At 61.2% G+C, this 113,515-nt stretch carries 112 protein-coding genes, 4 tRNA genes and 1 riboswitch (1 of these 117 cut by a window edge); of the genes, 34 read left to right on the top strand and 82 right to left on the bottom strand.

What is annotated here, in order from left to right:
• A protein-coding gene (locus HX824_RS12740; protein ID WP_177049364.1) for an NAD(P)-dependent alcohol dehydrogenase crosses the window boundary here: on the top strand, positions 1-888 show its 3' portion. Its footprint begins 165 nt before the window's first position; 888 of the gene's 1,053 nt are visible here — the last part of the coding sequence; its start codon lies off the left edge, out of view; it ends in the stop codon at positions 886-888.
• A gap of 136 nt (positions 889-1,024) precedes the next feature.
• On the opposite strand, the gene HX824_RS12735 is transcribed toward HX824_RS12740, so the two are convergent.
• From HX824_RS12735 to HX824_RS12710, 6 genes are all read right to left on the bottom strand, one after another.
• On the bottom strand, positions 1,025-1,828 hold the full coding sequence (locus tag HX824_RS12735) for an IclR family transcriptional regulator (RefSeq protein WP_177049276.1): 804 nt from the start codon (positions 1,826-1,828) through the stop codon (positions 1,025-1,027).
• Between the two features lie 185 nt (positions 1,829-2,013).
• Complete coding sequence (araH, locus tag HX824_RS12730; protein ID WP_004371231.1) at positions 2,014-2,979, bottom strand: L-arabinose ABC transporter permease AraH; 966 nt, start codon at positions 2,977-2,979, stop codon at positions 2,014-2,016.
• Between the two features lie 16 nt (positions 2,980-2,995).
• Positions 2,996-4,504, bottom strand: a complete 1,509-nt coding sequence (araG, locus tag HX824_RS12725; protein WP_004371233.1) for an L-arabinose ABC transporter ATP-binding protein AraG — start codon at positions 4,502-4,504, stop codon at positions 2,996-2,998.
• Complete coding sequence (locus tag HX824_RS12720) at positions 4,501-5,481, bottom strand: substrate-binding domain-containing protein (protein ID WP_008434927.1); 981 nt, start codon at positions 5,479-5,481, stop codon at positions 4,501-4,503. The genes araG and HX824_RS12720 overlap by 4 nt, the downstream gene beginning before the upstream one ends.
• Positions 5,482-5,512: 31 nt before the next feature.
• Positions 5,513-6,334, bottom strand: coding sequence for an SDR family oxidoreductase (locus HX824_RS12715; RefSeq protein WP_004371237.1), 822 nt, complete (start codon positions 6,332-6,334; stop codon positions 5,513-5,515).
• 149 nt (positions 6,335-6,483) lie between these two features.
• Positions 6,484-6,963, bottom strand: coding sequence for a GNAT family N-acetyltransferase (locus HX824_RS12710; RefSeq protein ID WP_004371239.1), 480 nt, complete (start codon positions 6,961-6,963; stop codon positions 6,484-6,486).
• A 112-nt stretch (positions 6,964-7,075) separates the two neighbouring features.
• Here HX824_RS12710 and HX824_RS12705 point away from each other — a divergent pair, with 112 nt between their 5' ends.
• The 5 genes from HX824_RS12705 (at position 7,076) to HX824_RS12685 (ending at position 10,209) form a co-directional block, all read left to right on the top strand.
• Entirely contained in the window at positions 7,076-7,735 is a 660-nt protein-coding gene (locus tag HX824_RS12705) for an HD domain-containing protein (RefSeq protein WP_177027701.1), read from the top strand.
• An 86-nt stretch (positions 7,736-7,821) separates the two neighbouring features.
• Entirely contained in the window at positions 7,822-9,015 is a 1,194-nt protein-coding gene (locus HX824_RS12700; protein ID WP_087692765.1) for an MFS transporter, read from the top strand.
• Positions 9,016-9,100: 85 nt separating this feature from the next.
• Positions 9,101-9,454 carry a hypothetical protein gene (locus tag HX824_RS12695; protein ID WP_102604805.1) on the top strand — a complete coding sequence of 118 codons (354 nt, stop codon included), beginning with the start codon at positions 9,101-9,103 and terminating at the stop codon, positions 9,452-9,454.
• A gap of 51 nt (positions 9,455-9,505) precedes the next feature.
• Positions 9,506-9,772: a hypothetical protein gene (locus HX824_RS12690; protein WP_017475797.1), complete on the top strand. Its 267-nt coding sequence runs from the start codon at positions 9,506-9,508 to the stop codon at positions 9,770-9,772.
• 56 nt (positions 9,773-9,828) lie between these two features.
• Entirely contained in the window at positions 9,829-10,209 is a 381-nt protein-coding gene (locus HX824_RS12685) for a Rho termination factor N-terminal domain-containing protein (protein ID WP_177049275.1), read from the top strand.
• Positions 10,210-10,337: 128 nt separating this feature from the next.
• On the opposite strand, the gene HX824_RS12680 is transcribed toward HX824_RS12685, so the two are convergent.
• The 21 genes from HX824_RS12680 to HX824_RS12580 form a co-directional block, all read right to left on the bottom strand.
• Complete coding sequence (locus tag HX824_RS12680) at positions 10,338-11,066, bottom strand: bifunctional 2-polyprenyl-6-hydroxyphenol methylase/3-demethylubiquinol 3-O-methyltransferase UbiG (protein ID WP_177019569.1); 729 nt, start codon at positions 11,064-11,066, stop codon at positions 10,338-10,340.
• Between the two features lie 38 nt (positions 11,067-11,104).
• Entirely contained in the window at positions 11,105-12,025 is a 921-nt protein-coding gene (locus tag HX824_RS12675; RefSeq protein ID WP_177054610.1) for a PfkB family carbohydrate kinase, read from the bottom strand.
• Positions 12,018-13,484 (bottom strand): cytosine permease, encoded by a 1,467-nt coding sequence (locus tag HX824_RS12670; protein ID WP_008434943.1) that lies wholly within the window; start codon positions 13,482-13,484, stop codon positions 12,018-12,020. The genes HX824_RS12675 and HX824_RS12670 overlap by 8 nt, the downstream gene beginning before the upstream one ends.
• A 198-nt stretch (positions 13,485-13,682) precedes the next feature.
• The gene (locus HX824_RS12665; protein WP_004371263.1) at positions 13,683-14,684 is read right to left on the bottom strand and encodes an ADP-ribosylglycohydrolase family protein; all 1,002 of its coding nucleotides are present in this window, start codon (positions 14,682-14,684) and stop codon (positions 13,683-13,685) included.
• Positions 14,681-15,394 (bottom strand): GntR family transcriptional regulator, encoded by a 714-nt coding sequence (locus HX824_RS12660; protein WP_080673275.1) that lies wholly within the window; start codon positions 15,392-15,394, stop codon positions 14,681-14,683. The genes HX824_RS12665 and HX824_RS12660 overlap by 4 nt, the downstream gene beginning before the upstream one ends.
• 70 nt (positions 15,395-15,464) lie before the next feature.
• Positions 15,465-16,025, bottom strand: coding sequence for a DUF1285 domain-containing protein (locus HX824_RS12655; RefSeq protein ID WP_177054609.1), 561 nt, complete (start codon positions 16,023-16,025; stop codon positions 15,465-15,467).
• Between the two features lie 17 nt (positions 16,026-16,042).
• Positions 16,043-16,648 (bottom strand): DUF4823 domain-containing protein, encoded by a 606-nt coding sequence (locus HX824_RS12650; protein ID WP_063027950.1) that lies wholly within the window; start codon positions 16,646-16,648, stop codon positions 16,043-16,045.
• A gap of 75 nt (positions 16,649-16,723) precedes the next feature.
• Entirely contained in the window at positions 16,724-17,692 is a 969-nt protein-coding gene (locus tag HX824_RS12645) for a GTP 3',8-cyclase MoaA (RefSeq protein WP_004371275.1), read from the bottom strand.
• A 139-nt stretch (positions 17,693-17,831) separates the two neighbouring features.
• On the bottom strand, positions 17,832-18,485 hold the full coding sequence (locus tag HX824_RS12640; protein ID WP_004371278.1) for a TetR/AcrR family transcriptional regulator: 654 nt from the start codon (positions 18,483-18,485) through the stop codon (positions 17,832-17,834).
• A 438-nt stretch (positions 18,486-18,923) separates the two neighbouring features.
• Positions 18,924-19,709: a TatD family hydrolase gene (locus HX824_RS12635; RefSeq protein WP_169386005.1), complete on the bottom strand. Its 786-nt coding sequence runs from the start codon at positions 19,707-19,709 to the stop codon at positions 18,924-18,926.
• Between the two features lie 63 nt (positions 19,710-19,772).
• The gene (locus tag HX824_RS12630; RefSeq protein ID WP_177008413.1) at positions 19,773-20,762 is read right to left on the bottom strand and encodes a DNA polymerase III subunit delta'; all 990 of its coding nucleotides are present in this window, start codon (positions 20,760-20,762) and stop codon (positions 19,773-19,775) included.
• Positions 20,755-21,387 carry a dTMP kinase gene (tmk, locus tag HX824_RS12625; RefSeq protein WP_008434959.1) on the bottom strand — a complete coding sequence of 211 codons (633 nt, stop codon included), beginning with the start codon at positions 21,385-21,387 and terminating at the stop codon, positions 20,755-20,757. The genes HX824_RS12630 and tmk overlap by 8 nt, the downstream gene beginning before the upstream one ends.
• A 19-nt stretch (positions 21,388-21,406) precedes the next feature.
• Entirely contained in the window at positions 21,407-22,525 is a 1,119-nt protein-coding gene (gene mltG, locus HX824_RS12620) for an endolytic transglycosylase MltG (RefSeq protein ID WP_023659249.1), read from the bottom strand.
• 1 nt (position 22,526) lies between these two features.
• Positions 22,527-23,342: an aminodeoxychorismate lyase gene (gene pabC / locus HX824_RS12615; RefSeq protein WP_177054608.1), complete on the bottom strand. Its 816-nt coding sequence runs from the start codon at positions 23,340-23,342 to the stop codon at positions 22,527-22,529.
• Positions 23,342-24,586 carry a beta-ketoacyl-ACP synthase II gene (gene fabF / locus HX824_RS12610; protein WP_004371291.1) on the bottom strand — a complete coding sequence of 415 codons (1,245 nt, stop codon included), beginning with the start codon at positions 24,584-24,586 and terminating at the stop codon, positions 23,342-23,344. Before fabF ends, pabC begins: the two co-directional genes overlap by 1 nt.
• 110 nt (positions 24,587-24,696) lie before the next feature.
• Entirely contained in the window at positions 24,697-24,933 is a 237-nt protein-coding gene (gene acpP / locus HX824_RS12605; RefSeq protein ID WP_004371293.1) for an acyl carrier protein, read from the bottom strand.
• A 192-nt stretch (positions 24,934-25,125) separates the two neighbouring features.
• The gene (fabG, locus tag HX824_RS12600) at positions 25,126-25,869 is read right to left on the bottom strand and encodes a 3-oxoacyl-ACP reductase FabG (RefSeq protein ID WP_004371297.1); all 744 of its coding nucleotides are present in this window, start codon (positions 25,867-25,869) and stop codon (positions 25,126-25,128) included.
• A 30-nt stretch (positions 25,870-25,899) separates the two neighbouring features.
• Positions 25,900-26,838 (bottom strand): ACP S-malonyltransferase, encoded by a 939-nt coding sequence (gene fabD, locus HX824_RS12595; protein ID WP_023659248.1) that lies wholly within the window; start codon positions 26,836-26,838, stop codon positions 25,900-25,902.
• Positions 26,839-26,964: 126 nt separating this feature from the next.
• On the bottom strand, positions 26,965-27,975 hold the full coding sequence (gene plsX / locus HX824_RS12590; protein ID WP_080673274.1) for a phosphate acyltransferase PlsX: 1,011 nt from the start codon (positions 27,973-27,975) through the stop codon (positions 26,965-26,967).
• A gap of 4 nt (positions 27,976-27,979) precedes the next feature.
• The gene (rpmF, locus tag HX824_RS12585; RefSeq protein ID WP_004371305.1) at positions 27,980-28,162 is read right to left on the bottom strand and encodes a 50S ribosomal protein L32; all 183 of its coding nucleotides are present in this window, start codon (positions 28,160-28,162) and stop codon (positions 27,980-27,982) included.
• A gap of 13 nt (positions 28,163-28,175) precedes the next feature.
• Positions 28,176-28,703 carry a YceD family protein gene (locus HX824_RS12580; protein ID WP_004371317.1) on the bottom strand — a complete coding sequence of 176 codons (528 nt, stop codon included), beginning with the start codon at positions 28,701-28,703 and terminating at the stop codon, positions 28,176-28,178.
• Between the two features lie 105 nt (positions 28,704-28,808).
• On the opposite strand from HX824_RS12580, the gene HX824_RS12575 reads away from it, so the two are divergent.
• Complete coding sequence (locus HX824_RS12575; protein ID WP_004371319.1) at positions 28,809-29,387, top strand: nucleoside triphosphate pyrophosphatase; 579 nt, start codon at positions 28,809-28,811, stop codon at positions 29,385-29,387.
• Positions 29,388-29,516: 129 nt separating this feature from the next.
• Here the strand turns inward: HX824_RS12575 and HX824_RS12570 are convergent, their stop codons facing one another.
• Genes HX824_RS12570 through rluC form a run of 3 tightly spaced genes read right to left on the bottom strand, consistent with a single transcriptional unit; the run spans position 29,517 to position 32,139 of the window.
• A complete protein-coding gene (locus tag HX824_RS12570) occupies positions 29,517-30,509 on the bottom strand; it encodes a S49 family peptidase (RefSeq protein WP_004371321.1) in 993 nt (330 codons plus the stop codon).
• A 21-nt stretch (positions 30,510-30,530) separates the two neighbouring features.
• Positions 30,531-31,193, bottom strand: coding sequence for an HAD-IA family hydrolase (locus HX824_RS12565; protein ID WP_177054607.1), 663 nt, complete (start codon positions 31,191-31,193; stop codon positions 30,531-30,533).
• On the bottom strand, positions 31,180-32,139 hold the full coding sequence (gene rluC, locus HX824_RS12560; RefSeq protein ID WP_004371325.1) for a 23S rRNA pseudouridine(955/2504/2580) synthase RluC: 960 nt from the start codon (positions 32,137-32,139) through the stop codon (positions 31,180-31,182). Before rluC ends, HX824_RS12565 begins: the two co-directional genes overlap by 14 nt.
• 738 nt (positions 32,140-32,877) lie before the next feature.
• Here rluC and rne point away from each other — a divergent pair.
• On the top strand, positions 32,878-36,141 hold the full coding sequence (rne, locus tag HX824_RS12555) for a ribonuclease E (protein WP_177054606.1): 3,264 nt from the start codon (positions 32,878-32,880) through the stop codon (positions 36,139-36,141).
• 67 nt (positions 36,142-36,208) lie between these two features.
• Here rne and HX824_RS12550 read toward each other — a convergent pair whose 3' ends face one another.
• The 10 genes from HX824_RS12550 to HX824_RS12505 all read right to left on the bottom strand — a co-directional run bounded on the left by HX824_RS12550 (position 36,209) and on the right by HX824_RS12505 (position 44,774).
• The gene (locus tag HX824_RS12550) at positions 36,209-36,796 is read right to left on the bottom strand and encodes a nucleotidyltransferase family protein (RefSeq protein ID WP_177054605.1); all 588 of its coding nucleotides are present in this window, start codon (positions 36,794-36,796) and stop codon (positions 36,209-36,211) included.
• The gene (locus HX824_RS12545; protein WP_008434978.1) at positions 36,793-37,779 is read right to left on the bottom strand and encodes an XdhC family protein; all 987 of its coding nucleotides are present in this window, start codon (positions 37,777-37,779) and stop codon (positions 36,793-36,795) included. Before HX824_RS12545 ends, HX824_RS12550 begins: the two co-directional genes overlap by 4 nt.
• Before the next feature lie 150 nt (positions 37,780-37,929).
• A complete protein-coding gene (gene murB / locus HX824_RS12540; RefSeq protein WP_004371335.1) occupies positions 37,930-38,949 on the bottom strand; it encodes a UDP-N-acetylmuramate dehydrogenase in 1,020 nt (339 codons plus the stop codon).
• Positions 38,946-39,410: a low molecular weight protein-tyrosine-phosphatase gene (locus HX824_RS12535; RefSeq protein ID WP_004371338.1), complete on the bottom strand. Its 465-nt coding sequence runs from the start codon at positions 39,408-39,410 to the stop codon at positions 38,946-38,948. Before HX824_RS12535 ends, murB begins: the two co-directional genes overlap by 4 nt.
• A complete protein-coding gene (gene kdsB, locus HX824_RS12530; protein ID WP_008434982.1) occupies positions 39,410-40,174 on the bottom strand; it encodes a 3-deoxy-manno-octulosonate cytidylyltransferase in 765 nt (254 codons plus the stop codon). Before kdsB ends, HX824_RS12535 begins: the two co-directional genes overlap by 1 nt.
• Positions 40,171-40,356 (bottom strand): Trm112 family protein, encoded by a 186-nt coding sequence (locus tag HX824_RS12525; protein ID WP_003174668.1) that lies wholly within the window; start codon positions 40,354-40,356, stop codon positions 40,171-40,173. Before HX824_RS12525 ends, kdsB begins: the two co-directional genes overlap by 4 nt.
• A 24-nt stretch (positions 40,357-40,380) precedes the next feature.
• On the bottom strand, positions 40,381-41,391 hold the full coding sequence (gene lpxK / locus HX824_RS12520; RefSeq protein ID WP_008434985.1) for a tetraacyldisaccharide 4'-kinase: 1,011 nt from the start codon (positions 41,389-41,391) through the stop codon (positions 40,381-40,383).
• On the bottom strand, positions 41,391-41,819 hold the full coding sequence (locus HX824_RS12515; protein ID WP_004371361.1) for a biopolymer transporter ExbD: 429 nt from the start codon (positions 41,817-41,819) through the stop codon (positions 41,391-41,393). Before HX824_RS12515 ends, lpxK begins: the two co-directional genes overlap by 1 nt.
• Positions 41,816-42,451 (bottom strand): MotA/TolQ/ExbB proton channel family protein, encoded by a 636-nt coding sequence (locus HX824_RS12510; RefSeq protein ID WP_004371363.1) that lies wholly within the window; start codon positions 42,449-42,451, stop codon positions 41,816-41,818. The genes HX824_RS12515 and HX824_RS12510 overlap by 4 nt, the downstream gene beginning before the upstream one ends.
• A 31-nt stretch (positions 42,452-42,482) precedes the next feature.
• On the bottom strand, positions 42,483-44,774 hold the full coding sequence (locus HX824_RS12505; protein WP_177054680.1) for a DNA internalization-related competence protein ComEC/Rec2: 2,292 nt from the start codon (positions 44,772-44,774) through the stop codon (positions 42,483-42,485).
• Positions 44,775-44,921: 147 nt separating this feature from the next.
• On the opposite strand from HX824_RS12505, the gene HX824_RS12500 reads away from it, so the two are divergent.
• Entirely contained in the window at positions 44,922-45,437 is a 516-nt protein-coding gene (locus HX824_RS12500) for a DUF2062 domain-containing protein (protein ID WP_004371367.1), read from the top strand.
• 3 nt (positions 45,438-45,440) lie between these two features.
• On the opposite strand, the gene HX824_RS12495 is transcribed toward HX824_RS12500, so the two are convergent.
• Positions 45,441-46,811, bottom strand: coding sequence for a sensor histidine kinase (locus HX824_RS12495; RefSeq protein WP_177019561.1), 1,371 nt, complete (start codon positions 46,809-46,811; stop codon positions 45,441-45,443).
• Complete coding sequence (locus tag HX824_RS12490) at positions 46,798-47,526, bottom strand: response regulator transcription factor (protein WP_102604977.1); 729 nt, start codon at positions 47,524-47,526, stop codon at positions 46,798-46,800. The genes HX824_RS12495 and HX824_RS12490 overlap by 14 nt, the downstream gene beginning before the upstream one ends.
• A gap of 205 nt (positions 47,527-47,731) precedes the next feature.
• On the opposite strand from HX824_RS12490, the gene HX824_RS12485 reads away from it, so the two are divergent.
• The 4 genes from HX824_RS12485 to HX824_RS12470 all read left to right on the top strand — a co-directional run bounded on the left by HX824_RS12485 (position 47,732) and on the right by HX824_RS12470 (position 52,585).
• Complete coding sequence (locus HX824_RS12485) at positions 47,732-50,485, top strand: response regulator (protein ID WP_008434994.1); 2,754 nt, start codon at positions 47,732-47,734, stop codon at positions 50,483-50,485.
• A 197-nt stretch (positions 50,486-50,682) separates the two neighbouring features.
• Entirely contained in the window at positions 50,683-51,672 is a 990-nt protein-coding gene (locus HX824_RS12480) for a 2-hydroxyacid dehydrogenase (RefSeq protein ID WP_008434996.1), read from the top strand.
• Between the two features lie 71 nt (positions 51,673-51,743).
• A complete protein-coding gene (locus tag HX824_RS12475) occupies positions 51,744-52,184 on the top strand; it encodes a hypothetical protein (RefSeq protein ID WP_177054604.1) in 441 nt (146 codons plus the stop codon).
• Complete coding sequence (locus HX824_RS12470) at positions 52,181-52,585, top strand: META domain-containing protein (protein ID WP_004371380.1); 405 nt, start codon at positions 52,181-52,183, stop codon at positions 52,583-52,585. The genes HX824_RS12475 and HX824_RS12470 overlap by 4 nt, the downstream gene beginning before the upstream one ends.
• Before the next feature lie 118 nt (positions 52,586-52,703).
• Here HX824_RS12470 and HX824_RS12465 read toward each other — a convergent pair whose 3' ends face one another.
• Complete coding sequence (locus HX824_RS12465; RefSeq protein ID WP_004371382.1) at positions 52,704-53,165, bottom strand: TlpA disulfide reductase family protein; 462 nt, start codon at positions 53,163-53,165, stop codon at positions 52,704-52,706.
• Positions 53,166-53,280: 115 nt separating this feature from the next.
• On the opposite strand from HX824_RS12465, the gene arsC reads away from it, so the two are divergent.
• Genes arsC through HX824_RS12450 form a run of 3 tightly spaced genes read left to right on the top strand, consistent with a single transcriptional unit; the run spans position 53,281 to position 54,648 of the window.
• Positions 53,281-53,634 (top strand): arsenate reductase (glutaredoxin), encoded by a 354-nt coding sequence (gene arsC, locus HX824_RS12460; protein ID WP_004371385.1) that lies wholly within the window; start codon positions 53,281-53,283, stop codon positions 53,632-53,634.
• Positions 53,631-54,245, top strand: a complete 615-nt coding sequence (gene wrbA, locus HX824_RS12455) for an NAD(P)H:quinone oxidoreductase (protein WP_004371390.1) — start codon at positions 53,631-53,633, stop codon at positions 54,243-54,245. Before arsC ends, wrbA begins: the two co-directional genes overlap by 4 nt.
• Complete coding sequence (locus HX824_RS12450) at positions 54,229-54,648, top strand: DUF2069 domain-containing protein (RefSeq protein ID WP_177019556.1); 420 nt, start codon at positions 54,229-54,231, stop codon at positions 54,646-54,648. The genes wrbA and HX824_RS12450 overlap by 17 nt, the downstream gene beginning before the upstream one ends.
• Before the next feature lie 223 nt (positions 54,649-54,871).
• Here HX824_RS12450 and HX824_RS12445 read toward each other — a convergent pair whose 3' ends face one another.
• Positions 54,872-55,543 carry a DNA-3-methyladenine glycosylase I gene (locus HX824_RS12445; protein ID WP_177054603.1) on the bottom strand — a complete coding sequence of 224 codons (672 nt, stop codon included), beginning with the start codon at positions 55,541-55,543 and terminating at the stop codon, positions 54,872-54,874.
• 67 nt (positions 55,544-55,610) lie between these two features.
• Positions 55,611-56,435 carry a tRNA 2-thiocytidine(32) synthetase TtcA gene (gene ttcA, locus HX824_RS12440; RefSeq protein ID WP_008435321.1) on the bottom strand — a complete coding sequence of 275 codons (825 nt, stop codon included), beginning with the start codon at positions 56,433-56,435 and terminating at the stop codon, positions 55,611-55,613.
• Positions 56,436-56,797: 362 nt separating this feature from the next.
• Here ttcA and HX824_RS12435 point away from each other — a divergent pair, with 362 nt between their 5' ends.
• Both HX824_RS12435 and HX824_RS12430 read left to right on the top strand, forming a co-directional pair.
• Positions 56,798-57,400: a Yip1 family protein gene (locus tag HX824_RS12435; protein WP_004371402.1), complete on the top strand. Its 603-nt coding sequence runs from the start codon at positions 56,798-56,800 to the stop codon at positions 57,398-57,400.
• A gap of 128 nt (positions 57,401-57,528) precedes the next feature.
• Positions 57,529-58,023, top strand: coding sequence for a SprT family zinc-dependent metalloprotease (locus tag HX824_RS12430; protein ID WP_004371405.1), 495 nt, complete (start codon positions 57,529-57,531; stop codon positions 58,021-58,023).
• Between the two features lie 123 nt (positions 58,024-58,146).
• On the opposite strand, the gene HX824_RS12425 is transcribed toward HX824_RS12430, so the two are convergent.
• Entirely contained in the window at positions 58,147-59,328 is a 1,182-nt protein-coding gene (locus tag HX824_RS12425) for a CaiB/BaiF CoA-transferase family protein (protein WP_177019555.1), read from the bottom strand.
• 149 nt (positions 59,329-59,477) lie between these two features.
• Positions 59,478-60,812, bottom strand: coding sequence for a dicarboxylate/amino acid:cation symporter (locus HX824_RS12420; RefSeq protein WP_008435307.1), 1,335 nt, complete (start codon positions 60,810-60,812; stop codon positions 59,478-59,480).
• Between the two features lie 337 nt (positions 60,813-61,149).
• On the opposite strand from HX824_RS12420, the gene HX824_RS12415 reads away from it, so the two are divergent.
• Entirely contained in the window at positions 61,150-62,148 is a 999-nt protein-coding gene (locus HX824_RS12415) for an AraC family transcriptional regulator (RefSeq protein WP_003214223.1), read from the top strand.
• 129 nt (positions 62,149-62,277) lie between these two features.
• Here the strand turns inward: HX824_RS12415 and HX824_RS12410 are convergent, their stop codons facing one another.
• From HX824_RS12410 to HX824_RS12400, 3 genes are read right to left on the bottom strand one after another with little or no spacing between them, the layout of a single operon-like run.
• Positions 62,278-63,624, bottom strand: coding sequence for an ATP-binding protein (locus tag HX824_RS12410; protein WP_023659245.1), 1,347 nt, complete (start codon positions 63,622-63,624; stop codon positions 62,278-62,280).
• Positions 63,621-64,298, bottom strand: a complete 678-nt coding sequence (locus HX824_RS12405; RefSeq protein WP_003214228.1) for a response regulator transcription factor — start codon at positions 64,296-64,298, stop codon at positions 63,621-63,623. The genes HX824_RS12410 and HX824_RS12405 overlap by 4 nt, the downstream gene beginning before the upstream one ends.
• Positions 64,299-64,316: 18 nt before the next feature.
• Entirely contained in the window at positions 64,317-64,625 is a 309-nt protein-coding gene (locus tag HX824_RS12400) for a hypothetical protein (protein ID WP_003214230.1), read from the bottom strand.
• 180 nt (positions 64,626-64,805) lie between these two features.
• Here HX824_RS12400 and HX824_RS12395 point away from each other — a divergent pair, with 180 nt between their 5' ends.
• Entirely contained in the window at positions 64,806-65,522 is a 717-nt protein-coding gene (locus HX824_RS12395; protein ID WP_177019554.1) for a 4'-phosphopantetheinyl transferase, read from the top strand.
• On the opposite strand, the gene HX824_RS12390 is transcribed toward HX824_RS12395, so the two are convergent.
• Together HX824_RS12390 and HX824_RS12385 are read right to left on the bottom strand one after the other, a co-directional pair.
• A complete protein-coding gene (locus HX824_RS12390) occupies positions 65,519-67,129 on the bottom strand; it encodes an ATP-binding protein (protein WP_003214234.1) in 1,611 nt (536 codons plus the stop codon). The genes HX824_RS12395 and HX824_RS12390 overlap by 4 nt on opposite strands.
• A complete protein-coding gene (locus HX824_RS12385; protein ID WP_177054602.1) occupies positions 67,126-67,851 on the bottom strand; it encodes a response regulator in 726 nt (241 codons plus the stop codon). The genes HX824_RS12390 and HX824_RS12385 overlap by 4 nt, the downstream gene beginning before the upstream one ends.
• An 804-nt stretch (positions 67,852-68,655) precedes the next feature.
• Between HX824_RS12385 and HX824_RS12380 the strand changes: the two genes are divergently transcribed.
• Positions 68,656-71,553 carry a ribonucleoside-diphosphate reductase subunit alpha gene (locus HX824_RS12380; RefSeq protein WP_008435294.1) on the top strand — a complete coding sequence of 966 codons (2,898 nt, stop codon included), beginning with the start codon at positions 68,656-68,658 and terminating at the stop codon, positions 71,551-71,553.
• Positions 71,554-71,917: 364 nt separating this feature from the next.
• On the opposite strand, the gene flgE is transcribed toward HX824_RS12380, so the two are convergent.
• The 6 genes from flgE to HX824_RS12350 form a co-directional block, all read right to left on the bottom strand.
• Complete coding sequence (gene flgE / locus HX824_RS12375) at positions 71,918-73,240, bottom strand: flagellar hook protein FlgE (RefSeq protein ID WP_003214240.1); 1,323 nt, start codon at positions 73,238-73,240, stop codon at positions 71,918-71,920.
• Positions 73,241-73,271: 31 nt separating this feature from the next.
• Positions 73,272-74,000: a flagellar hook assembly protein FlgD gene (gene flgD / locus HX824_RS12370; protein ID WP_003214242.1), complete on the bottom strand. Its 729-nt coding sequence runs from the start codon at positions 73,998-74,000 to the stop codon at positions 73,272-73,274.
• A 16-nt stretch (positions 74,001-74,016) separates the two neighbouring features.
• A complete protein-coding gene (gene flgC / locus HX824_RS12365) occupies positions 74,017-74,478 on the bottom strand; it encodes a flagellar basal body rod protein FlgC (protein WP_177054601.1) in 462 nt (153 codons plus the stop codon).
• A 3-nt stretch (positions 74,479-74,481) separates the two neighbouring features.
• Positions 74,482-74,889 carry a flagellar basal body rod protein FlgB gene (flgB, locus tag HX824_RS12360; RefSeq protein WP_003214246.1) on the bottom strand — a complete coding sequence of 136 codons (408 nt, stop codon included), beginning with the start codon at positions 74,887-74,889 and terminating at the stop codon, positions 74,482-74,484.
• 234 nt (positions 74,890-75,123) lie between these two features.
• Positions 75,124-75,951 (bottom strand): protein-glutamate O-methyltransferase CheR, encoded by an 828-nt coding sequence (gene cheR, locus HX824_RS12355; RefSeq protein WP_003214248.1) that lies wholly within the window; start codon positions 75,949-75,951, stop codon positions 75,124-75,126.
• A 43-nt stretch (positions 75,952-75,994) separates the two neighbouring features.
• Entirely contained in the window at positions 75,995-76,927 is a 933-nt protein-coding gene (locus HX824_RS12350; RefSeq protein ID WP_003214250.1) for a chemotaxis protein CheV, read from the bottom strand.
• A gap of 80 nt (positions 76,928-77,007) precedes the next feature.
• On the opposite strand from HX824_RS12350, the gene flgA reads away from it, so the two are divergent.
• The 4 genes from flgA (at position 77,008) to HX824_RS12330 (ending at position 79,599) form a co-directional block, all read left to right on the top strand.
• Entirely contained in the window at positions 77,008-77,772 is a 765-nt protein-coding gene (gene flgA, locus HX824_RS12345; RefSeq protein ID WP_032899382.1) for a flagellar basal body P-ring formation chaperone FlgA, read from the top strand.
• Between the two features lie 142 nt (positions 77,773-77,914).
• Positions 77,915-78,238 (top strand): flagellar biosynthesis anti-sigma factor FlgM, encoded by a 324-nt coding sequence (flgM, locus tag HX824_RS12340; protein ID WP_003214254.1) that lies wholly within the window; start codon positions 77,915-77,917, stop codon positions 78,236-78,238.
• A 48-nt stretch (positions 78,239-78,286) separates the two neighbouring features.
• The gene (gene flgN, locus HX824_RS12335) at positions 78,287-78,754 is read left to right on the top strand and encodes a flagellar protein FlgN (protein WP_003214256.1); all 468 of its coding nucleotides are present in this window, start codon (positions 78,287-78,289) and stop codon (positions 78,752-78,754) included.
• Positions 78,755-78,849: 95 nt separating this feature from the next.
• On the top strand, positions 78,850-79,599 hold the full coding sequence (locus HX824_RS12330) for a flagellar brake protein (protein ID WP_003214258.1): 750 nt from the start codon (positions 78,850-78,852) through the stop codon (positions 79,597-79,599).
• Positions 79,600-79,659: 60 nt separating this feature from the next.
• Here the strand turns inward: HX824_RS12330 and HX824_RS12325 are convergent, their stop codons facing one another.
• Both HX824_RS12325 and HX824_RS12320 read right to left on the bottom strand, forming a co-directional pair.
• Complete coding sequence (locus tag HX824_RS12325) at positions 79,660-81,042, bottom strand: MFS transporter (protein WP_177054600.1); 1,383 nt, start codon at positions 81,040-81,042, stop codon at positions 79,660-79,662.
• Positions 81,043-81,384: 342 nt separating this feature from the next.
• Positions 81,385-81,461, bottom strand: a tRNA-Arg gene (locus tag HX824_RS12320).
• A 336-nt stretch (positions 81,462-81,797) separates the two neighbouring features.
• On the opposite strand from HX824_RS12320, the gene HX824_RS12315 reads away from it, so the two are divergent.
• The 3 genes from HX824_RS12315 (at position 81,798) to HX824_RS12305 (ending at position 82,989) form a co-directional block, all read left to right on the top strand.
• On the top strand, positions 81,798-82,025 hold the full coding sequence (locus HX824_RS12315; protein ID WP_003214261.1) for a hypothetical protein: 228 nt from the start codon (positions 81,798-81,800) through the stop codon (positions 82,023-82,025).
• A gap of 20 nt (positions 82,026-82,045) precedes the next feature.
• Positions 82,046-82,225 carry a PA3371 family protein gene (locus HX824_RS12310; protein WP_003214263.1) on the top strand — a complete coding sequence of 60 codons (180 nt, stop codon included), beginning with the start codon at positions 82,046-82,048 and terminating at the stop codon, positions 82,223-82,225.
• Between the two features lie 437 nt (positions 82,226-82,662).
• Positions 82,663-82,989, top strand: a complete 327-nt coding sequence (locus tag HX824_RS12305) for an Arc family DNA-binding protein (protein ID WP_177054599.1) — start codon at positions 82,663-82,665, stop codon at positions 82,987-82,989.
• 103 nt (positions 82,990-83,092) lie between these two features.
• Here HX824_RS12305 and mgtE read toward each other — a convergent pair whose 3' ends face one another.
• The 8 genes from mgtE to ltaE form a co-directional block, all read right to left on the bottom strand.
• Entirely contained in the window at positions 83,093-84,535 is a 1,443-nt protein-coding gene (mgtE, locus tag HX824_RS12300; protein ID WP_003214265.1) for a magnesium transporter, read from the bottom strand.
• A gap of 339 nt (positions 84,536-84,874) precedes the next feature.
• A tRNA-Arg gene (locus HX824_RS12295) sits at positions 84,875-84,951 on the bottom strand.
• A gap of 72 nt (positions 84,952-85,023) precedes the next feature.
• A tRNA-Arg gene (locus HX824_RS12290) sits at positions 85,024-85,100 on the bottom strand.
• 108 nt (positions 85,101-85,208) lie between these two features.
• Positions 85,209-85,299, bottom strand: a tRNA-Ser gene (locus tag HX824_RS12285).
• Between the two features lie 62 nt (positions 85,300-85,361).
• Positions 85,362-85,550: a carbon storage regulator CsrA gene (gene csrA / locus HX824_RS12280; RefSeq protein WP_002554426.1), complete on the bottom strand. Its 189-nt coding sequence runs from the start codon at positions 85,548-85,550 to the stop codon at positions 85,362-85,364.
• 186 nt (positions 85,551-85,736) lie between these two features.
• A complete protein-coding gene (locus tag HX824_RS12275) occupies positions 85,737-86,978 on the bottom strand; it encodes an aspartate kinase (RefSeq protein WP_003214308.1) in 1,242 nt (413 codons plus the stop codon).
• A 95-nt stretch (positions 86,979-87,073) separates the two neighbouring features.
• A complete protein-coding gene (gene alaS / locus HX824_RS12270) occupies positions 87,074-89,692 on the bottom strand; it encodes an alanine--tRNA ligase (RefSeq protein WP_003214310.1) in 2,619 nt (872 codons plus the stop codon).
• A 146-nt stretch (positions 89,693-89,838) separates the two neighbouring features.
• Positions 89,839-90,843 (bottom strand): low-specificity L-threonine aldolase, encoded by a 1,005-nt coding sequence (ltaE, locus tag HX824_RS12265; RefSeq protein ID WP_177054598.1) that lies wholly within the window; start codon positions 90,841-90,843, stop codon positions 89,839-89,841.
• Between the two features lie 190 nt (positions 90,844-91,033).
• Positions 91,034-91,203: riboswitch (FMN riboswitch) on the top strand.
• Between the two features lie 111 nt (positions 91,204-91,314).
• On the opposite strand from ltaE, the gene HX824_RS12260 reads away from it, so the two are divergent.
• Positions 91,315-91,824, top strand: a complete 510-nt coding sequence (locus tag HX824_RS12260) for a 6,7-dimethyl-8-ribityllumazine synthase (protein WP_003214313.1) — start codon at positions 91,315-91,317, stop codon at positions 91,822-91,824.
• Between the two features lie 130 nt (positions 91,825-91,954).
• On the opposite strand, the gene astE is transcribed toward HX824_RS12260, so the two are convergent.
• The 14 genes from astE to acs form a co-directional block, all read right to left on the bottom strand.
• Positions 91,955-92,959 (bottom strand): succinylglutamate desuccinylase, encoded by a 1,005-nt coding sequence (astE, locus tag HX824_RS12255; protein WP_102369719.1) that lies wholly within the window; start codon positions 92,957-92,959, stop codon positions 91,955-91,957.
• Positions 92,960-92,970: 11 nt separating this feature from the next.
• A complete protein-coding gene (locus HX824_RS12250) occupies positions 92,971-93,261 on the bottom strand; it encodes a hypothetical protein (RefSeq protein WP_003214319.1) in 291 nt (96 codons plus the stop codon).
• 23 nt (positions 93,262-93,284) lie between these two features.
• Complete coding sequence (gene astB, locus HX824_RS12245) at positions 93,285-94,631, bottom strand: N-succinylarginine dihydrolase (protein ID WP_003214322.1); 1,347 nt, start codon at positions 94,629-94,631, stop codon at positions 93,285-93,287.
• A gap of 158 nt (positions 94,632-94,789) precedes the next feature.
• Positions 94,790-96,259 carry a succinylglutamate-semialdehyde dehydrogenase gene (astD, locus tag HX824_RS12240; protein WP_168197533.1) on the bottom strand — a complete coding sequence of 490 codons (1,470 nt, stop codon included), beginning with the start codon at positions 96,257-96,259 and terminating at the stop codon, positions 94,790-94,792.
• The gene (astA, locus tag HX824_RS12235; RefSeq protein WP_003214325.1) at positions 96,256-97,281 is read right to left on the bottom strand and encodes an arginine N-succinyltransferase; all 1,026 of its coding nucleotides are present in this window, start codon (positions 97,279-97,281) and stop codon (positions 96,256-96,258) included. Before astA ends, astD begins: the two co-directional genes overlap by 4 nt.
• 49 nt (positions 97,282-97,330) lie before the next feature.
• The gene (gene aruF, locus HX824_RS12230; RefSeq protein WP_003214328.1) at positions 97,331-98,350 is read right to left on the bottom strand and encodes an arginine/ornithine succinyltransferase subunit alpha; all 1,020 of its coding nucleotides are present in this window, start codon (positions 98,348-98,350) and stop codon (positions 97,331-97,333) included.
• Between the two features lie 244 nt (positions 98,351-98,594).
• Positions 98,595-99,815 (bottom strand): aspartate aminotransferase family protein, encoded by a 1,221-nt coding sequence (locus HX824_RS12225; protein ID WP_003214332.1) that lies wholly within the window; start codon positions 99,813-99,815, stop codon positions 98,595-98,597.
• Positions 99,816-100,124: 309 nt separating this feature from the next.
• Entirely contained in the window at positions 100,125-101,105 is a 981-nt protein-coding gene (locus tag HX824_RS12220) for a GlxA family transcriptional regulator (RefSeq protein WP_003214334.1), read from the bottom strand.
• Positions 101,106-101,352: 247 nt separating this feature from the next.
• Positions 101,353-102,117: an ABC transporter ATP-binding protein gene (locus HX824_RS12215; RefSeq protein ID WP_003214336.1), complete on the bottom strand. Its 765-nt coding sequence runs from the start codon at positions 102,115-102,117 to the stop codon at positions 101,353-101,355.
• 27 nt (positions 102,118-102,144) lie between these two features.
• Positions 102,145-103,257, bottom strand: a complete 1,113-nt coding sequence (locus tag HX824_RS12210; protein ID WP_008435255.1) for a succinylglutamate desuccinylase/aspartoacylase family protein — start codon at positions 103,255-103,257, stop codon at positions 102,145-102,147.
• A 1-nt stretch (position 103,258) separates the two neighbouring features.
• Entirely contained in the window at positions 103,259-103,957 is a 699-nt protein-coding gene (locus tag HX824_RS12205; RefSeq protein WP_008435252.1) for an ABC transporter permease, read from the bottom strand.
• Positions 103,954-104,643, bottom strand: coding sequence for an ABC transporter permease (locus HX824_RS12200; protein ID WP_003214341.1), 690 nt, complete (start codon positions 104,641-104,643; stop codon positions 103,954-103,956). Before HX824_RS12200 ends, HX824_RS12205 begins: the two co-directional genes overlap by 4 nt.
• A 91-nt stretch (positions 104,644-104,734) precedes the next feature.
• Positions 104,735-105,520 carry an ABC transporter substrate-binding protein gene (locus HX824_RS12195; RefSeq protein WP_003214343.1) on the bottom strand — a complete coding sequence of 262 codons (786 nt, stop codon included), beginning with the start codon at positions 105,518-105,520 and terminating at the stop codon, positions 104,735-104,737.
• A 684-nt stretch (positions 105,521-106,204) separates the two neighbouring features.
• On the bottom strand, positions 106,205-108,160 hold the full coding sequence (acs, locus tag HX824_RS12190) for an acetate--CoA ligase (protein WP_003214346.1): 1,956 nt from the start codon (positions 108,158-108,160) through the stop codon (positions 106,205-106,207).
• 394 nt (positions 108,161-108,554) lie between these two features.
• On the opposite strand from acs, the gene HX824_RS12185 reads away from it, so the two are divergent.
• The 5 genes from HX824_RS12185 to HX824_RS12165 all read left to right on the top strand — a co-directional run.
• Positions 108,555-108,824, top strand: coding sequence for a DUF2790 domain-containing protein (locus tag HX824_RS12185; RefSeq protein WP_003214348.1), 270 nt, complete (start codon positions 108,555-108,557; stop codon positions 108,822-108,824).
• Positions 108,825-108,957: 133 nt separating this feature from the next.
• Positions 108,958-109,821, top strand: coding sequence for an AraC family transcriptional regulator (locus HX824_RS12180; protein ID WP_177054597.1), 864 nt, complete (start codon positions 108,958-108,960; stop codon positions 109,819-109,821).
• A gap of 128 nt (positions 109,822-109,949) precedes the next feature.
• Positions 109,950-111,206 (top strand): DUF1479 domain-containing protein, encoded by a 1,257-nt coding sequence (locus HX824_RS12175; RefSeq protein ID WP_177054596.1) that lies wholly within the window; start codon positions 109,950-109,952, stop codon positions 111,204-111,206.
• A gap of 37 nt (positions 111,207-111,243) precedes the next feature.
• On the top strand, positions 111,244-112,527 hold the full coding sequence (locus HX824_RS12170; RefSeq protein ID WP_177054595.1) for an ABC transporter substrate-binding protein: 1,284 nt from the start codon (positions 111,244-111,246) through the stop codon (positions 112,525-112,527).
• Between the two features lie 470 nt (positions 112,528-112,997).
• Positions 112,998-113,515, top strand: a 518-nt coding sequence (locus HX824_RS12165) for a ribonucleotide-diphosphate reductase subunit beta (protein WP_177054679.1), incomplete at its 3' end; no start/stop codon positions are given.

Below are 113,515 nucleotides of genomic sequence, written 5' to 3'. Positions count from 1 at the left end.
GTGTACCCGCTGATGCCGGGCCACGAGATCGTCGGTAAAGTCACCGCCGTCGGCGCCAGCGTCACCGCGCACAAAGTCGGCGACCTGGTGGGTGTTGGCTGCATGGTCGACTCCTGCCGTCACTGCGACGCCTGCCACGCGGACCTCGAGCAATACTGCCTCGAAGGCCCGACCATGACCTACGCCACGCCAGACCGGGTCGATGGCAGCAACACCATGGGCGGCTACTCCGACAGCATCGTGGTCAGCGAGCACTTCGTGGTGAAGATCCCGGCCAAGCTCGACCTGGCCAGCGCCGCGCCGATCCTCTGCGCCGGCATCACCACTTACTCGCCGCTCAAGCACTACGGCGTGAATGCTGGCGACAAGGTTGGCGTTCTGGGCATGGGCGGTTTGGGCCATATGGGCATCAAGTTCGCCAAGGCCATGGGCGCGGAAGTGACGCTGTTCACCCGCTCCGCGAGCAAGGCTGAAGAAGGCCGTCGCCAGGGCGCCGACCACGTGATCGTGTCCACCGACGAAGCCCAGATGAAAGCCGCTGCCGGGCATTTCGACTTCCTGCTGGACACCATCCCGGTGCAGCACGACTTGAATCCCTACCTCGACGTACTGCGCTTTGACGGCGTGCACATCCTGGTAGGTTTGATCGAGCCGGTCGACCCGCCCGTCAACGCTGCCAAGCTGGTGCTGGGCCGCAAGGTGCTGGCCGGTTCGTTGATCGGTGGGATTGCCGAAACCCAGGAAGTCCTGGATTTCTGCGCCGAGCACGGCATCACCTGCGACATCGAGATGCTCGACATCCGCCAGATCAACGAAGCCTACACCCGCATGATTGCCGGTGATGTGAAGTACCGCTTCGTGATCGACATGGCGACCCTCAAGGCCTGACCAAGATCGTTCCCACGCTCTGCGTGGGAACGCATGCTGTGACGCTCTGCGTCACCGTTGCGCAGGGCTCAAGTGCTGGACGCGGAGCGTCCGAAGCGGCATTCCCACGCGGAGCATGGGAACGATCACGGCCTGATCAGACCTTCGCGCCCAACTCCGCTGACAGCCGTGCTGCGACCTGTTTGATCACAGGGATCAGCTCGGCCATTTTCTCCAGCGGCATGTAGGGCACGGTACTGGCGATGCTGATGCCGGCGACGATTCGCCGGCTGGCATCGCGCACCGGTGCCGCGACACAACGGATCGACGGTTCGTTGTCTTCCAGATCGAATGCATAACCGCCCGCCACGTATTCCTGCATGCGCTGTTCAAACTGCGCCCAGGATTGCTCGGGGTGCTGCGGCCACTGCAGATTCTTCCCGCCCGTCGGCAAGCTGACCTGATACAGGCGCTGCCACTCTTCCACGCTGTCATCCAGCAACAACGCCTTGCCGATCCCGGTGCGCGCCAGCGGCATGCGATGGCCGACGCGCGAGCGCATTTCCGGGCCGTTGCGGCCAGGGTTCTTGTGCAGGTACAGCACGTCGTCGTATTCGCGAATAGCCAGGTGGATGGTATCGCCGGTCAACGCCGACAACTCGTCCAGATACGGCACTGCCAGGCTGACCAAAGGCAGTTCTTCACGGGCCTGGAAACCCAGCTCGATCAATTTGGGGCCCAGCAGATAACCGACTTGCGGCACTACGCGCAGGTAGCGTTCTTCCACCAGGCAACTGGCCAGGCGGTGAGTGGTGCTGCGGGTGGTGCCGATGCGCTTGGCGATTTCCTTCAGATCCCGCGCACCGGCCGCCACTGCCTGCACCACGCCCAGGCCACGAAGCAGGGTTTGAGTGCCGGTGGGCGCGGCTTCTTTGACGGGAGTTTGGGCGTTTTCCTGCATATCGGGCCTATTGGGAAGTACGAAAACGGCGAGCATTATGGCAAATGCGGACCAGCAAAACAGAGGAGATCAAAATGTGGGAGCGGGCTTGCTCGCGAATGCGGTTTTCCAGTTAATGCATACGCTGACTGACACACCGTTTTCGCGAGCAAGCCCGCTCCCACATTGGTCGTGTGGCGCCCTTTTTATCGTTGTTTCATCCTGTCGATAATCACCGCCAGCAACAGGATCGAGCCGCGAATCACGTATTGGTAGAAGGTGTCGATGTTCTTCAGGTTCATCGCGTTCTCGATGATCGCCAGAATCAGCACCCCGGCAATCACATGCCGGATCATCCCGATTCCGCCGCTCAGCGACACCCCGCCCAGCACGCACGCCGAGATCACCGTCAGCTCGAACCCCTGGCCAATCATCGGTTGCCCCGAGGTCATCCGCGACGCCAGGATCACCCCGGCCAACGCGCCGATCACGCCGTGCACGGCAAAGATGATGATCTTGGTGCGATCGACATTCACCCCGGCCAACAGCGCCGCTTCCTGGTTGCCACCGATGGCCATGGTGTTGCGCCCGTAGGTGGTGTAGTTCAGCAACCAGCCAAAAAACACAAAGCACAGCACGGTGATGACGATTGGCACCGGCACGCCAAACAGCTGGCCGTTACCAAAGACGAAGAAGTTTTCGTCCATCACGCCGACCGCCTTGCCGTTGGAAAAGATATACGCCAGCCCACGCACGATCTGCATCGTCGCCAGCGTCGTGATCAACGCGTTGATCCGCAGCTTGGCGATCACGATGCCGTTGATCAGTCCCACCACCAGGCCCATGGCCAACGCCGCCGACACGCCGAAGAACACGCTGTCGGTGTCGCGAATCACGATCCCCGCCACCACGCCCGAACAGGCGATCACCGAACCCACCGACAAGTCGAAGTGCCCCGACGCCAGGCAAAACAGCATGGTGCAGGCCGCAATCCCCACAGTGGAAATCGCCAGCCCCAGGCCACGCATGTTCAGCGGCGAGAGGAAGTTGTCGATGAAGATGGCGCTGAGCACAAAGATGCTCAAGGCCGCCAGCAGCATGACCCAATCATCGAGAAACTTGCGCTGGTTGAACCCCGGCCAGAAGCTTCTTGCAGTTTTTACCTGTGACATACCCACCTCGTATTCTTCAGTCCCGCGTACGCGGAAGAGCCAGTTGCAGCAGCCGTGCTTCGTCCGCTTGATCGCGGGTCAATTCGCCGGTCAGGGCGCCTTCGCTCATCACCAGGATGCGGTCGGAGATGCCCATCACTTCCATCAGGTCGCTGGACACCACGATCACCGCGATGCCACTGGCCGCCAGGTTGTGAATGATCTGGTAGATCTCCGACTTGGCACCGATATCGATGCCGCGGGTCGGCTCGTCCAGCAGCAACACTTTCATCGGCATCGACAACCAGCGGCCGAGAATCGCCTTCTGCTGGTTACCGCCCGACAGGAACAGAATCGGCTGGTCCGCCGACGGCGTGCGCACGTTCAGCGCGCTGATCTGCCGCTGGGCGTTGGTGCGTTCCCAGCCGCCCTGGATCAGCCAGCCGAAGCGCGCATGGTCGCGCCGCGCACTGATATTGATGTTCTCCGCAACACTCGCGCGGGGCACGATGCCTTCCTTCTTGCGGTCCTCGGGGCAGAGCAACACCCCCGCCGCAATCGCATCCCGTGGTGTCTTGAACGTCTGCGCCTGGCCATGCAGCACCAGGGTCCCCTGGGTGCTGCGGGACAGCCCGGCGAGCAGGCGCAACAACTCTGTGCGCCCGGCCCCCACCAGGCCGAACAGCCCGAGAATCTCGCCCTTGTTCACCTGCAGGCTCACCGGTTCCTGCAACCCCGGCCCGAGCAAACCTTCGACTCGCAGCGCTTCACCGCAGTGCTCGCGCGGCCTGTAGTCGTAGATATCCTGGATATCGCGCCCGACCATGCAGTTGACCAACTGGTCGACGTTCAACTGCGTCATGTCCTCGAACGTGCGCACGAAGCGCCCGTCCTTGAACACCGTCACCGCGTCGCAAATGCGGAACACCTCCTCCATGCGGTGCGACACGTAGAGGATCACCCGGCCTTCATCCCGCAGCCGGGCGATGATCACCATCAGCCGCTCGATCTCACGGGCCGAGAGGCTGCTGGTGGGTTCGTCGAACGCAATCACATGGGCGTTGCGCGACATGGCCTTGGCGATTTCCACCAGTTGCCGCTGGCCGAGGGACAGGCTGCCCAGGCGCATGTTCGGATCGATTTCATCCGCCAGGCCCTTGAGCAGTTCCCGTGCCTTGCGCACCATCGCCCCGCGATTGACCACGCCAAAGCGCGACGGCATATGCCCCAGCAGCAGGTTCTCGGCGACGGTCATTTCCGGCACCAGTTGCAGCTCCTGGTGAATCACTGCGATGCCGCTGGCGATGCTGTCGGCCGCCGACTTGAAACTCACGCTGCGTTCGCCCAACTGCAAGCTGCCGCTGTTGGGCGGATAAAAACCGCCGAGGATTTTCAGCAAGGTCGACTTGCCCGCGCCGTTCTCGCCCATCAGCGCATGCACCGAATGGGGCCGCGCTTCGAAGCTGATCTGCGCCAGGGCCTTCACCCCGGGAAACTCCTTGCCGATGCCGTTGAAGCGCAGGCTCTCTGCAGCGGCGCTGTTCATTTCCACAGACCGATCTTGCTCAACTCTTCCTTGAAGTTGGCGCGGGTGATCAGGGTCACGTTATCCAGTGCGGTGAACTTGGCAGGCTCAGTGCCTTTGGTCACCCACTCGAACATCGAGGTCGCGGTTTTATAGCCGGACGCATCGGGGCTGAGCAGCATCGAGCCGTAGAAACCGGTGTCGGATTTCTTCAGTTCTTCGATGGCGTCGGTGCCGTTGATGCCCACGCCAATCACGTTCGTGGCCTTGAAGCCGGCGCTTTCGGTGGCGCGTACGCCGCCCAGTACGGTGCTGTCGTTCATGCCGCCAATCAGCAGGTTTTTCGCGCCGCTGGGCAGTTTCACCAGGGCCGAGTTGGTGGAGTCCATGGCGCCCGGCACGTCGAGGGTTTTCTGCGCGGTGAACAGGATATGGTCAACCGGCAGGCCGGCGGCCTTGAGGCCTTCTACCGACCCGTCGGTGCGCTTCTTGCCGGTTTCCAGCTCGTCGAAGGTATTGATGACGGCGTAGGTGTCCTTCCAGTCCCAGTTGCGATGCTTGGCTTCGGTGGCCATGGCTTCGCCTTGTTTCTGGCCGATCTTGTAGGCGTCCAGGCCGACGTAAGGCACGTCTTCCATGGGCTTGCCCTTGGCGTCGACGAAGCGGTCGTCTACCGCCAGCACTTTGAGGTTATTCAGCTTGGCCTTGGCCATGATCGCAGGGCCCAGGGACACGTCCGGCGGGCAGATCACGAAACCCTTGGCGCCGTTGGCGGCCAGGGTATCGATGGCGGACAGGGTTTTCTCGCCGTCGGGCACGGCGATCTTGATCACGGTGAAACCATGGTCCTTGCCGGCTTTTTCAGCGAAGGCCCATTCGGTCTGGAACCAGGGCTCTTCCGCCTGCTTGACCAGGAAGCCGATCTTTACTTCTTCGGCAGAGGCCAGGCCGCTGAGCGCCATCGTGAGGGCAAGGGTGCCTAGTGTTTTCTTGAGCATGAACCACCTCTTCTTGTTATTTGGAAAAGTTTTAATCGTGGTACATCACCGACCGCCCACCATCGATCATCAGGCAGGTGGCATTGATAAAGGGCGCCTCATCGGTCGCAAGAAACAGTGCCGTCATCGCCACTTCAATCGGCTGGCCGATGCGCTTGGGCGGGTGCAGGTCGAAGGCACGCTGGCGCTCGGCGTGCGGGTCGGCAAAGCCGTTCCAGTAATCGACGTTGAGTTGGGTTTCGATATAGCCCGGCGCGATGGCATTTACGCGGATGCCCTTGGGCGCGTATTCGATGCCCAGTGCGCGGGTCAGCCCCAGCAGGCCGTGCTTGGCCACCGGGTACGGGAAGCAACCGGGAATGATGTGGCTGGAATGGGTGGAGGCGATATTGATGATGTTGCCGATGCCCTGCTCGATCATGTGCGGTAACACGGTGCGGCAGCCGTACCAGGCGCCGTCGAGGTCGATGGCGAAGCAGCGGCGCCAGTCTTCGTCGGTCATTTCCAGCGGGTCGCGGAACACGTTGACGCCGGCGCAATTGACCAGCACATCGACGCGGCCAAAGCGTTCGATAGCTACGTCCACCAGGGCGCGCCATTGATCCTTGGAAGTGATGTCGACAGGTTGTGCGTAGATCTCGGCGCCGTGTTCGCGCCAGTGGGCGGCGACCTGCTCGACCTTCTCGCCCTGGATATCACCGATCACCAGGCGCGCCTGCTGAGCCTGGAAGCAGGCGACGATAGCCTCGCCAATGCCTTGGGCGGCACCGGTGATGACCACGACTTTGTTCTTCAGTCGCTCGCCGTAAGTCGGCTCGGGCACCGGAGGTAACGACAACGGTTGTGCCTGCATCGCTTCACCTGTTTTGTTTTTGGTAGTGAGTGCTGATGCGCAAGACTATAAACCCAGAAACCGGAACATCTCAATATATAAATTATCATCCCATATAGTGAGCAAATATATAAAAAAACCGGCTTTAAAAGCCGGTCCTTTATGCACACTTAACCCTGTGCGAAATCCCTGAGGGCGTCGCCTTCCATGCGGTAGCGTACCCACTCTTCCTGGGGCTGGGCACCGATGGATTTGTAGAACGCGATGGCCGGCTCGTTCCAGTCCAGCACGCTCCACTCGAAACGCCCGCAGCCGTTGTCACAGGCGATTTTCGCCAGGTGGCGCAGCAACTTCTTGCCCGCCCCGCCACCGCGTTGCTCGGGGTTGATGTACAGGTCTTCGAGGTACAGGCAGTTGCTGCCCAGCCACGTGGAATAGCTGAAAAAGAACACCGCAAAGCCGATCGGCAAACCGTCGCGCAGGCAGATCAGGCCGTGGGCGGTGGCACCTTCACTGAACAGGCTGCGCTCGATGTCCACCACGCTGGCGATCACTTCGTGCCGGGCTTTTTCATAGTCGGCAAGCTCGGTGATGAAGGTCAGGATCTGCGCAGCATCGCTGGGCACGGCGGGGCGAATCTCGATGGTCATGGGCAGGCCTTGTCAGGGAAATAAAGCACACATACTAAGGCGCTTTAATGACCGATTGCAGTGCAATTTGATTCGCGGCTAACCTGCAGGCCATCGATCTTTGAGAATCCCCATGCCCTTCACGCCCTTGACCGACCTTGCCGCGACGTTATTGCCTCACGCCCTTGAGCCTTCGGAAGACGGCGCCCACGACCTGTCCCACTTGCAACGGGTGTGGCACAACGTGCGGTCGATCCAGGCAGAGGAAGGTGGCGATCTGGAGGTGCTGCTGGCGGCGGTGCTGCTCCATGACTGCGTCGCGGTGGAGAAGAATTCGCCGTTGCGTTCCAAGGCCTCAACATTGGCGGCGGACAAGGCCGGGCAGATTTTGCAGGGGTTGGCGTGGCAGCCCGAGACGATTGCAGCGGTGACCCACGCCATCGAGACCCACAGCTTTTCGGCGGGCCTGACGCCGGTGACGCTTGAAGCAAAGATTATGCAGGATGCCGACCGTTTGGACTCCCTCGGCATGATCGGCGTGGCCCGCACATTTTACATCGCCGGGCGCATGGGCAGCGGGCTGTATGACCCGGCTGACCCAACGGCGCAGCATCGCGAGTACGACGACAAGCGCTTTTGCCTCGATCATTTCCAGACCAAGCTGCTGCATCTGGCGAGCGGATTTCAGACGCCGACGGGGCAACGCATGGCCCTGGCGCGCCATGAACGGCTGAAGGGATTCATGGATCTGTTCATCGAAGAAATCGGCACACCATACTCCGCTGCGGGCTAACGCAAGCGCCGCGAACCACAGAACAATCCCACGTGCCGTGCATGGTAAAAAGTTGGGCATAAATCCAACAGACGCAAGGCTCTTCCATGCACGCCTCACCTGCGGTTGGCGGAAAACTGTTCGCCCTCTTCTGCCTCGCCAGCTACCTGCTTTCCCTGTCCTATGGCTCGACATTCTTGCTGTCGCTGCTGATCCATTCGCGCGGCGGCAACGAACACGACGCCGGCAGCGTGATCTCCATGGCGATGCTCAGCACCTTTGTGGCGGTGCTGGTTTCCGGGCATCTGGCCGACCTGCTGGGGGCTGCCAGGTCGATCGCCCTGCTCGGCGTATTGCTGGTGGTGGCGTGCCTGGGCTTTGCGCTGGCGCCGGGGTTCGGCGAGGGCTTGATGTTCTTTGGCTTGTCGTTGGGATTGGGCTGGGGCGTGTTCTACACGTTGGGGCCGATCATCGTCGCGATGCTGGTGGAACCGGCGCAACGGGCCAAGTATTTTGCCCTGCTGTCGGGCAGCATGATGACCGGAATCGGCTCCGGGCCACTGCTGGGGCGGGCGGCAAGTGCCCTGGATTTTTCGCTGACGGCGGCCTTTCATATAGCAGCGCTGGCGAGCTTGGTAGGTGTGCTGATTTTCTGGCGACTGGGTCGCGCGCTGAGTCAACACACCGCGCCGGTGGCGAAGATTTCCTGGTCGGCCACGCGCCAGGTGCTGTCATCGAAAGCGGTGTTCGCGATCATCATGGTGGGCCTCGGCGGTTGCGTGTTTGGCGGGCTGTCGAGTTTCCAGACCAGCTACGCAACGCTGCACGGGCTGGACTATTCGCTGTTCTTCCTGGGCTTCATGAGTGCGGCGATTACCAGCCGCCTGCTGATCGCCGGCATCGTGGTCAAGCGTGATCCGTATTGGGCGGCGTGTGTGTTGTCGGGGTTGATGCTGGTGTCGATTTTCCTGTTCGGGTTCAGGGTCAGCGGCAACTACAGCTACCTGCTGGCGGCCGTCACCCTGGGCGTCGGTTACGGCCTGACGTATTCGGTGATCAATGGTTTGGCTGCGAACGAGGCACCCGCTGGCACCACCTCCCAGGCGTTGCTGTTGTTCAGCCTGGCGTACTTTATCGGGGTGTTCGGTTTCCCGCTGCTGGCGGGCAAGGTCATCGTCGAATACGGCATGCCGACCCTGTTGATGAGCGTACTGGCGGTGGCGCTGCTCAATTGGCTGATCACGGTGGCGCGGTTGATCTGGCGCCGAATCTCGTCACACAAAATCTTACAAGCGACCTAAGACCGTTCGTCGGTATCGAGGCACGAATCACAAACGGGGGCGGACCAATATCAGGTAAGGACATTAATCATATGGAGACACCATCATGACGACTTCCAAATTTGCCGCCCTCGCCCTCACCGGTTTGCTGTCTGCTGTTTCGCTGAGCAGCTTTGCCGCCTCAACCTCCACCGGCCCGACGAATCCCATCGGCAGCCCGGAAAATCCTGCCACCCAAAAGTCCCAGGACTCCATGGGCACCGGCAGCAAAGCGATTGATGGCGGTTCCACCGTGGACCCGAGCGGCACTGACCCACGCGTCCAGGGCAATGACCAAAATCGCCAGGGCTTGGGCACTGATGTTGAAAACGGAAAAATGGGCACCGGTACCGGCAAGAGCGTCACGCCGGGTGGCGACGACTCCAATGTTCCCGGCGCGCCAAAACAGCCACACCCTTAAGCAAGTATCAGTCAGACGAACACCCAACCATTTCCCAGTGAAGAGGTATGCATGAACGTCGATCACAACCTTGAAAAAGAAGTCCTCACCCGTCTGCTCCACGCTCATCCCAGTGGGTTGGGCAAGGAAGTGCTGGACAACTACCGAGGTGAAAAAGTAGTGGCCAGCGCCTTGGCCACCTTGCAGGACCGCGGGTGGATCAAGGAAGGCCATGTGACCTGCAACGATGCCGGGGAACACGCGCTGAACCTGCCGATCAAGCTCACCGCGTCCGGCGTGGAAGCGGCTCGCAAGCTGGAAAGCGAAGCGGGCCAGTAACGCACTTTGTCTGGCCTGGCCCTTCGCGAAGGGCCAGAACCAGGAGGAGTATCGCAATGCCTCGTGGAAGCAAAGCCAAATACACCACCGAACAGAAGCGCAAGGCCGCTCATATCGAAGCGAGTTATGAGCACCAGGGCTTGTCTAAAGAAGAAGCCGAGGCCCGGGCCTGGGCCACCGTCAACAAGCAGTCGGGTGGCGGCGAAAAGGCTGGCGGTTCAGGCCAGCGCAAGGCCCCGGCGAAGAAGTCCCAGGACCGGCATGAGTCGGCCAAGCGGGCTGTGGCCAGTCGTGAAGGGCATTCGCGTAACAGCCGGGTTTCGCTGAGTACACAGACCAAGGAAAGCTTGCTGAAGGAAGCGCGCGCCAAGGACATTCCCGGGCGCTCGACCATGCGCAAGGATGAGTTGATTGAGGCGCTGAAAAAGGCCGGTTAACGCGGAACAAAATGTGGGAGCGGGCTTGCTCGCGAAAGCGGTGTATCAGTGCCAGATTCATTGGCTGAGCCACCGCATTCGCGAGCAAGCCCGCTCCCACATTTTTGGTCGGGTTTTCACCCAAGGAATCAGCGGTGGGCGGCCACCAGTAGCATCATTGGGCGTTCAAGCTCTTCTGCCAGTGCGGGGCGGGCTTTCAGGTCCGCTTCGCTCGGGCCCCACTCGTCGACATGAGTCAGGGTAAACCCCGCCTGGATCAACAGCGTCAGCAACGTGCCCACGGTGCGATGTTGCTTGATCACACCCTCCGCCAACCAGTTTGTCACCCGTGGTCCTTGCAACTGGTAGCTGTCCACCGGCCAGCTCTTGCGCCCTTGCTCATCAATCAGCCAGCCCGGCTGCCGGGGCGCCATGAAGATCGGGTGTTCGATGGAAAATACCAACCGCCCGCCCGGCACCAACGCTTGATGGATACGCGCGAACAGGCCTTTCAGATCGACGATGTAATGAAACGCCAATGAGCTGTAGGCCAGGTCGAAAGCGGCATCCGGAAGGTCGAGTTTTTCCAGGTCGGCGATGCCATAGGTGATGGCCGACGACGAAGTCATCTCCTTTGCCCGCGCCAGCATTTTTTGCGAGACATCCAGCCCCAGCACCTGCTCGGCGCCCTGCTCCCGGGCCCAGCGACTGAACCAGCCGTAGCCGCAACCCAGGTCTACCACTTTCAATCCCGACATGGGCGGCAGCATGGATTGCAACGCCGGCCACTCCGGCGCGCCGGCGAGGCCTTCTACCGAGCGACCCATTTTGCTGTAGCCCTCGAAGAAAACCTCGGTGTCGTAGATGTTCTGGGTCATGACGCTGCTCCGTGCTGAATGGCGACTATTCTGCCGAATCAGCCCTCGCTCAACAACGCATCCACTTCAGCCGTGCCCGGTGAGGTGGCCGGCCCCCAGCGCGTGACCGCCAAGGCCGCCGCCGCGTTCGCGCGACGTGCCGCGACAGCTGGCGCCAAACCATTGGCCAGGCCAGCGATAAACACCCCGGCGTGAGCATCGCCGGCACCGTTGCTGTCCACCGCCTTGACCTTGAATCCCGGCACATGCTCGGCCTGGCCATTACGGCTGATCCAGCAGCCATTCGGTCCATCGCGCACCACCAGCAAGGTGTCGGCGGGCAAGTGCTCGTTGAGCTTGAGCAATGCCCCCGCCAGATCGCTCGCGCCGGTAAAGGCCAGCGCTTCCGGACCGTTGCTGGTCCAGATATCGATACGCGGCAACAGGGCGACCATCAAGGCCGAGTCCGGTGCCTTCACCAGCGGGCCCGGATCGAACACCACCTTGATCTCGCGCGGCAACGCCAAAAGCCAATCGAGCAACGCCTGGGCCTTGCCTTCCAGCAGCAGGCTGTAGCCGCTGACGTACACGTAGTCGTCGTCGCGTGGTACCGCATTGGCCAGGTCTTGCGCCAGCAAGTCACCCTCAGCGCCAATATGGGAAATGAAGGTGCGCTCGGTAGTCGCTTCGGTCAGGGACACACACAGGCCTGTGTCCTTGTCGTCGCTGGCGGCCAGGGCCATTTCAATGCCCTCGGCCTGCATCGCCGCGCGCGCCAGGTCGCCGAAGCGGCCGGTGCCATGGCGGCCCAGGTAGACCACCGGCAAGCCGTTGCGTCGGGCCGCGGCCATCACGTTGAAGCCGCCGCCGGCTTCGAAGCTGGCGGAGTTGGCCAATACATCGCCGCCGGTGGCGGGCAATGTGTCGAGGGACATGACCAGGTCGACGATGACCTGGCCGCTGTGCAGCAATCTAGACATTAGCGCTCTCTACCAAAGCCGGGCGACGATCAGCCGCGCCACCCAGTACCGCATAAATCCCGCCGGCCACCAGGAAGGTGACGATCCAGCCCAGGCCGTTATGGCCCAGCCACGAATCGGACAGCGGCCCGGCGAACCAGATGTTCTCGGCCGTGGTGCCGATGGTGGTGAAGCTGAAACCCAGCACAATCGCAATCGCCCAGGCGCCGAACGCACGCCATTCAACTCCGCCACGGTACCAGTAGGCGCTGCTTGGCGTTACGTCCAGCAGGTCTTTGGGGCTGTAGTAGTGGCGATGAATCAGGTCGACGACAAAGATCCCGACCCAGGCGGTGATCGGTACCGCCAGCAACGAGATGAAGGTGATGAACGGGCCGTAGAAGCTGTCGGCGATCAGCATGAAGTAGATCGAACCGGCGAAGATCGCAACGATGTCGACGATCACCGCGTGCACGCGCTTGACCTTCAAACCGAGGGTCAAGGTGGTGAGCCCCGCCGAGTACACCGACAGGTTATTCGACAGCAACAGCCCGCCAAACGCGGTGATCAGGTACGGCACCGCCATCCAGGTCGGCAGCATGTCGCGGATCGCGATGATCGGGTCAGTGGCCGACGCCAGGTCATTGTTGCCCACCGACAGCAAGCCGCCGAGGGTGATCAACAGCACCAGCGGAATCCCCGCACCGAATGCCGCGGAGGCCACCAGGCGCACGGCCTTGACGCTGCGGTGCTGGTAGCGCGACATGTCGGCACCGGCGTTGGCCCAGCCGATACCGGTACCGGCGGCCATGGTGCCGACGCCGATGATCATCGCGCTCAACGGCGCAGGCGTGGCGTTGAATACCGCGCTCCAGTCGATGGTGGCGCAGAGGAAACCGCCCACCAGGATATTCAGTGCGCCGAACACGTAGGTGGCCCACTTCTGGATCACCAGCAAGGTGGCATGGCCCAGGCCCGACACGGCGAGGGTCAGCAGCACGAAGATGCCGATGAACAGCAGGGTCAGTACCGGAGCGCTTTTGGCGGCAACCGGCGAATTGAACAGGATCGAGCACAACGACAACAGCACGAACGCAGCCGTAGTGGTGTTGACGGTTTCCCAGCCGAGGCGCGACATCAGCGACACCAGCGTCGGGCCGATATTGCCGCGTACGCCAAAGATCGCCCGGGACAGGGTCAGGCTCGGTGCACGGCCACGACGGCCGGCGATGGAGATGATGCCCACCACCGCAAACGAGCCGGCGGCGCCGAGGATCGCCACGATGATCGCCTGCCAGATCGCCAGGCCGCGAAACGCTACGAGGGTCGCGCCCAGGGGCAAGCCGAGGATGCTGATGTTGGCCGCAAACCAGACCCAGAACAGTTGCAGCGGATGGCCGTTGCACTCGCCTTCCGGGACCGGCTCGATGCCGCGTGTTTCCAATTGCCCGGCGCTTTGGCCGGAAGAGGACGTACTCATGGTGGGGTGCTCCTGATGCCTGTTTTTTTGTGGTTGTGGCAGGTTGGCAAGTTGAATCTGTGTGCCGGTCTTCCTGACTCGACTGGATCAATGTGGGAGCTGGCTTGCCTGCGATAGCGTGGTGTCAGTCGATGATTCATCAACTGATCGACCGCTATCGCAGGCAAGCCAGCTCCCACATTTTTCGATCTGCGGTGCTCAGCGCAGCTCGAGCAGGCCTTGGACCAAGGGTTCCAGGTCCAGGCGGTTAACCTGCTTGACCTGTTCGATCATCGCCTCAGGCCAGCACTGCATCCCCAGGCACGCACCGAGCATCGCGCCGAGAATCGCCGCGATGGTGTCGGTGTCGCCGCCGAGGCTGGCGGCCATGCACAGGGCTTCGATGGCGTTCATTTCACCCACCGCGACTTGCTGTGCGAGGGCAAACGACACCACCACCGATTCCTGGGACGCCACGGAGGTGCCGATCAATTCGTAAAGCAGGTCGGTAAACAGCGCCTTGTCGCCGCTGTCGACACTCAAGGTGCGCGCCCAACTGATGCGGGTGGCGATACGCCCGCCGGCAATCCAGTGGCCGTGGTTTTCCGCCTGCTGGGCGATCTGCGTGCCGATGTTCAGCGCTTCGCCCAGATCGACGCCGTTGATCCCGGCGGAAACCACCGCCGCCACCGCCGCCGCGCTGGAGATGCCCAGGTTGGTGTTATGGGTGACCTGGCACGCCTGGATCACCGCCTGGATAAACTGCGCCGGGTCGTTGACGTCCGCCGCGATGCCCACCGGGGTGATGCGCATGGCGGCGCCGTTGGTGGTGCCGTAGCGCCCGGACTCTTCCGGGGTATGGCCCGCCAGGATCATGTCGATCGCCCGTTTGGTTGACGGGCCCAGCAAATCCTGGGAGCCCTTGGCGCGCATCACCGCTTCCCAGTCGATCAAACGTTGGGCGAGTTCGGTGGGTTCAATCCTGCCCTGCCCGTCCACCAGCAACTGGCCGACGAGGATCGCCTGTTCGGTGTCATCGGTGATCGAGCCCTTGGGCATGTTCGGCGCGATCGGCTGATCGGCGTCGGCATCTTCCAGGCCGGTGATCGCGCCGAAACGCGCCTTGACCTGCTCGCGGCTCAGGGACTGGGTGGGCATGCCCAACGCATCGCCCAAGGCCAGGCCGTAGAAGGCGCCGAGGGCGCGGGTGGTGGCGGTCATGTCGGTGTTCCAAATTGAAGGTGCAAGCGGAAATGCAGAGGGTCGAGCAGGCTTTCGACGGATTCCATGAAGCGGTCCTGGCGGTCGTAGGTGGTGCGCAGGGCCTTGAGGAACACCGTGCCCACCGGGCGCCCCAGGAGCTGGGCGTCTTCTTCGTTCAGAGGCTCGGCACCGATCCATTGGTTGCCGGTGGCGCCGACATAGCCATAGGCCGCCAGGGTGATGGTCAGGGAATTATCGATCAGGCCGACTTGCGGCAGGCTTTCCAGGCCACCGGAGGCCGGCATCAGCGAGCGCTCCAGGGACACGAACGTGCCGTCGGCAGCGCGACGGCGGCGGTCGAGGGCGATGAATTGGTCGCTGCCGTGACGGCTGAGCAGGTCCGGACGGGTGACGGCTTCCAGGCGCAGGATTTCGGAGGTCACCACCGCGCCGGTGTCGGCCAGGGCTTGGGCCCAGCCGCTGCGCTGGTCGAGCACCATGCCGTCGAAGGTGACGATGGAGCCGACACCGCTTTGGGTGGCGATGTAGCTGCGGCGCTTGAGTTCGGCCAGGGCTTCACGCAGGGTGCCGCGGCTGACGGAAAACTCTTCGGCCAGTTGGTGCTCGCCCGGCAGCAGGACACCGTCGGCCATCACTCCACCCTCGATACGGCGGATCAGCTCGTCGACGACGCGTTTTTTCTTATCAAATCGGACATGTCTAATCATGTACAAATTGATAACCGAAAGCGCCCGGCTACAGCAAGCGAATTATTTCAGGGAGAGCGAGAAATCAGCCTCAGGGCTCCAGGCCGATGGGGAAAAATACCCCGCCGCTCCAGACGCCAAGCCAGTTCTTACCGTTGATCGGACGGGTCACCGCCAGCTCCACCAGCTGGTAGAACGCATTGCGGTGAACCAGGGCTTCGAGGTTGGTGCGCACCCGCAGGTATGGCGAGGGTTCCTGGGTGTCCGGGTCGATCACCACCCGCAGCGGATGCTCGATACCGGCCTCGACCTGCTCATCCACGTTGGTGGTAAAGCGCAGGACCTGGCTTTCGCCCTGCCCTTCGACTTCCAGGGTCACGGCGACGAAGGGCGCGTCATCGACCTTGATCCCGACCTTTTCCACCGGGGTGATCAGGAAATAATCATCGCCATCGCGGCGGATGATAGTGGAGAACAGCTTGACCATCGGCTTGCGGCCAATCGGCGTGCCCATGTAGAACCAGGTGCCGTCGCGGGCGATGCGCATGTCGATATCGCCGCAAAACGCCGGGTTCCACAGATGCACCGGTGCGGGCCCCTTGCCCTTGGGCAATTGCGCCAACAGGTCATTGGCCTTGGCCGAATCGGTCATGCTGCTCTCCTTGTGTCTTACTGATCGCTCATGCCCAACAGGCTGCGCGCGTAGTGCGCCAGGGGCTTGCCGATCAGGTCATCCGGCTTGTTGTCGTGGAACGTCAGTAAACCGCCACGGCTGTGAATGCGCACAGTATCAATCAAATACTGGGTGCTGGTCTCGATCAACATGACCTGAATGGTGCCGGTGTCGATACCCAGGCGATCCACCGCCTCCTGGTCAGACCATTCATCGGCGTTGCCGATACGGTCATCCGCCTGGGCGAAGCGGCAGTACAGCAGGTAATGCGCACCCGCCGCGCGGGCTTCCGACATCGCCTGCTCGAGGCCTTCCGGCTTGCGGGCGCGGCGGACCATCGGGAAATATTCGACAAAGCCGTTGAAGGCTTCCTCGGCCACCACGTTAGGCCGCGGATAAGCACTGCCCGGCGGGGTGAAGGCGCCCTGGGCGATGAAGACGAAGGAGTCCGGCTGTATGCGGACCGAATTGACGCGGCGAGTATCGCTGTGGTCCAGCAGCCCGGCATCGCTCATCTGATAGCGCGTGCCTTCGGCCATATCACTGACGGTCATGCAGCCACCCAGCGCGAGTGACGCCAGCACCAAAACCAGACTACGCATCCTAATTCTCCAGAGGCCGGTGACGGAAAACCGGCGAATGGGCACGAGATGCAGATTTTGCGCCAGCTTGCGAGACTAGCCGCCGATGATCTTCATGATGGTGGCGCCGCCGGAGAAGGCCACTTCCTGCTTGTCACCCAAGGCCTTGACCAACAAGCGCTGCAAGGCCGGCAGGGCCTGGTGGCGGGGTTTGTCCAGCAGGTCGCCGACGTAGTGGCGGTTGCTCGACGACAGGCAGCCATGCAGCCAGCCAGTGGACGACAGGCGCAAACGCGAACAGGTCCGGCAGAACGGCACGCTTTCGTTGGCAATGACACCGAAGAAACCTTTGCCGGGCACTTCGTAGCGCACGGCAGTGGCATCCACCGGGGCGTTGGCTTGCAGGTATTCGTACTGTTCGCCGATCAGGCTGAGCAATTGCTGAAGGCTGACGAATTGCTGCAGGAACGCGTTGGAATCGTTGGCGAGGTGGCCCATGCGCATCAATTCGATAAAGCGCAACTCGTAGCCACGCTCCAGGCAGTAGTCGAGCAGCGGCATCACCTGGTCGAGGTTCTGGCCGCGCAGCGGCACCATGTTGACCTTGATCTTGATTCCGGCGGCGCTCGCCTGGTCCATGCCATCGAGCACGGTGGCCAGGTCGCCACCGCGAGCGATGCTGCGGAAGGCGTCGGCGTCCAGGGTGTCGAGGGACACGTTGATCCGGCGAATCCCGGCGTCCACCAGCAGCGGCAGTTTGCGCGCCAGCAGTTGGCCGTTGGTGGTCAGGCTGATATCACTGAGCCCCATCTGCCCCACCGCGCCCATGAAGGCTTCCAGCTTGGGGCTGACCAACGGTTCACCGCCGGTAATCCGCAGGCGCTCGATGCCGGCGGCCTCGATCAGGTACTCGACACCCCGCGCCATCGCCTCGGCCGACAGTTCGTCCTGCGCAGCCACCAGCCGCTTGCCGTTGGGCACGCAGTAGGTACAGGCGTAATTGCAGGCTGAGGTCAGGCTGATCCGCAAATTGCGGAATCGCCTGCCTTGACGATCAACGATCATGGATCACTCCGGCAGAGGATAATTCGGGCGCACTAAAACCTGACTGAAAAATCAAGTTTTAGCAAGGTCCTTGCCTGAGTATATTCCTGGGTTACTGCGCTGGGCAGGAAATCATATCGCCATCACGCTGGCGAATGATTCAAGTGGCCGGCGTTTCGGCGTTCGGCAAATCGGTGCTGTGCTTGCGCTTATTGCCCATGCGCACGCCGATGTCCATCAGGAACTGGAAGAAACCTTCCTGGTCTTCCAGCACATTGCTCCAGAACGGCGAGTGGTACAACGCCACGGCGCCGTGCACCAACGCCCAGGCGGCGCAGTAGTGGAAATACGGTGGCACGTCTTCGAGCTTGCCTTCGCTGATACGGCCCTTGATCAGCAGGGTCAGGCGTTCGAAGTTCGAGGCACGGATCTTGTGCAGCTCCTCGACCATTTCCGGCACCTGATGGCCCTTCACCACTTTTTCTTCCAGGCGATCAAACAAGCGGTAGCGCTGCGGGTCACGCATGCGGAACTCGAAGTAGGCGCGGGACAGCGCTTCCTTGTCCTTGTCGACATCGGCCGAGTGCAGCAGCTCGTTCAGGTCGCGCTCGTAGTCGAGCATCAGGCGCAGGTAGATCTCGGCCTTGGACTTGAAGTGCTTGTAGATGGTGCCTTTGCCGATACCCACGGCATCCGCAATCATCTCGACGGTGACGCTGTCTTCACCCTGGTCGAGGAACAGCTTGAGTGCGGTGTCGAGAATTTCCTGCTCGCGGCGGCGAAACTCACGGACCTTGCGGGGTTCTTTGTGCATAAGAAAAAGGTCTGCAGAGATGGATATTGGAAGGGCGTTCGCTCCCCAAGCCGTGCTTGTCGGAACGTTTTACCCGGTGCGCGGGATTATCCCGACTGAACGGTCGTTGGGCAACGCCTATATGAACAACCTTTGCACTTAACTTACAGCACGCCAACGAATGTGCCGATTCGAGTCAGAAATAAAACAGGTGATTGGCGCGTGTGCATCGCATCCAATGAGAACTCAACCGAAGCGGGCGTATTCCAAATCTGTTTAAAAAACGATCAGATGTGGCTGGACTGAATCGGATACTGATCAATACTTGAAATGTCGGCGTGGCATCTCCCCCAAGTGACGCGTCGACCTGGGTACCGACGGACTGCGTACCCTTGTTTTACTCCTAATGGTCTTAGCCCGGATTCACCCCCCAGAACCCGGGTTTTTTTTGCCTGCGATTCAGTGGCCGACGTGGGCCAGCGGGAACAGGCGCTTGAAGTTCTCGGTGGTCTGTTCGGCAAAGCGCTCGTAGGACTCGCCCCGCAGCATCGCCAGGTAATCCGCCACATCCCGTACGTATTCCGGCAGGTTGGGTTTGCCGCGATGAGGAATTGGCGCCAGGTACGGCGAATCGGTTTCCACCAGCAGGCGGTCTGCCGGGACCTGGCGTGCAACATCGCGCAGGGCATCGGCGTTGCGGAAGGTCACGATGCCCGACAAGGAAATGTAGAAACCAAGGTCCAGCGCGGCCTTGGCCATGTCCCAGTCTTCAGTGAAGCAATGCAGCACACCAGCCTGGGGCAGCGCGGCTTCGCGCAGCAGGGTCAGGGTGTCGGCACGGGCGCCACGGGTGTGGACGATCACCGGCTTGCCAGTCTGCCGGGCGGCTTGCAGGTGCAGACGGAACGACGCCTGCTGCAACTCGGCAGCTTCCGGTTCGTAGTGGTAATCCAGGCCGGTCTCACCGATGGCCACCACGCGCGGGTGATTGAGTTCACCGAGCAGCCAGTCGAGGGCCGGGGCTTCGCCGGGCTTGAGGTCCAGCGGGTGAATGCCCACCGAGCAGTCGACGTCGGCATAACGATCGGCCAGGGCTTTGACGTCGGCGGCGTTTTCCGCGCTGACGCCGATGCACAGGAAGTGCCCTACCCCGCGCTGGCGCGCAGCTTCAAGGGCAGCGTCGAGGGAGCCGCCGTGCTGGGCCAGGTCGAGGCGATCAAGGTGGCAATGGGAATCTACGAGCATAGGGATCTACAACTTGAGTCACGGAAAGTGTCTGGCCAACGATACACCCGTCGGCCACTGAAATTAACGGCGGCCGAGCAAACCGACCCACTGCACCAGCAAGGCCTCAAGCAACAGCACGCGATTGAGGTTGGCCTTGCCGAGGACCTTCTGGCGTTGGGCGAGGATCCAGTCCTGGATGTTCAGCACCTTGTCCTGGGCGCTCTTCTGCGCCAGGTATTGCACGACTTTGCGCATGTCCGGCAGCCCAAGGCCGTTTTCGTCCTGGGTCAGCTGGTAGCGCAGGATCAGGCTCGACCAGTCGCAAAACCAGTCGAACAGCAGCAGCAAGGGAATGTCTTTCCAGGCGCTTTCGGCCAGTTGCGTGGCCGACACTTCCTGCTTGAGCAGTTTCTTCACCCCGTCCACCACCTGCGCACGCTGTTCACGCACGCCCTGGGCCTGGAGCTTGACCGCCGCCAGGGGCGAACCGGCCGCCAGGGTCAGCAACTCGACGCGCTCCGCCTCGCCGCAGTCCGGCAACGCCTGGGCCAGCCACTGCAGGCTCATGGCTTCGCTCGGCAACGGGCAGGCCTGCTGCACGCAGCGGCTGCGAATGGTCGGCAGCAGGCGGCTGGACTGGTGGCTGACCAGCAGCAGCACGGTATCGCCGGACGGTTCTTCCAGGCTCTTGAGCAAGGCGTTGGCGGCGTTGATGTTCATCGACTCCACCGGTTCGATCAGCACCACCTTGCGCCCGCCCATCTGCGCGGTCTGCACCACGAAGCTGACCAGATCACGCACCTGGTCGACCTTGATCGCCTTGTCGGCCTCTTCCGGTTCCAGCAGATAATTGTCCGGGTGGCTGCCGGCCTTGAGCAGCATGCAGGATTTACATTCGCCGCAGGCTTCCAGGCCGTTGGGCCGCTGGCACAACAAGCTTGCCATCAGCCGCTCGGCCAGGGCGCGCTTGCCGATGCCCACCGGGCCGTGGAGCAGGTAGGCGTGGGCGTGCTGGGCACGGCCCGCCAGTTGCTGCCAGAGGCTGTCCTGCCACGGGTAGGCTTCAGCCACGGACACGCTCCACAAGCTTCGGCAACAGGGCGTCAATGCACTGCTGAACCTGAGTCAACGGTTGTGCGGCGTCCAACAGGTAGTAACGGGCGGGGTCGGCTTCGGCGCGCTTGAGAAACGCGCCGCGCACAGCTTCAAAAAAGACTCGGGTTTCCAGTTCGAAACGATCGAGGCGACCCCGGGCGGTGGCACGGGCCATGCCGACTTCCACCGGGAGATCGAACACCAGGGTCAGGTCGGGCCGCAAATCGCCCTGGACGAAGGTTTCCAAGGCCGCAATGCGCTCCAGGGACAAGCCACGGCCGCCGCCCTGATAGGCATAGGTGGAATCGGTAAACCGGTCACAAATCACCACGGCGCCCCGGGCCAGTGCCGGGCGAATGACTTCGGCCAGGTGCTGGGCGCGGGCGGCGAACACCAGCAACAGTTCGGTGTCGGGGTTCATCTGTTCGTCGCCCGGGGTCAGCAGCACTTCACGGATACGCTCGGCCAGTGGCGTGCCGCCAGGCTCACGGGTCAGCAGCACCTCGATACCTTCGGCGCGCAGGCGCTCGGCCAGGTATTCACGGTTGGTGCTCTTGCCGGCGCCTTCCGGGCCTTCCAGGGTAATAAACAAGCCAGTCACAGGCAGTCCTTAGTCAGAGTCATTGCGGGCTTTGCGGCGCGGCGTCATCGGGTGCCGGAGCCGGCTCGGCGGGCGTATCCAGCGGCGCGTCCGCAGGCTTTGCCGCCGGCGCCGGGCTGGAACGGTAATCGGCGCGACGCTTCATCTGGAACTCACGCACTGCTGCGTTATGCGCATCCAGGTTATCCGAGAAAATATGGCTGCCATCGCCTCGGGCAACGAAATACAGGCTGCTGCCCGCCACCGGGTTCAGCGCAGCATGAATCGCCTCCCGCCCGACCATGGCGATCGGCGTCGGCGGCAGGCCGGCGATCACGTAGGTGTTGTAGGGCGTGGCTTCCTTGAGGTGCGCACGGGTCAGCTTGCCGGTGTAGCGCTCGCCGAGGCCGTAGATCACCGTCGGGTCGGTTTGCAGCAGCATGCCGATCTGCATGCGCCGCACGAATACCCCGGCGATCTGGCCGCGCTCTTCCGGCACGCCGGTTTCTTTCTCCACCAGCGAGGCCATGATCAGCGCTTGATAGGGGTCGGTGTACGGCGCATCGGCCGCGCGCTTGCTCCACTCCTGGGCGAGGACATCGTCCAGACGGTTGTAGGATTTTTTCAGCAGTTCGACGTCGCTCATGCCGCGTACGAAGCGGTAGGTGTCCGGGAAGAAGCGCCCTTCAGGGAATACGCCCGGGTGGCCGAGTTTTTCCATCACCTCGCTGTCACTCAGGCCGGACAGGGTCTGCTCGATCTTTTCATGCTTGGCCAGGGCCGCGCGCACCTGGCGGAAGTTCCAGCCTTCCACCAGCGTAATGCTGTACTGCACCACTTCGCCACGCTGCCACAGGCCGATCAGGCCCTCGGCGGTGAGGCCCGGGGTCATGCGGTATTCGCCGCTGTGCAGCGGCTGGCCGTCGAGGTTGAAGCGCCAGTAGAGACGCAACCAGAACGCATCCTTGAGCACGCCGTCATTTTCCAGGCGATTGAAGGTGCCGGTGGGCGTCGCGCCAGCCGGTACGTCCAGCAATTGCTCCTGGGTCAGATTCAAGGGCTGTTCAAGGGCCGAGTTCAGCTTCCAGGCCGAAGCGCCCAGCAGCAAACCCGCCAGGACCAGACCGATCTCCAGCAACAATACAAATTTACGTCTCAAATCAAATATCCAATAGTGCGCGAACAATGCCCTGCAGTTTACGGGTGAGCGGCCCAACCGGCCAGCTCATCGCAGCACATCCGCGCACCGGCCAAATGCCATATACGCTGTTGCACACCAAGACTTCATCGGCCTGTTGCAGCTGCTCAAGGCTGATATCGGCCACGCTTGTCGGGATGCCCAACGCCTGCGCCTGGGCCAACAGCTCGGCCCGCATGACGCCGGCGACGCCACAGCGATTCAGATCAGCGGTCAGCAACACGCCGTTACGCACCAGAAACAGGTTGCTGAAGACGCCTTCGATGACTCGACCGGACATATCCAGCATCAAACCTTCGGCGTGTTCGGCATCCTGCCACTCGGCGCGGGCGAATACCTGTTCCAGGCGATTGAGGTGCTTGAGGCCGGCAAGCAACGGTTGCTCGGACAAACGCGTGGTACACGCAAACAGGCGGATGCCTGACGCTGCATGTTCCGGGGGATAAGTGGCAGGGGAACTGCCTTGCAGAATGCGCCGCGCCGGAGCGCCAGCACTGATGCCATAACCGCGCTGGCTGTCGCCACGGGTCAGGATCAACTTGAGTACACCGTCACCCAGGGCAGCGGCGTAGGCCAGCAATTCGCTGCGGATCAGGGGTTGATCCGCAACAATCGCCAACCGCCTGCAACCTTCTTCAAGGCGCTGCAGGTGGCGGTCAAGCAGCACGGGCTGCCCGGCCTTGACGGCAATGGTCTCGAACAGCCCATCACCGTATGCCAGGCCACGGTCTTTCAGGGGCACTGCGCCCGCCGGCTGACCGTCGACCCAGCTCTCCATCACTCGGCGAACCGGCGGAACACCAGGGAACCGTTGGTACCACCAAAACCGAACGAGTTGGACAGCACCACGTCGATCGGCATCTTCTGCGGCTCGTGAGGCACGAAGTTCAGGTCGCAGCCCTCATCCGGTTCATCGAGGTTGATGGTCGGCGGAGCGACCTGATCCTTGATGGCCAGCACGCTGAAGATTGCCTCGACCGCGCCCGCCGCACCCAACAGGTGCCCGGTCATGGACTTGGTGGAACTGACCGCCAGCTTGTAGGCATGCTCGCCGAACACCGACTTGATGGCCTCGGCTTCCGCCAGGTCGCCGGTCGGGGTCGAAGTGCCATGGGCATTGATGTACTGCACCTGGTCAACGTTGACCTTGGCATCACGCAACGCATTGGTGATGCAGCGTGCAGCACCCGCGCCGTCCGACGGAGGAGAGGTCATGTGGTACGCATCACCGCTCATGCCGAAACCAATCAGCTCGGCGTAGATGGTGGCGCCACGGGCCTTCGCGTGCTCCAGCTCTTCGAGTACCAGCGCACCGGCACCGTCGGCCAGAACAAAACCGTCGCGGCCCTTGTCCCACGGACGGCTGGCACGGGTCGGCTCGTCATTGCGGGTCGACAACGCACGGGACGCGCCGAAGCCGCCCATGCCCAAACCGCAGGCGGCCATCTCGGCACCGCCGGCGATCATCACGTCGGCCTCGTCATAGGCGATATTGCGCGCCGCCATGCCGATGCAGTGAGTGCCCGTGGTGCACGCCGTGGAAATGGCGTAGTTAGGCCCCTGGGCACCCAAGTGGATGGACAGGAAACCGGAAATCATGTTGATGATCGAGCCAGGCACGAAGAACGGTGAAATTCTGCGAGGGCCGGACTCATGCAGGGTGCGGCTGGTTTCTTCGATATTGGTCAGACCGCCAATACCCGAACCCATGGCCACGCCGATGCGCTCACGGTTGGCGTCGGTGACTTCCAGGCCGGCATTACGCACCGCCTGAAAACCGGCTGCCAGGCCGTATTGAATGAACAGGTCGAGTTTGCGGGACTCTTTGACCGAGAGATATTCCTCGACATTGAAGTCCTTTACCGAGCCGCCAAAACGGGTGGAATAGGCAGAAAGGTCCGTGTGTTCGATCAGACCAATACCACTGCGGCCAGCCAGAATGCCCTGCCAACTGCTCGGCACATCCGTACCCAGTGGCGACAACATACCCATACCGGTGACTACGACGCGTCTACGCGACACAGCACTCTCCTTTTTCTAATGACGACACTTTGCATCAGGCTTAAAGGAAAAAACCGCACGCCATAGGGCAGTGCGGTTTTTCCATCACAGCAAGCGACGATTACAAACTATTACGCCTGGTGGCTAGTAACGTAGTCGATAGCAGCTTGAACGGTAGTGATTTTTTCAGCTTCTTCGTCCGGGATTTCGGTCTCGAATTCCTCTTCCAGAGCCATCACCAGCTCAACGGTGTCAAGGGAGTCGGCACCCAGGTCTTCAACGAAGGAAGCGCTGTTGGTCACTTCTTCTTCTTTAACGCCCAGTTGCTCGGCAACGATTTTCTTGACGCGCTCTTCGATGGTGCTCATACCTTGTTTTCACTCCTAATGGACAAATTCAGGCAGCTGGCCAGTGGGTAAGTGTATAGAAAGACTTTTCAGCTTTTCAACTGAAAGCTTCACCCTCGTACCCTATTGGCCATCTGCCTATAAATAGATTGCAGCTTTATAACGGATTTTAGACAGCTCGTATGACATTTTTTTGAAGCGATCCGTCACAATTTAACTCATGTACATCCCGCCGTTCACCGGGATTGTAGCCCCAGTCACGTATGCCGCACCGTCGGATGCCAGGAAAGCGACCACATTCGCGATCTCTTGGGCCTGGCCCAGACGGCCCAGCGGAATCTGCGTCAGCAACGCTTCACGCTGCGCTTCAGGCAATTCGCGGGTCATATCGGTGTCGATGAACCCTGGGGCCACCGAGTTGACCGTAATCGACCGCGAGCCTACTTCACGCGCCAATGCACGGCTGAAACCTTCCAGACCGGCCTTGGCGGCTGCGTAGTTTACTTGGCCTGCGTTGCCCATGGCACCCACAACAGAGCCAATATTGATAATTCGACCCCAACGAGCCTTGGTCATGCCGCGCAAAACACCCTTGGACAGGCGAAACAGACTGTTCAGGTTGGTATCAACGACGTCATGCCACTCGTCGTCTTTCATACGCATCATCAGGTTATCGCGGGTAATACCGGCATTGTTCACCAGAATAGCCGGTGCACCGAATTGCGCCGTGATTTCAGCCAATACGGCCGCCACGGACTCATCGCTGGTCACGTTAAGCTCAAGACCGGTGCCCTGGACGCCGTTTTCCTTCAGCGTCGCGGCAATACGTTCAGCGCCGGCGGCGGAGGTTGCGGTACCGATGACCACAGCGCCCAGACGGCCCAGCTCCAGGGCGATCGCCTGGCCAATGCCACGGCTTGCGCCGGTGACCAGTGCAACTTTACCTTGCAGACTCATGCAGGCTTCTCCTAGGTTCGGAAATTAACGTCAGGCCAGGGCTGCGCGAGCGGCAGCGAAGGCATCCGGGGTATTGAGGTTGGAAGTCGACACGCCTTCGGCGCAACGCTTGTTCAGGCCGGCGAGGACTTTGCCCGGGCCGCACTCTACCAATTGGGTGGCGCCGTTGGCGGCCAGGGTCTGCACCGACTCAACCCAGCGAACCGGCTTGTACAGCTGTTCCAGCAGATCGCGCTTGAGGGTTTCCAGGTCAGAGGCCACGGCGGCACTGACGTTCTGCACCAACGGAATCTGCGGCGCCTGCCAGTTGATCGCAGCGATCGACTCGGCGAAACGCTCGGCAGCCGGGCGCATCAGTTCGCAGTGGGACGGCACGCTGACCGGCAACGGCAACGCACGCTTGGCGCCACGGGCCTTGCAGCCTTCGATGGCGCGCTCTACCGCCGCCTTGGCGCCGGCGATCACCACCTGGCCAGGGGAGTTGAAGTTCACGGCGCTGACCACTTCGCCCTGGGCCGCTTCGGCGCAGGCGGCAATCACGTCAGCATCTTCCAGGCCGAGAATGGCAGCCATACCGCCCTGCCCGGCAGGAACCGCTTCCTGCATCAACTGGCCACGACGCTCCACCAGCTTGACCGCTTCACCGAGGGTCAGGCTGCCAGCAGCTACCAGGGCGCTGTATTCGCCCAGGCTATGACCGGCAACGTAGGCCGGACGCGCACCGCCTTCAGCCAGCCACAGGCGCCACAGGGCGATGGAGGCGGTGAGGATGGCGGGTTGGGTCTTGTCGGTTTGATTGAGCAGCTCTTCCGGCCCTTGCTGGGTCAGTGCCCACAGGTCGTAACCCAAGGCATCGGAGGCTTCCTTGAAAGTGTCCAGGACCAACTGATGTTCCGCGCCCAGCTCGGCCAACATGCCGAGGGACTGCGAACCCTGCCCTGGAAAGACGAATGCGAGGGATGTAGACATGTAACAAGCCCCTAATGATCTGGTCGTCGGAAATTGGCGCCCCACACGTGGGAGCGCAAGAAACTGACAGATTGGATGGTCAATTGAACTGGCCGGTCACATTTAAGCATTTCCGGCCCGATTCGCCTAAGGCAACAGATCCTCAAGGCGGCCGTGCAAGCGTTGCGGCAGGTTTTCCTGGATCTCGATCAAGGCGCGCTGGATGGCACTTTGAAAACCCTGCACCCCCGCCGAACCATGACTTTTCACCACGATGCCCTGCAACCCGAGGAAACTCGCACCATTGTGCCGCGCCGGAGCCAGGTCAGCCTGCAAGCGCCGCATCAAGGGCAGCGCCAAGGCGCCAACCAGGCGTGACGCCAGGTTGCGCTTGAACAAGGCCTCAATGCGCGCAGCAATCATCGTCGCCAGGCCCTCGCTGGACTTGAGCAGGATATTGCCGACAAAACCGTCGCACACCACCACGTCGGCTTCGCCGCGGTACAGACCGTCACCCTCGACAAAGCCGATGTAGTTCAGGCCTCGCGCGCTTTGCAACAGCGTCGCCGCCAGCTTGACCTGCTGGTTGCCCTTGATGTCTTCGGTGCCGATATTCAGCAGCGCCACCCGAGGCCGGGCCACGCCCAGCGCTTCGGCCGCCACCGAGCCCATCAGGGCAAAGTGCAGCAGATGCTCGGCACTGCAATCGACGTTCGCCCCCAGGTCCAGCAACTGGCAATAGCCCTGCTGGGTCGGAATAGCCGCAACCATCGCCGGCCGGTCAATACCCGGCAGGGTTTTCAGCACATGCCGGGACAACGCCATCAACGCCCCGGTATTGCCGGCACTGACACAGGCCTGGGCCTTGCCGTCGCGTACCAGCTCAAGCGCCACCCGCATCGAAGAATCAGGCTTGCCGCGCAAGGCCTGCGCAGGCTTTTCATCCATGGTGATGGTTTCGCTGGCCGGTGTAATAGTCAGGCGCGCGCGATCCACCGCCGGATGGCTGGCAATCAGTTCTTCAAGTAAGGAGGGTTGACCGACGAGGGTCAGGTGCAGCGAGGGCGTGGCAGACAGGCAAGCAATGCAGGCCTGAACAATGCTGCGGGGACCGAAGTCCCCGCCCATTGCGTCAATCGCGATGACTTGAGCAGACAAGTGATTACTCGTCAGCGCCCTTGTCGATCACTTTACGGCCACGGTATACGCCTTCTGGCGATACGTGGTGACGCAGGTGAACTTCACCGGTGGTTTTTTCTACAGACAGAGTGCTTGCCGTCAGGGCGTCGTGCGAACGACGCATGTCACGGGCAGAGCGGGATTTTTTGTTCTGCTGAACAGCCATAATTGATTAACTCCTAAACGTTTGGGTCACGCTTTAACTGCGCCAATACACTGAACGGGTTGGACCGCGTTACCTCGTCCTCGCTCGGTTCGGGCTCATCGAGACCCGCCGGCTGCTGGCATTCTTCCGGATGATGAGCAGGCACAATGGGCAAGGCGAGCAAAAGCTCCTCCTCGATCAGTGACTGCAGATCCAAAGGATCTTCGCCCAGTTCCAGCACGTCATAACCTTTCGGCAACGACTGGGTATTCGCACCCTCTTTCACCACAGCATAACTGCATTCGCTGTGGATCGGCAGGGTGACCAGCTCAAGACAACGCTGGCAAACCATTTTGACTTCGGTGTCGATAAAGCTGTGGATTACCACAGACTTACGTTCATCTCGTTCAAAAACGAATTTAGCCTGCACCGTACCGACAGTGTCGGAAAGCGGGTCGCAGAGTCTCTCCAAATCGGCCAGGAGCAGCTCACCTTGAAGGGTGGTGCCACGATCAGCCAATTTGCGCGGGTCAACGTGAGGTGGAATCGGGTCATTCAACATAGGCGCAGCATTATAGGGATGCACCCGGCCATGTCAAAGGAAATTCAGCCCTGTCCGTCACCGGGCCTCCCCGCTAGAATCCGCGACTGCCTTGAGGAGACGCCCATGCTGCCTTTATTACTCGCTTCCAGCTCGGTTTATCGCCGGGAATTGCTGAACCGCCTGCACCTGCCGTTCATCTGCAGTTCGCCGGATATCGACGAAAGCCACCGCCCGGACGAGTCCGCCGTGGAGCTGGTCAAGCGCCTGGCCGAGGAAAAGGCCCGCGCCCTGGCTGACAGCCATCCGGGCCACCTGATCATCGGCTCGGACCAGGTCGCCGCGCTCGACGGCCAGATCATCGGCAAGCCCCACACCTTCGAGAAAGCCCGTGAGCAACTGCTGGCGGCCAGCGGCAAGCGAGTCAGCTTCCTGACCGGCCTGGCTGTACTGAACAGCGCCACCGGCCATTGCCAGGTCGACTGCATCCCCTTCACCGTACACATGCGCACGCTGGACGCCGCACGCATCGAACGCTACCTGCGCATCGAGCAGCCCTACGACTGCGCTGGCAGCTTCAAGGCCGAAGGCCTGGGGGTGAGCCTGTTTCAAAGCACCGAAGGGCCAGACGCCACCAGCCTGGTCGGACTGCCGCTGATCCGACTGGTGGACATGCTACTGGCCGAAGGCGTACAGATTCCCTGAGAACATCACAAACAAATGTGGGAGCTGGCTTGCCTGCGATGCAGACACCTCGGTACATCAGTCGCACCGAGGTGATGCTATCGCAGGCAAGCCAGCTCCCACATTTCGAGCCATGTCGCGCTCAAGCTCTCAGCGCAGGGTCGGACCCTGGAAGCCCATGTATAGCGCCAGCTTCTCAGCCACGCTGGCACCCAGCTTCTTGGAGAACCGGTCAAACGGCGATTCCTGAACAGTGAAGTCCACCAGTTCTTTCTCGCCAATCACATCCCGCGCCACCGAACTGGCACTGCCCAGGCCATCGATCAAGCCCAATGGCAGCGCTTGCTCGCCAGACCAGACCAGACCGGAGAACAGCTCCGGATGCTCCTTATCCTTGAGCCGGTCACCGCGCCCCTGCTTCACACTGGCGATGAACTGCCGATGAGTGGTATCCAGCACACCCTGCCAGAACTGGGTTTCATCCGCCTTTTGCGGCTGGAACGGGTCCAGGAACGACTTGTGCTCACCTGACGTGTAGGTACGACGCTCAACCCCGAGCTTCTCCATGGTGCCGACAAAGCCATAACCGGCCGCCGTCACACCAATCGAACCCACCAGACTGGCCTTGTCGGCGTAGATCTGGTCGGCGGCACTGGCGATGTAGTAGGCACCCGAGGCACCCAGGTCGGAAATCACTGCATACAGCTTGATGTCCGGGTGCAAGGCGCGCAGGCGACGAATCTCGTCGTACACGTAACCCGACTGCACCGGACTGCCGCCCGGGCTGTTAATGCGCAGGATCACAGCCTTGACCTTGGAGTCCTCGAAGGCCGCCCGCAGACTGCTGACGATGTTGTCTGCACTGGCAGACTCCTTGTCGGCAATCACTCCGCGCACTTCGATCAACGCCGTGTAATGACCGCTTCGGGTGGCGCTCTTCTCCATGTCCATCAGCGGACTGAACAGCACCAGCATGCCCAACAGATAAATAAAGGTCAGAAGCTTGAAAAAGATCCCCCAACGCCGGGAGCGGCGCTGCTCCTGAACACTGGCCAGCAAGGTCTTCTCCAGCAACTTCCAGCTTCTGTCATCGCCATTGTTATCGGCATTGGCCTTCTCAGGCGCTTTCCACTCATCGGTCATGCCATCTACCCCAGCAAAGACTTAATGGGCCCGGCTGAGCCAGGCCTGCAATTCAGAAAAACGGTCAATTGTCAGGCGCGGCTCGTAGGCCTGCAACGCCTGGGCAGATTGGGCGCCGTAGCTGACCGCCACGGAGTCCATGCCAGCATTACGCGCCATCATCAGGTCGAACGACGCATCACCCACCATCAACGCCTGCCGAGGCGACACGCCACATTGAGCGAGGATCTGCTCGAGCATCAGAGGGTGGGGCTTGCTGGCGGTTTCATCCGCCGCACGGGTGGCGTCGAAATAATCTTCCCAGCCATGGGCCTTGAGCACCCGGTCCAGGCCGCGACGGGCCTTGCCGGTCGCGACCGCAAGGTGATAACCGTCGGCGCGAAATGCTTCCATGGCCTGCGCCACGCCTTCAAACAGCGGCGAAGGCTGGGCGTCGAGCGCCATGTAGTGATCGGCGTAGTGCTGACGAAACGCTATCAGCTCGTCATCACCAATCTCCGGGTACAGGGTGCGGATCGCTTCCGGCAGGCCCAGGCCAATAATGCCCTTGACCGCCAGGTCGTCGCACAATGCATAACCGGAACGGGTCGACGCAACGTGCATCGACTCGACAATCCGACCAATGGAATTACACAACGTGCCATCCCAGTCAAAGATCAACAGCTTGTAGTCAGGGTGCGACACTCAGGCGCTCCACGGTCTTGGCCCACATTTCATCGACAGGCGCTTGCAGCTTCAATTCGCCACCATCGGGCAGCGGCACGGTCAGCATGTAGGCGTGCAGGAACAGGCGTTTGCCACCCAGGTCGCGGATTTCCTTGGAGAAATCTTCATCGCCGTATTTGGTATCGCCGGCAATGCAGTGCCCCGCATGCAGGGTGTGCACACGAATCTGGTGGGTACGGCCAGTGACCGGCTTGGCCTCGACCATGGTGGCAAAGTCACCAAAGCGGCGCAGCACCTTGAACAGGGTCAGCGCCTCCTTGCCCTCCTCGTCCACCTCGACCATGCGCTCGCCGGAACGCAGGTTGCTCTTCTGCAACGGCGCGCGCACGCTCTTGATCGAAGTGGCCCAGTTGCCACGCACCAGCGCCATGTAGCGCTTGTCCACGCCATCACCGCGCAGGGCGGCATGCAGGTGGCGCAACATGCTGCGTTTCTTGGCGATCATCAACAGGCCGGAGGTGTCACGGTCCAGACGGTGGACCAGCTCCAGCTCCTTGGCATCCGGGCGCAACTGACGAAAGGCTTCGATCACCCCGTAGTTGAGGCCACTGCCACCGTGAACCGCGATGCCACACGGCTTGTTGATCACGATCAGTGCCTTGTCTTCGAAGACAATCGACGCTTCAAGGCGCTGCAACAAGCCCTGGGCCAGTGGGACCGGTTCGTCCCGCTCAGGCACCCGCACCGGCGGCACGCGGACGATGTCGCCCGCCTGCAGCTTGTACTCGGGCTTGATCCGGCCCTTGTTCACGCGCACTTCGCCTTTACGCAAAATGCGGTAAATCAAGGTCTTGGGCACGCCTTTGAGCCTGGCAAGAAGAAAGTTGTCGATGCGTTGGCCGGCATATTCCGGCGAGACCTCGAGCAGCTGGACGCTGGGGGTCTGGGGGGCGGTAGTCGTCATGGCGGCGATGATAACAATTTTTTATGGAATTGAAGCACTTAATCATTGCTGCTATAGTCGCGAACGCCGCCAAAAGCGGCCTGGACAGAGGACTAGCGGCAAACTGCCGGCCCTGACCATCGCAATTCATCAGGACGCGAGGCCGTCCTACGGGGCTTTCGCCACCCTGGAAGGCTCGAGATTGTAACAAGCGCAGGTGACATGAGGCCTGAAGCGAGTGCAAAAAGCAGAGTGATTACTCGCCTTTTGCGCCGATATTTACGGCCAGTTCACAAAGTGCAGTCAGTCTGGAGCCAGACCACGGCGAATGCTTCGGAAACAACGCCTGTTACGAGCTGAGTGAGAGCACAATCGCCCACACCCGGTCTTGTTTAGCCATGAGCGTGGACTCCCCATTGGAGAACACGGTAAATGCCAACCCGCTGCGGATTCTGCGCGCGGCAGCACCCGAATTATCAGGGATACGTGTAGGGTGGAGATGCACAACCGTCGGACTGTGTAGCACTAGGCTTATATTTAGACGCTTCATCTCGTCCACAGTCGCCGGTTGATTCCTCCTCCTGACTGAGTGCTTAAGTCACCACAGCAAGCAGGAAGCGTACGTCGCGATACCGCCCATTTTGGCGGGTATTGCTGGACACTGGAGTGGCCAACCACTCTTGACGCACCTGACACCGACCGTGAGAAGTCGTGTGTGCCGAACGCCGTTTCCGGCAGCCCGGAAACCGACGGTACAACATGAAAAGAATGCTGATTAACGCAACTCAACCCGAAGAGTTGCGTGTTGCACTGGTAGACGGCCAACGCCTCTACGACCTGGACATCGAGTCCGGTGCACGCGAGCAAAAGAAGGCCAACATCTATAAAGGCCGGATTACTCGCATCGAACCAAGCCTTGAGGCTGCCTTTGTCGATTTCGGCTCCGAGCGCCATGGTTTCCTGCCCCTCAAAGAAATCTCCCGCGAATACTTCAAGAAATCCCCTGAAGGCCGCGTGAACATCAAGGACGTCCTGAGCGAAGGCCAGGAAGTCATCGTTCAGGTAGAAAAAGAAGAACGTGGCAACAAGGGCGCCGCCCTGACCACCTTCATCAGCCTGGCTGGCCGTTATCTGGTCCTGATGCCGAACAACCCGCGTGCCGGCGGTATCTCCCGTCGCATCGAAGGCGAAGAGCGCAACGAACTGCGTGAAGCGCTGAACGGCTTGATCGCTCCGGCCGACATGGGCCTGATCGTGCGCACTGCCGGCCTGGGCCGCAGCAGCGAAGAAATGCAGTGGGACCTCGACTACCTGCTGCAGCTGTGGACCGCTATCAAGGAAGCGTCCCTGGATCGTTCCGCGCCATTCCTGATCTACCAGGAAAGCAACGTGATCATCCGCGCCATCCGCGATTACCTGCGCCAGGACATCGGCGAAGTGCTGATCGACAGCGTCGAAGCCCAGGACGAAGCCCTGACCTTCATCCGCCAGGTGATGCCGCAGTACGCCAGCAAGATCAAGCTGTACGAAGACAGCGTTCCGCTGTTCAACCGTTTCCAGATCGAAAGCCAGATCGAAACCGCTTTCCAGCGCGTCGTCGAACTGCCTTCCGGCGGCTCCATCGTGATCGACCCGACCGAAGCCCTGGTGTCCATCGACATCAACTCGGCGCGTGCCACCAAGGGTAGCGACATCGAAGAAACCGCCCTGCAGACCAACCTGGAAGCGGCTGAAGAAATCGCCCGCCAGCTGCGCCTGCGTGACATCGGCGGCCTGATCGTGATCGACTTCATCGACATGACCCCGGCCAAGAACCAACGCGCCGTGGAAGAGAAAGTCCGCGAATGCCTGGAAGCTGACCGTGCCCGCGTACAGGTCGGCCGCATTTCGCGCTTCGGCCTGCTGGAAATGTCCCGTCAGCGCCTGCGTCCATCCCTGGGTGAAAGCAGCGGCATCGTCTGCCCGCGTTGCAACGGCACCGGCATCATCCGTGACGTTGAATCGCTGTCGCTGGCGATCCTGCGCCTGATCGAAGAAGAAGCCCTGAAAGACCGCACTGCCGAAGTACGCGCCCAGGTGCCGATCCCGGTCGCTGCGTTCCTGCTCAACGAAAAACGCAACTCGATCACCAAGATCGAACTGCGCACCCGTGCCCGCATCGTCATCCTGCCGAACGATCACCTCGAGACACCGCACTTCGAAGTGCAGCGCCTGCGTGATGACAGCCCGGAAGCCCACGTCAACCAGTCCAGCTACGAAATCGCTGCTGCCGCTGCCGAAGTGGAAGAAGTCCAGCCAGCCGCTGCGACCCGCACCCTGGTTCGCCAGGAAGCCGCCGTCAAGACCGCGCCAGCCCGTGCCAACGCACCGGTTCCGGTCGAGGCAGCTGCGCCGGTTGCCGCACCAGCTGCCCTGCCTGAGCCAAGCCTGTTCAAGGGCCTGGTGAAGTCGCTGGTCAGCCTGTTCGCCACCAAGGAAGAGCCGGTGGCTCCAGTTGTGGTCGAGAAGCCTGTGACTGAACGCCCTGCACGCAATGAAGAGCGTCGCAACGGTCGCCAGCAGAGCCGCAATCGCAACGGTCGCCGTGACGAAGAGCGCAAGCCTCGTGAAGAACGTGCACCCCGCGAAGAACGCGCCCCACGTGAAGAGCGCCAACCGCGCGAAGCCCGTGAAGAAACACCAACCGTAGCCCGTGAAGAGCGTGCACCACGCGAAGAACGTGCACCGCGTGCTCCACGCGCTCCACGTGAAGACCGCAAGCCACGTGGCGAGCGTGAAGAACGCGTGCGTGAACTGCGCGAGCCGTTGGATGCCGCTCCAGCCGTAGCCGCTGCTGCTGCCACCGCTGCCACTGCTGAAGAGCGTCCAGCTCGTCAGCCGCGTGAAGAACGTGCGCCACGCCCTCCTCGTGAAGAGCGTCAACCACGTGCCGAGCAAGCGGCTCCAGCCGGTGAAGAAGAAGAGCTGCTGTCCAACGAAGACCAGCAACAGGAAGACGGCCAGGACAACGCCGAAGGCGATCGTCCACGCCGCCGCTCCCGTGGCCAGCGTCGTCGCAGCAACCGTCGTGAGCGTCAACGTGATGCCAACGGCAACGAAATCGAAGGCTCGGAAGAGACCGGCGAAGCCAACGCAGCCGCTACCGGCGAACCGACTGGCGCCGAACTGGCTGCCGGCCTGGCCGTTACCGCTGCTGTCGCCAGCTCGGTCATCAGCGCACCTGCTGAAGCCCAGGCCAACGAGCAAGCTGAAGCAGCCACCGCTGCCATCCAGGAAAACACTGTTGTAGAGACGCCAGCCGTCGAAGCGCCAGTGGTTGAAGCAACGACCCCGGTCGAAGCCCCGGTTGTTCCGGAAGTGGAAGTAGCGCCGGCTCGTCACGTTCGTGAAGTTCGCGAAGTTCGCGAGCCTCAGCCTGAAGTCGACGTGGTTGCCGAGCCTGCAGTGGTTGTTGAACAGCCGCCCGTGGTTGAAGCTGCCGTTGAAGCACCGGTAGCCGAGCCAACCCCTGAAGTGCGTGAAGTTCGCGAAGAACAGACCGCCTTCCAGTGGGCTGCCGAACCTGCCCCGGTGGTTGAAGCGGTCGAAGCTCCAGCGCCTGCGCCAGTGGTCGAAGAAGCTCCAGCGCCAGTCGCTGAAGTGGTGGTCGCTGCTGAACCTGTTGCCGTTGTTGCCGAGCCTGCGCCAGTGGTTGAAGCGCCAGTGGTTGCCGAAGTGGCAGCCCCGGTGGTTGAAGCCGCTCCGGCCAGCGCCCTGACCGAAAATGGCCGTGCGCCGAACGACCCACGCGAAGTGCGTCGTCGTCGCAAGGAAGCTGAAGCGGCTGCCGCTGCTGCCAAGGCCGCTGCCGAAGCCGCTCCAGCCGTCGCTGAAGTTGCCGAGGCAGCCCCTGCTCCGGTCACCGAAGCCGTGGTTGAGCACAGTGCCCCTGCCATCGACGAGAACGTACGTTCCGTTGAAGAAGTGGTAGAGCACCACCCTAAGGCCCAGGAAGAAGAGCACGAGCCTAAACCCCTCGTCTGATTCCATCGGCCACTAAAAAGCCCCGCCTGAGTGATCAGGCGGGGCTTTTTTATGCCCTCTACATCAGTTAACGGTAGTCCAACAACCCTGGCACATCGACGTCCCACAACACACCGGGATCATCGACTACGACTTCCTGCACCGAAGCCTTGGCAAATAACGGTTTTGCCCCGCGGTCTCCGGTCAGCGCGATCAAGGCCGGGCCGAATGAACGGCCAAACCCCACGGGGTGCCCGTACTGACCCGCATGCACCGGGACGCTGATACCGTCTTCCTCCAGGCCTGCCATCACTTGCTCGATACTTGCCGGCAGGATAAACGGCATATCCCCCAACACCACCAGCCAACCAGCCGACGGCCCACTGGCCGCCACCGCTGCTGCGATGCTGTCACCCATGCCCGGCGAGCGCAAAAGCAATACTTCGCAACCGTGCACCTTAGCCAACCGAATCACTTCGGTGCGATCCGGTGACGTCACCAGCCAACGTCTCGTAGCCACAGGGGGCAGATTCACCAATACCTGCTCGATCACCGGCCGCGTGATGCCATCCCGGCCCACGCAGGGCGCCAGCAACTTGTCCTGATCGGCACCCGCCTCGGCCCGAAAACGACTGCCCTGCCCCGCCGCCAGGATGATTACGGCGATGCCCGTCAACTGACCGCTGCCTGCAACGGCTTTTTCTGCAGCAGATCGATCCCGTTCTTGATGGCGACGATTTCCGCCATCAACGACAAGGCGATTTCCGCCGGCGTATGGCTGCCGATATGCAGGCCAATCGGCCCATGCAGCCGCGCAATGGCGTCCGCACTGAGTCCCAGTGCCGCGAGGTTTTCCCGGCGCTTCTGGCTGTTGACCCGCGAACCCAGCGCGCCTATGTAGAACGCCCGGGAATTGAGGGCCGTCAGCAACGCCATGTCATCCAGGCGCGGGTCATGGGTGAGCGCGACAATGGCAGTGCGTTCATCGGTCTGGATATTCAACACCGCTTCATCCGGCATACCCGGCACAAAGCGCCCGTGCTGCTCCTCCCAGCCATAGACAAACTCCTGGCGCGGGTCGCAGATCAGCACTTCGAAATCCAGCAACCGAGCCATTTCCGCCACATAACGTGACAGCTGGCCCGCGCCGATCAGCAGCAGGCGCCAGCGCGGACCGTAGATCGCGCGCAAACGCTCGCCGTTGAAGCTGACCACATCGGTCTTGCTCGCACCGCTCAACACCACCTCGCCGGTGGCCAGGTCCAACTCACGGGCGACAATCTCGTGGGCCTCACAGCGCGCCAGCAGTTCAGCTACCCAACCCGGATCACTCACCCGCTCTTCGGTGAGACGCAGGGTGCCGCCACACGGCAGGCCAAAACGCGCCGCTTCGTCCCGGGTGACACCGTAGGTGACAAGCTGCACCGGCGGCCCGTCGTCAGGCAGCCGACCGTCCTGCAACCGGGCGATCAAGTCGTCCTCGATGCAGCCGCCGGACACCGAGCCAATCACCACCCCGTCGCCGCGCAAGGCCAGCATCGCCCCCGGCGGACGCGGGGCGCTGCCCCAGGTCTGGACCACGCTGTACAGCACCACTCGCTGCCCGGCGAGGCGCCATTCCAGCACGCTGCGTAATACATTCAGATCAACACTGTCCATCAGGCTTTCGCCTCCCGCCAACCTTGCAACTGATTTTGATAAACAGCATCTATGGGTTGATCAAAAATATCGGTAGTCAGCTAAGTTAACTCACCGGCAATAAAAAAGCCCTGCAATGCAGGGCTTGGTGCGTCAAAAAACAAGCTTAGTTCAATAGCGATTCGGCTCCATTTCCAGCACCACCTTGAAGCGCTTTTCGATGTCCTGCTGGATACGCAGCGCGAGCCCGGCAATGTCCTGGCCGCTGGCCGCGCCGTAGTTCACCAATACCAGTGCCTGCAAGCGATGCACGCCGGCATCGCCATCGCGAAAGCCTTTCCAGCCGGCCTTGTCGATCAGCCAGCCGGCGGCCAGTTTCATCTGCCCGTCGGCCTGGGGGTAAGCCACCAGGTCCGGGTATTGACGCTGCAACTCGGCAGCCAGTGCCTGGGACACCAGCGGGTTCTTGAAGAAACTCCCCGCATTGCCGAGCACCGCCGGGTCGGGCAGTTTCTCGCTACGAATGCTGCAAATCGCGCGGCTGACATCGCTGGGCGTGGCCTGCGCGATGCCTTGCTCGGTCAGGCGCTGTCGCACCGGCCCGTATTCAAGTTTCAGATGCACGGCGCGGCTCAGGGCAAAACGCACCCGCAGGATCAGCCAGCGCCCCACTTCGTGCTTGAACAGGCTGTCGCGGTAGGCAAAGTTGCACTCAGCCAGGCTGAAATCCCGCAGTTCGCCGGTCTGGCGATCAAGGGCGGTCAGGCCGCTGAATACATCCTTGATCTCTACACCGTAGGCGCCGATGTTCTGCATCGGTGCGGCGCCGACCGTGCCGGGAATCAGGCTGAGGTTTTCCAGGCCGGAAAAGCCCTGGGCCAGGGTCCACAGCACAAACGGATGCCAGGCTTCGCCCGCTTCGGCCTCAACCACGACCTGCACGCCATCGTCGTGCAACACCCGGATGCCCTGGCTGGCCATGCGCAGCACCAGTGCGTCAATATCCTGGGTCAACAGCAAGTTGCTGCCACCGCCAATCACCAGCAACGGCAGTTGTTGCTCGGCGGCACAGGCCAGGGCCTCACGCACGTCGGCGTCATTGTGGGCCTCGGCAAACAGCCGGGCACGCACGTCGATACCAAAGCTGTTGAACGGCTTGAGCGAAACCTGTGCCCGTACCTGCAAAGTCATAACCGGCCCTTCAATTCAATCACCAACAGGTCACAGGCGCGCTCGATCAGGTCGAGGACAGTTTCAAAGCCCTGGTCACCTTCGTAGTACGGGTCCGGCACTTCATCCACCACCGAGTCGTAGCGGCGCAGGAACAGGTCCAGGTCCGCCTTGCCCTGAGCCGGCTGCATGGCCTTGAGGTTGCGCAGGTTGCTCTGGTCCATGGCGAGGATCAGGTCGTAGCGGGAAAAGTCGGCACGCGACACCTGTTGTGCACGCTGGGCCGACAGGTCGTAGCCGCGTTGCAGCGCTGCACGCTGGCTGCGCTTGTCCGGTGGGTTGCCGACGTGCCAATCACCGGTACCGGCAGAGGCCACTTCAACCTGATCGGCCAGGCCGGCTTCGCGCAATTTGTGGCGCAGAACGCCTTCTGCCGTGGGCGAACGGCAGATGTTGCCCAGGCAGACGAACAGAACCTGCATCAGGCCCCCAGCAGGCGACGGACGCGCTCGAGGTCTTCAGGGGTGTCGACGCCCGCCGGCGGCGCTTCCAGGGCATCGCCCACATGAATGCGCACGCCGTGCCACAGGGCACGCAGTTGTTCCAGGGATTCGGTATTTTCCAGCCAGCACGGGCCCCAGCTCACGAAGTCGTGGAGGAAACCGGCGCGGTAGGCGTAGATGCCGATGTGGCGACGGTACGGCACGCCAGCCGGCAGCACGTCAGGCTGTTTGGCGAACGCATCCCGCGCCCACGGTAAGGTGGAGCGGCTGAAGGTCAGCGCCAGGCCATTGATGTCGCTGACCACTTTCACCACGTTGGGGTTGAACAGGGTCTCGATGTCTTCAATCGGCTCGGCCAGGGTCGCCATGCGCGCTTCGCCATGGGCTGCCAGGTTGGCCGCCACCTGATCGATCACGCTGGGCGGAATCAACGGCTCGTCACCTTGCACATTGACCACGATGGCGTCCGCCGCCAGGCCCAGCTTGGTGGCCACTTCGGCCAGGCGGTCGGTACCGGAGTTGTGGTCTTCACGGGTCAGCACCGCTTCGGCACCAAAGCCTTTGCAGGCCTCGATGATGCGCGGATCGTCGGTGGCCACCACTACCCTTTCGGCGCTGCTTTTGCAGGCCTGTTCCCACACCAGCTGGATCATCGGCTTGTTGCCGATCAGTTGCAGCGGCTTGCCGGGCAGGCGGGTGGAGGCGTAGCGGGACGGGATGACAACGGTGAAGGCGGTGGTCATTTATCCAGGCGCTCGTCGGTGGTCAGGGTGCGGGCTTCGCTTTCGAGCATTACCGGAATGCCATCACGAATCGGGTACGCCAGGCCGGCGCCCTTGCTGATCAGCTCGGTTTTGTCGGCGCTGAGCTTGAGCGGACCCTTGCAGATCGGGCAAGCGAGGATATCGAGCAGTTTGGTGTCCATGAGTATGTCCTGGAGAGCAGCGTTTTAAGGCAAAAGGCGAGCGGGCAGCAAGCGCATCAACTGCGTGTCGAACCAGGCGATAAACGCCGGTGACGGTGCCGCGTCCACCGCAAGGTACCACCAGTCGGGCCTGGCAAAGGCGCGGCACTTCACCGCGTCCTTTTCAGTCATGACCAACGGCAGTGCCGGTGTGAAATTCAAGACCTCGGCGCTGTACGGCGCGTGGTCGGCAAAAGCATGGGGTATTGGGCGCCAGTGTAGCGTTTCAAGGGTATTGAAGAAACGTTGCGGGTTGCCGATGCCGGCCACCGCATGTACCTGCTGCCCCACCGGGAAGTGTTCGACGGGTTTACGCTCGCCGGTATGCAGGTTGACCAGCGCGGCAGGCAACAGACGGAAGGCATAGCCGTCGTCACGGTCAGAACCTGCGCCGTTGTAAAGCAGCGCATCGACGCTCTGCAAACGCTCGACCGGCTCACGCAACGGCCCCGCCGGCAGGCAGCGACGGTTACCCAGCCCGCGGGCGGCGTCAATCAACACCAGTTCCAGGTCACGGGCCAGGCGGTAATGTTGCAGGCCGTCGTCGGAAAGGATCAGGTCGAGGGTTTCGCTGGCCAACAGCGCCTTCACGGCGCGGCTGCGGTCGGGGTCGATCATCAGCGGCACGCCGCTGCGCTGCACGATCAGCAAGGGTTCGTCCCCCGCCACCGCTGCGGTTTGATCGGCCTCTACGCGCCATGGAAACTGTGGCGGCTTGGCGCCATAACCGCGGCTGACCACACCGACGCGCAAACCACTGCGCTGGCAATGGTCGATCAGCCAGAGAATCATGGGCGTCTTGCCGGTGCCACCCACCGTGATATTGCCTACCACCACGACCGGCACCGGCGACTGATAGATCTCGCCCTCGCCCGCCAGGAACCGTGCGCGCTTGCGCTGCACCACCCGGCGATAGAGGGATTCCAGCGGCTGCAATAACGCAAGTGCAGGATGGCCTTCGTACCAGGCCTTGAGCAAACGATCAGTCATGGCCATCAGGGTTGGCTCGCCGCCTCGACGGTGGTCATGCGCAAATGGCTGAAGCCGAGCTTGCCGGCAGCGTCCATCGCCGTGATCACGGCCTGGTGCTTGGTGTTGCCATCGGCGCTGATGGACAGTGGCAAGTTAGTGTCCCCACCAGACTCTTTTTGCAGCGCTTCCATCAGGCTGGCCAGGTCGTTTTTCTCCAGCAACTGGTTATTCACCGAGAACACGCCATCGGCGCTGATGGCGATGTCCAGTTGCTTGGCCTGCTGGTCTTCCGCCGGCGAACCGCTGACGGCTTCCGGCAGGTCGACGCGCAGCTGGGTTTCCCGGGTAAAGGTGGTGGTGACGACAAAAAACAGCAGCAGGATAAACACCACGTCGATCAACGACGCCAGGTTGATATCGACGTTTTCCCGTTGCTTGCGACGAAATTTCACGCGTTGCCCTCAACCAGGTCCACGTCACGGTCGCCCTGTACCACTTCCACCAGCTTGATGGCTTCCTGCTCCATGCCCACCACCAGTTCGTCGATGCGCCGTTGCAGGAAACGGTGGAAGAACACCGAAGGAATACCGACCATCAGGCCCGCCGCCGTGGTGATCAAGGCCTTGGAAATACCACCGGCCAGCACTGCGGCGTTGGTGGTCATGCCCGACCCCATGAATGAGCTGAAAATATCGATCATGCCCAGTACCGTACCGAGCAGGCCGAGCAACGGTGCCATGGCGGCGATGGTGCCCAGGGCATTGATGTAGCGCTCCAGCTCATGGATGACCCGGGCGGCGGCCTCTTCGATGCACTCCTTCATGATCTCGCGACCGTGCTTGGAGTTGGCGAGGCCGGCGGCGAGGATTTCACCCAGGGGCGAGTTGGCGCGCAGTTCCTTGAGCTTTGTCTTGTCGAGCTGCTTGTTCTTGATCCAGCCCCAGACCTGGCCCAGCAGGTGGTCAGGCGTTACACGGCTGGCACGCAGGGTCCATAGGCGTTCGGCGATGATGCCGAGTGCGGCGATGGAACTCAAAATGATCGGCAACATCATCCAGCCGCCGGATTTGACCAATTCCCACACAGTGAATGTCCCCTCGAAAAAGTGCGCCACTTTACCATAAGGGTCCGGTGGAAGGGCTGGCCTGCCCCAGAGCATCCTGACGCAGGGGCCGGTCTTTGGTAACGCTGTTTTGCGACGGGCGCTCGCGCCAGAAACGCCGCTGGCTGCGCGCGGCCATCGGCGGCTGGAAGGTGCCCAGTTGCAGGCGGAGTGCGCCTTGCTCGGCACTGTCATAAATCGCGCTGCCCATGGCCTGGTAACGCTCCAGCACCTGTGGATGCGGGTGGCCAAATCCATTGCTGCGCCCCCGGGAAATCAACACGGCCTTGGGTGCCAGGCGCTGTAGAAAGGCCCATGACGACGAGCTGCGGCTGCCGTGGTGCGGCGCTTGCAGCCAATCGACAGGAGCGCCCATGGGCGTGGCCAGCAATGCCCGCTCGGCGTCATGGTCAATATCCCCGGTCAGCAACAAGCGCTCGCCATCAGCCTGCACCCGCAACACGCAGGACATCTGGTTACCGTCCGTCGCATCAGGCCATTGCCATAGCTCGAACCTCACGCCGTCCCACTCCCACTGCTCGCCGCTGACACACGCCTGGGTACCGAGCGAGGCTGGCAGCCGTGCCGTCTCACCGCCCACCACACGCTTGACCGGCAACCCATGGGCGACGGCCAACGCGCCGCCGGCATGATCGGCATCGGCATGACTGAGCAGCATCACGTCCAGCTCTGCGACCCCCAGCTTGCGCAACGCAGGCAATACGACACGCGCGCCAAGATCGAACTCACCGGAGCGCGGCCCGGCGTCATACAGCAGTACATGGTTGCGGGTACGCAGGATGATCGCCAACCCCTGGCCGACATCCAGTTGCACCACCTCGACCAGCCCATGAGGTATCGACTCCCGCGGCGGGAACACTGCCAGCAGCAACATCGGCCAGCCCAGCAGCCGAAACGGGACGCCCTTGGGCAGCAATAACAGCACCGCCCCCAGCAGGCTCACCAGCCAATAGCCAATGGGCACTTGCGCCGGTATCCAGGCCGGCAAGTACTGCGCCAGCAGCGCCAAGGCCTTGAACAGCCCGTCCAGTGTGCCGCCCGCCAGCCATAACAACCCCTCTCCTATATAAGGCAGCGGCAATAACACCGTACCCAGCAAGGCCAGGGGCAGCACCACCAGGCTGATCCACGGCACCGCAACCAGGTTGGCCAGCGGCCCGCTCAGGCTGATAGGCAGGCCGAGCACCAGCAGCAGCGGAAACAGGCCGATGGCAATCATCCATTGGGCGCGGGTCCAGGCTTGCCACAAGGGCCAGGGGCCCAATCGGCCACTGCACGCCAAAATCAGCACCGCAACAGCCGCAAAAGACAGCCAGAACCCCGGCTGCAGGCTGGCCAACGGTTCGAGGATCAGCACCGCGTCCAGCGCCAGCAACAGCGGCCACCAGATTCCCAGGTGACGAAACCGCAGGCGCCACAGCAACACCAGGCCCACCATCACGCAGGCCCGTTGCACCGGCACCTCGAAACCTGCCAGCAGGCCGTAGCCCAGCGCTGCAGCAAACGCCAGGCCGCAGGCCCAGGGCAGCCACGGCAAAGGTTTCGGCCAACCCCCGTAGCGCGCAAGACCGGCGACCAGGCCATAGATCAACCCCGCCAGCAGGCCGATGTGCTGCCCGGAAATCACCAGTAAATGCACGGTGCCAGTGGCTTGCAGGACCCGCCAATCCTCGGCGGCCAACCCGGAACCATCGCCGAGCACCAGCGCCGCCAGGCCTGCCTCTCGCCCCTGGGCATCCACTGCCAGCAGCCGCTGGCGAATCCCGTCGCGCCAGGCATGTCGTGCCGGTGCCAGCAGTTGGCCGTCCTTGACCGAGCCGGTGGCGCCAATCCGCTGGGCCAGCAGCCAGGCTTCATAGTCAAAGCCATCGGCATTGAGCAATCCGGAAGGACGCTTGAGAGTCACCGCCAGTCGCCAGCGCTCACCGCTCTTAACCGGTGGACCGCCGCGCCAGGACACGCGAATGCGCTTGGGAAGCAGGTCCTTGCGTGACCGGCTGTCGGTGAGTTCGAAGCGCACACCGTCGCCCATCTGCTGCGGTAACCCGCTGACACGCCCCTCCACCCAGCGGGTCTGGCCATCCAGATGCGGGGCCAACCGGTCATCCAGCGCCCACTGCGCGCTGAGGCATGCCCAGCCCAGGCCAAGCAGGAAAAACCCCAGCGGATAGGTACGAAAAGACAACAACATCAGGGCCAGCACCGGCATCAACAACAGCCAGCCGCCAGACGGCAACGCGGGTAAAAAACGCAAGGCGAGCAGCCCCAGCGCGAGTGCGAACATCCCTGTTCTCATGGATCTTTCCTTGAAAGCGACCCATTGAGTCTTAGCCGGGCTAGCGGTGTGGCCTATTATTATTTGTCACAAAGTCTGAATTTCACGTTCGTGGAATGCGGGCATACTTGCCCCTCGAACTGACCTGGACCCCTTATGCCACGGCGCTTATTCAAACGGTACATGCCCGATCCGACCAGCATTCGGGAACACAAGTCCTTACGCTTTCTCGGCAAGTTGCTGCATGACCCGAATCTCTGGCACCTCAATCGGCACTCGGTCGCGCGGGCCATGGCCGTTGGCCTGTTCGCGGCATTCATCCCCATTCCCTTGCAGATGCTGCTGGCAGCGGTCCTCGCCATCAGCGTGCGCGGCAACATGCCGATTGCCGTGAGCCTGGTCTGGCTGACCAACCCGATTACCATGCCGCCGGTGTTTTTCTGCACCTACATGACCGGGGCCTGGCTGATGAATGTGCCACCCCGCAGCATGCCCGACGAGCTGACCTGGGAATGGATCAGCGGGCAGTTGTCGACGCTGTGGCAACCGTTCCTGCTGGGCTCGGTAGTACTGGGGCTGGTGATGGCGGTGCTGGGTTATTGCCTGACCATGGGCTATTGGCGCTGGTGGGTGGCCCGACAGTGGAAAAAACGCAAACAGCGCAGGTTGTAACCGTTAGCGCGCCAGCAAGCGCATGTGCACACGTAAACCCTGGCCGGTATTTTCCGCCCACAGGCTGCCGTCCTGACGCTGCACAGCGTTGCGCGCAATGCTCAAGCCCAGGCCAAAGCCGCCGTCGCCGGGCCGTGAACCGTCCAGCCGGGTGAATGGCGCAAAGATTCGCTCCAACTCCACCTCATCGATCCCGCCGCCCTGGTCTTCCAGCCACAAGTGCCAGTGATCCCCCTCACGCTGCCCGCCCAATTGCACCGTTCCGTCTTGCGCAGAGTGCCGGATGGCATTGCGCAGGATGTTCTCCAATGCCTGGGCCAGCAGGTTCAGATGACCGCGCACCCAGCAGTCGGCCCCCAGCTCGCACTGCAAGCGTGAAGCCGGCCAGCCACTTTCAAAACAGGCGTTTTCCCGGAGCATGTCCCACAGCGCCTGCACCTGGATGTCTTCCTTGGGCAACGGCGCGCGTTCGGTGTCGAGCCAGGCCAGTTGCAGGGTGTCGTCCACCAGGCGCTGCATGCCGTCGATTTCCCTCCCCAGGCGCTCGCGCAGCTGGGTCAGGTCCTGCTCGCTGTCACTGGCCACACGCAGGCGGCTCAACGGTGTGCGCAACTCATGGGACAAATCCCGCAGCAGTTGCTGTTGCAGGGCCACGGTGCCTTGCAGGCGTTCAGACATCTGGTCAAACGCGCGGCCCAATTCCCCCAGTTCATCCTGGCGGCTGGTGGTGTCGCGGGAAAGCCGGGTGCCCAGTTGATCGGCACGCCAGGCGTTGGCCTGCTCTCGCAGGTGGTTGAGGGGCATGATCAACAGCCGGTAGAGGCCGATGCACAGCAGCAGGGTGAACAGGCCGGGAATCACGCCATTGGTGACGATCCGCCAGAACAGCTGGTTTTGCCCAGGCATGAAACGCCGCGGCAACTCGATCACCAGGGAGCCCGCACCCGGGTCGAGCGGGAACGGGATCTTCAACCACGGCAGGCCCTTGGCATGCCGGCTGACGGGCCAGTCCAGGCCGCGCAGGAAGGTCAGGCGCTGGCTCTCCTTGTCCGTCAGTGGGTAGCTGCTCAGGGATTGCAGGTCGTTGCCGATGACCCCCACCCAGGTGCGCTCGCGCTGGCCCAGGGTGTGCAACCATTCGTCCACACCGGCGTTGCCGCCCTTGTTCCAGGCCAGTTCCGCGCCAGCGGCATAACCGCTCAGGGTGGCGCGGGCCTCGCTGGACAGAAAGGCATTCTGCTCTTCCATATACCGGCCCCATGACCAACTGAGCCAGATCATCAGCAAGCAGAACGCGATCAGCAGGCAGGCCAGTTTCCAGAATAACGAATGCTTGCCCGGCAGCCGTGTGAGGGAGGCCTTAAAGCCTGTCATCGTGACCGCTCAACACATAGCCCTTGCCCCACACCGTGCGCACTTCCCGCTCGCTGTAGCCGACAGCCTTGAGCTTGCGACGAATCTGGCTGATGTGCATGTCCAGGCTGCGGTCATGGGGCGCATAGCCGCGCTGGAACACATGCTGGTAGAGGAAGGCTTTGCTGAGGACTTCTTCGGCGTTGCGGTGCAGGGTTTCCAACAGGCGATATTCGCTGCGGGTCAGGCCGGCCCACTGCTCCCGGTGAAACACATCACACAGCTCGTCATCGAAACGCAGGCTGCGGGCATCGCCGCGCACCGCCGCCAGGGCCGGCAACGGCCGCCGGTCCAGGGCGACCCGGCGCAGGATCGCTTCGATGCGCACCCGCAACTCGGCCATGCTGAACGGCTTGGGCAGGTAATCATCGGCCCCCAGGCGAAAACCGCTGATGCGATCGGCTTCGGCCCCCAGGGCCGACATCAGGATCACCGGCATCGAATGGCTCTGGCGCAAATGCGTGAGCACCGACAACCCGTCCATGCCCGGCAGCAGGATGTCCATCAACACCACGTCGAAGCGCTGATCGCGGGCCATTTGCAGGCCCTGCTGGCCATTCTGGCACCAGGTCACCTGGAAGCCACAGAGGCCCAATTGCTCATGGACATAGGCGCCAAGCACAGGATCGTCTTCAATCGCCAGGATACTGGGTAAGCCAAGTGCTGCGGGATTCATTAGCGTCTGCAAGTCATTCTCAATGACTAATTATTCAAGATTGCCCCCCCATGAGCAACCGCCGCCGGGCGTCCGGCGGCCCAAGGTTTGCCTCAGGTCATTAATTTTGCAAGATTCCCCGCCGCGCAAATGGCTACACTGCGCAGGTGGCGCGGGCCGGATGCCTGCGTGGAATTCGACAACAGTGTGGTAGCAGGAGAGTGGCGTGCTTAAAAGAATGGGGATAAAAGGCCGCGTACTGTTGCTGACCTTATTGCCTACCAGCCTGATGGCGTTGCTGCTGGGCGGGTACTTCACCTGGATGCAGCTTTCGGAGTTGCAGTCGCAGTTGCTGCAACGCGGCGAGATGATCGCCGAGCAACTGGCGCCGCTGGTGGCCCCGGCCCTCGGCACCAGGAACACCGACCTGCTGGAACGCATCGCCACCCAGTCCCTGGAACAAACCGATGTGCGCGCCGTATCGTTCCTCGGGCCCGACCGCACGCCCCTGGCCCACGCCGGGCCGACCATGCTCAACCAGCCGCCCATCGGCAACAGTTCGCACCTGCTGCAGCGCACCGGCAATGACGCCACCCGTTATCTGCTGCCGGTGTTCGGCCGCCATCGCAACCTCGCCGGTGAACTGATCCCGGATGAATCCGACCGCCTGCTCGGCTGGGTCGAGCTGGAACTGTCCCACAACGGCATGTTGCTGCGTGGCTACCGCAGCCTGTTCGCGAGCCTGCTGCTGATCGCCATCGGCCTGATCTGCACGGCGGCCCTCGCCTTGCGCATCAGCCGTACGATCAACTCACCGATCGGCCTGATCAAACAGGCCGTCGCGCAACTCAAGGACGGCAATCTCGAAACCCGCTTGCCACCCCTGGGTAGCCAGGAGCTGGATCACCTGGCCTCGGGCATCAACCGCATGGCCGAGACCCTGCAAAACGCCCAGGAAGAATTGCAACACAGCATCGACCAGGCCACCGAAGACGTGCGGCAAAACCTCGAAACCATCGAGATCCAGAACATCGAGTTGGACCTGGCCCGCAAGGAAGCCCTGGAAGCCAGCCGCATCAAGTCGGAGTTTCTGGCCAACATGAGCCATGAGATCCGCACGCCGTTGAACGGCATCCTTGGTTTCACCCATTTGTTGCAGAAAAGCGAACTGTCACCGCGCCAGCTGGATTACCTGGGCACCATCGAAAAATCCGCCGACAACCTGCTGGGCATCATCAACGAAATCCTCGACTTCTCGAAAATCGAGGCCGGCAAGCTGGTGCTCGACAGCATCCCGTTCAACCTGCGGGACTTGCTGCAAGACACCCTAACCATCCTCGCCCCGGCCGCCCACGCCAAACAGCTGGAGCTGGTGAGCCTGGTCTACCGCGACACGCCGCTCGCCTTGGTGGGTGACCCGTTGCGGCTCAAGCAGATCCTCACGAACCTGGTGAGCAACGCGATCAAGTTCACCCGCGAAGGCACCATCGTTGCCCGCGCCATGATTGAAGACGAACAGGAAGACAGCGTACAACTGCGCATCAGCGTGCAGGACACCGGCATCGGCCTGTCGAACCAGGATGTGCGGGCGCTGTTCCAGGCGTTCAGCCAGGCGGACAATTCGCTGTCACGCCAACCCGGCGGGACCGGCCTTGGCCTGGTGATTTCCAAGCGCCTGATCGAACAGATGGGCGGTGAGATCGGCGTCGACAGCACGCCGGGAGAAGGCTCGGAATTCTGGATCAGCCTGAACCTGCCGAAAACCCGTGACGATATCGAAGACCTGCCCTCCGCGCCGCTGCTGGGCCGGCGCGTGGCGGTGCTGGAAAACCACGAGCTGGCGCGCCAGGCCCTGCAACATCAGCTGGAAGACTGCGGCCTGGAAGTCACCCCGTTCAACAGCCTGGAAAGCCTGACCAACGGCATCACCAGCGCCCACCAGACCGAACAGGCGATTGACCTGGCCGTGCTGGGCATCACCGCCAATGACATTCCGCCGGAGCGTTTGAACCAACACCTGTGGGACCTCGAACACCTGGGCTGCAAGGTACTGGTGTTGTGCCCGACCACCGAACAGCTGCTGTTCAACCCCTCGGTGCCCAACCCCAACAGCCAGTTGCAGGCCAAGCCCGCGTGCACCCGCAAACTGCGTCGCGCCCTGGCCGACCTGATCAGCCCGCGCCCGCTGCGCAGCGAACCCGGCGAGCCCCTGTCCAGCCGCGCGCCGCGGGTGCTGTGTGTCGACGACAACCCGGCCAACCTGCTGCTGGTGCAAACCCTGCTGGAAGACATGGGCGCCAAGGTCCAGGCGGTGGAAAGCGGTTACTCGGCCATCGAGGCAGTGAAGCAGGAAGCCTTCGACCTGGTGCTGATGGACGTGCAGATGCCGGGGATGGACGGTCGCCAGAGCACCGAGGCAATCCGCACGTGGGAAAGCGAACGCCATGGCACACCGCTGCCCATCGTCGCGCTGACGGCCCATGCGATGGCCAACGAAAAACGCGCCCTGCTGCAAAGCGGCATGGATGATTACCTGACCAAACCCATCAGCGAACGGCAACTGGCCCAGGTGGTGTTGAAATGGACCGGGCTGGCCCTGCGCAACCAGGGCCCGGACCGTGGCACCGAAAGTTTCGGGCATGCCACGCAATTGCCGGTACTGGACCATGAAGAAGGTTTGCGCCTGGCGGCCGGCAAGGCGGATCTGGCGGCAGACATGCTCGCGATGCTGCTGGCCTCGCTGGAAGCTGACCGTGAAGCGATTCGCGTCGCCCGTGATGCCAATGACCGCAACGCCCTGATCGAACGGGTGCACCGCCTGCACGGCGCCACCCGGTATTGCGGCGTGCCGCAATTGCGTGCGGCCTGCCAGCGGGCCGAGACCCTGCTCAAGCAGGACGACGCCAAGGCCATGCCGGCCCTGGATGAACTGGACATGGCGATTGCCCGGCTGGCCAGCGAGGCGCGAGTCAGCGCGTAAACTTTCGGGGCAATGCGGACAGGGAGGCTTGCTGTGGCGAGGGAGCTTGCTCCCGCTGGAGTGCGAAGCGCTCCCAGGATTTTGGGGCCGCTGCGCAGCCCAGCGGGAGCAAGCTCCCTCGCCACAGTAAGCTTCCTCACCACAGACAAGCCCCCTCGCCACAAAAGCAGCTTTCCATCATCAAGAAGGAATATTTGATGCGCATCATCCTCTTCAGCAGCCAGACCTACGACCGCGACAGCTTTCTCGCCCAACCGCTGCCCGAAGGCATGCAGCTGCAATTCCAGCCGGCCCGGCTGAACCTCGACACCGTGGCCCTGGCCGAACACCACGAAGTGGTCTGCGCCTTTATCAACGATGACCTCAGCGCCCCGGTGCTGGAGCAGTTGGCCAGCGGCGGCACCCGCCTGATCGCCCTGCGTTCCGCCGGTTACAACCATGTCGACCTGCCCGCCGCCAAGCGCCTGGGCCTGACCATCGTGCGGGTGCCGGCCTACTCGCCCCATGCGGTGGCCGAACATGCGGTCGCGTTGATCCTGGCCCTCAATCGCCGCCTGCACCGCGCCTACAACCGCACCCGCGACGGTGACTTCAGCCTGCACGGCCTGACCGGGTTCGACCTGGTGGGCAAGACCGTCGGCGTGGTCGGCACCGGGCAGATCGGCGCCACATTCGCCAAGATCATGGCCGGCTTCGGCTGCCAGCTGCTGGCGTACGATCCCTACCCCAATCCGCAGGTCGAGGCCCTTGGCGCCCGGTATGTGAGCCTGCCGCAGTTGCTGGGCGAGTCACAGGTCATCAGCCTGCATTGCCCGCTGACGGCGGACAGCAAACACCTGATCAACGCCCAAAGCCTCGCCCATATGCAGCCCGGCGCGATGCTCATTAACACCGGGCGCGGAGGCCTGGTGGACACCCCGGCGCTGATCGACGCGCTCAAGGACGGCCAGCTAGGCTATCTGGGGCTGGATGTGTATGAAGAAGAGGCCCAGCTGTTTTTCGAAGACCGCTCGGACCTGCCCCTGCAAGACGACGTATTGGCGCGCCTGCTGACCTTCCCCAATGTGATCATCACCGCGCACCAGGCCTTCCTGACCCGCGAGGCGCTGGGGGCGATTGCCGGCACCACCCTGGCCAACATCGCGGCGTGGGCCGGCGGACAGGCGCAAAACCTCGTCGAAGGATGATCAGCGGTCACATAGCCGCGCCATGATGGGTAGCGGCGCATGATAGGATGCCGCGCCTATTTGGAGGATCCATGGCCGAACACGATTTCCGCTTCAGCTTGCTGAGCCCGCAACACACCCTGATCGAATGCCGGGCCCTGGTGCCGGGCCGTTATCAAGTCACCGGCAACGGTGGCTCGATCAAGAACGGCGACGTTCTGATCGTCACCCTGCGCGGCAGCAAAACCCTGTCGATGCGCCTGACCGTCGAAGGCGATGCGCGCTACTCCATCCGCCCGGCGGGCCAGTGGGTCGCCATGGCCCAGGGGCCGAAATTCGGCGAACTGGAGATTCACACCTGGAAGGTCAACTGCGACAGCTGCGACAGCGTGCTGGAGTTTGAATTCGCAGTGGAAACCAAGCTGACCAAGGAACCGCTGCAACCGGCCGCCACTGCACGGGTTACCGAGTTGGGCTGGGCCACCCTGGGTGACAAGCACCGCTGCCCGAAATGCCAGCAGGCCGCGCAATGAAAGCCCTGCTGATGCTGGCCGTGCTGGGTGCAGGCCTTGCGGGCTGCGCCAGCGACGAGGTCAAGCTCAAGCAGGATCACAGCTACGTAGTGGAATGGATCGGTGAGCGGCCGCTGATGGATTACGCCCACCTGACCGTAACCCTCGGCGCCGATGGCCGGGCCTATGGCAATGGTGGCTGCAACCATTGGTTTGCGCCCTACACCCTGGACGGCGACAAGCTGAGCTTCGGCAAAGTCGGCAGCACCCGCAAACTCTGCGCCGAAGCGCTGATGGAGCAGGAGCACCGCTTCTTCCAGGCCCTGCAGGGCGTGCAGCGCTGGGACATTTCGCCGATCGAACAGACCCGCTTCTGGCCGGCGGATGGCAAGCCGTTGCGGTTGTGGCTGGAAGAAGGCTGATCTGTAAGGCGCAGCAGGTCTAAATGTGGGAGCGGGCTTGCTCGCGAAAGCGGTGGATCAGTCGATGTATCCGGTGACTGTCACACCGCATTCGCGAGCAAGCCCGCTCCCACATTTTTTATCCGCGCAACGCCTTGAGCTTGGCCAACACCCCTTCCGCCGTCTGCTCACCCATCAGTTGCTCACGCACCTTGCCCTTGTCATCAATGATGTAGGTCACCGGCAGGGCTTCACTGCGGGGAATGTCGAAGATCCCGTCCGGGTTCTGCGCCAGTACGGTGAACTTGATGCCCAGCTTCTCGCTGGCGCTCTTGAGCTCTTCACCCTGGACGTTGTCGAAATTCACCCCGAACACCCCCACCGACTGGCCCTTGAGCTGTTCGGCCAAGGCGTTGAGTTCTGGGATTTCGGTACGGCACGGGCCACACCATTCGGCCCAGTAGTTAACCACCAGCCATTGCTTGTCCAGGCGTTCGGCGGCCACTTTCTGACCATATTGGTCAACGCCATAATCATTGCCACAGCCGCTGAGCAGCAGTGTGCCGATGATTGCCAATGCGCCTAACAGTCGCCTCGTCATGGGGTAATCCTTCGTAAAAATGAACGTTGGCTGCGGCCTATCGCCTCTCATGGTTTAAGGACGCGGCGCAGCGCGGGTAGAATACCCGCCACCTTACGCAAGATGCGACCCGCACATGACCGATCTGACGCTTTATCACAACCCGCGCTGCTCGAAATCCCGCGGTGCGCTCGAACTGCTGGAAGCCCGTGGCCTCACACCGACGGTGGTGCGCTACCTGGAAACCCCGCTCGACGCCGCGCAATTGCAGGCCCTGCTGGGCAAGCTGAACATCAGCGCGCGGCAACTGCTGCGTACCGGCGAGGACGAATATAAAACCCTCAACCTGGCTGACACCAGCCTCAGCGAAGCACAGTTGATCGCTGCTATCGCCGCTCATCCGAAACTGATGGAGCGTCCGATCCTCGCCACCGCCGACAAGGCCGTGATCGGCCGCCCACCGGAGAACATCCTGGAGCTGGTTTCGTGAGTGCGCCGTATGTGCTGGTGTTGTATTACAGCCGCAACGGTTCAGTCAGCGAAATGGCCCGGCAGATTGCCCGGGGCATCGAGCAAGCCGGGCTTGAGGCGCGGCTGCGCACCGTGCCGGCCATCTCCAGTGAATGCGAGGCCGTGGCGCCGGACATTCCGGTCGACGGCCCGCTGTACTGCAGCCTCGACGACCTGAAGAACTGCGCAGGCCTGGCGCTGGGCAGCCCGACCCGTTTCGGCAACATGGCCGCGCCGCTCAAGTACTTTCTCGACGGCACCAGCAACCTGTGGCTGACCGGCGCCCTGGTCGGCAAGCCGGCAGGTGTGTTCACCTCCACCGCCAGCCTGCACGGCGGCCAGGAGACCACACTGATGTCGATGCTGCTGCCGCTGCTGCACCACGGCATGCTGATCACCGGACTGCCCTACAGTGAACAGGCGCTGCTCGACACCAAGGGCGGTGGTACGCCTTATGGCGCCAGCCACCATTCCGGTGCCGACGGCAAGCGTGCGCTGGATCAACACGAGATCGCCCTGTGCCGCGCCCTCGGCCTGCGCCTGGCGAAGACCGCTGCGCTACTGGAGAACGGCCGTGGCCAGGAAGCCTAAGCTACTGCCGCCCCAGGCCTGGCTGGAGCCACGGGTCAAGGCGATGCGGGCGTTGAGCCTGCTGGCGTTCCTGGGATTGGTGGGGCTGCTGTGTGCCTACTACCTGGCGTTCGCCGATCTGCATGGCGCGCGGCCGTGGGTGATTCTGCTGATCGAGTTGGTGCCGCTGCTGTTGCTGGCGCCGGGGATGATCCTGGGCAGCGCGCGCGGGCATTCATGGATGTGCTTTGTGGTGAACCTGTATTTCATCAAGGGCGCGCTGGCGGCCTATGACCCGAACCGGCAGTGGTTTGGTGTGCTCGAGATGCTGGCGAGCCTGGCGGTGTTCTGCACGGCGTTGATGTATGTGCGGTACCGGCATCAGCTGAATCGGCGGTTGGCGGGGGAAGGATTGCCTGCCTGAATACACTTTTCGGGCAAAGCCGCAATCAATGTGGCTGGGGAGATTGTTGGAGAGGGAATCCGTGGCGAGGGAGCTTTTTTGTGGCTAGGGAGCTTGCTGTGGCGAGGGAGCTTGCTCCCGCTGGAGTGCGAAGCGCTCCCAAGATTTTGGGGCCGCTACGCAGCCCAGCGGGAGCAAGCTCCCTCGCCACAGCAAGCTCTCTCCCCACTGGGTTTTTTCGGGCTTAGTGGTTGACGGTATACGCCAGCATCATCGACAACTGGCACATCGGCCGCCCGCTCTCGGCATGCCACTGGTTGAATGCGCCCTGCACCGTGGCCAGGTCCCGCAGGCTGGTGGGCACCTTGTCGACGATTTTCTGCGCATTCAGCGCCGCCACCACGTCATAGCTCGGCACGAACGTGTCCTTGCCCACCATCCGCAAAAAGCGCGGCGCCGACAGCCCGCCCAACTGGTGGCCGTGCTTGCTCAGGTACTTCCACAGGCCGACGATATCGCTCACCGGCCAGTCGGCAATAAACCCGCCGAAGCTGCCTTTTTCCTTCTCGACATCCAGAATCATCTGCGCATTGCGCGGCACGCTCTTGAGCTTGCCCAGGTGACGGATGATGCGCGTGTCCTGCATCAGCCGCTCCAGGTGCTCGGCGCCCATGAGTACGACTTTTTCCGGGTCAAACCCAAAGAACACCTGCTCGAAGGCCGGCCACTTGGCGTCCACCACGCTGTGCTTCAGGCCGGCACGAAACACCCGCAGCGACAGGATCGACAGGTAGCGGTCATCGCTGATCTTGCGCAGTTTCGCCGGGGTCAGGGGCACAGGCAGGTGGGCTTCCAGCTCGGCCGCCGAACCAAACCGGTTCAGACAATATTCGTGCAGCCACTTGTAATCGCGCATGCCCTCTCCTAAGGATTGAAATGAAAACGGCGCCCAGGAGCGCCGTCTGTCAGAGCGGTGAAAACACTCAGAGGTTCACTACGTTGACGAAGCGCGACGCCGCACTTTCGTCGATACGCAAGCTGGTGAAGTCGAACAGGTTACGGTCGGCCAACTGCGACGGCTGCACGTTCTGCAGACTGCGGAAGATGCTGTCGACGCGGCCCGGGGTCTTGCGGTCCCAATCCTGGAGCATGTCCTTGACCACCTGGCGCTGCAGGTTTTCCTGGGAGCCGCAGAGGTTGCACGGGATGATCGGGAATTGCTTGAGGTCGGAGTAGGCCTGGATGTCCTTCTCATGGCAGTACGCCAGTGGGCGGATCACCACGTTGCGCCCGTCATCGGCCCGCAGCTTGGGCGGCATGGCCTTGAGGCTGCCGTTGAAGAACATGTTGAGGAAGAAGGTTTCGACGATGTCATCGCGGTGATGACCGAGGGCCATCTTGGTCGCGCCGATTTCGTCGGCAAACGTATAGAGCGTGCCACGGCGCAGGCGCGAGCACAGCGAGCAGGTGGTCTTGCCTTCCGGGACCAGCTCCTTGACCACCGAATAGGTGTCTTTCTCGACGATGTGGTACTCGATCCCCAATTCCTTGAGGTAGGCCGGCAGTACATGCTCGGGAAAACCCGGCTGCTTCTGGTCCATGTTCACGGCAACGATGTCGAACTTGATCGGCGCGACCTTTTGCAGGTGCATCAGCACGTCGAGCATGGTGTAGCTGTCCTTGCCGCCGGACAGGCAGACCATGACCTTGTCGCCCTCTTCGATCATATTGAAATCGGCGACTGCCTCGCCGGCCAGGCGACGCAGGCGTTTTTGCAGTTTGTTCTGGTTGACCGTAAGAGTGCCCATGGCGCTTGGATCCGCGAAAGGTGTGTGACGAAAAGCCGGGTATTTTACCGGGATGGACGACCGAGTTCCAATGTGGGAGCGGGCTTGCTCGCGAACGCGAAGTGTCATTCGCCAGGTATTTAGCTGACCCACCGCATTCGCGAGCAAGCCCGCTCCCACAGTTGACCGCATTCCAATCAACAGACCCCGCCGCGATTAGGCCCAATGTTTACAGCGCAATTTGCTCTAAAGCCCCACACTTTTTCCGGTCATCACTTCCTATACTGCGACATAAGGTCGCACATATATCCAGACCTTTCAGGCCAATTGGCCCGTGGGCGCTCCGCTGGGGGGCGATGGTAATAACGACAGGAGTGACTGGCATGATCCATCACGTCGTGGGACTTTTCACCCACCCCGATCAGGAATGGCGGGAAATTCGTGGCGATAAAGAAGAAAGCATCGGCCACATGTACCTCACCCACACGCTGATTCTCGCGGCCATCCCCGCTGTCTCAGCCTTTATCGGTACCACTCAGGTGGGTTGGGTCATCGGCAGCCGCGCCCCGGTGATGCTGACGGTGGAAAGCGCGTTGTGGATGACCCTCATGTCCTACGCGGCGATGCTCGGCGGCGTGGCGGTGATGGGCGCGTTCATTCACTGGATGGCCCGCACCTATGACGCCAACCCCAGCATGGCGCGCTGCGTGGCGTTTGCCACCTACACCGCGACACCGCTGTTTATCGGCGGGCTGGCGGCGCTGTACCCGCATATGTGGCTGGGCATGGTGGTGGGCACGGCGGCCATTTGCTACACGGTGTATCTGCTGTACGTGGGGCTGCCGACCTTCATGAATATTCACCCGGACGAGGGCTTCCTGTTTTCCAGCTCGGTACTGGCGGTAGGCCTGGTGGTGCTGGTGGCGATCATGGCCTTTACCGTGATCGTCTGGGGGCTGGGCGTAGGCCCGATCTACACCAACTGACGCGGTTTACCCGCAGGAAAAGCCACCGCAAGGTGGCTTTGTGCGTTATGCATGACCATTCGGCGCCTGACAGATTCGGATACACCCTTGTTTGCGGCATACTGGACATCTCTGGAGATATGTACAGCATGCCCGAGCAACTCAATACCCGCGTCGAAGATTGTTTCCTGCAAGCCGAATCCTTTTTCAAACGAAGCTTCAAACGCCCTCAGGTCAGCCTCAAGCTGCGGGGCCAGAAGGCCGGTGTCGCGCATTTGCACGAGAACCTGCTGCGCTTCAACCCGCAGCTCTACCGTGAAAACAGCCAACACTTCCTTAAACAGACAGTCGCCCATGAAGTGGCGCACCTGATTGCCCACCAATTGTTCGGCGAGCGCATCCAGCCCCATGGCGAGGAATGGCAGCTGATCATGCGTGGGGTTTACGAACTGCCGCCGGACCGCTGCCACACCTATGAAATCCAGCGGCGGCGCGTCACGCGGTATATCTACCGCTGTCCGTGTGCCGACAGTGACTTCCCGTTTTCGCCCCAGCGTCACGGGTTGGTGGGCCAGGGGCGGCGGTATTTGTGTCGCAGGTGTCGGCAGACTTTGGTGTTTACCGGGGAAACCCGCGTCGAGTGAGGTTTGTGGTGGATTTAAGGGCCCCTTCGCGAGCAAGCCCGCTCCCACATTTTATCGCATTCCAACGATGGAACTCGGTTGAATGTGGGAGCGGGCTTGCTCGCGAAGGGGCCGGCCCAGGCGCTACTGAATCACCTTGGCACGCCGCAAATCATCTATCTGCTGAGCACTGAAGCCCAACTCCGCCAACACCTCATCGCTGTGAGCGCCCACCGCCGCGCCTATGTGCCTGGCCGCCGGCAAGCCCTCGGAAAACTTCAGCGGGCAGGCCATTTGCGCCTGGCTGGAACCATCGCCCCGCGGCACCTGGCTGACCAGCTCCCGGGCTTTCAACTGCGGGTGTTCAACGGCCTCGCTCAGATTCAGCACCGGCTCGACACACGCATCAATCCCGGCAAACAGCTCACACAGCTCATCAAAGCTGCGTTTCTCGAACTCGACCTGCAGCGCCAGCTTGAGGGCTTTCTGCTGCTCGGGTTTGGGCGATAGGCCCATTGCCGCCAATTCAGGGCGGCCAAGGGCCGTACACAACTGCTGCATAAACGCCGGCTCCAGACTGCCCACCGACAACCAGCGTCCTTCCCGCGATCGGTAATAGTCATAGAAACTGCCGCCATTGAGCACTTGGTTCTCCCACGCCGGCTCCACGCCGCACGCCAGGTAACCGGCGCCGGCCATGGCATTCAGGCTGAAGGCGCAGTCGGTCATGCTCACGTCCAGGTATTGCCCCACCCCACTGTGCTGCCGGGCAATCACCGCCGCCAGCAAACCGATCACCGCGTGCAACGAGCCGCCCCCCACATCCGCCAACTGCACACCCAAGGGCAACGGCCCGCTGTCCTGGCGCCCGGTGTAGCTGGCAATGCCTGCCAGGGCCAGATAATTGATGTCATGGCCGGCGCGATCCTTGTAGGGGCCGGTCTGGCCGTAGCCGGTGATGGAGACGTAGATCAGCTTTGGGTTGATCGCCTTCAACGCCTCGTAACCCAGGCCCAGGCGCTCCATGACCCCGGGGCGGAACTGCTCGAGGACGATGTCGTAGTCCGCCACCAGTTGCCGCACGATCGCCACCGCCTCGGCCTGCTTGAGGTCCAGGGCCAGGCTGCGTTTGTTGCGGTTCAGATAGGCATGGCTGGCCGACACGCCCTGGTCATGGGGCGGCAGTACTCGCAGCAGGTCCATGCGCGTGGGGGATTCGATGCGCAACACCTCGGCGCCCATGTCGGCCAGCAGCAACGAGGCGAACGGCCCCGGCAGCAAGGTGGAGAAATCCAGTACTTTGAGGGACGCCAAGGGACCTGACATGCGGACTCCGATTCCGATTCGATTGGCCACAGAGTAGGCAAACCCGGCGGTCGGCGGCAATCACATAAACCATCATCCGAAGTGACTGATGCTTCCCGAAGGCATAAAAAAACCCATCCGAAGATGGGTTTTTCACAAACGCTGCAGCCTTACTTGACGGCGGTTGGAGCCGGGCCTTCGGCCACGCCCAGGTCGTCTTCTTCACGGGTGTCGGAGATACCGCGACCACCGGAAGCCAGTTCGACTTTCAGCTTGTCTTCGTCCAGTTCCTTGACCCACTTGGCCACAACCAGGGTTGCAACAGCGTTGCCAACCAGGTTGGTCAGTGCGCGGGCTTCGGACATGAAGCGGTCGATACCCAGGATCAGCGCCAGGCCGGCAACAGGCAGGTGGCCAACAGCCGACAGGGTAGCGGCCAGTACGATGAAACCACTACCGGTCACGCCAGCAGCGCCCTTGGACGACAGCAGCAGTACCAGCAACAGGGTGATCTGGTGGGTGATGTCCATGTGGGTGTCAGTCGCCTGGGCGATGAACACGGCAGCCATGGTCAGGTAGATCGAAGTACCGTCCAGGTTGAAGGAGTAGCCAGTCGGGATAACCAGGCCGACTACCGACTTCTTGGCGCCCAGGCGTTCCATCTTGATCAGCATGCGTGGCAGTGCGGATTCGGACGAGGAAGTACCCAGTACGATCAGCAGTTCTTCACGGATGTAGCGGATCAGTTTCAGGACGCTGAAGCCGTGTGCGCGGCAGATGGCGCCCAGCACCAGCACCACGAACAGGATGCAGGTGATGTAGAAGCAGATCATCAGCTGACCGAGCTGCACCAGCGAACCTACGCCGTAGGCACCGATGGTGAACGCCATGGCGCCCAGGGCACCGAGTGGCGCGAGCTTCATGATCATGTTGATGATGTTGAACATCACGTGGGCGAAACGATCGATGAAGTCCAGCACCGGCTTGCCGTAGGCACCCAGGCGGTGCAGGGCGAAACCGAAGATCACCGAGAACATCAGCACTTGCAGGATGTCACCGGTAGCGAACGCGCCAACGATAGTGTTCGGGATCACGTTCAGCAGGAAGCCAACGATGCTCTGGTCGGCACCGGCAGTCACGTAGGCCGCGACTTTGGAGGCGTCCAGGGTAGCCACGTCGATATGCATGCCGGCGCCCGGTTGCACGACGTTGACCACGACCAGGCCGATCAGCAGGGCGATGGTGGAGACGATTTCGAAGTACAGCAGCGCGTAGCCGCCGGTCTTGCCGACCGATTTCATGCTTTGCATGCCAGCGATGCCGCTGACAACGGTGCAGAAGATGATCGGGGCGATGACCATTTTGATCAGCTTGATAAAGCCGTCACCCAGTGGCTTGAGGGCCACGCCGGTCTGCGGGTAGAAGTGACCGAGCAAAATACCGATAACGATTGCAACGATCACCTGGAAATACAGGGATTTGTACAGTGGCTGACGAGTCGTCATTGCAAAGTTCCTCAATCGTCTCGTGTGGCAAATATCCGCCATTGCCCACGACACTTGAATTGCGAACCCTCCTGCACTGGAGGGATTTGTTGTTTGAGAGCCTGCTCGAGGCGGTCTCCCTGCGCTCTGTATCGCAAGCGTCGTGCCACTTCTGCTGAAACTCCCTGAAGGCCTTTAGACATCAGCGCTCGGGCGATTTCCAGCTTAAGGTTATGCCTACAGACAGTGGCGGATTTCCGCCTGCTCGCCTGATCTCGTCCTACAATTTGGCGGATATCCGCCTTGTTGCACCGGCCCGGGGTGGCTAACATCCGCCACTCAATGGAAGAGGCCCCTCATGCGTGAACGAACCATCGCCAGTCACTACGCCCGGGCCGCCCTCGGCGGTGCTCGCCGGGCCGGCTACGATTATTCGGGCCTGCTGCAGCAGGTCGGCATCACTGCGGAACTGCTGAGCGAGCCCCGCGCCCGCATCGCCCCCGAGCAATTCACCCAGTTGTTGCAAATGCTGTGGCTGGCGCTGGATGACGAATACCTGGGCTTCGCCGAAGGCCCGAGCAAGCGCGGCACCTTCGCCATGATGTGCCACGCGCTGATTCACTGCCGCACCCTGGAGAAGGCTCTGGAACGCGGCTTATTATTTTATAGCCTATTCCCGCAGGGTCCGCGCTGGCGTCTGACACGTGAAGGAGAAATGGCCCGCCTGAGCCTGGACGATTCGCAGCTCTGGGACCCGGATCACTTCCTCAGCGAATGCCTGCTGGTGATCTGGCACCGCCTCGGCAGTTGGCTGATTGGCCAGCGCATCCGCCTGCACCAGGCCACCTTCAGCTACCCGACGCCGCCCCACGCCGGTGAGTACGACTTGCTGTTCCCCTGCCCGCAGGTATTCGCGGCGCCCACCAGCAGCCTGGTGTTCCCCAGCCGCTACCTGAGCCTGCCGTTGTTGCAGGACGAGCGCACCCTCAAGCATTTCCTCGAACGCTCCCCGGCCGACCTGCTGTCGCGGCCGGATGAAGGCGACAGCCTGAGCAGCCAGTTGCGCCGCCTATTGAGCCGCGACCGCACGCCCTGGCCCGACCTCGAAGCCGTCGCCCAGCACCTGCATATCAGCCCGCAGACCCTGCGTCGGCATTTGCGGGAGGAAGGCACCAGCTTTCAGGCGCTCAAGGATGAGTTGCGCCGGGACATTGCGATCTATCATTTGGGGCGGGCGGATTTGTCGTTGCAGGAGATCGCCGAGCAGCTGGGGTTTTCCGAACCGTCGGCGTTTCATCGGGCGTTCAAGAAGTGGACCGGGTTGACGCCGGGGGCCTATAGAGCACAAGAAACCTAGGTGTGTATTGATGCGACTGGCCTCTTCGCGAGCAAGCCCGCTCCCACATTTGACCGAGTTCCACCTTGGGAATGCCATCGAATGTGGGAGCGGGCTTGCTCGCGAAGAGGCCGGCACAGCCAATAAAGATCAAACAGCCGGGAAGTGGATCTTGAACGCAGCCCCACCCAGCGGTGAATCCCCAAGGGTCAGCCGGGCGCCATAGCTTTCAATGATGTCCTTGACCACCGCCAGGCCAATCCCCTGCCCCGGATGCTGGCGGTCGAGCCGCTCGCCCCGCTGCAGGATGCGCGCACGCTGGTCCGGCGGCACGCCGGGGCCATCGTCTTCGATGCACAACTCGGTGCCCTCCAGGCTTTCCTGCAAGGTGATGCGCACTTCGCTCAGGCACAGGCGATAGGCGTTCTCCAGCAGGTTGCCGAGCAGTTCCAGCAAGGCGCCCTTCTCGATCGGCACGTCGCATTCGTCCGGCAGTTCAAAGGCGACCTTCACGCCCTTATCGCGATAAACCTTGTCCAGCGTGTCGCACAGGCTTTGCAGCACCGGCTCCAGCCGCACCTGGTGGCGCACCAGGCCGCTTTTACGCAGGCTGGCGCGCTGCAATTGGTAGCTGATCTGCTGGCTCATGCGTTCGATCTGCGATTGCAGTACCCAGGCCTGGTCCCGATCTTCGGGGCGCTGGGCCATGTCTTCACTCACGCCTTGCAACACCGCCAACGGGGTTTTCAGGCTGTGGGCCAGGTCATCCAGGGAATCGCGGTAACGGGTGCGTTGCTCCCGCTCGCTGTGGAGCAACCGGTTCAGGGAGCCGGTCAGGCGCAGCAGCTCGCGCGGGTGTTGCTCGCTGAGGCTTTCCCGGGTACCGCCTTCGATTTCATCCAGTTCCTGGCTCAGCCGGCGCAGCGCCTGCAGGCCCCAGGTCAGGCCCAGCCACAACAGGGTCAGCAGCACCAGCAAGGCGGCGCCGAAGCCCAGGTAGAGGTTTTCCCGCAGGCCTTCGAGGGTCAGTTGGTATTCACGCACCGGTTGCAGGGCGACGATACTGAACGCCGCGCTCTTGCCGCCCAGCAGCTTGACCTCGACGTCATAGACAAAAAATTCCTGGCCGTTGGCCTCGCGGATCCGCGCAAATTCGTTGCCGCGCCCGTCATAGCGCGGCTTGTAGTTGATGTTCTCTTCCTGTGTGGCGCGCGACCGCCAGACCAGATGGCCTTCGCGGTCATAGATGTAGCCCAGCAGGCGGCTGTCGGTGAGGTTGAAACGCTCGTCCGGCAGCTGCGCAGGCATCAGCAGGCGATTGTTTTCAACCCGGGCAGCCGAAATCAGCGTGGTGACATCCGACGCCAGGCGCTGCTCGATGGAGTCCTGCAGGGCCAGGCTGAAGGCGCCCTGCATGGCCGGCAACAAGGCCAGCATAAACAGCACGGCCAGGATGGTGGCCGCGAGCATCAAACGTACACGTAGCGAGCGAATCAACGGCAGCGCTCATTGAACAGGTAGCCCAGGCCACGCACGGTGTCGATCGGCTTGAAACCCGCCGGGCCTTCCAGCTTGCGGCGCAGGCGGCCCACCAGCACTTCGATCACGTTCGGATCACGCTCGTCGTCATCGGGGTAGAGCTGTTCCATCAGGCGGTCCTTGGCGACCACTTGCTGGTGATGCCGCATCAGGTATTCGAGGATGCGGTATTCGTAGGCGGTCAGCGCCAGTGGCTGTTCGTCGAGGGACGCCTGCTTGCGATTGAGGTCCAGCAGCAACGGCCCGGCGACGATGGTGGATTGGGTGAAACCGCTGGAGCGGCGCAACAGTGCGTTCATCCGCGCTTCCAGCTCTTCGAACTGGAACGGCTTGACCACGTAGTCGTCGGCACCCGCTGCCAGGCCTTCAACCTTGTCCTGCCAGTTGCCACGGGCGGTCAGGATCAGGATCGGGAAGGTCTTGGCCTGGGCGCGCAATTGGCGGATCAGGTCCAGGCCGCCCATGCCGGGCAGGCCCAAATCGATGATCGCCAGGTCGTGGTTGAATTGCCCGGTCTGGTACAGCGCCTCTTCGGCATTGGCGACGGCCTCGACCACGTGACCGCTGTCGGTAAGGCGGGTCAACAGGTGATGGCGCAGCAACGCCTCATCTTCGACAACCAGCAATTTCATAAAGCTCTCCAAGGCAAATCAACTTTCCAACTGGGGTATATCATAGCGGCCCTGCAGGTCTTGCTGGCGCAATTTACTGCCGTTGAAGTGACCTGACAGGTTTTCGTTGCCCACGCGATAGTCTGACTGCGGGGTGTGCTGGCCCAGGGACTGGCCCCATGGAGCCGCCTGTTCACCGGCATCCTCGAAGCTCACCCGCTGGAGAAGGCTGTAGGGCTTTTTGCTCTTCTCCTTGGAGAAACCCGCGAAACTCGAATCAGAGGCCTGGACGCCAGCGGTGGCGCTGAGCATGGTTAAGGCCAACATCAGCTTCTTGATCGCAGTCATGGTGCTACCTCATACGCTTGGGCTTTGGGTACGGGGCCAGACTACGCAGACGCCCCTGAACTCCCCCTGAACACTCTCTGAACCTGGGCTGAACCGAGGCCGGCTACTGTGTAAAGAGTTATTTACGTATCCCCGGCCGCAGGCTATCCAGCGGCCCTGCAACTCGGCAAAATACCCGGCATGAATTCCCTACCCGCCTGCTGCACCCCACTTGACGCCCATTGGCCGTTGCCCGATGCCTTGCCCGGCACGGTCTTGCTGAGCACCCGTTTTGACCCGGCCCTGCTGGCCATCGGCGATTTCCAGCGCAGCGCCGTGCCGCCACCCGCGAGCATCCAGCGTTCGGTGGCCAAGCGGCAGGCGGAGTTCCTGGCCGGTCGCCTGTGCGCCCGCGCGGCCCTGCAACAGCTGGACGGGCTGGATTGCGTGCCGGCGATCGGCGAGGACCGCGCGCCGGTCTGGCCCGCGCACATCAGCGGTTCGATCACCCACAGCACCGGCCATGCAGCGGCCATCGTCGCCCACAAGACACAGTGGCGCGGGCTGGGGATGGACCTGGAGAACCTGCTGACCCTGGAGCGGGCGGAACGCCTGGCCGGGGAGATCCTCACACCGGATGAATTGCTGCGCATGGCCGCCGGGCCGCGGGAGCAGGTTGCGCAACTGGTGACGCTGACGTTTTCGGCGAAAGAGAGCCTGTTCAAGGCGCTCTACCCGATCGTGCAGAAGCGCTTTTATTTTGAGCATGCCGAGTTGCTGGAGTGGTCGGATACCGGCCATGCGCGGCTGCGGTTGCTGACGGACTTGTCCGCAGAATGGTGCCATGGCAAGGAACTGGAGGCGCAGTTTGCGGTGGATGGCGGGCAGTTGTTGAGCCTGGTGGCCGTCCAGGCCTAGACCTTCTCCTGATCCCGTGGCCAACTCAGGCTGAAACACGCGCCACCCAGATTGTTGCTCTTGCTGATCAACGCCCGGCCACCGTGCCAATAGATGATCCGCCGCACAATGGATAACCCCAGGCCGTGCCCACCCGACGCGCGGGTCCGGCTGTCATCCAGGCGCAGGAACGGCGTGAAAATCCGCTCCCAGGCACTTTCCGGTACGCCCGGCCCGTCGTCTTCCACGTCGATGCGGCAACGCACCTGGCCCACCTGGTAACTGATCAGCACCTGCCCCTGGGCGTGGCGCATGGCGTTGCTCACCAGGTTTTGCAGGGCACGGTGCAGGTAACGCGGCTCGGCCTCCACCCATGCATCATCCCAATGCGCCGAGGACAGGCAGATGCCCCGCGCCACGTTGATTTCCGGGCGCAGCGGTGACAGTTCATCAATCACCTGATCCAGCAACGCATTGAGGTCGACCCGCTGGAAATTCAGTGCCGGCGCCCCCTGTTCCAGCCGCGCGTAGGTGAGCATTTCGTCCACCAGGCCATCGAGGTCCTGGATGTCGCTGTCCATGCCCTCCATATACTTGCGCCGCGCTTCAGGCGTGGCCGCGTCGCCGATCATCTCCAGGCCGAACCGCAGGCGCGCCACCGGGGTGCGCAATTCGTGGGACACCGCCCGCACCAGTTCGCGCTGAATTGCCAACAGGCGTTGCAGGTGCTCGGCCATGCCATTGAACGCTGCCGCCAGGCGCCCCACCGAATCGGCGCCGCGGGCCGGCACCCGCACTTCAAGGCTGCCTTTGGCGATGCGCGTGGCGGCGGCTTCCAGGCCACTCAAGCGCCGCTCCAGCTGGCGCACCAATAAATAGACGATCAAGCCGATCAAGGTCAGGCTGATCAGCGCAATCAGGATCAGCCATTGCGCCGGGTACGGATTCATCTGATACAGCGGGCCGATTTCCAGGACCCACGGCGTGCCGACCATGCCGGCAAATACCCGGATCGAATCCCCACCCTTGCCCAGGGCCATCACGGTATCGCCTTCGGACACGCGGCGGCGCTGGTCTTCGTCCATATCGGCCTGATTGAGCATCACCAGGTGCATCTCGAAACCAAAGCCCTTGGCTTCCTTCAGGTCTGCGAGTTTCTGCGGTTGCTCCGCCACCGGGAAACGCACCAGCTCATCGGCCAGCAGGTAAATCGTCGCGCGGGCCAATTGTTCGCTGATTTGCTGCACTTCACCGGTCAGCAACAGTTGCTCCTGGTCACTGACCAAGCGCAGCACCCTGGCCGCGTGAGGCCCGGTTTGCTCCACCAACACCTGGCCGCGTTGCAGACGGCTACGCTGGGTCAGGTCCAGGTGCGCCTCGGCCACGGTCTGCAATTGCAGCGGGATACCCAGCAAGCGCTCCCACACTGCCAGGGCACGGCGGCGCTCGATGGCACTCATGGGTTGCAGGTTGTCGCCCATCAGCGCGAAGGTGCCGTGGGCCAGGCGCTCGCGGTACTGGCCGCTGCGCACTTCATTGAGCAGGTGCAAGGCCAGTACGCCGAGCAACGCCACCAGAATCAGCGCCGCGCACATGCCGCCGTAGATGCGCAGGAAGATTGAGTTCACGGCGTCAGGTCAGCCGCAGCTTCGGGGACGAACAGGTAGCCTTTGCTGCGAATGGTCTTGATCAGGCGTGGGTGGATCGGGTCGTCGCCGATTTTCGGGCGGATGCGCGAGATGCGCACGTCGATGGAGCGGTCCTGGCCGTCATAGCCAATACCGCGCAAGGCGGTGAAGATTTCTTCCCGGGACAGGATCCGCCCGGCATTCGCCACCAGCAACCACAGCAGGTCGAATTCGGCGCTGGTCAGTTCGATGCCGCCCTCATGCAGCCAGGCTTCACGCAGGGCGTTGTCCACCACCAGCGGGCCGAATTGCAGGCGCCGCTGTTTTTCGGGGAGTACAGGCTCGACGCTTTCGCTGCGCCGCAGCAGGGCCTGGATGCGTGCCAGCAACAGGCGTGGACGCACGGGTTTGCACACGTAATCGTCGGCGCCCATGTCCAGGCCCAGCACCTGGTCCATGTCGTCGGTGCGCGCGGTCAGCATCAGGATCACCCCGTCGTAGCGCTCGCGCACCTTGCGGCAAATGCTCAGGCCGTCTTCACCGGGCAACATCAGGTCGAGGATCACCAGGTCCGGCTGCTCGGCGATGATCCGCGCCGCCGCGAGGGCGCCATTGCCTTCCACCGACACCCGCAAGCCGTTGCTCTCCAGGTAGTCACGGGTCAACTCGGCCAGTCGCTCGTCGTCCTCGACAATCAATACCTGCCAGGCTTCTTGCTCCATGCGTTACCTCGGTTCTAATTATTGTAGGGGCGGGTTTGCCCGAGAAAACTCGAGGGCGCCGCGTTTATTCAGGTTTCCAGCGTCATCGTTGACGTCCTTCGCGGGCAAGCCCGCTCCTACAGTTGTCATGTAGGCGAGGCATAAACTGTATGGATAACCGCCGATTGTAGCAACGGGCCGGCCCTCTGCCACAAGCGCGCAAATGCGTTCGGACATCGTGTTTTTTTGTGATAGGGTTCGCGCCCGCAAAAATCCAACCGGTTGTTTTTACCTCGGAATATTCGGTGACAAACGGCGCAATGCAGCAGTACTGCGGCCTACACGGCCATTCCACGTTTCATACACATTTTACCCACAGCGTTATCCACAGGTAGTCCGTTGCTAAGCCCCCCAAAACGCATTATCTTGTAGGTCGTCGCCAAAAAAACCCTACATGTAGGGTTTTCAGCGAAAAGACCAAACACAAATCAGACAAGAAACTCAAGCTCTTTCTTGCTCCTGTTTGGTGAACTTAAGCCTTTTTCAGAAGACCAAACCGCGCACGCGGATGGCAGCCGTTTTCTGCCCCGATCAGGCGAAAACGGTACGGGTGTTGCAGTACGAAACTGTCACCCACCAGGAATACGGTAAAGAGCCCCAAGGCTTGTAACCGAAGACTTCGGCATGGAAGCGGCGCGAACAGCTCCCTTCCTCCTGTCCCGAAGTTGTTATGCCAGGCCCCTGGCCTGTTGTAAGTGCTTCAGGACGGAACGGTGGGCACCGTGATGGTGCCCAAATAAATATAGAATGTGGAGACAACCCCCCATGCAAACCGACACAACTCGCGAGAACCCGCAGGGCTCCGTGCCGCAGGCCGCTGATTCGAACCTGGATCTGTCCGCCACCGCGCCCGGCCAATTGCGCGTGATCAAGCGTAACGGCACTGTCGTTCCTTACACCGATGACAAAATCACCGTCGCGATCACCAAAGCGTTTCTTGCAGTTGAAGGCGGCACCGCTGCTGCCTCGTCGCGCATCCACGACACCGTTGCCCGCCTGACCGAACAGGTCACCGCAACCTTCAAGCGTCGCATGCCATCGGGCGGCACCATTCACATCGAAGAAATCCAGGACCAGGTCGAACTGGCCCTGATGCGTGCCGGCGAGCAGAAAGTCGCCCGCGACTACGTGATCTACCGTGACTCGCGCGCCAAGGAACGTGCCGTACGTTCCCCGGCCGAAGAAGCTGCCGTACAAGCTCACCCGTCGATCCGCATCACCCTGGCCGACGGTACGTTTGCACCGCTGGACCTGGGCCGCCTGAACACCATCATCACCGAGGCCTGCGAAGGCCTGGAAGAAGTCGATGGCGACCTGATCCAGCGCGAAACCCTGAAGAACCTGTACGACGGCGTGGCCCTGACCGACGTCAACACCGCACTGGTGATGACCGCCCGTACCCTGGTCGAGCGTGAGCCGAACTACTCGTTCGTCACCGCGCGCCTGCTGATGGACACCCTGCGTGCCGAAGGCCTGGGCTTCCTGAAAGTCGCCGACAGCGCCACCCACCACGAGATGGCCGACCTGTACGCCAAGGCCCTGCCGGCCTACATCGCCAAGGGTATCGAATTCGAATTGCTGAACCCGATCCTGGCCACCTTCGACCTGGAAAAACTCGGCAAGGCGATCAACCACGAGCGCGACCAGCAGTTCACTTACCTGGGCCTGCAAACCCTGTACGACCGTTACTTCATCCACAAGGACGGGATCCGCTTCGAACTGCCGCAAGTGTTCTTCATGCGCGTGGCCATGGGCCTGGCGATCGAAGAGAAGCAGAAAGAAGACCGTGCCATCGAGTTCTACAACCTGTTGTCGTCCTTCGACTACATGTCGTCGACCCCGACCCTGTTCAACGCCGGTACCCTGCGTCCACAGCTGTCCAGCTGCTACCTGACCACCGTGCCGGATGACCTGTCGGGCATCTACCACGCGATCCACGACAACGCCATGCTGTCCAAATTCGCCGGCGGCCTGGGTAACGACTGGACCCCGGTGCGTGCACTGGGTTCGTACATCAAGGGCACCAACGGCAAGTCCCAGGGCGTTGTACCGTTCCTCAAAGTAGTGAACGACACCGCCGTAGCCGTGAACCAGGGTGGCAAGCGCAAGGGCGCTGTATGTGCCTACCTGGAAACCTGGCACATGGACATCGAAGAGTTCATCGAGCTGCGCAAGAACACCGGTGATGACCGTCGTCGTACCCACGACATGAACACCGCCAACTGGATCCCTGACCTGTTCATGAAGCGCGTCTTCGATGACGGCAAGTGGACCCTGTTCTCGCCATCCGAAGTACCGGACCTGCACGACCTGACCGGCAAGGCTTTCGAAGAGCGCTACGAGTACTACGAAGCCCTCACCGAATACCCGGGCAAGGTCAAGCTGTTCAAGACCATCCAGGCCAAAGACCTGTGGCGCAAAATGCTCTCCATGCTGTTTGAAACCGGCCACCCATGGCTGACCTTCAAAGACCCGTGCAACCTGCGCAGCCCGCAGCAGCACGTGGGCGTGGTCCACAGCTCGAACCTGTGCACCGAGATCACCTTGAACACCAACAAGGACGAGATCGCCGTTTGCAACCTGGGCTCGATCAACCTGCCGAACCACATCGTCAACGGCAAGCTGGACACCGCCAAGCTGGAACGCACCGTGAACACCGCCGTTCGCATGCTCGATAACGTTATCGACATCAACTACTACTCGGTACCCCAGGCGCAGAACTCCAACTTCAAGCACCGTCCGGTCGGCCTGGGCATCATGGGCTTCCAGGACGCGCTGTACCTGCAGCACATTCCTTACGGTTCGGACGCTGCAGTCGAGTTCGCCGACAAGTCCATGGAAGCGGTCAGCTACTACGCGATCCAGGCTTCCTGCGACCTGGCCGACGAGCGTGGCGCCTACGAGACGTTCCAGGGTTCGCTGTGGTCCAAAGGCATCCTGCCGCTGGATTCGCAACAGATCCTGATCGAGCAACGTGGCCAGAAGTACATCGACGTTGACCTGAACGAATCCCTGGACTGGGCGCCGGTACGTGCCCGTGTGCAGAAAGGCATTCGTAACTCCAACATCATGGCCATCGCACCGACCGCCACCATCGCCAACATCACTGGCGTGTCGCAGTCGATCGAACCGACCTACCAGAACCTGTACGTGAAATCGAACCTGTCGGGCGAATTCACCGTGATCAACCCGTACCTGGTTCGCGACCTGAAAGCCCGCGGCCTGTGGGACTCGGTCATGATCAACGACCTGAAGTACTACGACGGTTCGGTGCAGCAGATCGAGCGCATCCCGCAAGAACTCAAAGAGCTCTACGCGACTGCCTTCGAAGTGGACACCAAGTGGATCGTCGACGCCGCCAGCCGTCGCCAGAAGTGGATCGACCAGGCTCAGTCGCTGAACCTGTACATCGCCGGCGCATCGGGCAAGAAGCTCGACGTGACCTACCGCATGGCCTGGTACCGTGGCCTGAAAACCACTTACTACCTCCGTGCCCTGGCTGCCACCAGCACCGAGAAGTCGACCATCAACACCGGCAAGCTGAACGCTGTTTCCAGCGGCGGCAACCACGGTGATGATTCGGTTCTCGCCGCACCTGCCGGCCCGGCGCCAGTGCCTAAAGCCTGCGCGATCGACGAGCCGGATTGCGAAGCTTGCCAATAAGCTGAGCACACCCTGGGTCTAACCACCCAAGGTTGAAAAACCCCCGATAGGCCTACGGCGTATCGGGGGTTTTCTTTTGCCTGGAACAACACCGTCGCGATTCGCGCACGTATTTCACCTCCTTGAAAACATCGGTGGGCTTCTGGCCGACGTGCATCATGGCGGCTTTTATCGCTGAAACAGTGATGCAGTTGCCGCCAGGGCCCTGACTGAATCCGCTCCAGATATCGCCCGGCTGGCCTTGTACCGTTCCGACAGCCGTGTATCCGCCTGTGACGCCCCCACCTATAGGCGTTATCTGAACATCCAAAAAAAAGCCCCTCACGCGAGGGGCTTTTCGGTAAAGCGAGTTAAAGCGACAACATCAGGTCATCTGAATGATGGTCTGCATGATGGTGCTTTGGGTGGAGATGGTCTTGGCGTTCGCCTGATAGTTGCTCTGGGCCTTGATCAGGTCCACCAGCTCGTTGGTCAGGTTGACGTTGGAGTTCTCCAGGGAGTTGGCCACGATCGAACCCAGGGTGCCGACTTGCGGGGTATCAAAACCCGGCTGGCCCGACGCGAAGGTTTCTTTCCAGGTGGTGCCGCCGGCTGGCTGCAGGCCCTGCTCGTTGTTGAAGCTGGCCAGGGAGATCTGGCCGATGGCCTTGCTCTGCTGGTTGCTGAACGTGGCGAACAGTACGCCGCTGCCGTCGATTTTCAGCCCGGTGATTTGCCCGGTGGCGTAGCCATCGGTGGTCGGCGGGTTGCGGTAGGTGGCGGAGTTGTACTGGGTGATGTTCCCCATGTTGACGGCCACGCCGTCTGCGTTGGCGGCCGCACCGTTAGGCGTCCAGACACCATTGACCAGGCCGCCCGGCTTCCAGTCGGAAATGGTCAGGGTGGTATTGGAAGCGGTGGCTGGCGGGGTAACGATCCCGGTCAGCTTGCCGGAGGTGTCAAACGACAGCGTCGAGGCGACTGGCGCTTTCACGTCAGTACCGGTGCCGCTGATCGGCGAGCCGTCAGGGTTGCGCCCATCGATCAGGGTGTAGGACTTCCAGGTGTTGGAGTCGGTCTTCACCAGGTACTGCACCATCGGATGCGCGTTGCCCTGCGTATCGTACAGCGTGGTGGAATATTGAGTGGTGAAGCTGTCCGATTTGGTCGGATCAAACGGGTGCGCCGTCTGGTCGATCGCCGTCTCGGAGGAGTTCAGGTTACTGGTGGAATCCACCTTGCTCGAAGCCTTCGGCGGCAGGTACGACAGGTTGAGCTGCAGGTCGGTCAAGCCCCCCTTCTGGATGTTGCCATCGGCATCCGCTGCGTAGCCTTGCAGGCGCGAGGTGCCGGTGTTGTTGGTGATGTAGCCGTCCTTGTCGGCCCGGAACGCACCGTTGCGGGTGTATTCCAGCGAACCGTCGCTGCCCTTCTGCACGAAGAAGCCGCCGCCCTGGATCGCCATGTCGAGCGTGCCGCCGCTGTTGTTGACGTCACCCTGGGTGAACTGCTGGGACACGGCCGCCAGGTTCACGCCATTGCCGATGCTGTTCTGGCCGGTACCCAGCTTGGAAGCCGCGTAGATATCCGCGAATTCCGCACGGGACGACTTGAAGCCGGTGGTCGCGACGTTGGCGATGTTGTTGCCCGTCACGTCCAGTTGTTTGTTGGCCGCATAGAGGCCGCTAAGGCCGATGTTAAAAGACATTGTTCTCTCCTTTTGCCGTATTTAGCCGGCTCTATGTACCGATAGTCTGAATTTGCGACAGCTTGATACTGCCCAGGCCGCCCGCCAGGTTCAGCACCATTTCAGCGCCGTTCGTACCCAGGGTTACGCTGGTCACCGTTGCCGGCAGCGAGGTGGCGAGGGCCACCGAGTCACCCTTGTCATTCTTGGTGGTGGCATTGAAGGTGTAGGTGCCGGGTGGCGCCGTCTCACCCGCATCGGTCTTGCCGTCCCAGACGAAGCTGGAGTTGCCGGCGCTCTGGGCGCCCATGTCGATGGTGCGAACGACGTTGCCATCCTTGTCGGTGATCTTGACGGAGACGTTGCCCGTCGCCGCCGTCACCGCCACGGAACCGGTCATGCTCTTGCTGGTATCCACCATCGCCTTGTCGGTCTGGGTGATGACCGAACGCCCCACCAGCGACGAAGCCTGCAGCGCCTGGGAGGAGCTGAAGTTGCTGGAAATCGCATTCACCGAGTCATTCAGGTTGTTGATGCCTTCCAGACTGCTGAACTGCGCCAACTGTGCGACGAACGCGCCATTGTCCTGGGGCGACAGCGGGTCCTGGTTTTTCAGCTGGGTCACCAGCAATTGCAGGAACGCGTCCTTGCCCATCGCCTGGTTGCCCGTCGCCGACTTGGCGGCGTCACCGACGCTGGTGTTATCTGTCGCCGTCTTGACCTTGGAATTAAAAAGGTCCTGGACTGCCGTGTTCGTCGAACTGTTATCAACAATGGCCATTATTTGGCGCCCCTTATCACTGACCCAGGGTCAGGACCTTCTGCATCATGGTTTTGGCGGTGTTCATCATTTCCGCGTTGGTCTGGAACGAGCGGCTGGCGGAAATCATGTCGGCCATTTCCTCGACCACGTTGACGTTGGGGTAGTACACGTACCCTTTTTCGTTCGCGGCAGGGTGGTTCGGCTCGTAGCGGGCTTCGAGGTTGCTCTGGTCTTCGACCACACCGAGCACCTGCACGCCCTGGCCTGCGGCATCCTGGTTCTGGAACAGCGAATCGCCGCTGCCACTCTGGCCGCCCTGGCCGCTCTGGCCGCTCTGGAACATGGTGGCGAACACCGGGTGCCGGGCACGGTAGGTCTGGTCGATGCTCGAAGACACGGTCTCGGCGTTGGCGATGTTACTGGCGACGGTGTTGAGGCGCGTGGTCTGCGCACTCATGCCACTACCGGCAATATTGAAAACACTGGCGAGGGACATGGCTTATTCTCCACGCAGGGCTGACATCAGCCCTTTGAATTTGCTGTTGAGCAGGGTGAAGCTGGCCTGGAAGTTCACTGAGTTCTCGGCGTAGGCCGATTGCTCCAACTGGGCGTCCACGGTGTTCTGGTCGATCGACGGTTGCATCGGCGTGCGATACAGCAGCGACTCGTCACCATTGCCCAGGCCTTGCGCCTCGATATGACGGCTGTTGGTCATGTTCAGGGCGAAGGTGCCGTTCTTGGTCTTGTCTTGCTGGGCGGCGAGCACGGCAGAGAAGTCCAGGTCCCGAGCCTTGTAGTTCGGGGTGTCGGCGTTGGCGATGTTGTTGGCCAGGACTTCGGCACGCTGGGCGCGAAAGCCCAGTGCTTGTTCGTGGATACCGAGCGCTTTATCGAAGCTGATGCTCATGGCGGAAACCTTTAGGGGCTGACCTGCTTTTCGTAACAAGGATTTAGCAAGGGCCATGCCAAGTTGCTTGAGCCCCGTAAATCAAGGGTTTGCGAGGGAATTGCCGGCGGCAATGCCAGAAAAGCGGCAAAGGGTTTCCGCGAAACGCCAGTAAAGCGGCAATGAGGGCTTGCCGCTTTGCGACCATAAAAAAAGGGAGGCCTGTGCAGGCCTCCCTTTTTGTTCAAGCACTCATCACTTGGCCTGGTAAATGATTCCAGGACTGCACTGCACCATCTGGTAATGATCCGGCAAACCGTTCAGCGCCTCGGAAGCCCCCAGGAACAGATAACCGCCACGCTTGAGGGTGCCGTGGATGCGCAACAGAATGTCTTTCTTCACCTCGGCCGAGAAGTAGATCAGCACGTTGCGGCAAAACACCATGTCGAACTTGCCCAGGCTGGCATAACTGTCCAGCAGGTTGAACGAACGAAACTCCACCCGGCTCTTGATCGGCGCCTTGACCGCCCAACGCCCTGCTCCCTTGGGATCGAAGAAACGCTGCAAGCGCTCCTGCGACAACCCGCGCCCCAGCGCCAGGCTGTCGTACTCGCCGGTCTTGCAGTTGGTGAGCATGGTGCCGGACAAATCCGTGGCCACGATTTGCGCCCCGGCCTTCAACTGGCCCATGTTGGTCCGCTCGAACTCATCGATGGCCATCGAAATCGAATACGGTTCCTGTCCCGACGAACAGGCGGCCGACCAGATGCGCAGGCGCTGGCCGGGAGCGGCCTTGATCGCCTCGGGCAGCACCTTGTTCTTGAGCACTTCAAACGGATAGGTATCGCGAAACCACAAGGTTTCGTTGGTGGTCATGGCGTCGACCACCATCTCCTTGAGCCCGCTGCGTGGCTGGCCCTGGATCCGTTGCACCAACTCCCCGAGGGACTTGATGCCTTGCTGCTCCATCAGTTTGTTGAGACGGCTGGATACCAGGTACTGCTTGTTTTCACCGAGCAATATGCCACAGGCCTTTTCCAGGAAGACCCGGAACTGTTCGAAATCCAAATTACCCGTAGACAATGATACCGCCTCTTAAATCGTGTGACCGCCAGGGAAAAGGCCCCTAGCCGTGATCTGCTGCCTTGATCCGGTCGACTACCCGGGATGCCAGGTCATCAGGGCGGAATTTGGCCAGGAAGTCATCGGCACCGACCTTCTTGACCATCGCCTGATTGAATACACCCGACAACGAAGTATGCAGGATGATATGTAGTTTTTGCATGCGTGGGTCGTTGCGTATCTCGGCCGTGAGGGTGTAGCCGTCCATTTCCGGCATCTCGATGTCGGAGATCATCATCAGGAATTCTTCTTCCGGCTTCTTGCCCTCATCCACCAGCTTGCGCAGGTAATCCAGGGCCTGGCGACCGTCATTGAGCGCGACCACTTCGACCCCAACGGTCTGCAGGCAACGGGACACCTGCTTGCGCGCAACCGAAGAGTCGTCCACCGTCAGCACCCGCAGCGAGATCGCCTTGTGCGCGGTTTCGGCGTCTACCACACCCACCGATATCGCCTCGGAGGTCGGGGCCACTTCGGCGAGGATTTTCTCCACGTCGATGATTTCCACCAACTGGTTGTCGACCCGCGTCACCGCCGTGAGGTAGTGATCGCGACCGGTGCCCTTGGGCGGCGGATGGATCTCTTCCCAGTTCATGTTGACGATGCGCTCCACCGAGCGCACCAGGAAACCCTGGGTCTTGGTGTTGTACTCGGTAATGATCACGAACGGGCTCTCGCGGTCCTGCAACCCCGCCGAACCGGTGGCCATTGCCAGGTCAAGAATCGGGATGGTCGCGCCACGAATATTCGCCACACCGCAAACCACCGGGCTGGACTTGGGCATTATTGTCAGCTTGGGACACTGCAGCACTTCGCGAACCTTGAAGACATTAATCCCGTACAGCTGCTTGCCGTCCAGACGGAACAACAGCAACTCCAGGCGATTCTGCCCCACCAGCTGTGTGCGCTGGTTCACTGAATCCATTACACCGGCCATGCCCAGACTCCTACGCTAAAACTTAGGGGTACGACGCGTACCCAACACTAAACGGCACGAGCTTTGCTTTTTTATTGGCCATGGACATCAAAACGACAGTTTCCCGACGCCTCCGATCCCCACAGTACCGCAGATTGCTCTGCGTCTCGATGGCGTTGCTTGCCTTGGCTACGGGCCAGCCGGCCCGCGCCGATAACGTCACCTTGCCTGATCTGCTTATCGGCGTCACTCAAGGCTTTCTTGAGTTCACTGTAGAAGATTATCTGGCCACGACGCAGACACCGGGCCGCTACGAAATCCAGGTCAACCAGCTGGATCCGCGCCTGCGCATGCCCATGTGCGACAGAGAATTGACAGCTTCCCTGGAAAGCCCCGCCCAGCCCATCGGGCGCGTGACCGTGAAAGTGCGCTGCGAAGGCGCCTCGCCCTGGACGGTGTTCGTGCCCGCCCAGGTCAAACTGTTTCGCGAAGTGGTGGTGGTGACGCGCCCGCTGAAACGTACCGGAATCATTGGTTATGATGACGTCGCGATGCGCGAGCGCGACATCAGCATGATCACCCAGAGCTACCTCACGTCCCTTGACCAGGCACTCGGGCAGAAACTTACCCGACCAATGGTCGCCGACCAGGTGATTACCCTGGTCCATCTCGAGCAGGCCGAAGTCGTGCGCAAAGGTGACCAGGTGGTGATTTCCGCCAGCAGCGGTGGCCTGAATGTAAAAATGCCGGGGGAAGCCCTGTCCAACGGCGGCATGAGTGAACAGATTCGCGTCAAGAACCTGAATTCCAACCGCGTGATCAAGGCCCGGGTGACTGCGCCGGGGCAGGTTGAGGTGGCTTTATAGATCACTGGCATCGGACGCCAGCTTTTCCTACACTGTGCGCAAAGCGGCATCGCGCATAGGTTTATTGTCAATCGAGCCTAAAGTTTGTCCGGGTATGGCCGAAAACATGGCAAGCGTCCAAATACCCAGAGGTTTTTTTAACATGGTCATCGATTTCAGTCGTTTGAATAACGCCCTGCCAACGCCCGGTTCTTCGCGCACCAACGGTGCCAAAGACAGCGTTGAAGCCAAGTCCCAGCCTCTGCCTGCCAAGACAGAACAGGCCGGTGCGAGCCAAAGCGGGGAATCGGTACACCTGAGCAATGAGGCTCAACAGTTGCAGAAGGTCACTGACTCGCTGAGCGATCAGCCAGTTGTCAATAAAGCCCGTGTGGCCGAATTGAAACAGGCGATTGCCGATGGCAGCTATAAGGTCGACAGCAACCGTGTAGCCAGCAAACTGCTTAACTTCGAAGCCGAGCGCTAGGCAAAGGCCTGCGCCAGGCTTTTGGACGCTTAAACCCCAAGGCCAGCCATGCACGACGAAAACTTGCTACAACTGATCATTGAAGACCTGCCTCCCGCACAGCAGCTGCTGGAGCTCCTTCGAGAAGAATCACTGGCCCTGTACGGCCGGGACATGCGCATGCTGGAAGAAATCCTGGCGCGCAAGCAATCGCTGATCGTCCTGCTGGAACAGCACGGCAAGAAGCGCAGCCAGATTCTGATCAGCCTGGGCCTCACGGCCGACCACAAGGGCCTGGAACAACTCGCCAGCCACTCCACGGTGGGCGACCAGTTGCTGGCCCAGAGCAAAGAACTCAACCAGTTGCTGACCCTGTGCCAGGAAACCAACCTCCTCAACGGCCAGGCCATCCAGCTTCAGCAAGCCACGACCGCCAATCAGTTGCGTATCCTCCACGGCGGCGAGCCTCCGGCTCTCTACAACGCTCAAGGCTCCACCTCACGCCTGGCCAAGCCAAGCACCCGCAGCCAAGCCTGAAACCAGTTTGAGCGCGCCCTATCCAAGTCGCGCCACATACTGGCAAAATGACAGCACTTGCGTGTAGTCGTATTTTGTCTGGAGATGGAAGAACCGTGTTCAACACCCTTAACGCGGAAGATGCTCCGCAGCCACCCAAGGTACTCACCACGCCGCTGGAAATCGCTGGCACCTTGCGGATGCTGCAAGAAAGCCATGATCCGCTGATCATCACCTTCCATGAACGCAACCAGCGGTTTCAAAGCTACCTGGTGGAAATCGACCGGGACAGCAAGACACTGGCCTTGGACGAAATGGTCCCGCGCGACGGCGAACGCTACCTCGAGAATGGCGAAGCTTTCCGGATCGAAGGTTTTCACGAGGGGGTGCGGGTAGCCTGGGAAAGCAACGGCACCCTGACCCTCGATGAAGCCGGCGGCCACCGTATTTACCGCGGCAGCATGCCTGGCGAGGTGATTTACCATCAGCGTCGCAACGCCTTCCGCGCGGCGCTGAAGCTGGCGCAACTGGTGAGCGTCGAACTGGGCGGCGACAAACTCAAGGCCCCCATCAGCGGCAAGTTGCTGGATATTTCCGCCACCGGCTGCAAATTGCGCTTCGAAGGGGATATTTCCGAGCGCCTGCAACTGGGCCAGGTCTACGACCGATTTATCGCCGCGCTACCCTTTGGCAGCATGACCACCTCGGTAGAACTGCGTTACCTGCACTTCGAAGAAAGGATCAACACCACCTTCGCCGGCCTACGTTTTCATAACATGAGCGGACTGGTGCAGCGCCAGGTCGAGCGGTTTGTGTATCAACTGCAGCGTGAAGCGCGGCGGTTTGACAAGGACGACGACCTTTAAACAATAAAGGTCGCGACAAAAAAACGGGCAGTCCCTCAAGGGGGCTGCCCGTTTTTGCTTTCAGGGGCGCGCCCTGCTCAAGTCGTGGGGGTGATCATCCGGGTCCGGATGCTCTGGTGGCTCGGTGACAGGCTCCGGCTGACCCAGTTCGGGATCGACTTCCGGCTCGGGATCCACAACTGCGGTCTGCATCTGGTCCTGCACCACCTGTTCGTCCACTCGCGGATCGAGGCACGCTACCAGGGGCGAGCTGGACATGCTGTCGGGCATCGCCACGTGATGCAGCGGTGCGTCGTCCACCTGATGCAGGTTGGTGACCGCCTTGGGCCGGATGCGCCACACCAGGATCAATGCGCACACGCTGAAAAACGCATACAGCATATGGCTGCCGAACAGCTTCATCACCACACCGGCCAACAGCGGGCCGACACTGGCGCCGATGCCGTAGGTCACCAGCAACATCGCAGTGAGCGACACCCGGCGATCACCCTCGACGTGGTCGTTGGAAAACGCCACAGCCAGCGGGTACAGGCAGAACTGCACCAGGGAACAGAGAAAGCCCGCGACGAACAGCACTTCCAGTGGTACCTGGGTCATGATCGCCAACGGCAACGCGGCCACCGCCAGGCACAAGGCGAAACAGCGAATCAACAGCGCGCGGTCATATCGATCGGACAGCCAGCCCAATGGCCACTGCACCAGCAGCCCGGCGAAAATGCAGCTACCCATGAACAGGCCGACCTGCTCGGTGGTCAGCCCTTGCTGAGACGCGTACAGCGGCGCCAAACCGTAGAACGAACCGACGATCAGCCCGGCCCCCAACACCGTACTGAGGGACTGCGGCACCCGCTTGATAAAGAAGCGCGGCTCCATCGGCGCCGGATGCAGCGGCGCCGGGTGAATGCGGCGAGTCATGGCCACCGGCACCAGGCACAGCGCAAAACACAGCGCGACCAGCATCAGCAACTCAAGCCCCAACTGCGGGTGCATCACAAGGATCAACTGGCCCAGCACCAGGCCCAGGTACGAGGCGATCATATAGCCGCTGAACACCGCACCGCGTTGCTTGGCTTCAGCCTGTTCGTTAAGCCAGCTCTCGATGACCATGTACTGGCACATCATGCCCAGGCCGACAATCATCCGCAGCACAATCCAGGCTGGCAGCCAGTTGATCAGCCCGTGGCCCAACACCGCCGCGCCGACGATCCCGGCACAGGTGGCGTAGGCCCGGATATGCCCGACGCGGCCAATCAGGCGGTGACCGATCTTGCCCCCCAACACCAGGCCAAAATAGTTGGCGGCCATCAACGCACCGACCCACAGGCTGTCGACGTGATCTGCCGCCAGGCGCAAGGCCAGGTAAGTACTGAGCAGGCCAGAGCCTATCAGCATCATCAGGGAAGCAAAATAAAGGGCTCGAAAAGGTTTCCAGATCTGGCGCATCGGCGTTCCGAGCGGCTCCTTGCTGTGGGTGTCAGGACTACCGGAATGATAGTCCCGGGTCGTCGGGTCCGGACAGCCAAAACATGCGGTTGCCGGGGAATATTTTGCTCATGCCAATTGGCTACGTGTCAGACGCTCGCCAGTCACCCGCGAGGTACACGATGCAGACGAATACTTGCGCCGCCCCGTTCTTGCCTCCCGTGTGAACCTCAAACGCGGGCAAGGTTCGGTTGGTGTTTGAAAAGTCTGCCGCACTCAAACGCCCGGCCACAAAAAAGCCCCGCCAGATAAATCTGATCGGGGCTTGCGGACGTCGAGGCCGCATGGGCAGCAACGGTGAAGTGGTGTCCCAGGGCCGGTTCGAACGGCCAACCTTCCCCTTAGGAGGGGGATGCTCTATCCAATTGAGCTACTGGGACTAATGACAGCCAACCGGCGATGGGCACGGCGACGGACGGCGTGCATGTTAACGGCGCAGGTGAATTTTGTCATGTCGTCCGTTGGCTTTTTGAGTGTAGGCCCATGCCAGTGACAGCCGGTGGTATTCCGCTCAACGATTACGGACGGTTCGGACCATCGTGCAAAATGCACTCCCCCAAAATGCCATCATTGCAAATTGCAACAGCATGGCAATCTGGACACTATATAAATGTTTGATTTTAAAGGATTTATTGTCAATTAAAGACTGGCACGACACCTGCAATCCTTTATTCTACAAATACAGTCCGGCCCAGCCATCTGCGGAGAACATGCACATGAACAGCGCACTTCTACTAGCCCTCAATACCGTTGCACTGGCTGCGCTGGTGATGTTCCATTTTCAGTCCACCACTTCCGACGACGCCGCGCAGGTCAGCCAGGCGATTCCCCACCACCTGCAGCAGCGCCCGCAACTGGCTGTCATGAAGCCGAACATGCAATCCCCACTGCAACTGACCCAGGGCACTCAAGCTGCTCCTGCCACTGAACACTGGGTTTTCTGAACCGCTTACCGGAGCATCCCATGAACAAGTCCGCCTGGCTGTTTCTGACCCTGGCACTCGCCGCCGCCGGCCTCGGCCTGAACGTATTGTCGCAAGACGTACAGACAGTCTCCTTCGTCGCCGCCGGCGTGTTTGGCAGCCTGTGGGTATTGGCAGTCTTCATTGGTCGCCGCATCAAATTCGATCCCGTACTGCGCTGAATCCCCCCCCGCTCGTCGCCCTCGCTAAAATCGCTGCCACGCCTCGGCTTGTCCGTCCGGACAGCCGACCATATGTCGCTCCGCATTCGTAAATTGGCAATTTGCCACTAATCTTAAAGTTAAGGGCAAAAGGCCATATTGCTATAGGATGTGCGCCCGAAAAGCCTTTTGCGCCCAGGGTCTGCGGGCTCAACACTCATTTGGGTGCGTCCGCGGAAAGTTTTCCAACCAGTCCGCAAATTTTGAAATGAGTACTGGCATAAAGCCGGTAGCCGGTTCAATATTTGTCACAGAATTGACGCCAAGGAACTGGCAAATCTGAGGCATGATGCGGCCTCTTTGCAATTCAGGTTGAACATTTGGCAGCAAACCTTGTCCTAACATGCATCTTGCGGCCAATTCCAAAAACCGCTCCCCTGAACTAACCGGTTAAATATATGCGCCCATTGAAACAGGCAATTTATTCCAGCCGTACGGCTGACAAGTTCGTCGTACGTCTGCCAGACGGAATGCGGGAACGCATTGCCGAGGTGGCTCGCAATCATCACCGCAGCATGAACTCTGAAATCATCGCACGCCTGGAACAAAGCCTGATTCAGGAAGGTGCGCTGGGCGACGAGCTGAGCATGCGCCTGGACAGCCCCGAGCTGTCACTGCACGAACGCGAACTGCTGCAGCGTTTTCGTCAGCTCTCCCACCGCCAGCAAAATGCTCTCGTCTCGCTGATCGCCCACGACGTTGAGACAGCTGCAGAAGCCAACTGATTGGCAACTGAAAGCTGAAAGCCAGCCATGCGCTGGCTTTTTTTTGCCCGGGATTTGGTCAGGAAAGGATCAAGGGGCAAATGCCCCCGATCCATGGAAGGGATCAAAGCAGGAAGATGGTTGCCAGACCCAGGAAGATGAAGAAGCCGCCACTGTCGGTCATGGCCGTGATCATCACACTGGCGCCCATCGCCGGGTCTCGTCCAAGGCGCACCAGGGTCATTGGAATCAGAACCCCCATCAACGCTGCCAGCAGCAGGTTAAGCGTCATGGCCGCCGTCATGACCACGCCGAGCGACCAGCTGCCATACAGCAGGTACGCCACGATACCGATGACACCGCCCCACACCAGGCCGTTGATCAGCGCGACCGCAAGCTCCTTGCGCATCAAACGCTTGCCATGCCCGGTCCCCACCTGATCCAGCGCCATGGCGCGGACGATCATGGTGATGGTCTGGTTACCCGAGTTACCGCCAATACCCGCCACAATCGGCATCAGCGCAGCCAGGGCCACGAGCTTCTCGATGGAGCCTTCAAACAGGCCGATCACCCGTGAAGCAATAAACGCGGTAATCAAATTCACCGCCAGCCAGGCCCAGCGGTTACGCAGGGATTTCCAGACCGACGCAAAAATATCCTCTTCTTCCCGCAGACCGGCCATGTTGAGGACTTCGCTTTCGCTCTCCTCACGAATCAGGTCGACCATTTCATCGATGGTCAGACGGCCGATCAGCTTGCCGTTCTTGTCGACCACCGGGGCCGAGATCAAGTCATAACGCTCAAACGCCTGGGCTGCGTCGTAAGCGTCTTCGTCCGGATGGAAACTCACCGGGTCACTGGCCATGACGTCCGCGACTTTCTTGTCCGGATCATTGACCAGCAGGCGCTTGATCGGCAGTACGCCCTTGAGGATCCCTTCGTAGTCGACCACGAACAGCTTGTCGGTGTGGCCTGGCAGCTCTTTCAACCGGCGCAGGTAGCGCAGAACCACTTCCAGGCTGACGTCTTCGCGGATGGTGACCATCTCGAAGTCCATCAACGCACCGACCTGCTCCTCGTCGTAGGACAACGCCGATCGCACACGCTCGCGCTGCTGGCCATCGAGGGTTTCCATCAGCTCATGGACGACGTCACGCGGCAGCTCGGAAGCCAGGTCAGCGAGTTCGTCGGCATCCATGTCCTTGGCGGCCGCCAGGAGCTCGTGATCGTCCATGTCGGCGATCAGGGTTTCACGGACCGAGTCGGATACTTCGAGGAGGATGTCGCCGTCGCGGTCAGCCTTGACCAACTGCCAAAGGGTCAGGCGGTCATTCAGCGGCAAGGCTTCGAGGATGTAGGCAACGTCGGCGGAGTGCAGGTCATCGAGCTTGCGTTGCAACTCGACAAGGTTTTGCCGGTGGACCAGGTTCTCGACCCGGTCATTGTTCGCGCCTTCCTGGCGATGCGTCAGGTCTTCGACCACGCGCTGGCGCTGCAGCAGCTCGACGACTTGAGCCAGGCGATCCTGCAGGCTTTCTTGTGTTTTCTTTACTTCAACTTCGGTCATAGGCGAACTCCACTCCCAGCAGCGGGGCACGCCGGAAGGATCAATCAGTCAATTCATGATTGGTAAAACGGGGTACTGAGTAACTACTGGGTAAGTCCATGGAGGTGTTCCACAAGCCCCGGCGGGGCTGACGGGCGCAATGATACACCGGGCGGCCGCGTTTAACGTCAAAAAACTGGAAAGAACAAGCGCTTGCGACACAAAGCTGAGCATTGGCCACACATATGAACTGCGACGACGCAGCTTGAGAGGAAAACACATGGGCGGGAGAAAAAGGCGCCCCGGGAAATAAAAACCCCAGACGGCAAAAAGCCCGCACTAGGCGGGCTTTTTGTTGTTTGGTGCACTCGACAGGATTCGAACCTGTGACCGCTCGGTTCGTAGCCGAGTACTCTATCCAGCTGAGCTACGAGTGCAGATTGTGTTTTTAGACCAGATCACAACTGGTTGAAGCCAAGCTACCTGCATTGCTGCAACTAACTCTTAAATGGTGCACTCGACAGGATTCGAACCTGTGACCGCTCGGTTCGTAGCCGAGTACTCTATCCAGCTGAGCTACGAGTGCATTTGTTGCCGCGCATTATAGGCCGTTCAATCTCTATGTAAAGCTATTTTTTCGTTTAGTTTCAACAACTTAGCGAAAAAACCAGATTGCAACGTACTAAGCAAATAATGGCGGAGAACGGGGGATTCGAACCCCCGACACCCTTTTGAGGTGTACTCCCTTAGCAGGGGAGCGCCTTCGGCCACTCGGCCAGCTCTCCGCAACACGGGGCGTATATTAACCAGCTTCATCCCCGTTTGCAAACATAAAAAACGATAAAAATTAATGGCTTGGTTCTTCGTCCTTCTCTTTCTTGATCCGCAGGTAGATTTCCTCGCGGTGGACAGCCACCTCTTTCGGAGCGTTAACCCCGATACGCACTTGATTGCCTTTGACGCCGAGCACGGTCACGGTGATTTCGCCATCACCAATAATCAGGCTTTCTGCGCATCGACGAGTCAGAATCAGCATACCTTTCTCCTCACGCATTTCATTTCGGGAACAACAGTCTGCAAAAAAAAGGCATTCGACCTACAACCAAATGGCCATAGCCCTACACGCCTAAGTATTGTCGAGCGCAGGTAAAAGAACAGGTCTTCACCACGCGCCCGACAAAAAAATGAAAGGCGCGGATAACCGCGCCTTCCTGGCAACGCATCACTCGCCCTGTCGGGCCGGAGCGTCCAGCTCAAAAGCGGTATGCAGTGCGCGTACAGCCAGTTCCAGGTACTTCTCTTCGATCACCACCGACACCTTGATTTCCGATGTGGAGATCATCTGGATGTTGATGCTTTCCTTGGCCAGGGCTTCGAACATGCGGCTGGCAACACCCGCATGGGAACGCATGCCCACACCCACGATCGACACCTTGGCAATCTTCGTATCGCCGACCACTTCACGGGCGCCGATTTCCTTCGCAGTGTTCTGCAGGATCCGCTCCGCCGCATCGTACTCGTTGCGGTGCACGGTGAAGGTGAAATCGGTGGTGTTATCGTGCGAGACGTTCTGCACGATCATGTCGACTTCGATGTTCGCGCCACTGATAGGGCCCAGGATCTTGAAAGCCACGCCCGGGGTGTCTGGCACGCCACGGATAGTCAGCTTGGCTTCATCACGGTTGAAAGCGATACCGGAAATGATCGGCTGTTCCATGGATTCCTCTTCATCAATAGTAATGAGGGTGCCCGGACCCTCCTTGAAGCTGTGCAGTACGCGCAGCGGAACGTTGTACTTGCCGGCGAACTCAACGGCACGGATCTGCAACACCTTGGAACCGAGGCTGGCCATTTCCAGCATCTCTTCGAAGGTGATCTTGTCCAGGCGCTGAGCCACGGACACAACCCGCGGGTCAGTGGTGTAGACGCCATCCACATCGGTGTAGATCTGGCATTCGTCAGCCTTCAGGGCTGCCGCCAGGGCCACGCCGGTGGTGTCGGAACCGCCACGACCGAGGGTGGTGATGTTGCCGTGCTCGTCGACGCCCTGGAAACCGGCGACAACTACCACACGACCGGCTTTCAGGTCAGCGCGAATCTTCTGGTCATCAATCTGCAGGATGCGGGCTTTAGTGTGCGCGCTATCCGTAAGAATGCGGACCTGGTTGCCAGTGTAGGACACCGCCGGCACACCACGCTTGTTCAGCGCCATGGCCAGCAATGCGATGGTCACCTGCTCACCGGTGGAAATGATCACGTCCAGTTCACGGGGAACCGGTTGCTGATCGCCACTGATTTGCTTGGCCAGATCGATCAGGCGATTGGTCTCGCCGCTCATGGCCGACAGCACCACCACCAGGTCATCGCCGGCATCGCGGAATTTCTTAACCTTGTCGGCGACCTGCTCGATTCTTTCGACAGAGCCGACCGAGGTGCCTCCAAATTTCTGTACGATCAAAGCCATTTCTAAGCCGCCTCAGCCCGTAAAGGGGCGCCTGTTATTCAATCAACCAGCACTGACTGAGCCCGCGACTAGACCACGGGCTCATTAACAGCGCCTTAAATACCTGCCTCGACAAACGGCACGGTCAGGGCCAGGGCCGCGTCCAGGGCGCCGGCGTCAACACCACCGCCTTGCGCCATGTCCGGACGACCACCGCCCTTCCCGCCCACTGCCGCGGCGGCTTGCTTCATCAAATCACCGGCCTTGAGTTGGCCAGTCAGGTCCTTGGTTACACCGGCAACCAGAACGACCTTTTCCTCATGGACACTGCCGAGCAGGATCACTGCGCGGCCGAGCTTGTTCTTCAACTGATCGACCAAGGCCAACAGCGCCTTGCCGTCCTGACCGTCCAGGCGTACGGCCAGCACTTTCACACCCTTGACGTCCAGGGCGGAAGCCGACAGATCGTCGCCCGCCGCGCTGGCCGCCTTGGCCTGCAACTGCTCCAGCTGTTTCTCCAGCTGACGGTTGCGCTCCAGTACGCCGGAGAGCTTGTCGATCAGGTTGTCGCGGCTGCCCTTGACCAGGCCGGCCGCTTCCTTGAGTTGTTCTTCTGCCGCATTGAGGTAGGCCAGGGCCGCAGCACCGGTGATCGCTTCAATACGACGTACGCCGGAAGCCACGCCGCCTTCGCTGATGATTTTCAGCAGGCCGATGTCGCCGGTACGGCTGGCGTGGATACCGCCACACAGCTCCACCGAGAAGCTGCCGCCCATGCTCAATACGCGCACTTCGTCGCCGTACTTCTCGCCAAACAGCGCCATGGCGCCTTTTTGCTTGGCGGTCTCGATATCGGTTTCTTCGGTTTCCACCGGGGTGTTCTTGCGAATCTCGGCGTTGACGATGTCTTCCAGGGCCTTCAACTGCTCAGGCTTGATCGCCTCGAAATGACTGAAGTCAAAACGCAGGCGCTGGCTATCGACCAACGAACCCTTCTGTTGCACATGCTCACCCAGCACCTGACGCAACGCAGCGTGCAGCAAGTGAGTGGCAGAATGGTTCAAGGCAGTTGCATGCCGTACGTCGGCATCTACCTGAGTGTCCACCGGCGCGCCGACGGTCAGGTTGCCCAGCACCAGCACGCCGTGATGCAGGAACGCACCGCCGGTCTTGGTGGTGTCGCGCACTTCAAAACGACCGGAGGTGGAGCTCAGGAAACCACAGTCGCCAACCTGGCCACCGGATTCAGCGTAGAACGGGGTCTGGTCGAGGACCACAACACCCTCGTCACCTTCGTTCAGCACGTCAACTGACTTGCCGTCCTTATAGATAGCCACGATCTTGGCCGAGCCAACGGTGGCTTCGTAACCAATGAACGAAGTCGCCACATCAACCTTTACCAGGGTGTTGTAGTCCAGGCCAAAGGAGCTGGCGGAACGGGCACGGACGCGCTGGGCTTCCATCTCACGCTCAAACCCGGCCTCGTCGATGGTCAGCTCGCGTTCGCGGGCGATGTCGGCGGTCAGGTCCATCGGGAAACCGTAGGTGTCGTACAGCTTGAACACGACGTCGCCCGGCACCACGGTGCCCTTGAGCTCGACCAGGTCCTGCTCGAGGATCTTCAGGCCGTGCTCCAGGGTCTTGGAGAACTGCTCTTCTTCAGCCTTGAGCACGCGCTCGATGTTGGCTTGCTGCTGCTTGAGTTCCGGGAAGGCATCGCCCATCTCGGCCACCAGCGCGGCAACGATCTTGTAGAAGAAGCTGCCGGTGGCGCCCAGCTTGTTACCGTGACGGCAGGCGCGACGGATGATGCGGCGCAGCACATAGCCACGGCCTTCGTTCGACGGCAGCACGCCATCGGCGATCAGGAAGCCGCAGGAACGGATGTGATCCGACACCACCTTGAGCGACGACTGGTTGTCGTTGGCACAGCCAATGGCCGCCGCCGAAGCGCTCAGCAGGTTGGTGAACAGGTCGATCTCGTAGTTGGAGTGAACGTGCTGCATCACCGCACTGATCCGCTCCAGGCCCATGCCGGTGTCCACCGACGGCGCTGGCAACGGATGCAACACGCCATCGGCGGTGCGGTTGAACTGCATGAACACGTTGTTCCAGATTTCGATGTAGCGGTCGCCGTCTTCTTCCGGCGAGCCCGGTGGGCCACCCCAGATGTCGGCGCCGTGATCGTAGAAAATCTCGGTGCACGGGCCGCACGGGCCGGTATCGCCCATGGTCCAGAAGTTGTCGGACGCGTAAGGCGCGCCCTTGTTGTCGCCGATGCGAATCATGCGCTCGACCGGCACCCCGATTTGCTGGGTCCAGATGTCGTAGGCTTCGTCATCGGTGGCGTAGACGGTCACCCAGAGTTTTTCCTTCGGCAGCTTCAGCACGCCGGTCAGGAAGGTCCAGGCAAAGGTGATCGCGTCTTTCTTGAAATAGTCGCCGAAGCTGAAGTTACCCAGCATCTCGAAGAATGTGTGGTGGCGGGCGGTGTAGCCCACGTTTTCCAGATCGCTGTTCTTGCCGCCGGCGCGTACGCACTTCTGGCTGCTGGTGGCGCGGGTGTAGGCGCGCTTTTCCTGGCCCAGGAAGCAGTCCTTGAACTGGTTCATCCCCGCGTTGGTGAACAGCAGGGTTGGGTCATTGCCTGGGATCAAGGAGCTGGAGGCGACACGGGTGTGACCTTGCTCTTCGAAGAAGCGAAGGAAGGCTTCACGGATTTCTGCGCTTTTCATTAGGTTCTTCCACGGAGGCTGCGGCCAAAGGCCAGTGCTAAACGTCATCAGACGGAGCGACGGCAAAGGGCCGCATTATATCGGCCCTTTGCCCGTGGTACAGCGTGTTTATGTGATAGAAACAGTCAATTAGACGGTCTGCACTGTCATTTCCGGGAAAACTCGACAAATGTCGCGAGCACTTGCTCGATCTGCGCCCGGCTGACGTCCAGGTGCGTGACCATGCGCAGGCGAGGCGCCGCGCTCAACTTGATCCCGCGCTCGGCGGCAAACGCCTTCAAGGCCTGGGCTCGATCACCGATGTCGACGTAGACCATATTGGTCTGCACCGGCTCCACCGTATAACCCGCCTTGCGCAGTTCATCCCCTAGCCATTGGGCGTTGGCGTGGTCGTCGGCCAGGCGCTGCACCTGGTGATCCAGGGCGTACAGCCCCGCCGCCGCCAGCGAACCGGCCTGGCGCATGCCGCCACCGACCATTTTGCGCAAACGGCGGGCCTTGGCGATCAATGCCGTGGAGCCGCACAACACCGAGCCGATAGGCGCGCCCAGGCCTTTGGACAGGCACACCGACACCGAATCGAAGTGCCGGGCAATTTCCCGCGCATCCACACCCAGCTTGACCGCCGCGTTGTAGAGCCGCGCGCCGTCCAGGTGCAAGGCCAGGCCGTGTTCCCGGGTAAAGGCTCGCGCGGCCGCCAGGTATTCCAGCGGCAGGACCTTGCCCTGCATGGTGTTTTCCAGCGCCAGCAAGCGGGTGCGGGCGAAGTGGAAGTCGTCCGGCTTGATCGCCGCCAGCAGGTGCTCCAGGTTCAGGGAACCGTCGGCCTGCACTTCCAGGGGTTGTGGCTGGATCGAGCCGAGAACCGCCGCGCCGCCGCCTTCGTATTTGTAGGTGTGGGCCTGCTGACCGACGATGTATTCCTCGCCACGCTCACAGTGCGCCATCAACGCCAGCAGGTTGCTCATGGTGCCGGTGGGCACGAACAACGCGGCGGCAAAACCCAGGCGCCTGGCCAGTTCGGCTTCCAGGCGATTGACGCTCGGGTCCTCGCCGTAGACGTCGTCGCCGCTGGCGGCAGTGGCCATCGCCTCGAGCATGCCAGGGGTCGGTTGGGTCACTGTGTCGCTGCGCAGGTCAATCACGTTCATCAAACTAGCCTCTAGCGGATTGGAGCGTTTCTTGTGTTAACGATTACTGCGGGCAAACCCGCGGAATATCAAGCCCCGTGCTTGCACAATCGAATACCAACCAAACAAACCGATATAGGTTATCGATAAACCAACCGTGCAGTTTCTGAAAAACCATGATAAAAACTCTCCGCCGCCAGGGTTCTGGCGGCAACGTTCTCAGGGCGGGGTGTAATTCCCCACCGGCGGTAATTGCACGCAACGTGCATAGCCCGCGAGCGCTTGGCGCCTCGAACTGCCTCGGCAGGACGGCGACAAGGTCAGCAGACCCGGTGTGATCCCGGGGCCGACGGTCATAGTCCGGATGAAGAGAGAACGGGATTGGCACCTAAGGGCCGCGCTGACGTCATGTTCACATGAGCCCGCTGTGCGTACCCTTAAATCCCATTCGATTCATAACGCCCTGTTTTTTTCTTAAACAGGAGTCAGAACATGCAACCCACCGCAATCGACAGCAAAAGCAAAAACCATCACGGCGAGCGCGTCGCGTTTATCCAGGCCTGCTGGCACAAGGATATTGTCGACCAATCCCGTAAAGGTTTCCTCGCCGAAATGATCGCCCAGGGCTACCAGGAATCGGACATCGATTTCTTCGAAGTCGGCGGCGCCTTTGAAATGCCCCTGCACGCCAAGCTGCTGGCCAAGTCCGGCCGTTATGCCGGTATCGTCGCGGCCGCCCTGGTGGTGGACGGCGGGATCTACCGTCACGAGTTCGTGGCCCAGTCCGTGGTCAGCGGCCTGATGCAGGTCCAGCTGGAAACCGAAGTGCCGGTGTTCTCGGTATCCCTGACCCCGCACCACTTCCACGCGGGCAGCGAGCACCATACGTTCTTCTATGAGCACTTCGTGCACAAGGGCCAGGAAGCGGCACGCACCTGCGCCGACACCCTGCACAAGGTTCGCGCACTGCGTCGCAATGAGCCACGGGCTCTCGCGGTTTAAGCAACACTGCAAAGCAAATGTGGGAGCGGGCTTGCTCGCGAAAGCGGAGTGTCAGTCAATACATGTCTGACTGATACACCGCCTTCGCGAGCAAGCCCGCTCCCACATTTGACCGAGTCGGTCTCGGGGTTCAGGCCAGGCCGGCATCCGTGGTCGGCACAATCAATATCCCTGCTCGCAAGCCATTCTTGACCTTCGGGTTCGGGAAGATGATGCGTGCGCCCTCCTCCTCGATCACCCAGCGGGTCTTGGCAATGTCCTCGGCCAGCAGATAACCCTTCTCCAACTCCGAAAAGTTTTCCACGTCCGCCGGCAAATGCAGGACGAAGGTATCGCTGTGCTTGATCACTTCCCGGGAGACGCTGAACAGCTGCAGGCCATCCAGACTCTCGGTGGCCGGCTCGTTACCCTCGATGATCTGCGTGAGGCGGGTTTCCAGGCGCGATACGTCCACGCCCTGGTTCTGCCCGAACGGCCGGGCCTTGCCCAACTCCAGGGTGAAGGACTCGGCCTCCAGCTGCTCATAGGTAAACGCCGTGAAGGTGATCGACGTCTTGTTCTGCAACAGCACCGCCTCCAGGCCGGCGGCTCGCAGGCGCGCCAGTTCACGACGTGAATGCTGGCGACCGTCCTTCCACGGGTACAGTGCGAACTGCTCGATCTTCGAGCCACGGATGGCGGTGTGCAAGTCGTAGTGCAAACGGCTACGCCCAGGCACGCTGAAGAAGGTGCGGGCCAACTGTTCAAGCTCGGCGGCGCGCATGGCTTCAGGGCCGATGTTTTGTTCATGACGGCCATTGAACAGCCGGTTGACGTCCAGTTCGAGGTAACGCTCGCCACGGCGCATGGCCTCGGGGTTGCCGAACAGGAACAGGATACGGGTACGGGGCTTGATCTCCCCACGGGCAATGCCCTGCAGCAAGCGATCGGCCAATTCGATTGGCGCGGTTTCGTTGCCATGGATGCCGGACGACAGCAGTACGTCGCAGCCGTTGTCCCGCGCCTCAGGAGGCCGCACTTCCAGCGCGCCCTCACTGAGCCAGCGCAGTTGCACGCCGTCGACAGTCAGTTGAATTTTTTGCGCCGGTTCGCGACCGGCGAGGGTCAGTTCAAGCAGTTTGCCGAGGGCGAGCATACGCAGCTTCCTTAGTGGTTGCAGCCAGGACCGTGGACGTGATCGTCGTCATCACCTTCAACGTCGGCCGGTTCCATTTCCAGTTGCAGGCTCATCAGGTTGGTGGCCAATGGGCGCATCAGCAGGTTGGCGTATTCCGCGTCGCCTTCTTCCACGTCCACGCCGATCAGCAGTTGGCCACGGCCGTCGTGCTGGATCCAGATCTCCTTGCCCTGCCACACCACGGCGACGCGGGTGCAGGAGGTTTCCAGCTGGGTGCCGTCGGTGTCTTCAAGGATCAGTTTCAGGGTGTCGGTGGTCATAAATAGTTCTCAGCCGTGCGGCGTTAATTGATCTGGAAAGGATAAACCGAGCCCAGTTTAAGGATTTGCGTCAGTTCATCCAGTGCCGTCCGGCACTCAAGCAGCAATTGCGGGTCAGCCAGGTCGGTTTCCCGCAGGCTGTCGCGGTAGTGCTTGTCGACCCATTGGGTCAGCGTGTCGTACAACGGCGCCGTCATGATAACCCCTGGGTTGACCGCCGCCAGTTCGGTTTCATTCAAGGCTACACGCAAGCGCAGGCACGCCGGGCCACCGCCGTTCTGCATGCTTTGCTTGAGGTCGAAGACTTTGACTTCGCGGATCAGCCCGCCGGAGGACGTCAGGCCTTGCAGGTACTGCCAGACACGCTCGTTGGCGCGGCATTCTTCCGGCACGATCAGCAGCATCGAACCGTCGGCGCGGGTCAGCAGCTGGCTGTTGAACAGGTAGGAACGCACCGCGTCTTCAACACCCACCTGGGCCCGTGGCACGCAGATCGACTGGAAATTGCCACCGAGCTTGCCGAGCTTGCCCTGCAATTCACCGAGCATCTGCTCAGTATTGAGGAAGGCATCCTCGTGATAGAACAGCACCTCGCCATTGCCCACCGCGATCACATCGTTGTGGAACACACCGGCATCGATCACCGCCGGGTTCTGCTGGGCGTAGACCACGCCGTCGTCCCGCAGGCCGTGCAGGCGCGCGACCGCCTGGGAGGCTTCGAGGGTCTGGCGTGCCGGGTACTTTTGCGGCGCCGGGTAGCGGGTGTCGAACGCGCTGCGGCCGAACACGAAAAACTCTACGCCCGCCTCGCCATAGTCCCGGCAGAAACGCGTGTGGTTGGCCGCGCCTTCGTCGCCAAACTGCGCCACCGCCGGCAACGCGGCGTGGTGGGCGAAGTGTTTGCCATCGGCAAACATCGCCCCCAGCACGCGGCTGGTGGTCGGGTGTTCGATGCTGCGGTGGTATTTGCAGTTGAGGTTGGCGGCGGTGAAATGCACGCGGCCGTCAAAGGTGTCGGCGCTCGGGCTGACGGTCGCGGCATTGGCCACCCACATGCTCGACGCCGAGCAACTGGCAACCAGCAGCGGCATGGCTTGCTTGGCGGCCTGCTGGATGACTTGTGCGTCGGTGCCGGCAAAACCGAGGTTGCGCAAGGCGGCCACATCCGGACGTTCCTGGGGCGCCAGCACACCTTGCACAAAGCCCATTTCCATCAGGGCCTTCATCTTCGCCAAGCCTTGCAGCGCCGCTTCCTTCGGGTTGGAGGACTGCTGGCTGTTGCTTTGGGACGCGACGTTGCCGTAGGACAAGCCGCCGTAGTTATGGGTCGGCCCCACTAGACCGTCAAAATTGACTTCACAGGATTTCATCGGCGAGGCTCCACGAACATCTGTATTTTTATAGGCATCAAATTACTTGAACACACCACAAATCAAGTGTGGGAGCGGGCTTGCTCGCGAAAGCGGTGGTTCAGTCGCCTGAAATGTTGAATGACACACCGCCTTCGCGAGCAAGCCCGCTCCCACATTTAGATCAGCGTCACACCCGGGGTTAACGTCGCCGGTAGCACCAGGCTCGGGGTCTCAAGGGAGGCCACCGGGTACGCGCAATAGTCCGCCGCGTAATAGGCGCTGGCGCGATGGTTGCCCGAAGCCCCTACCCCGCCAAATGGCGCGCTGCTCGCAGCACCCGTCAGCTGTTTGTTCCAGTTGACGATCCCGGCGCGGCTTTCCAGCCAGAACTGCTGGTAACGCGCCTCGGAATCCGACAGCAACCCGGCCGCCAAGCCGTATTGAGTGTTGTTGGCCTCGGCAATCGCCGCCTCGAAATCAGCGTAGCGGATCACTTGCAGCAGTGGGCCGAACAGCTCTTCGTCAGCGCGTTCCGTAACCTCGGTCACATCGATAATCCCCGGCGTCAGCAACGCAGCCTGGGCCTGGGGTTGAGTCATTTCCAACAGCGCCACGGCGCCATTGGCCAACAGCAATTCCTGGGCATCCATCAACGCCTTGGCAGCACCGAGGGAAATCACCGAGCCCATGAACGGCGCCGGCGTTTGGTCAAATGCGCCGACTTCGATGGTCGAGCTCACCGCCACCAGGCGTGCGAGCAACGCATCGCCCCAGGCGCCTTCCGGCACCAGCAGGCGACGGGCACAGGTGCAACGCTGGCCAGCGGAGATAAACGCCGACTGGATAATGGTGTACACGGCCGCATCCACATCGGCCACTTCGTCCACCACCAGCGGGTTGTTGCCGCCCATTTCCAGCGCGAGGATCTTGTCCGGGCGCCCGGCGAATTGCTGGTGCAGATGGTTGCCGGTGCGGCTGGAGCCGGTGAAGAACAGACCGTCGATGCCCGGATTCGCCGCCAGGGCGATCCCGGTTTCCCGCGCGCCTTGCAGCAGGTTCAACACGCCCGCCGGCAGGCCGGCGTCGATCCAGCATTGCACGGTCAGCTCGGCGACTTTCGGGGTCAGCTCACTCGGTTTGAACAGCACGGTGTTACCCGCCAGCAAGGCCGGCACGATATGCCCGTTAGGCAAGTGACCCGGGAAGTTGTAGGGGCCAAACACCGCCACCACACCGTGGGGCTTGTGGCGCAACACGGCAGTGGCGTCGCCCAATGGGCCGCTCTTCTCGCCGGTACGCTCGCGGTAGCTTTGCACCGAGATCGCGACCTTGTTGACCATGCTGGTGACTTCAGTCGCCGATTCCCACAAAGGCTTGCCGGTTTCCTCACCGATGCAGCGGGCGAGTTCGTCAGCACGACTCTTCAGGTTGGCGGCGAAGGCTTCCAGCACGCTCAGGCGCTCTTCCAACGAACGCTTGGCCCAGGCCGGAAACGCCTGGCGTGCGGCCTGGACGGCGGACTCGACCTGCTCGGCGGTGGCGCCATTACCCGACCACACCACCTGCTGGGTCACCGGGTTCAGCGACTCAAACACTTCACCCTGGCCAGCCAGCCATTCACCTGCGATGTATAGCGAATTCATTATTTCGACTCCCGGGCAGCGGACAACGGTACGGCACGCACTTGATCACCGGCGATCAGTTGCAGGCGCTTGGCGGTCTGTTGATCGACCACCAGGGTGCCCGCAGCCAACCGCGCCGGCGCGGCGGTGATGCGGCAATCTTCACGTTTGCGGTTATGGATCAGGAACGGCGTGGCGTCGTCGCCCGGCGTACCAATCGCCAGCACCAGCGCTTCGCTGTCGCGCACGGCGCGGATCTTGGTGGTTTCACACTCCACCGCCGGGCCCGCGTCGAAGATGTCGACGTAGCCCTGGTAGCTGAAACCTTCGCTCTTGAGCATGCTCAGGGCCGGCTCGGTGTCGGTGTGGACCTTGCCGATCACGTTGCGCGCGTCTTCAGACAGGAAGCAGGTGTACAGCGGAAACTTCGGCATCAGCTCGGCGATAAACGCCTTGTTGCCCACGCCGGTGAGGTAGTCGGCCTGGCTGAATTCCATCTTGAAGAAGTGCCGGCCCAGGCTTTCCCAGAACGGCGAGCGCCCGGCTTCGTCGGACATGCCGCGCATCTCGGCGATGATCTTGTTGCCGAACAGCTGCGGGAATTCCGCGATAAACAGCATGCGCGCCTTGGCCAGCATGCGGCCGTTAAGGCCGTTGCGGTAATCGGCGTGCAGGAACAACGAGCACAGCTCGGAGTTGCCGGTCAGGTCGTTGGCCAGAAACAGCGTCGGGATTTCACGGTAGATGTTCAGCTCCTGGGAGGCGCTGACCGTCAGGCCGACCCGGAAGTTGTACCAGGGCTCGCGCAGACCGACTGCACCGGCGATGGCGGAAATCCCCACCACGCGACCTTCGTCGTTTTCCAGCACGAACAGGTAGTCCGCATCACCGCGCCCGGCTTCGCCGCGAAAGGTCTTTTCAGCCCAGCCGACCCGATGGGTCAGGCGCTCTTCGTTGGCCGGCAAGGTGGTGAGGCCGGTGCCGGTGCTGCGCGCCAGATCAATCAGGGCCGGTAAATCGCTGCTGCGTACGGGACGAACGATCATGCTATCTCCTCAAACGGGCCGCCTTGCAAGCCACCCGCGAAACTCATTCTTAAACCGCTACCAGTCGAACGCTGGCACCTTCGCCGACGCCCAGGGCTTCGGCGGTTTCCAGGTCCAGGGTCACTGGCTTGCCCGGCGCGTAGTCCAGCTCCAACATCACCGCGCGGTAATCCTGCAACTGGCCGTTGCTCACCAGGTACTGGCGGCCGACACCCTTGACCATCTCACCGATCTTCACCGGCACCACACGGCTCTGGGCGATCGAGCGAATGCCCGAGACCCGTGCGTGCAGGGTTGGGCCGCCGTCGAAGATGTCGATGTAATGGTCAGTCTCGAAGCCTTCGCGCATCAGGATGTCGAAGGTGATCTGCGCCCGCGGGTGCACCTGGCCCATGGCTTCCTGGGCTTCGTCGGGCAACAGCGGCACGTAGATCGGATAGTGCGGCATCAGCTCGGCGAGGAAGGTCCGGCTCTTCAACCCGCACAGGCGCTCGGCAGCGGCGTAGTTGAGGTCGAAGAAGTTGCGGCCGATGGCGTCCCAGAACGGCGAATCACCGTTCTCGTCGCTGTAGCCCACAATCTCGGTGACCACCGAATCGGCGAAGCGCTCCGGGTGGCCGGCCACGAACAGCAGGCGGCCACGGGAGTTGAGTTCCGACCACGGCGAACCCACCAGCTCCGGCACCACGTAGAAGCTGGTCAGCAGGCTGTTGCCGGTGAGGTCATGGCACTGCGAGAGCACGTGGATCTTGTTGTGGATCTTCAGCTCGCGGGAAGCGTGCACGAAGGTCTCGTTACGGAAGCTGTAGAACGGTTCCGAGTAGCCGGCCGAGGCAACGATGGCCGAACAGCCCACCAGCTTGCCGGCGTCGGTGTCTTCCAGGACGAAGAAATAGCTTTCTTCACCGTTGAAGCTGACCTCGGCGGCGAAGGACGCTTCGCTCGCAGCGATCTTGTCGCTCAGGCGTTCGACATCATCCGGCAAGGAGGTGACACCAATCGGGCTGTCCGCAGCCAGACGCTGTACCTCGCCCAGATCAGCCATTTGCGCGGGGCGCATCACCAGCATGGTGTCACTCCTTAACTCGAAAACTCACAGGAAAAAATGCCGGACACGATCTTGAAATCAGTGAGGTCAAGTGTGGGAGCGGGCTTGCTCGCGAAAGCGGTGTGTCATTCAACATTTCAGGTGACTGAGCCACTGCATTCGCGAGCAAGCCCGCTCCCACATTTGATCTTCACAGCTTCAACTAAAGAGTCCGGCATACAAAATTTGTGTTGGGCGCCCGACTCGCCGGGCACCCAACGGTCCATCAGGCTTGCGTCAGCTTTTTCACCGCACGTTCGAAGCGGTCCAGGCCTTCCTGGATATCGGCATCTTCCACCACCAGGCTCGGGGCGAAACGCACCACATCCGGGCCGGCTTGCAGGATCATCAAGCCTTCGCGCTCGGCGGCGTTGAAGATGTCCTTGGCCTTGCCTTTCCAGGCATCGCTCAGCACGCAACCGAGCAGCAGGCCCAGGCCACGCACTTCGGTGAAGATGCCGTATTGCTGGCCAATCTTCTCCAGACGGGAAACGAACAAGTCGTGCTTGGCATTAACGCCAGCCAGCACTTCCGGGGTGTTGATCACGTCGATCACCGCTTCCGCCACCGCGCACGCCAGCGGGTTGCCGCCGTAGGTGGTGCCGTGGGTGCCGACCACCAGGTGCTTGGCCAGGTCTTCGCGAGTCAGCATGGCCGCGATCGGGAAACCGCCGCCCAGGCTCTTGGCGCTGGTGAGGATGTCCGGCACGACGCCGTAATGCTGATAGGCGAACAACTCGCCGCTGCGGCCCATGCCGGTTTGCACTTCGTCGAACACCAGCAGCGCGTTGTTCGCGTCGCACAGGTCGCGGGCACCTTGCAGGTACGACAGTTCTGCCGGCAGCACGCCGCCTTCGCCCTGGATCGGCTCCAGCACCACGGCGCAGGTCTTGTCCGAGACGGCGGCTTTCAGCGCCTCCAGATCGTTGTAAGGCACGTGGGTGATGCCGACGATCTTCGGACCGAAGCCGTCGGAGTACTTCGACTGGCCACCCACGTTCACGGTGAACAGGGTACGGCCGTGGAAGCTGTTCAGCGCGGCGATGATTTCGTATTTCTCGGTGCCGAAGCGGTCGAACGCGACACGACGGGCCAACTTGAAGGCGGCCTCGTTGGCTTCGGCGCCGGAGTTGCAGAAGAACACACGCTCGGCAAACGTGGCGTCGATCAGCTTATGGGCCAGGCGCAGGGCCGGCTCATTGGTGAAGACGTTGGACACGTGCCACAGCTTGTTGGCCTGTTCGGTCAGTGCACCGACCAGCGCCGGGTGGGCGTGGCCCAATACGTTGACCGCGATGCCGCCGGCAAAGTCGATCAGCTCTCGGCCCGCCTGGTCCCATACGCGGGAACCTGCGCCACGCACGGGGATGAAAGCGGCAGGTGCGTAGTTGGGAACCATGACCTGGTCGAAATCGGCACGTTGCACCGGGGCTTGCTCAACGGACATCGGAGTCTCCTGAAGAGGAACGCCTGCCTGAAACTGGCGGGCGATGCAGGGATTGTAAGGACAGTTTTCAGCGCGGCCTTGCCGCCAAGCGACAACTTCTTATAGCGCCAACCCGCGATTTTCGCGGGTTTACGCCAATGCGACAAATAGCATCGCAATGGCGCAGTTTAAACCGCCCGGGCCGGTTTTGGGCGGTCGGTGAGGCACAACTATCCAATGCCGTCGCCGATGGCCGTTTTGGTCTGCTGTTGATCTCATCCGCGCACAGGAACAGCGTCATGCCTGGAGATGCCGGCCGAGCACTGATGCCTAGCCGCGCTCGGACGGCACCGACGACAATTCGAACGGGCTGCTGCTGCGGCGCTGGTTGCGGTCTTCACGAGGGGTGGCGCCGAAGAAGTTGCGGTAGGCGCTGGAGAAGTGCGGCCCCGAGGAGAAGCCGCAGGACAGGCCGATCTGGATGATCGACTTGCTGGTTTGCATGAGCATCTGGCGGGCCTTGTTCAGGCGCAGTTCCAGGTAGTACTGGCTGGGGACGCGATTGAGGTATTGCTTGAAGATCCGCTCGAGCTGTCGTCGGGACACGCACACATGCTGGGCGATTTCGTCGGTGGTCAGCGGCTCTTCGATGTTGGCCTCCATCAGCAAAACCGCCTGGGTCAGCTTTGGATGGCTGGAACCCAGACGGTTTTGCAGTGGGATGCGCTGGCGCTCGCCGCCCTCACGGATGCGCTCTACCACCAGTTCTTCCGAGACGGCACCGGCCAGTTCGGCGCCGTGGTCACGGGCCAGCACTGCCAGCAGCAGGTCGAGTACCGACATGCCACCGCAGGCGGTCAGGCGGTCACGGTCCCAGTCGAACAGATGGCTGGTGGCGATGACCTTGGGGAAACGCTCGGCGAAATCGTCCTGCCAGCGCCAGTGCACAGCGGCGCGATAGCCGTCGAGCAGACCGAGCTGAGCCAACGGATACACACCGGCCGACAGGCCGCCGATCACACACCCGGCACGCACCAGTTGCTTGAGGGCGGTGCTGAGCTGGGAGGCGATGACGGTCGGTGGCTCATCGGCCAGCAGGAACAGCTTTTGGAAACCTTCCAGCTTGCCGGCCCAGGGCTCACCCGGCAGTTGCCAGGCGCCGTCGATTGGCGGTTCGGCCTGCAAAAACGAGAGTTCGTACACCACGTCCGGATGCACCCGCTGAGCAACGCGCAAGGCCTCCTCAGCCAGCGCAAGCGTCAGTGCTTTAGTGCTGGGCCAAATCAGGAAACCAATTCGATGGGCAGTCATGGAGTGCTATCCGAAGCGAGTAACAGTAATGAAGACAAAGGCCAATGCTAGCCCGTAAACCAACACAAATCTCTAAAGCGGGTGAAGATCCAAATGTGGGAGCGGGCTTGCTCGCGAATGCGGTGGATCAGTCACCGGATGTATCAACTGATACACCGCTTTCGCGAGCAAGCCCGCTCCCACAGGGGATTGGGCAACCTCAGGATTGTGAAGCTTGCACTAATTCAGTGCATAAAAGCAGTTCTGTTTACTTCAAGCTGCCGGAAAGAAACTGCTGCAAACGCTCGGACTGTGGGTTGACCAGCACTTCGCGCGGGTTGCCACGCTCTTCGACGATGCCTTTGTGCAGGAACACCAGTTGGTTGGAGACTTCACGGGCAAAGCCCATTTCGTGGGTCACCACCACCATGGTCCGGCCTTCCTGGGCCAGGTCCTGCATCACCTTGAGCACTTCGCCCACCAGCTCCGGGTCAAGGGCCGAGGTGGGTTCGTCGAACAGCATCACCTCAGGCTCCATCGCCAGGGCACGGGCAATCGCCACGCGTTGCTGTTCACCGCCGGACATGTGGCCAGGGAACGCATCCTTGCGATGGCCCACGCCGACTTTGGCCAGGTAGTGCTCGGCCTTTTCCCGGGCGTCTTTTTTCGACATGCCCAGAACGTGCACCGGTGCTTCCATGACGTTTTCCAGCGCGGTCATATGGGACCACAGGTTGAAATGCTGGAACACCATCGACAGTCGCGAACGCATGCGTTGCAGCTGTTTCGGGTCTGCAGCCTTCATGGCGCCGTCTTTGTTGGCCACCAGTTTCAGCTCTTCGTTATTGAGCAGAATCTTGCCGGCGTGGGGTTGCTCCAGCAGGTTGATGCAGCGCAAAAAGGTACTTTTGCCCGAGCCACTGGACCCGATGATGCTGATCACATCACCGGCCGCGGCGGCCAGGGAAACACCTTTGAGCACTTCATGACTGCCATAGCGTTTATGCAGGTCTTGGACTTCAAGTTTGTACATGCGGTCGGTTCTCACAAAAACAGTTGGTCAGTCGTTGAGCAAGCGCCCGTGCCGCAGCGCTTCGCGCCCCGCCACCTTGGCCAGCCAGAAACCCGCTTGGGCATAACGTAGCCGTTCAACGGCAAACAGCACCCCAGGCGTGCCCGCGCAAACAATGCTCACGCGGTCGGACAAGGGATCGATCACTTCAAATATCGGGTCGCCGGCTTCGACTACGTCACCGGCTTTACGCAGGTAGCTGATCACGCCGGCGTGGGGCGCGAACAACAACTCGGTGCCTTCGAAAGGCAGGCCTTCACAGGGTTCGTGCTGCGGCGCGGGCCATTCACCACGGATCAGGCCTTGCTCGGCGAGGAACGCCAGGATGCCTTCGGCGTGAAAAATCGCTTCGTCACGGCCAGTATCGGCCTGGCCACCCAGCTCCAGAGTCGTCGCCAGGCATGCCAGGGGAATCTGCGCCTCGGGGAACGCCCGGGACAGCCGCAGCCACGGCAGCGAACAGGCTTCGTCAAACGAACTGCCGCCGGAATCTTCCGCCAGCAGGCCGACCTTCACATTCAGGTGCGCCGACAGCGAACGCCACTGCGGCCAGTGTTGCGGCAGCGCGTACATGTGCAACGCGGCTTCGGCGTCGCAATGCAGGTCGAGGACCACGTCGGCGGTGCAGGCATGGCTCAGCAACACCCGCTGCATGCCTTGCAACTGGCTGCTCGGCGCCGGCAACGCATTGAGCGCATCGCTCATGGCCTGGCGGATCAAGCGCACATTGGCGTGAGGATCATCCCCCAGCTTGCCGTTGAGCAACTCGGTAACCGGCTCGCTCAACTCAACGAAGTCGCGGTTGAAATTCTTGCCGCTGCCGATCTCGAAACGGCCCTGGTGACTGCCTTGCAGCAGTTGCCCCAGGCCCATCGGATTGGCGACGGGAACCAGCTCGATCACGCCGTTGAGGGCGCCTTGCTGTTCCAGTTCCGTCAGGCGCTTTTTCAGCTCCCAGGCGGCGCGCATGCCGGGCAATTCATCCGCGTGCAGGCTGGCCTGGATATAAGCCTTGCGCTCGCCGCTACCGAAACGAAACACCGTCAGCTGGCGTTCGCAGCCCAGGTGACCCCAGGGCAACAGGTGATCGATACGTTCCATATCAATGCTTCCGTGGAGCCAGGTAGCTCAGCCAGCGGCCTTCGGCCAACTTGAACAGGCGCACCAGGATGAAGGTCAGGCACAGGTAGAACGCACCCGCAGTGATATAGGCTTCGAACGGCAAGTAGTACTGGGCGTTCACCGTGCGTGCGGCACCGGTGATGTCGATCAGGGTGACGATGGACGCAAGACTGGTGGTCTGGAGCATCATGATCACTTCGTTGCTGTATTGCGGCAGCGCCCGGCGCAGGGCCGATGGCAGCAGGATCCGGCGGTACAGCTTGTAGCGCGACATGCCCATGGCCTTGGCTGCCTCGATCTCGCCGTGGGGCGTGGCCTTGAGGCTGCCGGCGATGATCTCGGCGGTATAGGCGCTGGTGTTCACGGCAAACGCCAGGCAGGCGCAGAAGGTCGCACTGGACAGCAGTGGCCACATGAAGCTTTCGCGCACCGCTTCGAACTGGGCCAGGCCGTAGTAGATCAAGAACAGCTGCACCAGCATCGGCGTGCCGCGAATCACATAGGTGTACAGCCAGGCAACACCGTTGACGATCGGCTGCTTGGACACGCGCATCAGGCCCAGGGGCAAGGCCGCGAGCAAACCGAAGAACAGCGAAATGGCCAGCAGTTTCAGGGTGGTCAGCAAGCCGCCGAGGTACAGCGGCATGGCCTCCCAGATGACGTTGTAGTCGAAGATCATAGATCAGCCGCCTTTACGCCTACCGAGTAGCGCTTCTCAAGATGACGCAGGGCCAGCAACGACACGCTGGTGATCACCAGGTACATCGCCGCCACTGCGAGGAAGAAGGTAAAAGGTTCGCGGGTGGCGTCTGCCGCCTGCTTGGCCTTGAACATCATGTCTTGCAGGCCCACCACCGAAATCAATGCGGTGGCCTTGGTCAGTACCAGCCAGTTGTTGGTAAACCCGGGGATCGCCAGCCGAATCATCTGCGGCACCATCACCCGGAAAAACACCTGGAACGGGCTCATGCCATACGCCAGGCCGGCTTCGGCCTGGCCCTTGGGAATGGCCATGAAGGCGCCACGGAAGGTTTCCGAAAGGTAGGCGCCAAAGATGAAACCCAGGGTGCCGATACCGGCGGCCAAGGGGTTCAAGTCAATGTAGTCGTTGTAGCCGAGCAACGGCGCAACGCGGTTAAGCAGGTCCTGACCACCGTAGAAAATCAGCAGGATCAGCACCAGGTCGGGGATCCCGCGGATCACCGTGGAGTACAGGTCGCCCAGCCAGGCCAACCAGCGCACCGGCGAGAGGCGCAACGCGACCCCGATCAGACCCAGAACAATGGCCAGGGCCATGGACGACAAGGCGAGCTGAAGCGTCAACCAAGCGCCATCGAGGATGACAGCCCCGTAGCCTTTCAACATGATTCAGGTCCTCGAAAAGGGGGATGAAAAAATGGCGCAAACTTCAGAGATCCTGGTGCTTGCGCCATTCTGGACAGACAGCTGCGACGGTTTACTTGGCTTCTGGGCCGTAAATGTCGAAGTTGAAGTACTTGTCCTGGATTGCCTTGTACTTGCCGTTGGCACGGATCGCAGCGATTGCAGCGTTGATGCGGTCCAGGTTTTCCTTGTCGCCTTTACGTACCGCGATGCCGATACCGTCGCCGAAGTACTTGGCGTCGGTGAAGGCCGGGCCGGTGAACGCGTAGCCTTTACCGGCTGGCGTGTCGAGGAAGCCTTCCTGCAACAGGGTGGCGTCGGCCACGGTGCCATCAAGGCGACCGGCTTCTACGTCCAGATAGATTTCGTTCTGCGAGCTGTAAGGAACAATGGTGGCGCCTTTGGGAGCCAGCACTTCCTTGGCGAAACGGTCGTGGATCGAACCGCGCTGCACGCCGATTTTCTTGCCTTTCAATTCATCCAGGCTGTCGCTGACGGCAGTGCCTTCCTTCAATACCAGGCGAGCTGGGGTCAGGTAGTAGCGGTTGGTGAAGTCCACGGACTTCTTGCGATCGTCGGTGATGGACATCGAGGACAGGATGGCGTCGATCTTGCGCACTTTCAGCGCCGGGATCAGGCCGTCGAATTCCTGCTCGACCCAGGTGCACTTGACCTGCATCTGCTCACACAGGGCGTTGCCGATGTCGTAGTCAAAACCGACGATGCTGCCGTCCGGTGCCTTGGAGGCAAACGGAGGGTAAGCCGCTTCAATACCAATCTTCAGTGGCTTGCCTTCGGCGAAAGCCTGCATGGACAGCACGGACAGCGCCAGGGCGCCCAACAGCACGAGTTTCTTCATCTTGGGACTCCATCGGTATAGGGCAAAACAGCAGTATGAGCCAGGGCCCACGATGCGAATGAGTGAAACCGAATAGCGGTGCTGCGTCCTGCGCCAGTTCAGCATCGGCGACGACGAGCGAGTGATCGGCATTCTAACGACAGGCCGGAAGCCGATATTTCCTCAATGCGACAACAATTTACAGAAGCACCGAGAAAGCGGTTCCAGCACATTGACAGCCTCTTGATTTTATGCAGAGGCAAAAGATATTAAACCTGTTAACGCTGCAAGTTGCGGGCCTATTATTCGCAAACCCTTCTAGCACGGCAAGTGTAGCGTTGGATCTAATTTTTCAGGGCGTCTAAGACGCGGGTTTTCGGGGCATGGGCGTAGCACTTTGCCTCATGTTTGGGCGTGGGGTTACACATTTGCCGGGTTCGGTAACATCCAGAAACTTCCTACAACACAATCCGATATTTATTGGCCTTGTGTAAGTCGCGCCACTGAATGACCAATCTTGGAATGCAATCAAAATGTGGGAGCGGGCTTGCTCGCGAAGGCGGCGTGTCAGCCAGCACACCACTAACTGATACACCGCCTTCGCGAGCAAGCCCGCTCCCACAGGGGTTATAGGTCGCCTGTCCGATCGCACAAAAAAGCCCCACCCGGCCTACGCCGAATAGGGCTATGTCCCACAAACCCGCCTTACGCGACGTTCATGGTCTTGTGCGTCTCGATCAAATGCGCCACCACACTCGGATCCGCCAGGGTGGAGATATCGCCCAACCCGTCGTATTCAGCGGTGGCAATCTTGCGCAGGATCCGGCGCATGATTTTCCCCGAACGGGTCTTCGGCAAGCCCGGTGCCCACTGGATCACATCCGGCGAAGCAATCGGCCCGATCTCTTTACGCACCCAGTTTTTCAGCTCCAGGCGCAACGCTTCATTCGGCTCTTCGCCGTTTTTCAGCGTGACATACACATAGATGCCCTGGCCCTTGATGTCATGAGGCACACCCACCACCGCCGCTTCCGCGACTTTCGGGTGCGCAACCATGGCGCTCTCAATCTCGGCGGTGCCCATGCGGTGGCCGGAGACGTTCAGCACGTCGTCCACCCGACCGGTGATCCAGTAGTAGCCATCCTCGTCACGGCGCGCACCGTCACCGGTGAAGTACATGCCACGGAAGGTCTTGAAGTAGGTGTCCACAAACCGGTCATGGTCGCCATACAGCGTACGTGCCTGGCCCGGCCACGAATCCAGGATCACCAGGTTACCCTCGGCCACGCCTTCAATCAGGTTGCCGAGGTTATCCACCAGCGCCGGTACCACCCCAAAGAATGGGCGCGCCGCCGAACCCGGCTTGAGCGCATGGGCGCCCGGCAGCGGGCTCATCATGTTGCCGCCGGTCTCGGTCTGCCACCAGGTATCGACGATCGGGCAACGGGATTGGCCGACGTTCTTGTAGTACCAGTCCCACGCTTCCGGGTTAATTGGCTCACCCACCGAACCCAGCAGGCGCAAGCTGCTGCCATCGGCGCCTTCGCAGGCGGCGGTGCCGGAAGCCATCATGGCGCGGATCGCGGTCGGTGCGGTGTAGAGGATGTTCACTTTGTGCTTGTCGACGATCTTCGCCACCCGGGTGATGTCCGGATAGTTCGGCACGCCTTCGAACATCAGCGTGGTCGCGCCGTTGGCCAGTGGGCCATAGACGATATAGGTGTGGCCGGTGACCCAGCCGACGTCGGCGGTGCACCAGTAGATTTCGCCCGGGCGGTAGTCAAACACGCGCTCGTGGGTCAGGGCTGCGTACAACAGGTAGCCGCCGGTGGTGTGCTGCACGCCCTTCGGCTTGCCGGTGGAGCCGGAGGTGTAAAGGATGAACAGCGCTTCTTCGGCGCCCATCTCTTTCGGCGCACACACGGTGCCCGCCACTTTCATCAGGTCTTCGTACCAGATGTCGCGATGCTGGTTCCACTTGATGTTGCCACCGGTGCGCTTGCACACGATGACTTTCTGGATGCTGCTGGTTTCCGGGTTGGTCAGGGCGTCGTCGACGTTGGCCTTCAGGGAAATTTTCTTGCCGGCACGAATGCCTTCGTCGGCGGTGATCACCACCTTGGATTTGCAGTCGATGATCCGACCGGCCAGGGCCTCTGGCGAGAACCCGCCAAACACCACCGAGTGAATCGCACCGATCCGGGCACAGGCCAGCATGGCGACCGCGGCTTCGGGAATCATCGGCATATAGATAGTCACCACGTCGCCGCGGTGCACATCCTGGCCGCGCAGGGCGTTGGCGAACTTGCAGACTTCTTCATGCAGCTCGCGGTAGGTGATGGTGCGGCTTTCGGCAGGGTCGTCGCCCTCCCAGATGATTGCTGGCTGGTCGCCACGCTCGGCGAGGTGGCGGTCCAGGCAGTTGTAGGAAACGTTGAGGGTGCCGTCGGCAAACCATTTGATGTCGACATGGTGATCGTCGAAGGAGGTCTGCTTCACCGTGGTGAAAGGCTTGATCCAGTCAAGGCGCTTGGCTTGCTCGCGCCAGAAACCGTCGGGGTTGACCACCGACTGCTGGTACATGGCCTTGTAGGTCGCCTCATCGGTCAGCGTATTGGCTGCTACTTCGGGGCGAACGGGGTACAGAGAAGCCGCACTCATCTTTCTTACCTCGGTGACATAGTTGTTGTTGTATGGCCCTGTTGTAGCCGGGCCGGACCTATAGAACCATTCGACGATGGTAGTAACAAGCCCCTACAAATTGCCCACCTATCCCCTGGCAGCGCTCTGGCCCGCGGCCCGTGGCGCTTTGCAGGTTTCTGAAAAAACCTTCATTTCGCGATTGTTACAAAAACCACCAATAGTGTTTATCAAAAGCACGGGTATATGAATATAACTCGGACGCCTAAAATCAACCTCGCCATCAAGGCACTGTGATTAACAACGTAACAGCCCCCACGAAGGCAACGTTAATCCGAACTTCCCAATCAAGTTACACACGTGGCCTCACAAGGGCCCCGTGACCCCTTTCGACCGCCAAAAGGTAAATAGTCAAATGAAAGCGTTATTAGTTATGGCCCTTAGCAGCTTGTGCGCCACCGCCGCCCTGGCCGACGAAGCCCCGACTGACGTAGCCAGCCAGAGCACCCCGATTGTTGAGGATTACACTTACAGCACCCATCTGGACGTCGCCAAAGTAGTGTCCATGAGTGAAGTCCCGGATGTATGCCAAGTAGTACCGGTAAAGATGGAATATGAAGACTCACAAGGTCAGCGTCATATTCTTCAATATCAGGTCATGGGTAACGGTTGCTCTAACGGATAATAACTTCGTTAGTTTGAACTGAACCTGATCTTATTCGCCGCAAGAAATCGTTCTTGCGGCAAAGAGCGCCCCCCCTCGAATCGAATGCTACGATTGTGGCGCCGCCACCCCACCTGCAAGGCAGGATGCATTCATGCGAGCCAGTTTCGAAAAAATCCCAACCGAGGCGAACACCTCCTGGACCCTGCTGAACAGGCGTCTACCGGAGGCGATTCCGTTTGAATGGCACCACCATCCCGAATATGAGCTGACCCTGACCCTCAACAGTCGCGGGCACCGCTATATCAGCAATGATGTGGCGCTCTACGATGATGGCGACCTGGTGCTGGTGGGCCCGAACGTTCCCCATAGCTGGTCTTCCGTCGAGTTGATCGACCCCGCCAAACCGCACATTGCCTTGGTTATCTGGTTTTCAGAGGCTTGGGCGGATTCGCTGGTGCAGCTGTTTCCGGAGATGGGGTCGACGCGAGCGCTATTGGCTGCTGCGCGACAAGCGTTGAGTTTCAGTGATGCTACGTCCCGGGCGCTGCGCCCGGTGATCGAAGCAATGGTCGAGCAAGACGCTTCCCAGCGACTGATCTCGTTGCTCACCGTGCTCAACACATTGTCCCGGGACATCACCGCGCAGCGCATCGCGACGGAAAACGCCGCCCCTCACATCGTTGAAGACGCGCGCATCCGCCGCGTTCTGGACTACCTGCACGGCCACTATGCGCAACCTGTCGGCATTCCCGAGCTGGCGCAAATGGCCTGCGTCAGCGTTTCAGCCTTCCATCGCATGTTCCGCAAACACACACGCTGCACGGCGCTGGACTACATCGTCCGGCTACGCATCGGACATGCCTGCGCCTTATTGATGCAGGGCAACCTGGCGGTCAGCGCGATTTCCGAACAGGTCGGCTATGCCTCCCAGGCGTTGTTCAATCGGCAGTTCAAGGCGCACAAGGGCATGACGCCGTCACAGTTTCGGCTTCAACACGGGCATCACTTTCAATAAGCCGATTCTTCTATACGCCTCGAAACAAACGCCATAATCGTACTACTCAACGCTCCAAATCAGGCTGCCGCCCAAGCAGGCCGGGGTGATTCCATACCTGTATGCACAACAACAAGACAGGTCACCCCATGAGCAACTACCACACCTTCGAATGTGCCGAGCTGCCGGACGACTACAAGCGCAGCATCGTCGCCATGAAAAAGGCCCTGCGCGCGCAGATCGGCGACGTGCCTGGGCTGTTCGCCGAGGTCAGCGAGTTCATCAGGGCTGAAATCGCCTCGATCAAGGCCCAGCAGTCTGCCTGGCCCGAACTCGACTTTGAAACCATCGCCACCGGCCAGGTCACCGAAGCACAACGAGCCCTCATCAAGCGCCGGGGCTGCCTGGTGATCCGCAACCACTTCCCCAGGGAACAAGTGCTGGGGTGGGACAAGAGCCTGCTGGACTACCTCGACCACAACCATTTCGACGAGGTGTATCGCGGCCCGGCCGACAATTTCTTCGGTAACCTCGAAGCCTCGCGCCCGGAGATATTCCCGATCTATTGGTCCGACGCCCAGATGCAACTGCGCCAACACGAGCGCATGGGCGCCGCACAGTCGTTCCTGAACCGCCTGTGGACCATCAATTCCCAAGGCCGGCAATGGTTCGACCCAGACATCAATGCGTTGTACCCCGACCGCGTCCGCCGCCGCCCACCCGGCACCACCTCCAAAGGGCTTGGCCCGCACACCGACTCGGGCGCCCTGGAACGCTGGCTGCACCCGGCCTACCTCAAGGTGTTCGACAAGATCTACCGCAACGACTTCAAGTCCTACGACCCCTGGGACGCCGCCCATCGCACCGAAGTCGATGAATACGCCTACAAGGACACGGTGAAATGCTCGGCCTTCCGCACCTTCCAGGGCTGGACCGCACTGTGCGACATGCAGGCCGACCAGGGCGTGCTGCATACCTTGCCGATCCCCAAGGCCATGGCCTACATGCTGCTGCGCCCGTTGCTGGACGACGTCCCCGAAGATGAATTGTGCGGCGTTGCGCCGGGCAAGGTGCTGCCGGTTTCAGAGAAATGGCACCCGCTGCTGGTCCAGGGCATGACCCCGATTCCGGACGTGCAGGCCGGCGATTCGGTGTGGTGGCACTGCGACGTAATCCACAGCGTCGCCCCCGTCGAAAATCAACAGGGCTGGGGCAACGTGATGTACGTGCCCGCCGCGCCCATGTGCCCGAAAAACCTGCGGTACGCCAAGGATGTGCTCAGGGCGTTCGAGCAAGGGGCCTCACCGGATGATTTCGCCCGGGAGGACTACGAGAAAGAGTGGAAAGACCGCTTCATGACGCCGCAACTGAACACCCTCGGCCGCAAAGGGCTGGGGCTGGAATAAGCACCGCTCCCCAAAACAACAAAAAGGGTTATCCCACATGAAAATCCCCCATCGCCTTGCCGTTGCCATCTCCCTCGCCAGCCTTTGCACGTTCGCCGCTCACGCAGCCGACAGCAAAGGCACTGTTGAAGTCGTCCACTACTGGACCTCGGGCGGGGAAGCCAAGTCTGTACAGGTGCTGCAACAACTGATCGAGAAAGACGGCTTCATCTGGCAAAACAGTGCCGTGGCCGGCGGCGGTGGCGCTGCTGCCATGACCGTCCTCAAGAGCCGCGCCGTCTCCGGCAACCCGCCCTCTGCCGCGCAGATCAAAGCTCCGGACATTCAGGAGTGGGGCAAGCTGGGCCTGCTGACCAGCGTCGACAACGTCGCCAAGGCCAATCACTGGGACAGCCTGCTGCCCGAAAGCATTGCGCAACTGATGAAGTTCGACGACCACTACGTCGCCGTACCGCTCAACATCCACCGCATCAACTGGTTATGGATCAACCCCGAGGTGCTCAAGAAAGCCGGCGTGTCCAAAGCCCCGGCCACCCTGGAAGAACTCTACGCCGCCGGCGACAAACTCAAGGCCGCCGGCTTCATCGCCATCGCCCACGGCGGCCAACCCTGGCAGGACACCACCGTATTTGAAGGCCTGGTGCTCAGCATCCTGGGCGCCGATGGCTTCCAGAAAGCCTTTATCGACAACGACGAAGCCACCTTCACCGGCCCCAAAATGACCGAAGTCTTCGTCGCGCTGCGCAAGCTGAGGACCTACATGGACCCCAACGGCGCAGGCCAGGACTGGAACATGGAAACCGCCAAAGTCATCAATGGCCAGGCCGGCATGCAAATCATGGGGGACTGGGCCAAGAGTGAGTGGACCGCGGCGGGTAAAAAAGCCGGGGCCGATTATGAATGCGTGCCCTTCCCCGGCTCACAAGGCATTTATAGCTACACCATCGACTCACTGGCCATGTTCAAACCGTCCAGTAAAAATGATACGCCGGGCAACAACGCGGCTCGCGACGACCTGGCCAAGATCGCCCTGGAGCCGCAATTCCAGAGCGTGTTCAACCAGAACAAAGGCTCCATCCCGGTGATCAAGGGCCTGGACATGAGCCAGTTCGACAGCTGTGCCCAGGCTTCCGCCAAGGACTTCGCCGAAGCCGAGAACGCCGGCACGCTGGAGCCGAGCATGGCCTTCAACATGTCCACGTCCCAGGCGGTGCAAGGGGCGGTGTTTGATGTGGTCAGCAACTTCATGAGCAATAAAGACGCGGACCCCGCCAAGGCTGGCAAGCAGATGTTTGCCAGCATCAAAGCCGCAGCCCAGTAACCCCCCGCGACCCGTTCTTGCGCCAAACGGCGCAAGAACTTCCAGACCGAATCTGCCCCAGTTCGGCGCGCTGAAACAAACGCCTACCGCCCGTCAAAAAAATCCAAGCCAGGCAAAGCCTTGTAAACCCGGACCTTGGCTGCAAACACCACCATTTTGGCCGCTCACCGAGACCATCCGCCGCAACACAAAGTCGAATTTTTCCCTATAATGCGCGGGTAAATCGGGCCTGCAATATCCCTTTACACTGGGACGAAGAGCCAGACCTGAGGCCCCCGCTGGAGCCAGCAAGCATTGCTCCGCCCCTCAAGCCTCAAGCAGAACACCCGTAACCCTGATTCCGTTTAATGCGTGCGTTAGCTGCAACAAACGATTCCTTAAGATCCACCGCGGCCTTTGGGCCGTGTGAACACCCCACCATCCGGTTTCACACGGGCACCTTAGAGCCCTCACGCAGGAGACGACACGTCATGCTGAGCTGGGACGAATTCGACAAAGAAGAAGACGGCGAAGTAGTTGCCAAAGGCGCCAACGCCGGCCACGCCACCGAAGCCAACATGGACCGCCTCGACGGCGCCGGCGCTGCTGCCGCCATCGAAGCCCGCGCCGTCACCGCCAATGACTCCGCCGCCATCGTGCGCGCCAAGGCCGCCCTCGACAAACTCGACGTCGCCGAAGGCCTCGCCGAGCTCGAAGGCTCCGCCGCCCGCGTCGCCGTTGACGAAAAGCGCATGATCAACTGCCGCGCCGACCTCAACCAACTCGTACCTTTCAAGTACGACTGGGCCTGGCAGAAGTACCTCGACGGCTGCGCCAACCACTGGATGCCGCAAGAGGTCAACATGACCGCCGACATCGCCCTGTGGAAAAACCCCGAAGGCCTGACCGACGACGAGCGTCGCATCGTGATGCGCAACCTCGGCTTCTTCTCCACTGCGGATTCGTTGGTCGCCAACAACCTGGTACTGGCCGTGTACCGCCTGATCAC

Origin of the sequence: Pseudomonas sp. D4002, from assembly GCF_013385665.1 — a bacterium.
Taxonomy (GTDB): Bacteria; Pseudomonadota; Gammaproteobacteria; order Pseudomonadales; family Pseudomonadaceae; genus Aquipseudomonas.
Note: the sequence above shows the minus strand (reverse complement) of the source record. Positions and strands in the feature narration are given on the sequence as shown.

Bases quoted from the DNA above. Each gene is read 5' to 3' on its own strand.
- HX824_RS12700 (WP_087692765.1), top strand. From the start codon at position 7,822: ATGCACGCCTCACCTGCGGTTGGCGGAAAACTGTTCGCCCTCTTCTGC.
- HX824_RS12350 (WP_003214250.1), bottom strand. From the start codon at position 76,927: ATGGCCGGTGTAATGGATTCAGTGAACCAGCGCACACAGCTGGTGGGG.
- araG (WP_004371233.1), bottom strand. From the start codon at position 4,504: ATGAACAGCGCCGCTGCAGAGAGCCTGCGCTTCAACGGCATCGGCAAG.
- HX824_RS12465 (WP_004371382.1), bottom strand. From the start codon at position 53,165: ATGACGAGGCGACTGTTAGGCGCATTGGCAATCATCGGCACACTGCTG.
- HX824_RS12405 (WP_003214228.1), bottom strand. From the start codon at position 64,298: ATGAAATTGCTGGTTGTCGAAGATGAGGCGTTGCTGCGCCATCACCTG.
- HX824_RS12215 (WP_003214336.1), bottom strand. From the start codon at position 102,117: ATGTACAAACTTGAAGTCCAAGACCTGCATAAACGCTATGGCAGTCAT.
- HX824_RS12200 (WP_003214341.1), bottom strand. From the start codon at position 104,643: ATGTTGAAAGGCTACGGGGCTGTCATCCTCGATGGCGCTTGGTTGACG.
- flgD (WP_003214242.1), bottom strand. From the start codon at position 74,000: ATGGCCATTGTTGATAACAGTTCGACGAACACGGCAGTCCAGGACCTT.
- HX824_RS12645 (WP_004371275.1), bottom strand. From the start codon at position 17,692: ATGATCGTTGATCGTCAAGGCAGGCGATTCCGCAATTTGCGGATCAGC.
- astA (WP_003214325.1), bottom strand. From the start codon at position 97,281: ATGATCGTTCGTCCCGTACGCAGCAGCGATTTACCGGCCCTGATTGAT.
- HX824_RS12415 (WP_003214223.1), top strand. From the start codon at position 61,150: ATGCGTGAACGAACCATCGCCAGTCACTACGCCCGGGCCGCCCTCGGC.
- ttcA (WP_008435321.1), bottom strand. From the start codon at position 56,435: ATGGGCACTCTTACGGTCAACCAGAACAAACTGCAAAAACGCCTGCGT.
- astE (WP_102369719.1), bottom strand. From the start codon at position 92,959: ATGCTCGCCCTCGGCAAACTGCTTGAACTGACCCTCGCCGGTCGCGAA.
- murB (WP_004371335.1), bottom strand. From the start codon at position 38,949: ATGACTTTGCAGGTACGGGCACAGGTTTCGCTCAAGCCGTTCAACAGC.
- HX824_RS12480 (WP_008434996.1), top strand. From the start codon at position 50,683: ATGCGCATCATCCTCTTCAGCAGCCAGACCTACGACCGCGACAGCTTT.
- HX824_RS12580 (WP_004371317.1), bottom strand. From the start codon at position 28,703: ATGTTGAATGACCCGATTCCACCTCACGTTGACCCGCGCAAATTGGCT.
- HX824_RS12420 (WP_008435307.1), bottom strand. From the start codon at position 60,812: ATGACGACTCGTCAGCCACTGTACAAATCCCTGTATTTCCAGGTGATC.
- HX824_RS12250 (WP_003214319.1), bottom strand. From the start codon at position 93,261: ATGACCACCGACACCCTGAAACTGATCCTTGAAGACACCGACGGCACC.
- HX824_RS12535 (WP_004371338.1), bottom strand. From the start codon at position 39,410: ATGCAGGTTCTGTTCGTCTGCCTGGGCAACATCTGCCGTTCGCCCACG.
- HX824_RS12385 (WP_177054602.1), bottom strand. From the start codon at position 67,851: ATGGAGCAAGAAGCCTGGCAGGTATTGATTGTCGAGGACGACGAGCGA.
- HX824_RS12435 (WP_004371402.1), top strand. From the start codon at position 56,798: ATGATCCATCACGTCGTGGGACTTTTCACCCACCCCGATCAGGAATGG.
- HX824_RS12395 (WP_177019554.1), top strand. From the start codon at position 64,806: ATGAATTCCCTACCCGCCTGCTGCACCCCACTTGACGCCCATTGGCCG.
- kdsB (WP_008434982.1), bottom strand. From the start codon at position 40,174: ATGACCACCGCCTTCACCGTTGTCATCCCGTCCCGCTACGCCTCCACC.
- rpmF (WP_004371305.1), bottom strand. From the start codon at position 28,162: ATGGCTGTTCAGCAGAACAAAAAATCCCGCTCTGCCCGTGACATGCGT.
- HX824_RS12575 (WP_004371319.1), top strand. From the start codon at position 28,809: ATGCTGCCTTTATTACTCGCTTCCAGCTCGGTTTATCGCCGGGAATTG.
- HX824_RS12650 (WP_063027950.1), bottom strand. From the start codon at position 16,648: ATGCGTAGTCTGGTTTTGGTGCTGGCGTCACTCGCGCTGGGTGGCTGC.
- arsC (WP_004371385.1), top strand. From the start codon at position 53,281: ATGACCGATCTGACGCTTTATCACAACCCGCGCTGCTCGAAATCCCGC.
- pabC (WP_177054608.1), bottom strand. From the start codon at position 23,342: ATGGAGAGCTGGGTCGACGGTCAGCCGGCGGGCGCAGTGCCCCTGAAA.
- HX824_RS12685 (WP_177049275.1), top strand. From the start codon at position 9,829: ATGCCTCGTGGAAGCAAAGCCAAATACACCACCGAACAGAAGCGCAAG.
- HX824_RS12505 (WP_177054680.1), bottom strand. From the start codon at position 44,774: ATGTTCGCACTCGCGCTGGGGCTGCTCGCCTTGCGTTTTTTACCCGCG.
- HX824_RS12705 (WP_177027701.1), top strand. From the start codon at position 7,076: ATGCCCTTCACGCCCTTGACCGACCTTGCCGCGACGTTATTGCCTCAC.
- HX824_RS12690 (WP_017475797.1), top strand. From the start codon at position 9,506: ATGAACGTCGATCACAACCTTGAAAAAGAAGTCCTCACCCGTCTGCTC.
- HX824_RS12205 (WP_008435252.1), bottom strand. From the start codon at position 103,957: ATGATCTTCGACTACAACGTCATCTGGGAGGCCATGCCGCTGTACCTC.
- HX824_RS12430 (WP_004371405.1), top strand. From the start codon at position 57,529: ATGCCCGAGCAACTCAATACCCGCGTCGAAGATTGTTTCCTGCAAGCC.
- HX824_RS12225 (WP_003214332.1), bottom strand. From the start codon at position 99,815: ATGTCCGTTGAGCAAGCCCCGGTGCAACGTGCCGATTTCGACCAGGTC.
- HX824_RS12495 (WP_177019561.1), bottom strand. From the start codon at position 46,811: ATGACAGGCTTTAAGGCCTCCCTCACACGGCTGCCGGGCAAGCATTCG.
- HX824_RS12470 (WP_004371380.1), top strand. From the start codon at position 52,181: ATGAAAGCCCTGCTGATGCTGGCCGTGCTGGGTGCAGGCCTTGCGGGC.
- HX824_RS12570 (WP_004371321.1), bottom strand. From the start codon at position 30,509: ATGACCGATGAGTGGAAAGCGCCTGAGAAGGCCAATGCCGATAACAAT.
- flgC (WP_177054601.1), bottom strand. From the start codon at position 74,478: ATGTCCCTCGCCAGTGTTTTCAATATTGCCGGTAGTGGCATGAGTGCG.
- HX824_RS12670 (WP_008434943.1), bottom strand. From the start codon at position 13,484: ATGAGTACGTCCTCTTCCGGCCAAAGCGCCGGGCAATTGGAAACACGC.
- flgB (WP_003214246.1), bottom strand. From the start codon at position 74,889: ATGAGCATCAGCTTCGATAAAGCGCTCGGTATCCACGAACAAGCACTG.
- rne (WP_177054606.1), top strand. From the start codon at position 32,878: ATGAAAAGAATGCTGATTAACGCAACTCAACCCGAAGAGTTGCGTGTT.
- HX824_RS12545 (WP_008434978.1), bottom strand. From the start codon at position 37,779: ATGGACAGTGTTGATCTGAATGTATTACGCAGCGTGCTGGAATGGCGC.
- HX824_RS12475 (WP_177054604.1), top strand. From the start codon at position 51,744: ATGGCCGAACACGATTTCCGCTTCAGCTTGCTGAGCCCGCAACACACC.
- HX824_RS12170 (WP_177054595.1), top strand. From the start codon at position 111,244: ATGAAAATCCCCCATCGCCTTGCCGTTGCCATCTCCCTCGCCAGCCTT.
- HX824_RS12305 (WP_177054599.1), top strand. From the start codon at position 82,663: ATGCGCCCATTGAAACAGGCAATTTATTCCAGCCGTACGGCTGACAAG.
- HX824_RS12735 (WP_177049276.1), bottom strand. From the start codon at position 1,828: ATGCAGGAAAACGCCCAAACTCCCGTCAAAGAAGCCGCGCCCACCGGC.
- flgN (WP_003214256.1), top strand. From the start codon at position 78,287: ATGCACGACGAAAACTTGCTACAACTGATCATTGAAGACCTGCCTCCC.
- HX824_RS12425 (WP_177019555.1), bottom strand. From the start codon at position 59,328: ATGTCAGGTCCCTTGGCGTCCCTCAAAGTACTGGATTTCTCCACCTTG.
- HX824_RS12220 (WP_003214334.1), bottom strand. From the start codon at position 101,105: ATGACTGCCCATCGAATTGGTTTCCTGATTTGGCCCAGCACTAAAGCA.
- HX824_RS12655 (WP_177054609.1), bottom strand. From the start codon at position 16,025: ATGACCGATTCGGCCAAGGCCAATGACCTGTTGGCGCAATTGCCCAAG.
- HX824_RS12525 (WP_003174668.1), bottom strand. From the start codon at position 40,356: ATGGACACCAAACTGCTCGATATCCTCGCTTGCCCGATCTGCAAGGGT.
- aruF (WP_003214328.1), bottom strand. From the start codon at position 98,350: ATGCTGGTGATGCGCCCCGCGCAAATGGCTGATCTGGGCGAGGTACAG.
- HX824_RS12660 (WP_080673275.1), bottom strand. From the start codon at position 15,394: ATGATTAGACATGTCCGATTTGATAAGAAAAAACGCGTCGTCGACGAG.
- HX824_RS12490 (WP_102604977.1), bottom strand. From the start codon at position 47,526: ATGAATCCCGCAGCACTTGGCTTACCCAGTATCCTGGCGATTGAAGAC.
- HX824_RS12500 (WP_004371367.1), top strand. From the start codon at position 44,922: ATGCCACGGCGCTTATTCAAACGGTACATGCCCGATCCGACCAGCATT.
- HX824_RS12695 (WP_102604805.1), top strand. From the start codon at position 9,101: ATGACGACTTCCAAATTTGCCGCCCTCGCCCTCACCGGTTTGCTGTCT.
- HX824_RS12180 (WP_177054597.1), top strand. From the start codon at position 108,958: ATGCGAGCCAGTTTCGAAAAAATCCCAACCGAGGCGAACACCTCCTGG.
- alaS (WP_003214310.1), bottom strand. From the start codon at position 89,692: ATGAAAAGCGCAGAAATCCGTGAAGCCTTCCTTCGCTTCTTCGAAGAG.
- HX824_RS12445 (WP_177054603.1), bottom strand. From the start codon at position 55,543: ATGCGCGATTACAAGTGGCTGCACGAATATTGTCTGAACCGGTTTGGT.
- HX824_RS12275 (WP_003214308.1), bottom strand. From the start codon at position 86,978: ATGGCTTTGATCGTACAGAAATTTGGAGGCACCTCGGTCGGCTCTGTC.
- mgtE (WP_003214265.1), bottom strand. From the start codon at position 84,535: ATGACCGAAGTTGAAGTAAAGAAAACACAAGAAAGCCTGCAGGATCGC.
- ltaE (WP_177054598.1), bottom strand. From the start codon at position 90,843: ATGAACGTGATTGACCTGCGCAGCGACACAGTGACCCAACCGACCCCT.
- HX824_RS12665 (WP_004371263.1), bottom strand. From the start codon at position 14,684: ATGACCGCCACCACCCGCGCCCTCGGCGCCTTCTACGGCCTGGCCTTG.
- HX824_RS12635 (WP_169386005.1), bottom strand. From the start codon at position 19,709: ATGCTCGTAGATTCCCATTGCCACCTTGATCGCCTCGACCTGGCCCAG.
- fabD (WP_023659248.1), bottom strand. From the start codon at position 26,838: ATGTCTACATCCCTCGCATTCGTCTTTCCAGGGCAGGGTTCGCAGTCC.
- acpP (WP_004371293.1), bottom strand. From the start codon at position 24,933: ATGAGCACCATCGAAGAGCGCGTCAAGAAAATCGTTGCCGAGCAACTG.
- HX824_RS12680 (WP_177019569.1), bottom strand. From the start codon at position 11,066: ATGACCCAGAACATCTACGACACCGAGGTTTTCTTCGAGGGCTACAGC.
- fabG (WP_004371297.1), bottom strand. From the start codon at position 25,869: ATGAGTCTGCAAGGTAAAGTTGCACTGGTCACCGGCGCAAGCCGTGGC.
- acs (WP_003214346.1), bottom strand. From the start codon at position 108,160: ATGAGTGCGGCTTCTCTGTACCCCGTTCGCCCCGAAGTAGCAGCCAAT.
- HX824_RS12175 (WP_177054596.1), top strand. From the start codon at position 109,950: ATGAGCAACTACCACACCTTCGAATGTGCCGAGCTGCCGGACGACTAC.
- HX824_RS12675 (WP_177054610.1), bottom strand. From the start codon at position 12,025: ATGTCTAGATTGCTGCACAGCGGCCAGGTCATCGTCGACCTGGTCATG.
- HX824_RS12260 (WP_003214313.1), top strand. From the start codon at position 91,315: ATGCAACCCACCGCAATCGACAGCAAAAGCAAAAACCATCACGGCGAG.
- csrA (WP_002554426.1), bottom strand. From the start codon at position 85,550: ATGCTGATTCTGACTCGTCGATGCGCAGAAAGCCTGATTATTGGTGAT.
- HX824_RS12710 (WP_004371239.1), bottom strand. From the start codon at position 6,963: ATGACCATCGAGATTCGCCCCGCCGTGCCCAGCGATGCTGCGCAGATC.
- HX824_RS12400 (WP_003214230.1), bottom strand. From the start codon at position 64,625: ATGACTGCGATCAAGAAGCTGATGTTGGCCTTAACCATGCTCAGCGCC.
- HX824_RS12380 (WP_008435294.1), top strand. From the start codon at position 68,656: ATGCAAACCGACACAACTCGCGAGAACCCGCAGGGCTCCGTGCCGCAG.
- rluC (WP_004371325.1), bottom strand. From the start codon at position 32,139: ATGACGACTACCGCCCCCCAGACCCCCAGCGTCCAGCTGCTCGAGGTC.
- HX824_RS12195 (WP_003214343.1), bottom strand. From the start codon at position 105,520: ATGAAGAAACTCGTGCTGTTGGGCGCCCTGGCGCTGTCCGTGCTGTCC.
- HX824_RS12640 (WP_004371278.1), bottom strand. From the start codon at position 18,485: ATGCACAAAGAACCCCGCAAGGTCCGTGAGTTTCGCCGCCGCGAGCAG.
- flgE (WP_003214240.1), bottom strand. From the start codon at position 73,240: ATGTCTTTTAACATCGGCCTTAGCGGCCTCTATGCGGCCAACAAACAA.
- flgA (WP_032899382.1), top strand. From the start codon at position 77,008: ATGGACATCAAAACGACAGTTTCCCGACGCCTCCGATCCCCACAGTAC.
- HX824_RS12315 (WP_003214261.1), top strand. From the start codon at position 81,798: ATGAACAGCGCACTTCTACTAGCCCTCAATACCGTTGCACTGGCTGCG.
- flgM (WP_003214254.1), top strand. From the start codon at position 77,915: ATGGTCATCGATTTCAGTCGTTTGAATAACGCCCTGCCAACGCCCGGT.
- HX824_RS12310 (WP_003214263.1), top strand. From the start codon at position 82,046: ATGAACAAGTCCGCCTGGCTGTTTCTGACCCTGGCACTCGCCGCCGCC.
- HX824_RS12715 (WP_004371237.1), bottom strand. From the start codon at position 6,334: ATGCAGGCACAACCGTTGTCGTTACCTCCGGTGCCCGAGCCGACTTAC.
- araH (WP_004371231.1), bottom strand. From the start codon at position 2,979: ATGTCACAGGTAAAAACTGCAAGAAGCTTCTGGCCGGGGTTCAACCAG.
- lpxK (WP_008434985.1), bottom strand. From the start codon at position 41,391: ATGGCCATGACTGATCGTTTGCTCAAGGCCTGGTACGAAGGCCATCCT.
- HX824_RS12720 (WP_008434927.1), bottom strand. From the start codon at position 5,481: ATGCTCAAGAAAACACTAGGCACCCTTGCCCTCACGATGGCGCTCAGC.
- HX824_RS12325 (WP_177054600.1), bottom strand. From the start codon at position 81,042: ATGCGCCAGATCTGGAAACCTTTTCGAGCCCTTTATTTTGCTTCCCTG.
- HX824_RS12210 (WP_008435255.1), bottom strand. From the start codon at position 103,257: ATGGAACGTATCGATCACCTGTTGCCCTGGGGTCACCTGGGCTGCGAA.
- HX824_RS12185 (WP_003214348.1), top strand. From the start codon at position 108,555: ATGAAAGCGTTATTAGTTATGGCCCTTAGCAGCTTGTGCGCCACCGCC.
- astB (WP_003214322.1), bottom strand. From the start codon at position 94,631: ATGAAATCCTGTGAAGTCAATTTTGACGGTCTAGTGGGGCCGACCCAT.